The sequence below is a fragment of the Pseudoalteromonas sp. P1-25 genome (assembly GCF_001401805.1).
GTDB lineage: Bacteria > Pseudomonadota > Gammaproteobacteria > Enterobacterales > Alteromonadaceae > Pseudoalteromonas.
Genome location: NZ_LKDW01000001.1, coordinates 57,672 through 173,014, shown reverse-complemented (window position 1 = coordinate 173,014; position 115,343 = coordinate 57,672). Strand labels below are relative to the sequence as shown.

112 protein-coding genes and 2 pseudogenes (2 of these 114 cut by a window edge) are annotated in these 115,343 nt (G+C 40.1%); 59 read left to right on the top strand and 55 right to left on the bottom strand.

The features are described from left to right. The 4 genes from AN393_RS00805 to AN393_RS00790 form a co-directional block, all read left to right on the top strand. Positions 1-945, top strand: partial view of an ornithine cyclodeaminase gene (locus AN393_RS00805; protein WP_055013848.1) — the 3' portion only. It extends 138 nt beyond the left edge of the window; the window shows 945 of its 1,083 coding nt (coding positions 139-1,083); its start codon lies off the left edge, out of view; its stop codon occupies positions 943-945. Continuing rightward, positions 942-1,853 (top strand): citrulline utilization hydrolase CtlX, encoded by a 912-nt coding sequence (gene ctlX / locus AN393_RS00800; RefSeq protein WP_055013594.1) that lies wholly within the window; start codon positions 942-944, stop codon positions 1,851-1,853. Before AN393_RS00805 ends, ctlX begins: the two co-directional genes overlap by 4 nt. A gap of 125 nt (positions 1,854-1,978) precedes the next feature. Next, positions 1,979-3,385 carry a sodium:alanine symporter family protein gene (locus AN393_RS00795; protein WP_055017066.1) on the top strand — a complete coding sequence of 469 codons (1,407 nt, stop codon included), beginning with the start codon at positions 1,979-1,981 and terminating at the stop codon, positions 3,383-3,385. 139 nt (positions 3,386-3,524) lie between these two features. Further along, a complete protein-coding gene (locus tag AN393_RS00790; RefSeq protein ID WP_055017065.1) occupies positions 3,525-4,556 on the top strand; it encodes a patatin-like phospholipase family protein in 1,032 nt (343 codons plus the stop codon). Positions 4,557-4,572: 16 nt separating this feature from the next. Here the strand turns inward: AN393_RS00790 and AN393_RS00785 are convergent, their stop codons facing one another. Continuing rightward, positions 4,573-5,256 carry a hypothetical protein gene (locus AN393_RS00785; protein ID WP_055017064.1) on the bottom strand — a complete coding sequence of 228 codons (684 nt, stop codon included), beginning with the start codon at positions 5,254-5,256 and terminating at the stop codon, positions 4,573-4,575. 224 nt (positions 5,257-5,480) lie between these two features. Next, complete coding sequence (locus AN393_RS00780; RefSeq protein ID WP_055013590.1) at positions 5,481-6,044, bottom strand: YSC84-related protein; 564 nt, start codon at positions 6,042-6,044, stop codon at positions 5,481-5,483. A 137-nt stretch (positions 6,045-6,181) separates the two neighbouring features. On the opposite strand from AN393_RS00780, the gene AN393_RS00775 reads away from it, so the two are divergent. Together AN393_RS00775 and AN393_RS00770 are read left to right on the top strand one after the other, a co-directional pair. Continuing rightward, positions 6,182-7,393: a tyrosine-type recombinase/integrase gene (locus tag AN393_RS00775; protein WP_055017063.1), complete on the top strand. Its 1,212-nt coding sequence runs from the start codon at positions 6,182-6,184 to the stop codon at positions 7,391-7,393. Next, positions 7,393-8,589 carry a sodium:proton antiporter gene (locus AN393_RS00770; protein ID WP_055017062.1) on the top strand — a complete coding sequence of 399 codons (1,197 nt, stop codon included), beginning with the start codon at positions 7,393-7,395 and terminating at the stop codon, positions 8,587-8,589. Before AN393_RS00775 ends, AN393_RS00770 begins: the two co-directional genes overlap by 1 nt. Positions 8,590-8,727: 138 nt before the next feature. Here AN393_RS00770 and AN393_RS00765 read toward each other — a convergent pair whose 3' ends face one another. Next, positions 8,728-11,775, bottom strand: a complete 3,048-nt coding sequence (locus AN393_RS00765) for an FAD-binding and (Fe-S)-binding domain-containing protein (RefSeq protein WP_055017061.1) — start codon at positions 11,773-11,775, stop codon at positions 8,728-8,730. Positions 11,776-11,920: 145 nt separating this feature from the next. Between AN393_RS00765 and AN393_RS20000 the strand changes: the two genes are divergently transcribed. Then, entirely contained in the window at positions 11,921-12,130 is a 210-nt protein-coding gene (locus tag AN393_RS20000) for a hypothetical protein (RefSeq protein ID WP_082422647.1), read from the top strand. 65 nt (positions 12,131-12,195) lie between these two features. On the opposite strand, the gene ppsA is transcribed toward AN393_RS20000, so the two are convergent. Next, entirely contained in the window at positions 12,196-14,571 is a 2,376-nt protein-coding gene (gene ppsA, locus AN393_RS00760; RefSeq protein ID WP_055013586.1) for a phosphoenolpyruvate synthase, read from the bottom strand. A gap of 155 nt (positions 14,572-14,726) precedes the next feature. On the opposite strand from ppsA, the gene AN393_RS00755 reads away from it, so the two are divergent. After that, a complete protein-coding gene (locus AN393_RS00755) occupies positions 14,727-15,536 on the top strand; it encodes a pyruvate, water dikinase regulatory protein (RefSeq protein WP_004586305.1) in 810 nt (269 codons plus the stop codon). Positions 15,537-15,596: 60 nt separating this feature from the next. Here AN393_RS00755 and AN393_RS00750 read toward each other — a convergent pair whose 3' ends face one another. Then, positions 15,597-16,946, bottom strand: a complete 1,350-nt coding sequence (locus AN393_RS00750) for a class II 3-deoxy-7-phosphoheptulonate synthase (RefSeq protein WP_055017060.1) — start codon at positions 16,944-16,946, stop codon at positions 15,597-15,599. A gap of 949 nt (positions 16,947-17,895) precedes the next feature. On the opposite strand from AN393_RS00750, the gene AN393_RS00745 reads away from it, so the two are divergent. Beyond that, entirely contained in the window at positions 17,896-18,771 is an 876-nt protein-coding gene (locus tag AN393_RS00745; protein ID WP_055017059.1) for a DNA replication terminus site-binding protein, read from the top strand. 62 nt (positions 18,772-18,833) lie between these two features. Here the strand turns inward: AN393_RS00745 and AN393_RS00740 are convergent, their stop codons facing one another. Then, positions 18,834-20,048 carry a hypothetical protein gene (locus AN393_RS00740; protein WP_055013583.1) on the bottom strand — a complete coding sequence of 405 codons (1,215 nt, stop codon included), beginning with the start codon at positions 20,046-20,048 and terminating at the stop codon, positions 18,834-18,836. 773 nt (positions 20,049-20,821) lie between these two features. Here AN393_RS00740 and AN393_RS00735 point away from each other — a divergent pair. The 5 genes from AN393_RS00735 (at position 20,822) to AN393_RS00715 (ending at position 29,282) form a co-directional block, all read left to right on the top strand. Next, positions 20,822-22,060: an AAA family ATPase gene (locus AN393_RS00735; RefSeq protein ID WP_004586301.1), complete on the top strand. Its 1,239-nt coding sequence runs from the start codon at positions 20,822-20,824 to the stop codon at positions 22,058-22,060. 15 nt (positions 22,061-22,075) lie between these two features. Then, a complete protein-coding gene (locus AN393_RS00730) occupies positions 22,076-23,038 on the top strand; it encodes a hypothetical protein (protein ID WP_055017058.1) in 963 nt (320 codons plus the stop codon). 436 nt (positions 23,039-23,474) lie between these two features. Further along, complete coding sequence (locus AN393_RS00725) at positions 23,475-26,618, top strand: DEAD/DEAH box helicase (RefSeq protein ID WP_055013581.1); 3,144 nt, start codon at positions 23,475-23,477, stop codon at positions 26,616-26,618. 772 nt (positions 26,619-27,390) lie between these two features. Beyond that, entirely contained in the window at positions 27,391-28,857 is a 1,467-nt protein-coding gene (rmuC, locus tag AN393_RS00720; RefSeq protein WP_055017057.1) for a DNA recombination protein RmuC, read from the top strand. 140 nt (positions 28,858-28,997) lie between these two features. Then, positions 28,998-29,282 (top strand): hypothetical protein, encoded by a 285-nt coding sequence (locus AN393_RS00715; RefSeq protein ID WP_082422646.1) that lies wholly within the window; start codon positions 28,998-29,000, stop codon positions 29,280-29,282. A 40-nt stretch (positions 29,283-29,322) separates the two neighbouring features. On the opposite strand, the gene AN393_RS00710 is transcribed toward AN393_RS00715, so the two are convergent. Continuing rightward, complete coding sequence (locus AN393_RS00710; RefSeq protein ID WP_055017056.1) at positions 29,323-29,727, bottom strand: MerR family transcriptional regulator; 405 nt, start codon at positions 29,725-29,727, stop codon at positions 29,323-29,325. Positions 29,728-29,813: 86 nt separating this feature from the next. Here AN393_RS00710 and AN393_RS00705 point away from each other — a divergent pair, with 86 nt between their 5' ends. After that, positions 29,814-31,064, top strand: a complete 1,251-nt coding sequence (locus tag AN393_RS00705; protein ID WP_055013847.1) for an NADH:flavin oxidoreductase/NADH oxidase family protein — start codon at positions 29,814-29,816, stop codon at positions 31,062-31,064. A gap of 28 nt (positions 31,065-31,092) precedes the next feature. On the opposite strand, the gene AN393_RS00700 is transcribed toward AN393_RS00705, so the two are convergent. Then, positions 31,093-31,818 (bottom strand): aspartate/glutamate racemase family protein, encoded by a 726-nt coding sequence (locus tag AN393_RS00700; RefSeq protein ID WP_055013577.1) that lies wholly within the window; start codon positions 31,816-31,818, stop codon positions 31,093-31,095. 111 nt (positions 31,819-31,929) lie between these two features. Here AN393_RS00700 and AN393_RS00695 point away from each other — a divergent pair, with 111 nt between their 5' ends. Together AN393_RS00695 and AN393_RS00690 are read left to right on the top strand one after the other, a co-directional pair. Then, positions 31,930-32,814 (top strand): LysR family transcriptional regulator, encoded by an 885-nt coding sequence (locus AN393_RS00695; RefSeq protein WP_055013576.1) that lies wholly within the window; start codon positions 31,930-31,932, stop codon positions 32,812-32,814. Positions 32,815-33,019: 205 nt separating this feature from the next. Next, the gene (locus AN393_RS00690; protein ID WP_055013575.1) at positions 33,020-34,027 is read left to right on the top strand and encodes a zinc-binding alcohol dehydrogenase family protein; all 1,008 of its coding nucleotides are present in this window, start codon (positions 33,020-33,022) and stop codon (positions 34,025-34,027) included. Between the two features lie 225 nt (positions 34,028-34,252). Here AN393_RS00690 and AN393_RS00685 read toward each other — a convergent pair whose 3' ends face one another. Then, a complete protein-coding gene (locus AN393_RS00685) occupies positions 34,253-35,200 on the bottom strand; it encodes a LysR family transcriptional regulator (RefSeq protein ID WP_055017055.1) in 948 nt (315 codons plus the stop codon). 1 nt (position 35,201) lies between these two features. Beyond that, entirely contained in the window at positions 35,202-36,107 is a 906-nt protein-coding gene (locus tag AN393_RS00680) for a LysR family transcriptional regulator (RefSeq protein WP_055013573.1), read from the bottom strand. A gap of 104 nt (positions 36,108-36,211) precedes the next feature. On the opposite strand from AN393_RS00680, the gene AN393_RS00675 reads away from it, so the two are divergent. Continuing rightward, positions 36,212-37,003 (top strand): class III extradiol ring-cleavage dioxygenase, encoded by a 792-nt coding sequence (locus AN393_RS00675; protein WP_055017054.1) that lies wholly within the window; start codon positions 36,212-36,214, stop codon positions 37,001-37,003. 160 nt (positions 37,004-37,163) lie between these two features. Here the strand turns inward: AN393_RS00675 and AN393_RS00670 are convergent, their stop codons facing one another. Then, positions 37,164-37,985: a hypothetical protein gene (locus tag AN393_RS00670; RefSeq protein ID WP_055017053.1), complete on the bottom strand. Its 822-nt coding sequence runs from the start codon at positions 37,983-37,985 to the stop codon at positions 37,164-37,166. 27 nt (positions 37,986-38,012) lie between these two features. Beyond that, positions 38,013-39,107, bottom strand: a complete 1,095-nt coding sequence (locus AN393_RS00665; RefSeq protein ID WP_235576179.1) for a hypothetical protein — start codon at positions 39,105-39,107, stop codon at positions 38,013-38,015. A gap of 385 nt (positions 39,108-39,492) precedes the next feature. Here AN393_RS00665 and AN393_RS00660 point away from each other — a divergent pair, with 385 nt between their 5' ends. From AN393_RS00660 to AN393_RS00630, 7 genes are all read left to right on the top strand, one after another. Further along, the gene (locus AN393_RS00660; protein ID WP_055017052.1) at positions 39,493-40,170 is read left to right on the top strand and encodes a haloacid dehalogenase type II; all 678 of its coding nucleotides are present in this window, start codon (positions 39,493-39,495) and stop codon (positions 40,168-40,170) included. Between the two features lie 365 nt (positions 40,171-40,535). Continuing rightward, on the top strand, positions 40,536-42,074 hold the full coding sequence (locus tag AN393_RS00655; RefSeq protein ID WP_055017051.1) for an aspartate aminotransferase family protein: 1,539 nt from the start codon (positions 40,536-40,538) through the stop codon (positions 42,072-42,074). Beyond that, complete coding sequence (locus AN393_RS00650; RefSeq protein WP_055017050.1) at positions 42,074-43,393, top strand: lysine N(6)-hydroxylase/L-ornithine N(5)-oxygenase family protein; 1,320 nt, start codon at positions 42,074-42,076, stop codon at positions 43,391-43,393. The genes AN393_RS00655 and AN393_RS00650 overlap by 1 nt, the downstream gene beginning before the upstream one ends. Further along, a complete protein-coding gene (locus AN393_RS00645; RefSeq protein WP_055017049.1) occupies positions 43,390-44,568 on the top strand; it encodes an MFS transporter in 1,179 nt (392 codons plus the stop codon). Before AN393_RS00650 ends, AN393_RS00645 begins: the two co-directional genes overlap by 4 nt. A 25-nt stretch (positions 44,569-44,593) precedes the next feature. Next, on the top strand, positions 44,594-46,942 hold the full coding sequence (locus tag AN393_RS00640; protein WP_055017048.1) for a GNAT family N-acetyltransferase: 2,349 nt from the start codon (positions 44,594-44,596) through the stop codon (positions 46,940-46,942). After that, positions 46,935-47,573, top strand: coding sequence for a hypothetical protein (locus AN393_RS00635; protein ID WP_055017047.1), 639 nt, complete (start codon positions 46,935-46,937; stop codon positions 47,571-47,573). The genes AN393_RS00640 and AN393_RS00635 overlap by 8 nt, the downstream gene beginning before the upstream one ends. Then, on the top strand, positions 47,557-48,636 hold the full coding sequence (locus tag AN393_RS00630; RefSeq protein ID WP_055017046.1) for a heparan-alpha-glucosaminide N-acetyltransferase domain-containing protein: 1,080 nt from the start codon (positions 47,557-47,559) through the stop codon (positions 48,634-48,636). Before AN393_RS00635 ends, AN393_RS00630 begins: the two co-directional genes overlap by 17 nt. 39 nt (positions 48,637-48,675) lie before the next feature. Here the strand turns inward: AN393_RS00630 and AN393_RS00625 are convergent, their stop codons facing one another. Continuing rightward, positions 48,676-49,542 (bottom strand): LysR family transcriptional regulator, encoded by an 867-nt coding sequence (locus AN393_RS00625; protein ID WP_055013563.1) that lies wholly within the window; start codon positions 49,540-49,542, stop codon positions 48,676-48,678. 101 nt (positions 49,543-49,643) lie between these two features. Between AN393_RS00625 and AN393_RS00620 the strand changes: the two genes are divergently transcribed. Continuing rightward, positions 49,644-50,144, top strand: coding sequence for a lactoylglutathione lyase family protein (locus tag AN393_RS00620; RefSeq protein WP_008130525.1), 501 nt, complete (start codon positions 49,644-49,646; stop codon positions 50,142-50,144). 97 nt (positions 50,145-50,241) lie between these two features. Here the strand turns inward: AN393_RS00620 and AN393_RS00615 are convergent, their stop codons facing one another. Then, positions 50,242-51,480 carry an ABC transporter permease gene (locus AN393_RS00615; protein WP_055017045.1) on the bottom strand — a complete coding sequence of 413 codons (1,239 nt, stop codon included), beginning with the start codon at positions 51,478-51,480 and terminating at the stop codon, positions 50,242-50,244. Then, on the bottom strand, positions 51,474-52,184 hold the full coding sequence (locus AN393_RS00610; protein ID WP_055017044.1) for an ABC transporter ATP-binding protein: 711 nt from the start codon (positions 52,182-52,184) through the stop codon (positions 51,474-51,476). The genes AN393_RS00615 and AN393_RS00610 overlap by 7 nt, the downstream gene beginning before the upstream one ends. An 80-nt stretch (positions 52,185-52,264) precedes the next feature. On the opposite strand from AN393_RS00610, the gene AN393_RS00605 reads away from it, so the two are divergent. Next, positions 52,265-52,843 carry a DUF3299 domain-containing protein gene (locus AN393_RS00605; protein WP_055017043.1) on the top strand — a complete coding sequence of 193 codons (579 nt, stop codon included), beginning with the start codon at positions 52,265-52,267 and terminating at the stop codon, positions 52,841-52,843. A gap of 1 nt (position 52,844) precedes the next feature. Then, the gene (locus AN393_RS00600) at positions 52,845-53,282 is read left to right on the top strand and encodes a hypothetical protein (protein ID WP_055017042.1); all 438 of its coding nucleotides are present in this window, start codon (positions 52,845-52,847) and stop codon (positions 53,280-53,282) included. Between the two features lie 83 nt (positions 53,283-53,365). Here the strand turns inward: AN393_RS00600 and AN393_RS00595 are convergent, their stop codons facing one another. The 7 genes from AN393_RS00595 to AN393_RS00565 all read right to left on the bottom strand — a co-directional run bounded on the left by AN393_RS00595 (position 53,366) and on the right by AN393_RS00565 (position 59,629). Next, on the bottom strand, positions 53,366-53,533 hold the full coding sequence (locus AN393_RS00595) for an SEC-C metal-binding domain-containing protein (RefSeq protein ID WP_055013558.1): 168 nt from the start codon (positions 53,531-53,533) through the stop codon (positions 53,366-53,368). Between the two features lie 24 nt (positions 53,534-53,557). Continuing rightward, complete coding sequence (locus AN393_RS00590; RefSeq protein ID WP_055017041.1) at positions 53,558-55,186, bottom strand: HAD family acid phosphatase; 1,629 nt, start codon at positions 55,184-55,186, stop codon at positions 53,558-53,560. Then, a complete protein-coding gene (locus AN393_RS00585; RefSeq protein WP_055017040.1) occupies positions 55,173-56,216 on the bottom strand; it encodes a GTP-binding protein in 1,044 nt (347 codons plus the stop codon). The genes AN393_RS00590 and AN393_RS00585 overlap by 14 nt, the downstream gene beginning before the upstream one ends. Then, positions 56,206-56,766 (bottom strand): carbonate dehydratase, encoded by a 561-nt coding sequence (locus AN393_RS00580; protein WP_055013555.1) that lies wholly within the window; start codon positions 56,764-56,766, stop codon positions 56,206-56,208. The genes AN393_RS00585 and AN393_RS00580 overlap by 11 nt, the downstream gene beginning before the upstream one ends. A gap of 28 nt (positions 56,767-56,794) precedes the next feature. Then, positions 56,795-57,703 (bottom strand): GTP cyclohydrolase FolE2, encoded by a 909-nt coding sequence (folE2, locus tag AN393_RS00575; RefSeq protein ID WP_055017039.1) that lies wholly within the window; start codon positions 57,701-57,703, stop codon positions 56,795-56,797. 17 nt (positions 57,704-57,720) lie between these two features. Next, positions 57,721-59,055: a dihydroorotase gene (locus tag AN393_RS00570; protein ID WP_055013553.1), complete on the bottom strand. Its 1,335-nt coding sequence runs from the start codon at positions 59,053-59,055 to the stop codon at positions 57,721-57,723. A gap of 61 nt (positions 59,056-59,116) precedes the next feature. After that, on the bottom strand, positions 59,117-59,629 hold the full coding sequence (locus tag AN393_RS00565) for a DUF2796 domain-containing protein (RefSeq protein ID WP_055013552.1): 513 nt from the start codon (positions 59,627-59,629) through the stop codon (positions 59,117-59,119). A 165-nt stretch (positions 59,630-59,794) separates the two neighbouring features. Here AN393_RS00565 and AN393_RS00560 point away from each other — a divergent pair. The 6 genes and pseudogenes from AN393_RS00560 to AN393_RS00535 form a co-directional block, all read left to right on the top strand. Further along, a pseudogene (locus tag AN393_RS00560) lies at positions 59,795-60,043 on the top strand (GNAT family N-acetyltransferase); the annotation flags it as partial. Between the two features lie 154 nt (positions 60,044-60,197). Further along, positions 60,198-60,401, top strand: a pseudogene (locus tag AN393_RS00555) (GNAT family N-acetyltransferase); the annotation flags it as partial. A gap of 57 nt (positions 60,402-60,458) precedes the next feature. Continuing rightward, entirely contained in the window at positions 60,459-60,947 is a 489-nt protein-coding gene (locus AN393_RS00550; protein ID WP_055017038.1) for a GNAT family N-acetyltransferase, read from the top strand. A gap of 544 nt (positions 60,948-61,491) precedes the next feature. After that, a complete protein-coding gene (locus tag AN393_RS00545; RefSeq protein WP_055017037.1) occupies positions 61,492-61,815 on the top strand; it encodes a co-chaperone YbbN in 324 nt (107 codons plus the stop codon). A gap of 19 nt (positions 61,816-61,834) precedes the next feature. Beyond that, the gene (trxB, locus tag AN393_RS00540; protein ID WP_055017036.1) at positions 61,835-62,785 is read left to right on the top strand and encodes a thioredoxin-disulfide reductase; all 951 of its coding nucleotides are present in this window, start codon (positions 61,835-61,837) and stop codon (positions 62,783-62,785) included. A gap of 126 nt (positions 62,786-62,911) precedes the next feature. Continuing rightward, positions 62,912-63,502 carry a TetR/AcrR family transcriptional regulator gene (locus AN393_RS00535; protein WP_055013550.1) on the top strand — a complete coding sequence of 197 codons (591 nt, stop codon included), beginning with the start codon at positions 62,912-62,914 and terminating at the stop codon, positions 63,500-63,502. 127 nt (positions 63,503-63,629) lie between these two features. Here the strand turns inward: AN393_RS00535 and AN393_RS00530 are convergent, their stop codons facing one another. Beyond that, positions 63,630-64,040 carry a disulfide bond formation protein B gene (locus AN393_RS00530; protein ID WP_055013549.1) on the bottom strand — a complete coding sequence of 137 codons (411 nt, stop codon included), beginning with the start codon at positions 64,038-64,040 and terminating at the stop codon, positions 63,630-63,632. Between the two features lie 21 nt (positions 64,041-64,061). Continuing rightward, positions 64,062-64,544 carry a DUF2938 domain-containing protein gene (locus tag AN393_RS00525; protein ID WP_055013548.1) on the bottom strand — a complete coding sequence of 161 codons (483 nt, stop codon included), beginning with the start codon at positions 64,542-64,544 and terminating at the stop codon, positions 64,062-64,064. Between the two features lie 166 nt (positions 64,545-64,710). Here AN393_RS00525 and AN393_RS00520 point away from each other — a divergent pair, with 166 nt between their 5' ends. Next, on the top strand, positions 64,711-65,595 hold the full coding sequence (locus tag AN393_RS00520; RefSeq protein WP_055013547.1) for a LysR family transcriptional regulator: 885 nt from the start codon (positions 64,711-64,713) through the stop codon (positions 65,593-65,595). Positions 65,596-66,089: 494 nt separating this feature from the next. Here AN393_RS00520 and AN393_RS00515 read toward each other — a convergent pair whose 3' ends face one another. Genes AN393_RS00515 through AN393_RS00505 form a run of 3 tightly spaced genes read right to left on the bottom strand, consistent with a single transcriptional unit; the run spans position 66,090 to position 67,594 of the window. Then, positions 66,090-66,452, bottom strand: coding sequence for a hypothetical protein (locus AN393_RS00515; RefSeq protein ID WP_055013546.1), 363 nt, complete (start codon positions 66,450-66,452; stop codon positions 66,090-66,092). 8 nt (positions 66,453-66,460) lie between these two features. Continuing rightward, positions 66,461-67,003, bottom strand: a complete 543-nt coding sequence (locus tag AN393_RS00510) for a peroxiredoxin-like family protein (RefSeq protein WP_055013545.1) — start codon at positions 67,001-67,003, stop codon at positions 66,461-66,463. A gap of 9 nt (positions 67,004-67,012) precedes the next feature. Then, positions 67,013-67,594: an NAD(P)H-dependent oxidoreductase gene (locus AN393_RS00505; protein WP_055013544.1), complete on the bottom strand. Its 582-nt coding sequence runs from the start codon at positions 67,592-67,594 to the stop codon at positions 67,013-67,015. A 119-nt stretch (positions 67,595-67,713) separates the two neighbouring features. On the opposite strand from AN393_RS00505, the gene AN393_RS00500 reads away from it, so the two are divergent. Next, positions 67,714-68,085 (top strand): helix-turn-helix domain-containing protein, encoded by a 372-nt coding sequence (locus AN393_RS00500; RefSeq protein ID WP_055013543.1) that lies wholly within the window; start codon positions 67,714-67,716, stop codon positions 68,083-68,085. A 383-nt stretch (positions 68,086-68,468) separates the two neighbouring features. Here the strand turns inward: AN393_RS00500 and AN393_RS00495 are convergent, their stop codons facing one another. From AN393_RS00495 to AN393_RS00475, 5 genes are all read right to left on the bottom strand, one after another. Next, a complete protein-coding gene (locus AN393_RS00495) occupies positions 68,469-69,578 on the bottom strand; it encodes an FAD-dependent oxidoreductase (RefSeq protein ID WP_055017035.1) in 1,110 nt (369 codons plus the stop codon). Between the two features lie 3 nt (positions 69,579-69,581). Further along, on the bottom strand, positions 69,582-70,256 hold the full coding sequence (locus AN393_RS00490) for a cupin domain-containing protein (RefSeq protein WP_055017034.1): 675 nt from the start codon (positions 70,254-70,256) through the stop codon (positions 69,582-69,584). Between the two features lie 62 nt (positions 70,257-70,318). Continuing rightward, positions 70,319-70,663, bottom strand: coding sequence for a carboxymuconolactone decarboxylase family protein (locus AN393_RS00485; protein WP_055013540.1), 345 nt, complete (start codon positions 70,661-70,663; stop codon positions 70,319-70,321). A 24-nt stretch (positions 70,664-70,687) separates the two neighbouring features. Then, positions 70,688-70,972 (bottom strand): hypothetical protein, encoded by a 285-nt coding sequence (locus AN393_RS00480; protein ID WP_055017033.1) that lies wholly within the window; start codon positions 70,970-70,972, stop codon positions 70,688-70,690. Between the two features lie 65 nt (positions 70,973-71,037). Further along, positions 71,038-71,811 carry an SDR family NAD(P)-dependent oxidoreductase gene (locus AN393_RS00475; RefSeq protein ID WP_055017032.1) on the bottom strand — a complete coding sequence of 258 codons (774 nt, stop codon included), beginning with the start codon at positions 71,809-71,811 and terminating at the stop codon, positions 71,038-71,040. Positions 71,812-71,980: 169 nt separating this feature from the next. Here AN393_RS00475 and gcvA point away from each other — a divergent pair, with 169 nt between their 5' ends. The 3 genes from gcvA to AN393_RS00460 all read left to right on the top strand — a co-directional run bounded on the left by gcvA (position 71,981) and on the right by AN393_RS00460 (position 74,856). Continuing rightward, entirely contained in the window at positions 71,981-72,910 is a 930-nt protein-coding gene (gene gcvA / locus AN393_RS00470; protein ID WP_055013537.1) for a transcriptional regulator GcvA, read from the top strand. A gap of 155 nt (positions 72,911-73,065) precedes the next feature. Continuing rightward, on the top strand, positions 73,066-73,587 hold the full coding sequence (locus AN393_RS00465) for a carboxymuconolactone decarboxylase family protein (protein WP_055013536.1): 522 nt from the start codon (positions 73,066-73,068) through the stop codon (positions 73,585-73,587). A gap of 57 nt (positions 73,588-73,644) precedes the next feature. Next, complete coding sequence (locus AN393_RS00460; RefSeq protein ID WP_055017031.1) at positions 73,645-74,856, top strand: MFS transporter; 1,212 nt, start codon at positions 73,645-73,647, stop codon at positions 74,854-74,856. A 76-nt stretch (positions 74,857-74,932) separates the two neighbouring features. On the opposite strand, the gene AN393_RS00455 is transcribed toward AN393_RS00460, so the two are convergent. From AN393_RS00455 to AN393_RS00435, 5 genes are read right to left on the bottom strand one after another with little or no spacing between them, the layout of a single operon-like run. Continuing rightward, positions 74,933-75,238 carry a S24 family peptidase gene (locus tag AN393_RS00455; RefSeq protein ID WP_268795547.1) on the bottom strand — a complete coding sequence of 102 codons (306 nt, stop codon included), beginning with the start codon at positions 75,236-75,238 and terminating at the stop codon, positions 74,933-74,935. Positions 75,239-75,248: 10 nt separating this feature from the next. Continuing rightward, a complete protein-coding gene (sodN, locus tag AN393_RS00450; protein ID WP_055013533.1) occupies positions 75,249-75,749 on the bottom strand; it encodes a superoxide dismutase, Ni in 501 nt (166 codons plus the stop codon). A gap of 11 nt (positions 75,750-75,760) precedes the next feature. Further along, positions 75,761-75,943: a hypothetical protein gene (locus tag AN393_RS00445; RefSeq protein ID WP_055013532.1), complete on the bottom strand. Its 183-nt coding sequence runs from the start codon at positions 75,941-75,943 to the stop codon at positions 75,761-75,763. A gap of 13 nt (positions 75,944-75,956) precedes the next feature. After that, a complete protein-coding gene (locus AN393_RS00440; RefSeq protein WP_055017030.1) occupies positions 75,957-76,364 on the bottom strand; it encodes a hypothetical protein in 408 nt (135 codons plus the stop codon). A 3-nt stretch (positions 76,365-76,367) separates the two neighbouring features. After that, positions 76,368-76,787 (bottom strand): hypothetical protein, encoded by a 420-nt coding sequence (locus tag AN393_RS00435; protein WP_055017029.1) that lies wholly within the window; start codon positions 76,785-76,787, stop codon positions 76,368-76,370. A gap of 176 nt (positions 76,788-76,963) precedes the next feature. On the opposite strand from AN393_RS00435, the gene AN393_RS00430 reads away from it, so the two are divergent. Next, positions 76,964-77,896, top strand: a complete 933-nt coding sequence (locus AN393_RS00430) for a ChaN family lipoprotein (RefSeq protein ID WP_055017028.1) — start codon at positions 76,964-76,966, stop codon at positions 77,894-77,896. Between the two features lie 61 nt (positions 77,897-77,957). On the opposite strand, the gene AN393_RS00425 is transcribed toward AN393_RS00430, so the two are convergent. From AN393_RS00425 to AN393_RS00410, 4 genes are read right to left on the bottom strand one after another with little or no spacing between them, the layout of a single operon-like run. Then, positions 77,958-78,677 (bottom strand): HugZ family protein, encoded by a 720-nt coding sequence (locus AN393_RS00425; protein WP_055017027.1) that lies wholly within the window; start codon positions 78,675-78,677, stop codon positions 77,958-77,960. Further along, positions 78,674-79,462 carry a heme ABC transporter ATP-binding protein gene (locus tag AN393_RS00420; protein WP_055013527.1) on the bottom strand — a complete coding sequence of 263 codons (789 nt, stop codon included), beginning with the start codon at positions 79,460-79,462 and terminating at the stop codon, positions 78,674-78,676. Before AN393_RS00420 ends, AN393_RS00425 begins: the two co-directional genes overlap by 4 nt. Next, positions 79,459-80,511 carry an iron ABC transporter permease gene (locus tag AN393_RS00415; RefSeq protein WP_055013526.1) on the bottom strand — a complete coding sequence of 351 codons (1,053 nt, stop codon included), beginning with the start codon at positions 80,509-80,511 and terminating at the stop codon, positions 79,459-79,461. Before AN393_RS00415 ends, AN393_RS00420 begins: the two co-directional genes overlap by 4 nt. Beyond that, a complete protein-coding gene (locus AN393_RS00410; RefSeq protein WP_055017026.1) occupies positions 80,508-81,317 on the bottom strand; it encodes a hemin ABC transporter substrate-binding protein in 810 nt (269 codons plus the stop codon). The genes AN393_RS00415 and AN393_RS00410 overlap by 4 nt, the downstream gene beginning before the upstream one ends. A 140-nt stretch (positions 81,318-81,457) precedes the next feature. On the opposite strand from AN393_RS00410, the gene AN393_RS00405 reads away from it, so the two are divergent. Then, positions 81,458-83,539: a TonB-dependent hemoglobin/transferrin/lactoferrin family receptor gene (locus tag AN393_RS00405; protein WP_055017025.1), complete on the top strand. Its 2,082-nt coding sequence runs from the start codon at positions 81,458-81,460 to the stop codon at positions 83,537-83,539. 410 nt (positions 83,540-83,949) lie between these two features. On the opposite strand, the gene AN393_RS00400 is transcribed toward AN393_RS00405, so the two are convergent. Both AN393_RS00400 and AN393_RS00395 read right to left on the bottom strand, forming a co-directional pair. Beyond that, positions 83,950-84,924: a transposase gene (locus tag AN393_RS00400; RefSeq protein WP_055013523.1), complete on the bottom strand. Its 975-nt coding sequence runs from the start codon at positions 84,922-84,924 to the stop codon at positions 83,950-83,952. 134 nt (positions 84,925-85,058) lie between these two features. Continuing rightward, on the bottom strand, positions 85,059-85,739 hold the full coding sequence (locus AN393_RS00395) for a hypothetical protein (protein WP_055013522.1): 681 nt from the start codon (positions 85,737-85,739) through the stop codon (positions 85,059-85,061). Positions 85,740-85,846: 107 nt separating this feature from the next. On the opposite strand from AN393_RS00395, the gene AN393_RS00390 reads away from it, so the two are divergent. Further along, complete coding sequence (locus AN393_RS00390; RefSeq protein ID WP_055013521.1) at positions 85,847-86,722, top strand: LysR family transcriptional regulator; 876 nt, start codon at positions 85,847-85,849, stop codon at positions 86,720-86,722. A 77-nt stretch (positions 86,723-86,799) separates the two neighbouring features. Here the strand turns inward: AN393_RS00390 and AN393_RS00385 are convergent, their stop codons facing one another. Next, the gene (locus AN393_RS00385; RefSeq protein ID WP_055017024.1) at positions 86,800-88,881 is read right to left on the bottom strand and encodes a TonB-dependent siderophore receptor; all 2,082 of its coding nucleotides are present in this window, start codon (positions 88,879-88,881) and stop codon (positions 86,800-86,802) included. A gap of 159 nt (positions 88,882-89,040) precedes the next feature. On the opposite strand from AN393_RS00385, the gene AN393_RS00380 reads away from it, so the two are divergent. The 5 genes from AN393_RS00380 (at position 89,041) to AN393_RS00360 (ending at position 93,268) form a co-directional block, all read left to right on the top strand. Then, positions 89,041-89,664 carry a fused MFS/spermidine synthase gene (locus AN393_RS00380; RefSeq protein ID WP_055017023.1) on the top strand — a complete coding sequence of 208 codons (624 nt, stop codon included), beginning with the start codon at positions 89,041-89,043 and terminating at the stop codon, positions 89,662-89,664. Further along, a complete protein-coding gene (locus tag AN393_RS00375) occupies positions 89,657-90,541 on the top strand; it encodes a spermidine synthase (RefSeq protein ID WP_055017022.1) in 885 nt (294 codons plus the stop codon). Before AN393_RS00380 ends, AN393_RS00375 begins: the two co-directional genes overlap by 8 nt. A 120-nt stretch (positions 90,542-90,661) precedes the next feature. Next, positions 90,662-91,135: a MarR family transcriptional regulator gene (locus AN393_RS00370; RefSeq protein ID WP_055013517.1), complete on the top strand. Its 474-nt coding sequence runs from the start codon at positions 90,662-90,664 to the stop codon at positions 91,133-91,135. Positions 91,136-91,143: 8 nt separating this feature from the next. Further along, positions 91,144-92,208, top strand: coding sequence for an HlyD family secretion protein (locus AN393_RS00365; RefSeq protein ID WP_055013516.1), 1,065 nt, complete (start codon positions 91,144-91,146; stop codon positions 92,206-92,208). Positions 92,209-92,218: 10 nt separating this feature from the next. Then, complete coding sequence (locus AN393_RS00360; protein ID WP_055013515.1) at positions 92,219-93,268, top strand: DUF2955 domain-containing protein; 1,050 nt, start codon at positions 92,219-92,221, stop codon at positions 93,266-93,268. A gap of 78 nt (positions 93,269-93,346) precedes the next feature. Here the strand turns inward: AN393_RS00360 and arfB are convergent, their stop codons facing one another. Continuing rightward, entirely contained in the window at positions 93,347-93,760 is a 414-nt protein-coding gene (arfB, locus tag AN393_RS00355; protein WP_055013514.1) for an alternative ribosome rescue aminoacyl-tRNA hydrolase ArfB, read from the bottom strand. Positions 93,761-93,953: 193 nt separating this feature from the next. Between arfB and AN393_RS00345 the strand changes: the two genes are divergently transcribed. After that, complete coding sequence (locus AN393_RS00345) at positions 93,954-94,526, top strand: hypothetical protein (protein WP_055017021.1); 573 nt, start codon at positions 93,954-93,956, stop codon at positions 94,524-94,526. Between the two features lie 271 nt (positions 94,527-94,797). Here the strand turns inward: AN393_RS00345 and AN393_RS00340 are convergent, their stop codons facing one another. Together AN393_RS00340 and AN393_RS00335 are read right to left on the bottom strand one after the other, a co-directional pair. Further along, positions 94,798-95,382 carry a uracil-DNA glycosylase family protein gene (locus AN393_RS00340; protein ID WP_055017020.1) on the bottom strand — a complete coding sequence of 195 codons (585 nt, stop codon included), beginning with the start codon at positions 95,380-95,382 and terminating at the stop codon, positions 94,798-94,800. A 150-nt stretch (positions 95,383-95,532) separates the two neighbouring features. Then, positions 95,533-95,889 carry a VOC family protein gene (locus AN393_RS00335; protein WP_055017019.1) on the bottom strand — a complete coding sequence of 119 codons (357 nt, stop codon included), beginning with the start codon at positions 95,887-95,889 and terminating at the stop codon, positions 95,533-95,535. Positions 95,890-96,113: 224 nt separating this feature from the next. Here AN393_RS00335 and AN393_RS00330 point away from each other — a divergent pair, with 224 nt between their 5' ends. Genes AN393_RS00330 through AN393_RS00320 form a run of 3 tightly spaced genes read left to right on the top strand, consistent with a single transcriptional unit; the run spans position 96,114 to position 98,382 of the window. Beyond that, complete coding sequence (locus tag AN393_RS00330; RefSeq protein WP_055013498.1) at positions 96,114-96,452, top strand: hypothetical protein; 339 nt, start codon at positions 96,114-96,116, stop codon at positions 96,450-96,452. After that, positions 96,449-98,044 (top strand): PepSY domain-containing protein, encoded by a 1,596-nt coding sequence (locus AN393_RS00325; RefSeq protein ID WP_055017018.1) that lies wholly within the window; start codon positions 96,449-96,451, stop codon positions 98,042-98,044. Before AN393_RS00330 ends, AN393_RS00325 begins: the two co-directional genes overlap by 4 nt. Then, positions 98,041-98,382, top strand: a complete 342-nt coding sequence (locus tag AN393_RS00320; protein ID WP_055017017.1) for a DUF3325 domain-containing protein — start codon at positions 98,041-98,043, stop codon at positions 98,380-98,382. Before AN393_RS00325 ends, AN393_RS00320 begins: the two co-directional genes overlap by 4 nt. Positions 98,383-98,618: 236 nt before the next feature. On the opposite strand, the gene AN393_RS00315 is transcribed toward AN393_RS00320, so the two are convergent. After that, positions 98,619-99,140 (bottom strand): lipocalin family protein, encoded by a 522-nt coding sequence (locus AN393_RS00315; protein ID WP_055017016.1) that lies wholly within the window; start codon positions 99,138-99,140, stop codon positions 98,619-98,621. A 120-nt stretch (positions 99,141-99,260) separates the two neighbouring features. On the opposite strand from AN393_RS00315, the gene AN393_RS00310 reads away from it, so the two are divergent. Genes AN393_RS00310 through AN393_RS00295 form a run of 4 tightly spaced genes read left to right on the top strand, consistent with a single transcriptional unit; the run spans position 99,261 to position 102,175 of the window. Beyond that, on the top strand, positions 99,261-99,716 hold the full coding sequence (locus tag AN393_RS00310; protein ID WP_055017015.1) for a YaiI/YqxD family protein: 456 nt from the start codon (positions 99,261-99,263) through the stop codon (positions 99,714-99,716). A 1-nt stretch (position 99,717) separates the two neighbouring features. Then, positions 99,718-100,260 (top strand): DUF6942 family protein, encoded by a 543-nt coding sequence (locus tag AN393_RS00305; RefSeq protein ID WP_055017014.1) that lies wholly within the window; start codon positions 99,718-99,720, stop codon positions 100,258-100,260. Positions 100,261-100,278: 18 nt separating this feature from the next. Beyond that, positions 100,279-100,671, top strand: coding sequence for an ACT domain-containing protein (locus AN393_RS00300; protein ID WP_055017013.1), 393 nt, complete (start codon positions 100,279-100,281; stop codon positions 100,669-100,671). A 37-nt stretch (positions 100,672-100,708) separates the two neighbouring features. Further along, complete coding sequence (locus tag AN393_RS00295; RefSeq protein ID WP_055017012.1) at positions 100,709-102,175, top strand: P-loop NTPase fold protein; 1,467 nt, start codon at positions 100,709-100,711, stop codon at positions 102,173-102,175. Positions 102,176-102,319: 144 nt separating this feature from the next. Here AN393_RS00295 and AN393_RS00290 read toward each other — a convergent pair whose 3' ends face one another. The 6 genes from AN393_RS00290 to AN393_RS00265 all read right to left on the bottom strand — a co-directional run bounded on the left by AN393_RS00290 (position 102,320) and on the right by AN393_RS00265 (position 109,175). Then, positions 102,320-102,751 carry a hypothetical protein gene (locus AN393_RS00290; RefSeq protein WP_055017011.1) on the bottom strand — a complete coding sequence of 144 codons (432 nt, stop codon included), beginning with the start codon at positions 102,749-102,751 and terminating at the stop codon, positions 102,320-102,322. 166 nt (positions 102,752-102,917) lie between these two features. Next, positions 102,918-103,574 (bottom strand): class I SAM-dependent methyltransferase, encoded by a 657-nt coding sequence (locus AN393_RS00285; RefSeq protein ID WP_055013491.1) that lies wholly within the window; start codon positions 103,572-103,574, stop codon positions 102,918-102,920. A gap of 20 nt (positions 103,575-103,594) precedes the next feature. Beyond that, positions 103,595-107,245, bottom strand: a complete 3,651-nt coding sequence (locus AN393_RS00280; protein WP_055017010.1) for an SbcC/MukB-like Walker B domain-containing protein — start codon at positions 107,243-107,245, stop codon at positions 103,595-103,597. Next, entirely contained in the window at positions 107,242-108,489 is a 1,248-nt protein-coding gene (locus AN393_RS00275; protein ID WP_055017009.1) for an exonuclease SbcCD subunit D C-terminal domain-containing protein, read from the bottom strand. The genes AN393_RS00280 and AN393_RS00275 overlap by 4 nt, the downstream gene beginning before the upstream one ends. Before the next feature lie 77 nt (positions 108,490-108,566). Continuing rightward, complete coding sequence (locus tag AN393_RS00270; protein WP_004588266.1) at positions 108,567-108,803, bottom strand: hypothetical protein; 237 nt, start codon at positions 108,801-108,803, stop codon at positions 108,567-108,569. A 135-nt stretch (positions 108,804-108,938) separates the two neighbouring features. Continuing rightward, positions 108,939-109,175 carry a hypothetical protein gene (locus AN393_RS00265; protein WP_055013488.1) on the bottom strand — a complete coding sequence of 79 codons (237 nt, stop codon included), beginning with the start codon at positions 109,173-109,175 and terminating at the stop codon, positions 108,939-108,941. 381 nt (positions 109,176-109,556) lie between these two features. Between AN393_RS00265 and AN393_RS00260 the strand changes: the two genes are divergently transcribed. From AN393_RS00260 to AN393_RS00245, 4 genes are all read left to right on the top strand, one after another. Further along, complete coding sequence (locus tag AN393_RS00260) at positions 109,557-111,989, top strand: M1 family metallopeptidase (RefSeq protein ID WP_055017008.1); 2,433 nt, start codon at positions 109,557-109,559, stop codon at positions 111,987-111,989. Further along, positions 111,989-112,480: a DUF6702 family protein gene (locus AN393_RS00255; RefSeq protein WP_055013486.1), complete on the top strand. Its 492-nt coding sequence runs from the start codon at positions 111,989-111,991 to the stop codon at positions 112,478-112,480. The genes AN393_RS00260 and AN393_RS00255 overlap by 1 nt, the downstream gene beginning before the upstream one ends. Positions 112,481-112,741: 261 nt before the next feature. Continuing rightward, positions 112,742-113,359 carry an HAD family hydrolase gene (locus AN393_RS00250; protein ID WP_055013485.1) on the top strand — a complete coding sequence of 206 codons (618 nt, stop codon included), beginning with the start codon at positions 112,742-112,744 and terminating at the stop codon, positions 113,357-113,359. Between the two features lie 121 nt (positions 113,360-113,480). Continuing rightward, a complete protein-coding gene (locus tag AN393_RS00245) occupies positions 113,481-114,206 on the top strand; it encodes a YebC/PmpR family DNA-binding transcriptional regulator (RefSeq protein WP_055017007.1) in 726 nt (241 codons plus the stop codon). 90 nt (positions 114,207-114,296) lie between these two features. Here AN393_RS00245 and AN393_RS00240 read toward each other — a convergent pair whose 3' ends face one another. After that, positions 114,297-115,343, bottom strand: the 3' end of a protein-coding gene (locus AN393_RS00240; protein WP_055013483.1) for a malate synthase G. It continues 1,146 nt past the right edge of the window; 1,047 of the gene's 2,193 nt are visible here — the last part of the coding sequence; the start codon falls outside the window, past its right edge; it ends in the stop codon at positions 114,297-114,299.

The following is a 115,343-nucleotide window of genomic DNA, read 5'->3' as shown; positions in this document are numbered from 1 at the left end:
TGGCACGAATTTGATAAATCGCCACGTTATGCAGCGCACTCTCCAGATGGTGTAATAGAGCTTATGCCCGTAAGCGATGGCAAAATGTTTAGCTGCAAATATGTAAATGGCCATCCAAAAAACACATTTAAAGCGCTTCAAACAGTGGCCGCATTTGGTATTTTGTCAGATGTTGATAGCGGCTACCCAGTTATGATCAGTGAAATGTGTCTACTAACGGCCCTGCGAACAGCGGCTACATCAGCGCTTGTGGCAAAGTATTTAGCGCCTGAAAACTCAACAACGCTGACATTAATTGGTAATGGTGCACAGTCTGAGTTTCAGGCACTGGCTTTTAAAGCTGTGTTAGGCATTACTCACATTCGTTTATACGACATTGATAAAAACGCCTCACAAAAAGCCTACAACAACTTAAGTGGCTACGGCTTAAATGTCACTCTATGCAATAGCGCAGAAGAAGCCGTTCAAGGCGCGCACATTATTACAACCTGCACAGCCGATAAAAAAAATGCCACTATTTTAACCAGCGATATGATCCCACAGGGTGTGCATTTAAATGCCATTGGTGGCGATTGCCCTGGTAAAACAGAGCTTGATTCACAGTTACTAGAGCGTGCCACTGTGTTTGTAGAGTACGAGCCGCAAACCAGAATAGAAGGCGAAATTCAGCAAATGAGCGAAACCTTTGGCGTAACAGAGTTTCATAAAGTAATTAATAAACAAGTACCTGGGCGTACAAGTAACAACGAGCTTACTATTTTTGATGGGGTAGGTTTTGCAAGCGAAGACTTTACCGCATTGGTTTATATTAAAGACGCGCTGGTGGCTGCAGGTGAGTTTGAACTGCTTGATTTAATTACACAACAAGCCGATCCGCGTAATTTATTTTCGGTACTTAATAGTACACAAACAGCAAAAACTCCTAAGCAAGAGCAAGTGGCATGAGTTATATAAAGCAAGCACCCAGCGCTGTGGTGATGGTACGACCGCATCACTTTACATCTAACCCACAAACTATGTTAGACAACACGTTTCAAAGTACTTGCAACTCACAAAATCAGAGTCAGCATGCCTTTGATGAAGTAACCAATGCGGTTAAATTATTGCAAAACGAGGGCGTAACGGTTCATCTTTTTGAAGACGAACATACACACACACCCGATTCTGTGTTTCCAAATAATTGGTTTTCTACCCATCAAAGTGGCGAGCTAGTTATGTACCCAATGTACGCAGAAAACAGAAGATTAGAATATCGAAAAGATATTATTGATTTTTTGACTAATCACTATAAAGTGTTGTCTGTGACTGATTATTCATTTTTAGCGAAAGAAAATGCATTCTTAGAAGGCACCGGATCGCTTGTTATTGACCACCCACATAAGCTTGCTTATGCAGTAGAATCTAAGCGCACTACTAAAACCGTGGTTAATACAGTATGCGAGCAATTAAAGCTAAAACCTGTTGTATTTAATGCCTATGATAAGCAAGGTACTGCGGTTTATCATACTAATGTATTAATGTGTGTAGCCACAGAGTTTGCCATGATCAGCCTAGATATGGTGCCAAATAGTCAGCACAAACAATTAACTAACCATTTTATACAAAGCCATTTAGAAGTAATAAACTTAACTAATGAGCAAATAAGTAGCTTTTGTGGTAACGCAATAGAGTTACAAGGTACAAATGGTCGTATTTTAGCACTCTCACAAACGGCGTTTAATGCACTTACAACCGAGCAAAAAGCAGCAATACAAAAAACAGCTAAACTTGTTCCGTTACCTATACCAACCATAGAGTCGGCGGGAGGTTCGGTTAGATGCATGATTGCAGGCATTCATCTGCAAAGTAAATAACCTACCACTAAGTCAACATACTAAGGCAGCATAGCTGCCTTACTCTATGGCTAATATGCATAATTAAATGCCATTTACTCAACCACTTGCTGAGTAAAACATAATAAAGACAAAAGGATTAGCCCATGTTCGATACCGTAGTAAAAAGTGTAAATGGCCTATTATGGGGAGAAGGCCAAATACTGATCTACATACTACTGTTTGCAGGTATTTGGTTTTCGGTACGTTTAAAAGCAATTCAAATAGTAAAATTTAAACACATGTTTAGCCTGTTAAAAGGCAGTAGCAAGTGTAAAAAAGACGATATTTCATCATTTCAGGCATTGTGTACTGGCCTGTGTGCCCGGGTAGGTACAGGTAATTTAGCCGGGGTAGCTGTTGCTATTTCACTAGGCGGAAGCGGCGCTATATTTTGGATGTGGGTTATAGCCATACTTGGCATGGCAACCGGCTTTGCCGAAAGTGTATTAGGGCAGGTGTATAAAGTACGCGATAGTAGTGGCGAATTTAGAGGCGGCCCCGCCTATTATATTCAACAAGGTTTAGGCAGCCGTGCCTTTGCCATTGTGTTTGCGGCGTGTTTATTTTTAGGTTATGGCTTTACCTTTAGTGCTATGCAAACCAATACCATAACTGATGCACTTAACTACGCATTTGAAGTACCCACCTTTTATTCAGGATTAGTAATTACCGTATTAGCAGGCTCAATTATACTTGGCGGCTTTAAAGCAATAGCCCGCTTTGCAGAGCGCGTAGTACCATTTATGGGCATATTATTTGTAGCGGCTGCCGTTATTATAACGCTTATAAATTTGCCGCAAGTACCAGCCATGCTTAAAGATGTGTTTTTATCGGCCTTTGGTTTACAAGAGGCTGGCGCAGGCGCAATGGGCGCTGCCATTAAAAATGGTATACAACGCGGATTATATTCTAACGAAGCTGGTGCGGGTAGTGTGCCCCATGCCGCAGCAAGTGCAAGCCCTATCCCTAATCACCCAGTTACACAAGGGTATATACAAATGCTTGGCGTGTTTTTCGACACCATTGTACTTTGTAGCTGTACTGCTGTTGTTGTTTTGTTAGCAGATGTAGATATAAGCGGCGAAATGGAAGGTATACGTTTAACCCAGAGCGCCATGACTGCGCATTTAGCACAAGGCGGTGTTTACTTTGTTGCGGCAGCCATTACCTTATTTGCCTTTACTTCGGTGGTGGCCAACTACGCTTACGCTGAAAGTAACCTGCATTTATTTAAGCTCGATAACAAAGTAGGGCGCACAATTTATACATTACTTTATTTATCAATGATGCTGTGGGGCGCATCAGCATCATTAAAAGAAGTCTGGGACTTAGCCGATATAGCGTTAGGATTAATGACAGTGGTTAACGTAATCGCTATTATATTACTCACGCCAACGATTGTGGCTGTTAATCGCGATTACAACACACAAAGAGAAAAAGGCATAGAGCCAGAATTTAAAGTAAAAGATGTAAAAGTACAGGGAAAATGCGAAAGCGGCATTTGGGATTGATTCCCGTATTTTAAGCAATTTTAACGATAAAAAGCGGTTTTATGGCAACATAAAACCGCTTTTTAATTTTGCATAATTATTCAAAATTAGGTTTTGTAAATAACACAAAAATATCAAAATAATAAGGTAAACTGATTTAATGATCGACATTTATGCAGGGAAAACAGCAGCAAAAATTATTAACGACCAGGGCTTTAAACCGGAATTATTTACCTCTTTTTTAGGGGCAAGTGGCGGGCCAAAATGGTTTACCTTATTCGGGTTAGATAAATATATTTTTGGTGAATTTTTTAAAAACCGCACTCAACCACTTAACTTAATTGGTTCATCTGCTGGGGCATTTCGATCTGCCTGTTTTGCACAAAACGACCCCGTTGCTGCCATTGAGCGTTTAGCAAAGTCCTATTCGCAAACACGCTATTCTAGTAATAAACCAACACCCGCTGAAATTACACTAAAAGCCCGCTCATTATTAGATGATGTATTTGGGGAGCACGGCGTAACCGAAATTTTAAATAACCCTATTTTTAAAGCGCATTTTATCGTGGCTAAGTCGAATGGGTTTATTGCCAGCGAAAACAAATTAATTCAGCTTTTAGGTTTATCAAAAAGTTACATGCTCAACCGTGTAAACCGAAAATTATTAGGCTCGCAGTACGAGCGTTTTATTTTTGGTGCGCCAAACAGTAACTTATCAATAACCGACAGTTATAATTTTAAAACCCAAAACATAGCACTTAGCCAAACAAATTTAAAAGATGCTTTACTCGCATCCGGCTCTATACCACTAGTAATGCAAGGTATAAAGAACATTGCAGGTTCACCACAAGGTATGTATCGCGATGGCGGAATAATTGACTACCATTTTGATTTAAAAATTAATAACCCAGGCTTAATTTTATATCCACATTTTAATAGTGAGCCAAAAGCAGGGTGGTTCGATAAAAATTTAAAACGTAAAGTGTCGCCACTTAATTACGACAACGTGGTGATGATCGCCCCATCAAAAGAATTTATAGCCGGTTTACCTTACGGAAAAATTCCAGACAGAAACGACTTTAGTGATCTTGATGCAGACACACGCATTAAATATTGGAATACCGTTTTTAGTGAAACTGAAAAGTTGGCAGAAGCGTTTGATAAAAAGCTAAATAGTTTAAAGTTATTATAATTATTAAATAGTAAGGTTACTTGATATAGAAATGATTTTCACTGTAGTCATAAAAATTTTTATTTGATACATTAATTTTTAAAATTGAATCAATACTGTTATTTATATATTCATCAACAAATAGAATTAATCTAAATTCATCTTGAAGGATAAAAGGTTCGACAGGGCGTTTTCTAAGGAGGTTCTGATCAAAAATTGATAAGTGTTCTTTTTCATTTAATTTATAAGAACCACCTGAATTACTTGAGGATATAAATACAGGGGAATACTGATAAATTACTTTCCCGAAAATATAACTTTTAACATCAAGTTGTTTTTTTGCTTCATTTAAAATGTCATTTATAAATTTTTCAATATTATAAATACCAAATGTTTTAGGCCCGAAGCCTCTTTTTGTTTTTTCGTCAATTGAAACACCATGAAAGGATATAATATAGGCTTTTTTAGGAATTTCACCGATAAAACCTTCACCTTTAATTGAAGTAGTATTAGAACGACTTGATTCAAAAATAAGAGGCAAGCTAATTTTAGATGTACTTAAACCCTCTAATTTGTCTTCACGAGCTATATCTTCTTCAATATTTTGATAATAATGAGAAGTCCTAAGCCATAAAGACCCTGTATTCATTACAAAATCATATACTTCTTTTTCACATGTCCTAAATACCAATAATTGATCAGTATCAGTTTTTATAAACATCAAGTTTCATCTCTATTATTAATATCGTTATTGATATAATTATATAATACAGATTAAAGACCGATAATAAACTAAATAAAATATACTGCATAGAGTTGGCTTAAAAGCTAACGTAATAATTAAAACAAAACAACCCATAAATTACGTTATGTTAAATTAGATAGTTAATAAGAAAGCGAGCGTGATTATACAAACCAGCCCGCTTTTAGGAGAGTAATTAGGTGTTAATTTAGCTCAGAATCTACCCAAAATTTAGTGCCTTTTAGTACAGCTTGTAGTGCAAGGCCATTTTCGGTTAAAGAATATACGGTAACTTGGTCGGCAATGGCTTCTGCAACCAGTGCTCCACCCTTATCTTCGTATTTTGCTGCTGCATCTGCGTTTCCGCCAAAGGCCCAACCGTGTTCAATAAATCTATTTACTGCCGCTTGGTTATGAAAAACCATAACCACATTAAAGTCTTTAACACCTAAACCAAGCCCTAAACCGGCTTCGCCCATATTCATGTAGGTAGATTTACCCGTTAAATTATTTTTTACTACACCGTAGCCGCCACCAAAACTGGCTAAAACTACATTGACGTTTGCGTTATCAAATACGGCGTAACCAGCAGAATTGGCGATTTGTTTTTTAACATCGGGCTTTTGTGCGTATAATTTGTCGAGGGTATTGTTTTTCATGCTTTGTACTAAAGCGCGTTTTTCGCTAGGTGAAGCACTACCGGTCGTAGCACAACCTGTTAGTAATACACTTATTGTAAGTAGGCTTAACACGATAAATTTTTTCATAAAACTTTCCTTAATACGATTCATAACAATCCACAACAATGTTTAAATAAATCCACTTTCACTATGTCCAATACTAGACAGTATCGGACTTTAGGGTTAAGCTGTAAGTCTATTATTTTATTGAATATTTATACATTATGCTTGTTGCTTTAGTTGATACGTTAAAACAATTAAGATATCAAATTGCTCATCTTGACGATGGTACTCTAAATTCAGAATACCCAGAACTTGCATCCTTTATACAGCAAGTTGGCTTGACTGTAACTGAATCAAAGGACGATCTAAAATTTTTATACCAATTTTTATATGTATACGGCCGTAAATCTGAGGCGACATTTAATCGTTTTCGTAATGAGCTTGAACGATTTTATTTGTGGTCTTGGTTAATTGCCCAAAAATCAGTGTTTGATTTAAAACGCGAAGACATTGAAGCGTATGTTGATTTTATGGCTGAGCCAGATAAAAAATGGGCTTCAACTTCGGTGCAATGGCGTTACAAAGACGAACAAGGTATTCGTCGATTAAACCAAAATTGGCGCCCTTTTATATTAAAAGAGTCAATTGCGAGTCAGCAAACATTAGCGGCTATGTTTACTGCGCTAAATGTATTTTATAAGTTTTCTATATTAGAAGAAAAAACATTTGCGAACTTTATTCCTGTAGTGAAAAAAAATAGTCCCTATTTGGTTGTTCAATCTCAAATTCAGATCCCAGACACTTTAAGTGATATACAATGGGAATATGTATTTGGCGTAACACGCGATTTATGTGAAAAAAAACCAGAGCTTGAACGTAACCTATTTACGCTTGCGTGCTTAAAAGGGCTATATTTACGTATATCAGAATTATCAGAGCGCCCGCAGTGGTCGCCGGTTATGTCACACTTTTGGCAAGATAATGACGGTTTTTGGTTTTTACGAATTATGGGCAAAGGTAATAAGCTACGAGATGTTACGTTAAGTGATGATTTTGTTGAGTATTTAAAGCGTTATAGATTATACAGAGGGTTACCCGCCCTACCACGCGTTGATGAATCTGAACCATTGGTGCATAAAATTCGTGGACAAGGTGGGATGACCGTTAGACAAATTAGGCGTTTAGTACAGCAAAGTTTTGATTTAGCACAGCAATCTTTACTTGATGATGGGTTTAAAGATGATGCAGAACAACTTGAAGCAGCCACTGCCCATTGGCTTCGTCACACGGGCGCAACACATGATGCGCAAACGCGACCGCTAAAACATTTATCGGAAGATTTAGGCCATTCAAAAATTGCCACAACCGATCAAATTTACATTCAAACAAATATTAAAGAGCGAGCAAAATCTGGCGTTAAAAGGAAAATTTAATGGAATACTTAGTAATAGCATTTATTGGTTTTTTATTTTTAGTTTATTCAATTTCAATTAGACAACTAGAGCGCACAGAAATAACAGGGCCTATGTTTTTTGTTATTGGCGGCATGTTTTTGGCGTTTTTACTTCCTAATGAAGGCGAAAAATTAAAAACAGGAATAGATTATTTATTACCACTGATAGAGCTAACGCTAAGTATATTTTTATTTTCTGATGCGGCTAAATCTAAGTTAGGTGTATTGAGGCATAGTTTTCAATACCCTAGCCTATTATTATTCGTTGCCCTACCCTTAACTTTATTATGTGGAATTGGTGTTAGTTTATTTTTATTTGCAGAGTTGTCGTTAATTCAATCGGCACTGCTGGCAATTATACTTACGCCAACCGATGCTGCTTTAAGTAAAGGGTTATTACAAAGTACACAAGTACCCGAAAAAATTAGGGAAGGTATCAATACAGAAAGCGGATTAAACGATGGTTTATGTGTACCTGTATTTTTAATTTTTATTTTACTCGCAAAAAATCCTGACTCAGCTATTACTGCTTCACATACCTTAGGTGTGTTTTCAAGAGAGCTTGGCTTAGCATTGTTGATTGCTAGTTTTTCTATTGCGGTATTTATACCGGCACTAAATTTTGCAATGAAACGACATTACTTCGCTAAAAACACCAGCCCATTTTTATTGTTAGGGTTTGCGATGGCGGTGTTTTCTATTACACAATATTTTCATGGCAGCGGATTTATAGCTGTATTTGTAGCGGGTTTGTTATTTGATAAATTTTCTAAAACCGATATTCGCGCTGAGCTAATAGAAGATTCTGAGCACATTGCTGATTTTACTTCATTAATGATTTGGTGTTTATTTGGATTTGTTTGTGCGTATTTAGTAATACCAAAATTAAATACAAACATAATTGTGTATGCCCTACTAAGCACTACATTAATTAGAATAATACCAGTTATGTTATCGTTACAATTTACAGCACTTAATTGGAAAGAACGTTTTACTTTTGCGTGGTTTGGTCCGCGAGGTTTAGCATCTATTGTTTTTACTTTAATGGTAATAGACACGCAAATAGAAAATAAATACGATATTGCCACTATTGCAATGACCACTATTTTATTTAGCGTGTTTATCCATGGTATAAGCACAAAGCCAATCGCTAATAGTTTTGCTAAAAAGCCTTAGTAGTATTTATAACTATTTAAATTTAAAGCGTTACTTTTAATTTTTATTTATTGTGTGAACCTAGTTGTTGAATTTATCAGGGTAATAAAAAAAAGCGTAACTTATTTTTAAGTTACGCTTTTTTATTGTTAACTTTTATTAGCTAAGTACCTGTGCAAGTAACTCTATAGGGTGTTTAGGTTTAAATTGCTCAAAGCGTTTTACTTGGCTGCGGCACGAAAACCCCGTTGATAAAAGTTGCTCGGGTTTATTTTTATCTACTATTGGTTTCCAACTCATTTCGTACAGTGCACGGGAATTTTCTTGGTTTTGTACTTCATGGCCATAAGTACCGGCCATACCACAACATCCGGTATTGGTTGTATTTAGGGTTAAACCAATATCAGTAAAAATTGTTTTCCATACACTTGCTGCTTTTGGCATGGCTGTTGTTTCTGTGCAGTGACTCAATAGTGTAAATTCAGTATCGGTTTTGTGTGTAGCCGATAGTGATTTAAACGATTGAGTTTGTAACCATTCATGGGCAAGTTGCACATGAAATTCACCGCGATTATTTTCTAAAATGGTATTGTATTCATCGCGATAACACATAACTAACGATGCATCTAAACCAACCAAAGGTGAATTTATATCTGTGAGTTTATTTAAAAATTCTGCGGCATTTTTTGCGGTTACTTTAAACTCATGCAAAAACCCTTTTACGTGTTGAGCTTTACCATTTGGCTTAAATGGTAGTAGCATCGGCTTTTTACCTAGCGCAGTGATTAGTGTTATAAAGCTTTGCACTAACTCGGCTTCGTAAAAGCTGGTAAACGGGTCTTGTACTATTAGCACATAGTTATTTTGTTCTTCGCTTGAAAGTGAGTTTAATAATTCAAAATCAAATTTATGTGCTTTTGCTACGCGTTTTTCAAGTGAAGGCACACTTAATTGAGGGGTATCGACATACCCTACTGTTTTTTTAATTAAACTACTTACTAAGTTTGTTTTAACAATTGGGTTTATTACGCGTGCAAATTTAGACATTACAGGCGCCGAACTTTCAATGTTAGCGACTAAATAATCTTTAAGTGGGCGCGCGTAATAACTGTGATAATAATTTAAAAAGCGTGCTCTAAAAGTAGGTACATCCACTTTAATTGGGCAAGATGTTGTACAGGCTTTACACGCTAAACATTCATCCATTGACTCTTTTACTTCGTGAGAAAAATCGTAAACGCCTTTGTTTTTGTCACGGCTATGAACAAAGCGCTCCCACCAGGTAATGACTTCGCCTTTGTTAAGTTCTTTTTCTACTTCGAGCAAGTCTACATTTTTAGACTCTTGAAGTCGTAACCATTCGCGCATTAATGTTGCGCGGCCTTTTGGCGAATGTCTGCGATCGCCGGTTACTTTATATGAAGGACACATAGGAGAATTTTCGTCGTAGTTAAAACAAATACCATTACCATTACAGGTCATTGCATTGTTAAAACTTGTTTTTACATCGATAGAAATTTGCTTATCGAAGTACGAACGCTTTTGCCCATCTACACTAACGAGTGAATCCTCACTTTCTATGGGAGTACATATTTTGCCAGGGTTTATTCTATTATTTGGGTCGAACGCGGTTTTTATTTTACGAAGTTGTTTAAATAAATGCTCACCAAAAAATTCAGGGCCATATTCACTGCGGTAACCTTTACCATGCTCACCCCACATTAAACCGCCATATTTAGCGGTGAGTTTTACAACTTCGTCCGAAATTTTACGAAGCAGTTTTTCTTGTTCTGGGTCGCACATATCTAGCGCCGGGCGTACATGTAAAACCCCCGCATCAACATGGCCGAACATACCGTATTGTAAATTATGGCTATCGAGTAATGCTCTAAATTCTACAATATAGTCGGCAAGGTTTTCTGGCGGTACAGCGGTATCTTCAGCAAAGGCCAATGGCTTTTGGCTGCCTTTAACATTACCGAGTAAGCCAACAGATTTTTTACGCATGGCGTAAATTTTTAAAATGTCACTTTTATTGCTTGTTAATTGGTAGCCAATAACTCCATTGGTTTGATTTGCTACGCATTCATCGAGTAAGGTGCAAAGTGTGTTTACTTTGTCTTTTATATCTTCAGGTGATACTGCATTAAACTCAACCATATTGAGTCCTTGCATATCTTTAGTTGGCACATCGGTTATTAAGTCCGATACTGAATGCCAAATAATATCTTCACGAGCTAGGTTTAATACTTTGCTATCGACTGTTTCTACCGATGTTGCACGTGCATCAACTAAAAAGGGAGAATGGCGAAGTGCCGAATCAAAACTGTCGTATTTAATATTTATTAGTGTTTTAAATTCAGCTATGGGCGTTAGGTTTAATTTAGCTTCAGTCACTATACCCAGTGAGCCTTCTGATCCGGTAATTAGCCTACTCATATCAAAAGTTTGTAAGTCATCACTTAGCACATGTTCTAGGTCGTAGCCGGTTAAAAAGCGATTTAAGCGTGGAAATTTTTCTAAAATTACTTGGCGCTCATTTAAAGAAATTTCCAATACTGTTTTGTAAAGGCTACCGATTAATGATTCTTGTTCGGCTATTACTTTAGCTTTTTCAATGTCTATGGGTGATGTCACCATTGGGCTACCATCGACTAAATAGGTAGTAAGTCCTAAAACATGGTCGCTGGTTTTACCGTACACTAATGAACCCTGGCCCGATGCATCAGTACTGATCATTCCGCCAATGGTTGCTCTATTACTGGTTGATAAGTCAGGTGAGAAGAAAAAGCCGTACGGTCTTAAAAAGTCGTTTAATTGATCTTTAATTACACCTGTTTGTACTCTAACCCAGCCTTCTTCAACGTTAATTTCGAGTATTTCGCGCATGTAGCGAGATAAATCAACCACAATTCCTGGTGTGAGTGATTGCCCATTAGTACCTGTACCACCACCACGTGGGCCAAAAGTAAGCGACAAAAATGGGTCGCGAGATGCTGTTTGCAATGCCAGTTGAATGTCTTTTTCGGTTTTAGGAAAAATAACACCTTGTGGAATTTGCTGATAAATACTGTTATCGGTAGAGGCGGTTAAACGTGTTGCATAGCTTGCATCGGTGTCTCCACTAAACCCCTGATTATTAAGTGTACTTAAGTAGTTTGCGACAAGCTCGGTCGCTGCATCTTGCTGTGTAATTGTTGCTATCATGACGGCGATAATTTAAGGCATTTGTGTAATTATATCATGGTGATGGCTAATAGAAATTGAAGATTTTACAGTTTGTAACACTCTTTTTATCGTAATTTAAGCTGCTGTATTTATAATCAAGTTAAACCATTGTACTGAGGTTTATATGAAAAAATGTCTATTACAGATCATAGGTGTGTTGTTTATTTTGCTTGGGTTGTTTTTCTCTCTGGTGCCAGGCCCCTCCCTGATATTTTTTATGGCGGGGTTACTGTGCTTTTCTTTTTATTACCCAAAAGTCAGGCATTATTTAAAGCTTTGCCAAAAAGCCTTAACTAAATCGTGTAATTATTTAGATAAAAAATTAGCACGGTAATTTAGCCCACACACAAAAATGCCAGCATAATTGCTGGCATTTTTATTTGTTACGGGTACTGATGATTATTTAGCAAGTTTGTCTGCTAGGTATAACCATGTTTCTAGTACTGTATCTGGATTTAGTGAAACAGAATCAATGCCCTGCTCTACTAACCATGCTGCAAAGTCTTCATGATCTGAAGGACCTTGACCACAAATTCCTACGTATTTACCTTTTTCTTTAGCTGTTTTAATTGCCATAGAAAGTAGCTTTTTAATCGCAGGATTACGCTCATCAAATAAATGTGCGATTAGGCCTGAGTCACGGTCAAGACCAAGTGTTAGCTGAGTTAAATCGTTAGAGCCGATAGAAAAACCATCGAACATCTCTAAAAATTCATCGGCAAGTAATGCATTTGAAGGAAGCTCACACATCATGATTACTTTTAGACCATTCTCACCACGTTTAAGGCCATGCTCTTCTAGTAATTCGATAACGCGTTTACCCTCTTCAAGGGTACGCACGAATGGGATCATGATTTCAATGTTTGTCATACCCATAGTGTTTCTTACGCGTTTAATTGCTTCACATTCAAGGGCAAAACAATCACGGAAGTCTTCTGAGATATAACGCGCAGCACCACGAAAACCAATCATTGGGTTTTCTTCTTCAGGCTCGTATTGCTCACCACCTACTAAGTTGGCATATTCGTTTGATTTAAAATCAGACATACGCACAATGACACGCTCTGGAGCAAATGCACAGCCTAGCGTTGAAATACCTTCTACTAATTTAGAGATATAAAATTCAACTGGCGATTCGTAACCGGCGATAATGTCGGTAATTTCAGCTTGCAGTGCAGGTGACTGGTCGTCAAAATTTAATAGCGCTTTAGGGTGAACACCAATCATGCGGTTAATTACAAATTCAACACGTGCAAGGCCAACACCTGCATGGGGTAAACGTGCAAAGTCAAACGCGCGGTCTGGATTACCCACGTTCATCATTACTTTCATTGGTAGCTCTGGCATTTTATCAACGCGCGACGTAAGTATTTCAAAATCTAAAATACCTTCGTATATATAACCTGTATCGCCTTCAGCACATGATACGGTTACTTCTTGCCCTGCTTTAATTAAATCGGTTGCGTTACCACAGCCAACTACCGCAGGAATACCAAGTTCACGGGCAATAATTGCTGCGTGACACGTACGCCCACCACGATTTGTAACAATGGCTGCGGCGCGCTTCATGATAGGTTCCCAATCTGGGTCGGTCATGTCGGTAACTAAAATATCGCCTTCTTGTACTTGATCCATTTCTTGAATTGAATCAAGAACACGAACAACACCACTACCAATTTTATGACCAATTGCACGGCCTTCAACAATGACATTGCTTGTGCCATTTAACTGAAAACGCTCCATAATATTGGTATCTTCGTTTGAGCGAACGGTTTCTGGGCGCGCTTGTACTATGTACAATTTGCCATCGTTTCCGTCTTTTGCCCATTCGATATCCATAGGACGACCGTAGTGCTTTTCGATAATTACAGCTTGTTTTGCAAGTTCTTGCACTTCTTCATCTGTAATTGAAAATTTGTTTGAAAGGCTTGGCTCTACGTCAACAATTTCTACTTGTTTACCGTGTGCCTCATCTGCAGAGTAGATCATTTGAATGGCTTTAGAGCCAATGTTACGACGTACTACCGATGGCAACCCTTTTTGTAATGTTGGTTTATGAACATAAAATTCATCAGGGTTTACTGCACCCTGTACAACCATTTCACCTAAACCGTAGCTTGAAGTTACAAATACAACGTCTTCAAAACCAGACTCTGTATCAATACTAAACATAACCCCTGACGCTGATTTATCTGAACGAACCATGCGTTGAATACCAGCAGAAAGCGCTACACCACGATGATCATAACCTTGGTGAACACGGTACGATATGGCGCGGTCGTTAAATAAAGAAGCAAATACGTGTTTAATGGCGACCATGACTGAGTCGATACCACGTACGTTTAGGAATGTTTCTTGTTGGCCTGCGAATGATGCATCTGGCATATCTTCAGCGGTAGCTGATGAGCGTACTGCAAATGAAACATCGGCTGATGTATCGCCATGTAGTTGGCTATATGCGTCGCGGATGGCTTGGTCTAGGTTAGGTTGGAATGGGGTATCGATAATCCATTGGCGGATATCGGCACCGACTTTAGCGAGTGTATTTACATCATCAACATCGAGTGTATCTAAAATGTCGTGAATTTTTGCATTGAGTCCAGATTGCTCTAAAAACTCATTGAAAGCGTCGGCTGTAGTGGCAAAACCACCCGGAACCTGTACACCTGCGTTAGCGAGGTTTGAAATCATTTCACCGAGTGAGGCATTTTTGCCGCCAACACGTGGAACATCTTGCATACCAAGCTCTTGATACCAGAGAACGTATTCTTGCACGGGTCTTTCTCCAAAAAAACAAATTGTAGTTGTAACTGTGAGAGTTAAGAAAGAAAACCTTTTATAAAGGTCACCTTCATTCTACACTGGCATTAGACCTCACGTAAACCGTGAGTAAGCCATTTTAGGGATTAAACGTAATAAAAAGGTAAACTATGAGAACTGCTTTTTATATATCAGACGGCACTGCAATCACCTCAGAGGTGTTTGGTCACGCGACTCTGTCGTTGTTTCCGGTCGAATTTAACCACAAAACTATTCCTTTTGTAGAAACAGAAGAAAAAGCAAATGAAATTAAAGCGTTAATAAACGCAACTGCCGCAAAAGAAGGTGAGAAGCCATTTGTATTCTTTACCTTTGTAAATCATAACTTAAGTGAAATTATTAAATCGGCCGATGCAATCGCGTATGATTTCTTGTCTACTTACAGTGAAAAAATAGAAAAAGAGCTTAATGTTGCGCCAGTGCCAAAAATGCATCGTACCCACTCTATTCATGAAAAAAGCTATGACTTTAGAATAGATGCGGTTAACTATGCTCTTATGAATGATGATGGCGGCAATATTAAAAACTTTTCTGAGGCTGATATTATTTTAGTAGGCGTAAGCAGAAGCGGTAAAACACCTACTAGCTTGTACTTAGCGTTACAGTACGGAATTAAAGCTGCAAATTACCCAATAACTGAAGACGACTTAGAGAGCGAAGGATTACCTAAATGTTTGCTCCCTTACAAACATAAGTTATTTGGATTAACGATTGACCCTGAGCGTTTAGCTGCAATTAGGCATCGTCGTATGGCAAATTCTAAATACGCATCAATAAGACAATGCCGAATTGAAGTGCGTGAAGTTGAAATGCTTTATAAGCGACATAAAATTGCATACTTTAATTCTACTCACCATTCTGTAGAAGAAATATCTGCAAAAATATTAATAGACAGCAACCTTGAGCGACGTAAGTACTAACAAACTAATTTACTATTTTGCTAAAAAAAGCCGCAATATGCGGCTTTAATTTTTTACTTATTACTTACGAGCGTCTTTTAATAAATCAGCTACTAAGAAACCAACTTCTAATACCTGGTCTGCATTTAGACGTGGGTCACATTGTGTTTTGTAACGTTGAGCTAGGTCATCGTCTGATAAACCGTAAGCACCACCTGTACACTCTGTTACGTGCTGCCCTGTCATTTCTAAGTGGATACCACCTGCGTATGAGCCTTCAGCTTTGTGTACTGCAAAGAATTGGCTAATTTCGCGCATGATGTTATCAAAGCTACGTGTTTTGTAGCCAGATGTCGCTTTTTCAGTGTTGCCGTGCATTGGATCTGAGCTCCAAATTACTTTACGGCCTTCTTGTTGAACGCGTCTTACAAGTGCTGGTAGTTTCTCTGGCAGTACGTCTGCGCCCATACGCGTGATTAGCGTTAAGCGACCCGGAATGTTATCTGGGTTAACTGCATCAATTAAACGAATTAGATCGTCTGGGTCCATTCCTGGGCCAACTTTAACACCAATTGGGTTTTTAATACCTTTGAAAAATTCAATGTGTGCATGGTCTAACTGGCGTGTACGCTCACCAATCCATACAAAGTGCGCAGAACAGTCGTACCAGTCACCTGATAGGTGATCGCGACGCGTAAGCGCTTCTTCATAGCCTAGTAGTAACGCTTCGTGAGAAGTGTACAAATCGGTTTCTTTTAGGCTTGGCGCAATAGTAGAATTGATGCCACATACTTCCATAAATTCAAGCGCGTCTTGAATTTTGTCAGCGAGCTGTTGGAATCGTTCTTTTTGCGGATTAGCGGCTACAAAACCCATGTTCCAGCGATTCACTTGGTGTAAGTCTGCTAAGCCACCCTGTGCAAATGCACGAAGTAAGTTTAATGTAGCGGCACTGTTGTGGTATGCCTTCATTAAACGTTGTGGATCGGGAATACGTGCTTCTTCTGTAAATTCAAAGCTATTTACAATATCACCACGGTAAGATGGCAAAGATACACCGTCAATAGTTTCTAAATCAGCAGAGCGTGGTTTAGCGTATTGGCCTGCCATACGTGCAATTTTAACAACTGGGCATTTACCGCCGTATGTTAAAACAACAGCCATTTGTAAAAGGGTTTTAAATGTATCGCGAATATTAGCCGCATTGAAGTCGCTAAATGATTCGGCACAGTCACCGCCTTGAAGTAAAAATGCACGACCTTCACATACATCTTCTAATTGTTTAAAGAGGCTTCTTGTTTCTTCTGCAAAAACAAGTGGCGGAGCACTCTTTAACTGGCTTTCTACTGTTTTCAGTTCTTCTTGATCTGGGTACTGTGGCTGCTGCAGTATTGGCAGTTCTCTCCAGCTATTTGGGTTCCACGATTGCATGTTCTTTCCTCATTCCTACTTTACCTGATATAAAGAAATTAACGTATGCATAGCCCTAAGTTCAAGGACTATATTCACTATTTACCAACTAATTTGTTATGAGTTAAGTATTTATAAGGTTTTTTGTGATTTTATGGCTATAAAGGCTTTGACCTAAGCGTTGTTTAATTTGGTTATTTTTATTTAAATACAATAAGTTAAACATATGAAGGTGTTTTTTTAACCATCTCAAACCAAATTGAATTAAAAGCCTTAAAGTTAACAGTTTTAACGGGAACACATCATACCTAAATCGAGTTGATTGTAACCTTAGCTTTACAGTGCCCTTTTATTTAAATCAAACAGACGTATAGATACTCACCCTAAGATATGGTATGGCGAGACGGGCTGTTAAAAGTAAATAGCTATGAATCCACTTTTTATATGCGGCTAAACAGCTGGGAGCAGATTGCTAGACAATGTAAGTACTGTAATTAAGGCTACTAAAGATAATCTGTACAGACATCGACTATTTTTAATATTAAATTGTAGTAGAGTTTATTTTCATGAAGCTGCCTTCCCCATAACAGGAGCTTGGTATTTTATTAAAAGTACCACTCATAATTACTATACAGTAACTGCTTGCCCAATCAAAATTGACTTCAGGCCTTAAGCTAAAAGCATTTCACAAAGGTTGATAATATATAAGCATATATCCCCCTGACAATTAACTGCGCTAAATCAAATTTCTTCATCTAGCTAAATATTAACAAGTACATTGATCACACATGGGTTCACTAATTCCTTATATTTTGGATCTCATTAGCGTAATGAAACACCAGAGGAACACATCATACTTTAACTAATATATATTTATACTTAGCTACAGCGTTACAAATGAACTGTTAAAAATCAAAGAAAAAGGTTAAACTTAGTAAATAGATAAGTAAGATGTGTTCTTAAGGTGGTTATGGTTTCTAAAGTACAAATAAGAAGTCAGTTTGATTTAATGAATGAGTTAACGTCGTTGTTGATTGATGAATTACGTGTCTGTGAATATTCAAAGGCTGAATATTATCAGCTCCCAGATATAACAAGTGTTGATGAAAATATTATTCCCGAGTCAATTCCTGTAAAAAAATTAACCGGTGAAATTGCTCATAGGGCAATTTTAAATTCGTTTACTGATATTTATAAAAAAGAAAGTTTAAGTAGTAGAGTATTAAAGCGCCACCCTGGTCTTTTGGTTCTAAAAAATGCAGATGTCATGGCATTAACAAACCGCATAAAACAAGTTAATAAAGCTAAGGCTGCTTTTAAAGAATGTGTTTTGGCCATCGATAATAATGATGCGCGATTTGAAGCCGTTCATAACGCGGTGCCAAATTTAATAACTCTTGCAGCCTATAGAAAAATTCATTTTCAAAGTGAATCCCCTTTTTCAGTGAGATTTACGTGGATGCATAAGCATGCAACTAAAACTCTAACTAAAAAAATGGCGCTTGAAATGCTCGATAAATCTGCTGGTTATAGAAACCCAAGAATGATCGACCAACAAAAATGGCAAGCCCTTGTTGCACAAGAGCAATTGCGAGTAGCGAGTTTAGGTGATAAAGAAAAGTTAAGAATTCGCCGCCCTACCCGAGTAAGCCCCCAAGTTAATGTTAGGTATACCGCAGAAAATAGGTATCACGTAAGTGCTGCATTGCCGTTTATTTTAATTAATCCACAGGCTGACGTTAAGTTAGGTACCTTACCAGATTATCAAAAACCTGAATCTCATCCGAGAAAAAAAGAGTATGACTTTTTAGTTGATAGACTTTACTTAGAACAAGTAGATAAATAATTATGTTAAAAAGGCCACATAGTGTGGCCTTTTTGGTAAGTAGCTTATTATTTTAACTGAAGTTATTTCTCGACTATTTCTTCTATTTTATCTTCGTCAATTAAAACTGCGTTTTCGACAATTCGTTTGCCGCCTTGAATCTCGATACGCTTATTTTGCTTGTTAAGCGTGAGTATCTCATCACAAAACTGATCAGACGGATGCATTTCGTAGGTGTAATCAATAATATTTCCGGTTTTATCATCTTTTACATTAGTAATGCTGTATTCCGAAATAGCCCCTTTTTCAATTAAGTCTTTCATTGTTGTGGTCATATCGCGGCGTAAAGCTTTTAGTTTGTTTTCTGTTATATCGTCGGTTGAATAAATTGAGCCGTATTTTTCCATAATAGATAACAATCTGAAGTGATACGTTTTACCAGGCGCGGCATAACGCCAAAGGTGGTATAAACGCAACATCATCCAACGTGATAAACCACGTTTTAGTTCTTGTGCACTGTTAAAGTAATATCCTTTGTATTCAAGGTTGTCAATCATGTTATGAACAAATGCATTTAAACATGCAACACATTTAACATTGCCGCCTTGGCCTTTTTTACCACTAAAATGAAGAGATGATAAAAAGTTCATATTCGACTCGTAAAAAGAATCATCAATGTCTGTATTTTTAGTATCAGTAGCCGAGTATTTAAATGAAAGCTTAGAACCTTGAAGAGCTTCAAGTGATTCTTTGATTTGTGGATATGGCATTGATTGCCCAACCGCTTTAAGTTCTTGGGCTAATTCGTTCATCGAAAAAACCACGGCATATTGAATACCGGACTTAAAATTGATTTTTACAATTTTACCTTTCGATGCCAAGCGAATTAACGCACGTTCAACTTTTTCTTCTCTATCTGACGGCCATACTAAATATTCTACGTCTTCACCATCTTTACGGGTACTTACAACAGCCGGTGTAATTTTTATTTCGCCGTCATATAAAATACCATCCACTTTTTCGGATATTTTACGCGTAACAATTGTTTTTTTAGGTGCTTCTTCTAATGGCAGTTTTTTATGCCCAGAACGTACAAAACGCCCCCATAAATCATAGTGGTTAAACGTGTTTGAATAAGCACGTAACCCATGAGCGGCATTTTCGATAGAAATTCGCACATCTTTGTTATCTGTAAATAGTGCTAAGCTTTCATTATCTATAGCACTTTCCACCCCGTGTATTTGGCCCCTAAGTGTATCGGGCAAGTTATCTACCGAGATGTTGACCTTTCGGCTCATTGTTCTGATTTCCATTTTTTATTGCGACAGCTAATAACAACACATTAAGCAACAAAAGTTAAATGTTTAAGTTAGTATAAAAGTGATCCATCACTAAATAAACGTATTGGATCATTATTATACTAAGTTACGAGTGATAACCTTAAATTTGGATCACAATTTTACTAAGCTTTGCTTCACAAGTTAAAGTTTTACTAACTCAATTATATTTTTGTCCACTGAAAGCGCTAATTTTAAACTTTTCACACGACAAATATTCGTAAAACATATATCTGCTGTGGATAACAGCAACTCGAGTTAGCATAGATCTGATCTGTACTTACTACAGATCAGATCTATACCAATTAGTTGAGCCGTTCTTCGCAAGATTAAGTGTATAACTTTATAATTTACTTAGTAAAAACTTGATCTCACACAGTCATTTTGTACATAACTTTTTGAGTAAGTTGTGTATAACTTTAATATTTAAATCAGGCTTAGTAAAAAGCTGATCTGCATGTAGATATAGATCTGATCTTAACCAAGTATAAAGGTGATCTGCTTTTTTTTACATTATTTATTAATATCATATAGTTACACCACTATTATACACCCTTAACCTTTATTACCTTATATATTTAACCACCTTTAAACTTCTTTATTTATACTAAGCAATCTTAAAGGTGTAAAATATTTTTAGATGTCTTCTTATTAAAATGCATGTCGTCATAAATAGTTGTTTACAGCTATTTGAATGGACATTATACTAACTGCCTAACTTTGAGGAAGAAAGTATGTCTATCAATAATAATGCGCTAAGTACTTACCGGCTTTTAAAAGCAACAGCCGAAGTTGCTGAAAAATCTCTAAAAGGACGCATACAACATTATCGCGCTCACCTTAAATCAGAAGAAAAAGAATTAAGAACATATACCCAAAAAGCAGCAGCTGATTTACTAGGGTGTAATAACCGTACCTTAAAACGTCGTCATGATAATGGTGACTTTGATGATTTAAATATCAAGCGTGGTGCAAATGGCCACTATGCGTACACCTTAGTTAATATTTTTGCTATGGCTGATATCATGGATATTCAGCCAGATCACCGTACTGCTAACGATAAGCTTCAAGTTATTGTTATTAATTCACTCAAAGGTGGCTGCGGTAAAACAACGAGTATGGTTAATATTGCTGCAGCGTTAGCTACCACTAATATTAAACGTTACCGAATTGGTATTATTGATTTAGATCCTCAAGGGTCATCTTCAAGCTTTTTCCCATCAAACGATCATGACCCCGTTACGGTAGGCGATTTAATGCGTGATTGCATTGATTTAGATGAAGGCGAAACATGGCCAGAGTTTGTCTCGAGTGCTTTTGTGACTACGCATATCCCAAATATCCGTGTTTTACCCTCAGGTATGGATGACTTTTACTTTGAGCATGAAACCGCTACGCTTTTAAAAGATACCTCTAATTATGAACAAACTCGTCATTATCATAAACTGTTAGAGAAAGTTATTGAGCCGGTTAAAGATGAATTCGATATTATTTTAATTGATACTGCTCCTACTCTTAACTTTATGTTTTATAACGCCTTAATGGCCTCTACAGCAATGCTTATTCCTGTCCATCCAGAAGCTGTAGATTTTGATGCTAACAACAAATACTTAAAGCGTTTAGGCGAGATTTACCACACTGTTGCAGCTTTAGGTCATGAAGGTTGGGACTTTATGCAGTTTTTAGTAACCAACTACGTTAAGGGTAATCATTCACAGCGCGATATTGTTAAAGATGTACGCAGTGCGTTTGGCCGCCAAGTAATGAGCTACCCTATTAACCACAGCTCTGCAATTACGGCTAGTTCATCATCTTTTAATACCATATTTGATCAAAAAGCATCGGATAGTTTAGCAAGTCGCGAGTCTTTATTACGCGCGCAAGAAAATATTAAAGATGTTGTAGACGAATTAGAAATGCTTATTCGTTCTAATTGGGAGTCAACCCAATCATCACTTAACAACACTAAGTAAGGATGTTAAATAAAAATGGCTAAAAAACGTAAAAACGACACCCGCTTAGATCCATTTGCAACTGCTGTAGGCAATAGCAGTCTCGACGCATTACTTCAGCAAGCAAACGCTGGCGATGTAATTAGAATGCCTGCGCCTAGTGACCCTACACGCGAAATTACTTTAGTGTGTAAAGTTATAGCCCATGCAGATATAGAATCTAGCACCACGGTTTACGGTAAAAACCGCCGTGTTCAAGCACTTTTAAACGAAAAATCGGTTTCTGACATTTTACCCGCTATTACTGAAGATGGCCGAAATCAGCACCCTGCTTTACTTTGGGATCAGGGAAATACTAACTTAGTACTTGCAGGTTCTCGTCGTCGTAAAGCTTGTATTTTGGGTAATGCCGACTACTTAGTATTAAGCTCTCCAGATTTTACTGAGCAAGACGCTAAAATTTTAGCTGTATCTTCAGATCAGTACATAGCTCCGAGCCTTTGGGAGCTCGGACAAGCTTACCAGCAAACTAAAAACGATCTTATTGAGCAAGGTAAAAAAGGCTCTTATCGTGAAATTGCTGCCATTGAAGGTGTATCGCACACCGCAATTGCAGATGCCATTAAAGCGTACGAGCAAATACCGGCTGATGTAATTTCACTTTACCCAACGGCTAACCATGTAGGTAGAGAAGTAGCTAAAAAGCTTGTTAGTGCAAAGGAGCGAGATGAGCAGGCATTTAACGCGTTAGTTAGTGAATTGCACAACGATGATGAGATTAAGGCCATTACAAGCGACGACAAACGCGCAATGGCTATTACTAAACGTTTAACGACCGAGCCTAGCGCGGTTGCTAAACGTGAGGCGGTGTTTGAAAACAACTTTATAAACGTACAGCGCAATTTAAAAAGTGGTGACGTATCTATTAAAATAGATAATAAAGTGTTGACTGACAAACGCTTAGAACAGCTTACTAAGCTTTTAAGCGCGTTTAATTAGTACCTTACTACTTAGTAAAATAGCGATCTTTAAAGCCTGTTAGGTTAGTTAAATTCTGATCTAACGGGCCTTTTACTTAGTAAAATCCTGATCTTTTTTGCTATTTATAACCCATCAATCCCTCATTTCTGCTCTTAAGATCACATTTTTACCAACTGAATTTAGTTTTTGCGACTATTTGATGCTGGATTTTAGTTTGTTAGTAAAAAACTGATCTGTAAAGCCCCTGCGTTGTTAATAAGTTGTTTGTAACTTGTGAGCTTACTGTTTGCCTATTCTTATTTTGGCAGATAAATTACTACAAACTACGTATAAACCGATTTTTTACTAACCTAGCAGCTCCAACCAGTTTATATAACGTTAATATTGCTTTTGCTGTGCGCAGTTAAAGAATATACTGGCAGAATTATTTTAAAAATTTAATACTTAGAGTGACATGTCTGCTAACTTATCAAAAAATGATTTACTGGCTATTTTTGAAGAAATAAAAAATGAGCAGGCAACCTTGTTTCCTCTTTCTGAGCGCTTTATAAAAAAGCTATTTAGGCCTAACGTGCTTGATAAAGGCAAAGAGTATTATAAAAACGGCCAAATTAGTTGGCTAGAATTCAGTAGTGATTTTGCTGTTATTGACTCAACTGTACAAAGCGCTACCGGATCAGCATTTAACCAACGTATTGAAATTAGTAAAGTACCGACTGGTTACTCTGTAGATACGCATTGCTCTTGTAATGCTAAAACCAAATGTAGGCACTTAGCTGCCGTATTATTTAAACTCAAAATAGAGCACTCAGGTGAATACGGAGAAGACTACTTTATTAATGATTGGTTTAGTGAGTTGTCAGCACTTAAAAGTTTAAATACTAAACATCCTTCGCAAGTTCTTCTATTTGTATTAGACATTGAAAATAATAAAGTTTTTTTAACGCCAAAAATTGCTAATTACAACAAAAATAATAATTACACGCTGGGCCGTAATCTTACGGAGCAACAATTAAATAGTTTTGTAACGCCTAACGATTTGCTCGAAAGTGACTTCAGACTATTTAGTTGGATTCGCTCACAAAATGCAGTGGGTAATTTAGAGCTAAAAGGACAATGGGGCTTTAGCGCTTTACAACAATTAATTGCAACTGAGCGATTGTTTTTACAGCGTTCGCGTGTGGCTATTAAAGCCCAAACAGGCCAGTCGCTGAACTTTAAATGGCAGCAAAAAAACGAGTTATCGCAATTAATTACTGAGCTTGAACACAGTAAAAATTGGGCACTGATCAAAACCACGCCGCCTGCTTATTTAGATCTTGATCACTTTAAAGTTGGCCGGATCAGAACGCAGCTTAGTGCTGATGAAATAGCACATTTACAATCAATTCCTGCACTACATGATGCAAATTTTGATCGTATTTATAAACAACTTGCAGACAATTTTGGAGCTGGTGTTATACCGCATCCGAATAACGAACAAGTCAATGTTAAGCAACTTGGTAATGCTGTTTTAAAAGCCACTATGGATGAGCAAGCCCTTAAAGTCTCGCTACTGTTTAAATATAAAAACAAAAATTATCCAGCGGGAACAGCGCCATCGAGTTTAATAAATAGTGCATTTGAAAACACAGTAACAAATGAGTTAGTAAATTTAGGCTTTGAGTTTTGTAAAGGGGGTTTACAAAGTGAGTTTATATTTAATAAACAATCACCTATACATTTACATTGGCTTGTTTACGAAGTATTTCCTGGCTTCAAAAAGCGTGGTTGGCAAGTAACTCAAACCAAAGTAAATGTAGCCGACCCTCAAGGACACGTTACACTCGATGTAAACCGTGCTGCAGGGCACCAAATGCACTGTAAAGTGCAATTAAGCGATGCCAAAGCCGGTGCACTTTTTAATACTGATGATGCCACTTATCAATCATTAAATCGTCAAAGTGAGCTGTTTTATTACTACCCTGTTGGGCGTCAATTTGGTGTTATTAGTAAAGATGCGATTAATTTACTAACAGAATTTAAACAACGCTTTGAGTTTGTAAAAACACGCGAAGAATTTAATATCCCGCTTTCTTATTTGCCTGAGCTGGTAAAGCATACCGCAGTCACTATAGACCTTCATGATGACTCTCTTGAGCGTTATCTTGATGAGTTAAATAACACCGAGCAAGCAATGCCAGTGGTGCCCTTACACGGTTTAAATGATTCAGTAACACTACGTGAATACCAGCAACAAGGTGTTGATTGGCTTAGCTTTTTAAAACGCCACCAATTGGGCGGCATACTTGCTGATGACATGGGACTTGGTAAAACGCTACAAGTTATTGCCTTTTTAGCCAGCAGTTTTAATCGCCCGCAAGCGGGGCCGACCCTTATAGTGTGCCCTACTAGCTTGGTAAGTAATTGGCAAAACGAAATAACCAAATTTGCCAAAAGCCTTAAAGTAACCACTATTTTTGGCTCGCAACGTAATGAGCCTTTACAACATTTAGCGCAAGCGCAATGTATTTTAACGACTTACCCATTACTAAAACGTGATATTGCTTATTACTCGCCACTTTATTTTGAAAATATTATTTTAGATGAAGCGCAATATATTAAAAACGATACTGCACAAGTCTCGCGCTTAGTTAAGCGTTTAAATGCCGACTTTAAGTTATGTTTAAGCGGTACGCCAATTGAAAATAATTTATTTGAGCTTAAGTCGTTACTCGACTTTGCCATGCCTTCATTACTTGGCTCGCAAGCTCACTTTAAACAGCATTTTCAAACTCCTATTGAGCGCGAAGCCGACTCAGAACGCGCTGAGCAACTAAAGTCGCTTATTATGCCGTTTATATTACGCCGTACAAAAGCGCAGGTAGCGCAAGAGCTCCCACAAAAAACAGAGCTGCTAAAAGAATTTGAGTTTGAGCCCAAACAAAAAGATATGTACCAAGGTATTACGCGCGCATTAGAAGAAAAGCTTATAGACTTATTTGCTGAGCAAGGCGCACAAAAAAGTAAGCTCGCATTTTTAGAAGCGCTATTAAAGCTTAGGCAAATTTGTTGTCATCCAAAATTAATAGAGCCAGAAACACAAGCAGGTTCAGCAAAATTAGAATGGCTAACTACGCATTTGCCGTTAATGCTTAGACTTGGTCGTAAAGTAATTATTTTTAGCCAATTTACCTCTGCGCTCGATTTAATTGCAGAGCGTTTAAACGACATACATATAAACTTTAGTATGCTAACTGGGCAAACGCGTCATCGCGACAAAGTAATTGATGAGTTTACCAGTGGCAAAACCTCGGTATTTTTAATCAGTTTAAAAGCAGGCGGTACTGGGCTTAACTTAACCCAGGCCGATACTGTTATTCACTTTGATCCATGGTGGAACCCTGCTGTTGAAAAACAGGCCACCGATCGCGCTTATCGTATTGGCCAAACAAATCCAGTATTTGTATATAAATTAATTATGAGTAATTCAATTGAGCAAAAGGTATTTAAAATGCAGCAAGATAAGCAGGCGCTTGTTGATGCATTATTTACCGATAAATCAATGAGCTTCACATCGTTTGATGAGCAGCAAATGTTATCACTTATTAAAAGCTAATTTTTTCACTTAGCATGTGAACTAATTTAACTAAACGGCGTCTATTATAGTGCTTGTTTAATAATTGCAGTTATTACAAGCTTCATGTTGATTTCCCTGTTTGGTTACTAATTTTAGTAATGATTAAGCCAGCCCTTTTAGCTGGCTTTTTTTATGCCTGTAAATATGACCTTAAATTGTATTTTTTTATAAATTGTTTGAACTAAATTTAAAAACACGCGTCTACTGTTGTGCTTGTTGAATAATTGCAGTTATTACAAGCTTCATGTTGATTTCCCTGATTGGTTACTAATTTTAGTAATGATTGAGCCAGCTTCTTTTAAGCTGGCTTTTTTTATGCCCATATTTTAATTTTTAAATTATTTATATTTTTATGTGAACTTAATTTCATGTGCGACGTCTACTATTATGCTTGTTGATTAATTGCAGTTAACACAAGCTTCATGTTGATTTACCCCGTTTAATTACTAATTTTAGTAATGATTGAGCCAGCTCCTTTTAAGCTGGCTTTTTTTATACCCGCATTAGCCTCCTAAATTGCATTTTTTATAAATTGTTTTAACTAAATTTAAAACACGGCGTCTACTATTTTGCTTGTTGATTAATTGCAGTTATCACAAGCTTCATGTTGATTTCCCGATTAGTTACTGAATTTAGTAATGAATAAGCCAGCTCCTTTTAAGCTGGTTTTTTTCTGTCTTAAATTAGCCTCTACCCCCCACAAGTTTTATTCGTTATGATGGCATGTCTCTAAATTTTATAAGTTTATTTTATGTTTACTCAGCTAATAACGCATATTGATTGGTTAAGCGCCGGTGCAGGGATTACAACTGGGCTTGTACTCTATGGCCTTGTTTCGCTACCTTCTCGGAACAAGTTAAAAAAGCAAATTAGCGAACAACAGCAGCAGCTATCGTTATTACAAAACCAGTACGACAACAAGCAGCAGCAATACACTGCTTTATTTGACGAGCATGAGCTACTTGAGCAATCACACCAAGAGCAGCGCGATGAAGCACAGCACTTTAAAACTCGCTTTAGCGAGCAAGAAAAACAAAGTGTTCAATACAACCACTTCTGGCGTAAAGCCGAAGGCGAACTAACCGCTTTGCGAGAGCAATTTAACCAGCGCGATATTGAGCTTAATAATATGCGCACTACGCTTGAACAAAAGCAGCAAAACTTTACCGAGCAGCTTGCTCAAATAGAGCAAAGCAAAAGTGTGCTTAAAAAAGAGTTTGAAAACCTAGCTAATAAAATTTTAGAAGAAAAGTCGCAAAGCTTTAAAACGCTAAACCAAGAAAGCATTGAACAACTATTAAAACCTGTTCAAGGGGAGCTAAAAGGTTTTAGAGATAAAATGGAATCGATTCACGTTGAAGATTTAAAGCAACGGGCTGCTCTTAAAACAGAACTACTGCACTTACAAGCCAAAAGCCAAGCTATTACCGAGCAAGCCGATAAACTCAGTAATGCCTTACAAGGGCAAAAAAAGACCCAAGGTAATTGGGGCGAACTGATGCTCGAAAACGTACTCGACAGCGCAGGCCTGCGCGCGGGAACGGACTACAAACGCGAAGTATCGTTTAATACCGAAGACGGCCGACTGCGCCCCGACGTAGTAGTGTATTTACCACAGGGCCGCCACTTAGTGATTGATGCTAAAACTTCGCTAAATGCTTATACCCGCTACGTTAACGCCGAAAACGAATTAGAGGCTAGCCAAGCAATTAAAGAGCATGTACATGCTGTTACAGCACGTATTAACGAGCTTGCCAGTAAATCGTACGATCGTCTCCCTGGTATAAACTCACCTGAAGTGGTTATTATGTTTGTCCCTATTGAGTCTGCCTTTGTAGAGGCCCTTAAATACCAAAGCGATATTTACCAGCAAGCCATCGAAAAAAATATTTTAGTTGCTACACCAACTACCCTACTTACAAGCCTTAATATTGTTAAACAGCTGTGGCGCTTTGAAGAGCAAACTAAATACTCTAAAGAGCTGGCAAATCGTGCCGAACGCTTTTACAACAAGCTCAATGGCTTTTTAACAAGTATGGAAGGTGTTGGAAAACAACTTGACCGCGCAAAAGAAAGTTACGATAAAGCCTTTTCACAGCTTTACCGTGGTAAAGGTAACTTAATTAAACAAGCGTCTGAATTTAAAGAGCTAGGTGTATCGGTTCAAAAAGAGCTACCAAACGAAAGCGTAGAAAAAGCTCAATTAGAGCTGGATTAGCTCTACTTTTTATATGCAAAAGGTTTATGGTTCTCTTTGCTTAGGTTGCAATTAATTGAGCTCTCGGTAAAAAAATATGAAAACGATTTTTAATTTGTTAGATGATATCAATATTCAATTCCCTGAAGTTAAAGCAATTAATGAGCATCTATGATGAAGATGAAACCACGTTTAAAATGGAGGCATTTTCTAAAGCCACAACGCAGGCTTTTGCTCTTGGTAATGTGGAGCAGGCCCTGTGTTATTTAAATTACATGGCTGAAAAACCAATAAACGCTAAGGCAAAAGTAATTGAACACATAGACGTATATTACGTAGAAACATTATTTTGGGGCGCAAGCCCCCATACTATTGCGCTTGGGTGGCCCTTCGTTCCGGAAAGTTTACAAACGCTTTATATCAATTTTCATGGTAAAGCGCCGTAAAACTAACACAAGTAAAGCTCACATGTACTCGCTTACGGCTTTAATATTCCAACTCATTTAATAACTCATTGATTTTTTCATTGCCAATACACCCGCCGTTAGACCAGCTTGTATCTAGTAGGGTAATTAAACTACCTATACGCTCTGATTTACGCTGTAGCTGCTTTATTAGTGCGTTGGCCTCATGTTGTTTTTGCTTGAGGCGCTCAATAATGGCGTTGTGTTCAAGCTCCTCATTAGGCTTACGCAGGGAGGGGATCTCTTCAAGCGAAAACCCTAAACTTTGTGCAAACTTAATTATTTTGAGCTGCTCGATACTATTTGCCGTGTATTGGCGATAGCCATTGCTGCTACGCACACCAGCTGGAAGCAAACCTATGCTTTCGTAATACCTTATTGTGCTGGCTGCTGTACCACTTTGTTTTGCAAGTTCACCTATTTTCATTGTTGTTTATTAGCCTAAAATGACAGTTGACCTTAAAGCTGACTTTAAGGTTATAGTGACTGTAATGTCAATTTATGGTTTACATTATGTCTGAAAATAAACAACACCCTGTATTTACCCCTTTTACCTTACCAAGTGGTTTAACCCTTAAAAACCGAGTAGTAAAAGCCGCTATGGAAGAAAACCTCGCAGAAGCCGATTTAACACCTTCGCAAGTGCTTAAAAATCTATACAGTGAATGGGCTAAAGGTGGTTGCGGGTTAATTATCACCGGCAATGTTATGGTTGACCACCTTGCAATGACAGGACCTGGAGGCCTTGCACTTGAACAGAAAACCGATATTACAGCTTTTGCAGAACTTTCACGTTTAGCACAGCAAAATGACTGTAAAATTGTCATGCAAATAAATCACCCTGGCCGCCAAGTGTTTAAAAAAATGGGCGGTAAAGCGCTTAGTGCTTCTGATATCGCGCTTAATATGGGCAAACACTCGCACTATTTTGCACAGCCAAAAGCGATGGATAAAAGCGAAATTTATGATGTTATCGCCCGATTTACTCATACGGCGCAACAAGCTGAGAAAGCTGGGTTTAATGGTGTGCAAATACATGCTGCACATGGCTATTTACTGGCACAGTTTTTATCTCCTCTGACTAATAAACGTAATGACGAATGGGGCGGTAGCCTTGAAAACCGTGCCCGCTTATTACGCGAAATTACCAAAAGCGTTAAAGCACACTGTAGCGAGCGGTTTTCGGTATCAGTTAAGCTAAACTCTGCTGATTTTCAGCGCGGCGGTTTTGAGCCAAGTGACGCGCAAGCGGTTGTAGATATGCTAAGTGCACTAAAGGTTGATTTTGTAGAGCTTTCGGGCGGCAGCTACGAAGCACCAGCTATGCAAGGCCAAACAGGCGATGAGCGATCACTTGCGCGTGAGGCATACTTTTTAGAGTTTGCTAAAGCAATTAGCGAGCAGTCGAACATACCTATTATGACCACAGGTGGTATTAGCCGATTAGAGGTGGCAAATAAAGTTATTAGCTCAGGCGTTGCGCTCGTTGGTATTGCAACAGCACTGGCATTTCAACCAAACTTAGTTAATAGTTGGCAAACACAGCCAATGCATAACCCACTTATGCCGCGGGTTACTTTTAAAGACAAAACACTCGCTGGGCTTGCCACTATGGCACTGGTAAAAAGGCAGCTTCGTCGCCTTGGCGAAGGTAAACACGTTAAGGCAAATGCCTCGGCTATTTTTACTATAATAAGCGACCAAATACGTGCTGCAAAGCTTACAAAGCGCTACCGAAAACGCTTTGCTAAAGAGCTTAATTAGCTTGCACCTAGTATTTACCCTATCATTACTATGCCACACTTGAGAGCGTTGGTTGGTGGGCGTTTGTATACGCCCAGTTAACGCACTCTTGCGCTAAAATAGCGATGGTATCTAAGCAGGTATCTGGCGATTGATTAGCTTGTTCATCTAGTACTAGCGGTATTTCGGTGCAGCCAAACAATACGCAATCTGCACCTTGGGCAAGCATTAAATCGTAAGCTTTGCTTAATAAGTTACGCCCTGTATTTAAATCCCCCGCTTTTACGGCGGTTATGCCATCCATTATGTCAGCTTGTTGTTGAGGGTTTGGTTCAACAAAATCAATTTTGTGCTGCTTAAACGCATTTTGGTAAATGCCCATATTTAGTGTGGCTGTAGTAGCTAGAATACCCACCTTTTGCTTATTAGTAGCTTTAACCTTTTTAATAACACTTTTTACAATACTAATAGTGTGTACATCGGCATTTTTAGTGAGTGCATCGTACCAATAATGCGCGGTATTACACGGAATAACAATACAACTTACACCTAAGTTTGATAGTTCTTTAAAGCCCTTTTTTAGCTCAAAAAATGGATTTTCATCTTCAATACCCATTAAAAATTTTGTTCGATCAGGAATTTGTGGGATATTCCTTATAAACATAGGTATGTGCTCTTGATCATTTTTAGCAGGAGATAGCGCAATTACCTGGTTCATAAATGAGGCGGTAGCCAAGGGCCCCATTCCGCCTAATACACCAAGAGTTCTGAGCATGATTACATTCCAGTTATTGAGTCTATAGGCTTAATTTATAATGTTTTATTTACTTTGAATAATGCTATTATTTTACCACCCATGCATAACTTGCATAACTAAGTAGCAGCTATGAATATTGAAAGTAAATGGTTAGAAGATTTTTTAACGCTCTCGCACACAAAAAGCTTTTCGCAAGCGGCAAAGCTCAGGCATGTTACACAGCCTGCATTTAGTCGGCGTATAAAAGCCCTTGAAGATACGCTTGGCGCAGCGTTAATCGATCGAGAAAATCTGCCTATTACCCTTACCCCAAGCGGTAAAATATTTCATATAACAGCGCGTAATTTAATAAACCAAATGAATACCTCGGTTAGCATGCTTGAGGAGTTATCGGTGCAGCAAAATTATTCTGTAAAGGTTGCGGCTGCCCATTCTTTAGCGAGTTTTTTAACCTTAAAACTTGCTAATTTTCAAACGCAAGATGAGCGAGATATAGTACTCAACCTTGAGGCAATAGACGTAGATAAAGCCACTGAAGCGTTAGAGCAAGGTGAATGCGACTTACTTATCGCCTTTGATAACGAACGCCTTAAACTGCCGCCATTTAGTCATCAAAAAATAGGGAATGCTAAGTTATTACCTGTTAGTGCTTGTGACATTCAGGGCAAAGCCCTGTATAACCTAGAAAGCGCTGCGCCTATACCGCATTTAGCCTACAGCCTCGACTCCTACATGGGCCGGCAATTAGAGCCAATTATATCCAGTGCTAAGCTAAAAAAAGTATTTGTTTCATCCATGACGGAGCTATTAAAAATACACGCTGTTGCGGGTAATGGTATTGCTTGGCTGCCCGACTACGTTATATCTAATGAACTTAAAAATAATACGCTTGTAGTTGTAGGGAGTGAGCACCACTGCGTGCCTATAACTTACTACGCGTATAGGTATCATGCGGCTTTGCACCCCGGTGGCGAAAGTGTGTGGAATAAATTAACCGAGCTTAATATAACTTAACTGTAAACCCCCGTTACAGTTAAATAGGCGTTATTAATTTAACGTGCTTAAAGCAATATGAATCTGTATTTTACTTATTTGCCTATTTAATTATGGAGTTTTATTTCCATAATAATTGGGCGTTTTGTCTCTTTTTTAATAGCGTTGGTGAAGCCAAAATAGCGACATCAACACAGAGTATTAACTAGCTAACGAGGCAACTCCCATGAAAGCAATTGGATATCAAAAAAGTTTACCTATCGAAAACGAACTATCACTACAAGACATTGAACTTGAAACGCCAACAGCACACGGCCACGATATTTTAGTTGAAGTTAAAGCGGTATCGGTTAACCCAGTTGATTTTAAAATTCGCCAAGCAATGCCGGCAGCAAATGGCGAATATAAAGTAATTGGTTGGGATGCAACTGGGATTGTTAAATCGGTTGGCGAAAACGTTTCGTTATTTAAGCCAGGCGACAAAGTATGGTACGCAGGCGATATAACGCGCTCAGGCAGTAACGCGCAGTTTCAATTAGTTGACGAGCGCATTGTTGGCCATATGCCAAGTTCGCTTTCGTATGGCGAAGCGGCTGCATTACCACTTACCAGCATTACTGCATGGGAATTATTGTTTGACCGTTTAAACGTAGCTAAAAACGATGACTCTAAAAGCATTTTAGTTATTGGAGCCGCCGGTGGTGTGGGGTCAATTATGGTGCAGCTGTTAAAGCAGCGTACTAAATTAAATATTATTGCCAGCGCCTCTCGCCCCGAAACAATATCGTGGTTAGAAGATTTAGGTGCCAATATGATTGTTAATCACCGCAATCCATTAAGTGAAGAATTTGCAGCTAAAAACTTAAGCGAAGTGGATTACGTAGTAAGCTTAAACAATACAGAGCAACACTTGCCTGAAATTGAAAAAATAGTAAAACCACAAGGTCAATTTGCACTTATTGATGACCCTGAAACACTTGATATTGTGCCTTTTAAAAACAAAAGCGTGTCGGTACATTGGGAGCTTATGTTTACTCGCTCGTTATTTAAAACCGACGATATGCAAGAGCAACACATTATTTTAAATAACGTAGCCACTATGATTGACCAAGGGCAAATTAAAACCACGGTAGGTGAGCACTTAGGTAAAATTAACGCTGCCAATTTACGCAAAGCGCATCAGCACCTTGAATCGCAAACCGCTAAAGGTAAAGTGGTGTTAGAAGGCTTTTAAGGCCTTTAGCTAATAAAGTTTTTTTGAGTATACAGGCCCCTAACAGGGCTTTTTTGTGGCTGTTATACCAATCCGCATAATTAAGTGATCTATTTTGAGGATGGCTAAACGTGTTGATAGCAAGGCAAAAAAATCGCTGTTTAGTTGTTCTAAATGAGAATTTTTTAACGCAGATAGCGACACGTTTAGCCCCTGAAAATGATTAAGTATTAATGCGGATTGGTATTAATTATAAAGCTGTTTGTAATTAGGAATATGATTAACCCAAAATGCTGGGCTGCCAATATACTCTTGTACCGTTTTTATAAATTCGCTTACCAGTGGCGTTTGCTTACGGTGCGGGTAAAGCGCATAAATACCAGTGCCCGATGCGCTAAGCTTATAATTCGTTAAAAGTGGCACTAACCCCATTTCGTCTATGGGTTTTTCTAGGTTAAATAAATCAAGCATCACATACCCTAAGCCCGCTTTAGTGGCATCAAGCATAGCGCGTACGTCACTTACTTTATAATTGCCCTTCATTTTATGGGTTTTGAATTCATCACCATGAGGTTGTGTGCTTAATTTAACTTGATCTAGGCTTACATCGCCATTGCCATAAACTATTGCAGGTAAAGCTAAAAGCTCCTCAGGTGTATTTGGCATACCATGGCGCGCTATAAAATCGTGCGAGGCAACCAAGGCAAAATGCATATCAGATATTTTTTTTGCCATTAGGTTTGAGTTGTCAAGTTTGCCAATTCTAAACGCTAAATCGTAATGGTCGCTAATAATATCGTTGCGCTTATCATCAAGCATCAGGGTAATTTTTACCTCTGGGTACTTTTGCATAAATATATTAATAACAGGCTGAATATATTGCTGCCCAAAAAACATGCCCGAGGTTATGCGTAAAATGCCTTTAGGTTTGGCTTGGTAGGAGTCGGCAATATTGTGAATATCACTAAGGGTATCTATAAGAATGTGCGCTTGTTGGAGTATTTCATCCCCTGCCGAGGTAAGCGAAAACGAGCGCGTAGACCGGTTAAGTAATTGCACACCTAAGCTACTTTCAAGCTTTTTAATTTGTTTAGAAAGTGACGAATTATCCATATCGTTTAAGGCGGCAGCTTTAGCAAATGAGCCTTGTTGCACTACATCTACAAATAACACTAATTGATTGGTTATCGACATGTCATTCTCCTAAATCCCAATAAGGCACATCGCCATAATAGTCACTAGTAAAGTCAACAAATGCGCGCACTTTACTAGGTAAAAACTGCCTGTTTGCGTACACCATATAAAGCCCCATAGGCTCAGGCTCAAACTTTTGTAAAATACGCACAACTTTACCCTGCGCGAGTGCCTCACCAGCTATAAAGGTAGGTTGCATAGCAATGCCGCCGCCTGCAATGGCTGTATTTAGTATTAAATCACCGTTGTTAGCCACTAAGTTACTTTCAAGTTTAAACTCGCTTTTAAGTTCATTAACCCCTGTAAGCCTTTTAGCAGGCTCTGCGTTGGCGTAGCGTAAATAATTATGTTGTTGAAGCTCTTGCAGTGTAGTGGGTGTACCGTGCTGCTTTAAATACGCAGGCGATGCAAATACCGCTAAGCGTATAGGCGCTATTTTTTTAGCAATAAGGGATGAGTTTTTTAACACCCCAATACGCAGCGCTATATCAATGCCTTGCTCAACTATATCTATAAATTGGTCAGTGAGTTTTAAATCTAACTTTAAATTTGGATATTGCTTTTGAAACTCAACCAGCAGTGGTGCTAAATGCTTAACCCCAAACGACATAGGCGCACTAATACTCAGTACACCCGATACGTTTTCGCTTAAGTTATTAAGCGAATTTTCCATGTCGTCTATATCGCCAAGTACTTGTAGGCAGCGAGTAAAATAGTGATCCCCCGCTTCTGTGGTGCTTACTTTTCGTGTGGTGCGGTGCAATAAACGGGTAGACAGCCCCTCTTCCAGTGCTGATACATATTTACTCACCAATTGCGGCGATATATCGAGTTTATCGGCGGCTTTAGAAAATGAACCCTCTTGCACTACACTCACAAAAGTTTTCATGGTGGTTAGCTTGTCCATAATTAACAATACGTTGTTTGTAATTTATAAATAAATAGCATATTTATCACCAAATTAAAAAGCAATAAAGTGGCCATATTAAAATAGACTAATTAGGTAATAGCATGGTTCAGCCCACTTTATTTATTTCACATGGCTCGCCAATAATGGCAATTAAGCAATCTCCCACTTCTGATTTTCTAACATCGCTTAGTAAAATGCTTAAAACACCGAGCGCTATTATTATTTTTTCGGCCCATTTTGATGTTGCTAACAATGACGCAAGCAACAACATAGTGATTACTGCAGGCAAAGCGCCCAAAACCATTCACGACTTTTATAATTTCCCTGCCCATATGTATAACATTAAATATCCCGCACCGGGCGAGCCTTCACTTGCTAACGATATTGCAGCGCGCTTTAAAGACAAAGGTATTGAGGCCGAGCTTAATGCAACCCAAGGTTGGGATCATGGCGTATGGATACCTCTGCGCTTAATGTACCCACAGGCTAATATTCCTATCGTGCAGGTGTCTATAAATACGCGTTTAGGCGCAAAAGCCATGTACGAATTCGGGCAGTTACTTGCTCCACTTCGCGAGCAAAATGTATTAATTATTGGCTCCGGCGGGATTAGCCATAACCTGCCCGAAATATTTAAAAAGCCACCTACACCCAACCGTGTGAAAATGGTAAAAGCGTTTACTCAATGGGTTGAACAAACGCTTTTAGCGCAAGACACAGCCGCCCTGTTAGATTATTTAAACCAAGCACCGCATGTGTTATTTAACCACCCTACTCAAGAACACTTTTTACCATTATTTGCGGCAATGGGTGCAGGCGGCACGCAGGTTGAAAAACTCTTTAGTGATACCGAAATGGATATTTTAGCGCTCGATGCGTATAAGTTTTATTAATTTTAATTAGTACAGTGCAAGCACCTAGTCGTTTATTTAATCAAAGTGTAATGGGGGTTTACAAGAGTGGTTAATTTAGAGTAACTAAACGAAGGTATAAAGCTAGGGGGGCTCTTAAGAAACTAGGACTTTGATTTTATATTTTTAAATTACAATTTGTTTAGTTATCAAAAGAGTCATTTAGTAACTTTTTTTCCTCACTTATGTTTTCTAATTGTTTAAGCGTAATTCCTTCCATTATAGGAGCTATAGCTGCATTGGCATCTTTATACCAAGGTTTATCATTATGGGACATATTTAGATCGAATGTAAAATTAGCCATAAGGTAGTGTTTTTTATCTAATAACGTTGCAAAAACGTATTTTTTCTTTGTTTCATTAGAACGAAGCTCAGTATATTTTATCCACTCAATATTATTAAATTTATATTCATTAAATTGAGATATTTCAGGGAAGCCGGCATTAAACATATGAGACTCTATTTGCTCCTGCTTTTCTTCATCTGAAAATGGTGTGGCGCGACGAGCAGAATGAGCTTCTATTTCATTAACTAGTTCAGTGTTATGTCCTTTAAAATATTTTCCTATTGAGGGTGAATTATAATAGTCGTTATATTCTTTCAGAATGGCAAGACCAAGTTCTTCACTACTAGCAACGGGAGATAATAGCTTTCCAAGGGTAATATTTAGACGCAAGTTTCCTAACTCACCTGTCATTGGAGTACGAAATAGAGGCCAGTAAAACCAATAAGACTCGTGAATTGGAATATATTTCGAGTGACGAATTTGACTATGATGATTCTCAAACCAGTTTGGTTCTGTATAAGGATAATTTATAATTTTTGTTCTAGGTGGTTTTAATGGGTTACAAACTGGAAGTGCAACTGTTAATTTAAACTCACCGTCAAGGTAATAATAATCTTCCTGAATATTTTTAAAATCAGGGCCTCCGCGGTAGTTCCTGAGTATTTTTTTCAATAGCATCTAAATATCCTTCTCAATACAACCGCTTTATGTATTTTTTTCTATATAGTTTAGTACATCTTGTGCTCTACGATGATTGCCAGCTAAGCGTAGTTGAGTGTGGTAAGACTCGAGCCCCAGATATGGTAACGTATGGGGACTAGTTAATTCTGTACCTAAAAAAGTTAACCCCATAAACTTTAAGCTACGTACCAAACTGCTTGGGGATAAATTATTTTGTCCTGCCAGGTTAGGTACTAAGTCAAACGGGTTACTATTAGCTTGATGCACTAACATACCTAACCTCGCAGCTGCGGATTTTAATCGTGGAAGGTACGCTCCAGGAGAGTGAACGGCTACTTGTTGGGAAGTTAGTTTAAAAGTGTGGGTTTTAGCATATTCTTCAAGTGCCGCAGTAAAGATAATAGCACCTTGACTGTGCACGACCCATTTTATTTTTTTCCCCTGTTGCTGAGATTGAAAAAAAATAGCCGCTAAATGTTGTGCATTTTGTGATTTAGTCCCTTTACGTTTATCAAATATGCACTCAACAACGTCATAGAGGATGCGATCCGTTGGGTTGTGAAATAAAGTGTATGTATCAAAACTATCCTTAGGGTAAGCTACATCTAAATGAGCACCCATTAACCAAGTAGCTTTATTTAGACTATTCTGCATTCCATTAACTGCGGCATGCTGATTAGATACTTGAGTGGCGCCAGAACCAGATAATCCCCATGAATCTTTACTTTGCTGTAACTCATCACTATCCCAAGCCCCATTAAAGCGTCCACCTTGACGTTTGACGTTATACAGCATGTTACGCTCTAGACTTTCTCTTGGCTTTGGTCCAGTGGCATTAGTATCGAAGTATATATCGTGAATCACAACTTGATTATCTGCAGTGATTTTAAAGTCAATTAAATAGTGATAAGACTTGAACTGATTTTTAGAGCGAAATAAGCGTTTAAATGGGAGAGTGCTGTGTTTAACTGAACTACAACTATTGGGGTTATTGCAAACAAAAGTAATTTCTTCGATAACTTTTTGTTGATCAAATCGATTTAAACTGCCAAGCATAGCTAAAGCTTGTTTCGTTATTAAAATCCGAGTACTTTTTAGTTCTACTGGGTTATAAATCAAGTTATAAGATTGAGCTACACTTTCATCTAAGGCTACATATTCAAAAGCCTATGCTTTCCCTGAGTGCTTCCAAGTCATAATGTTCATCCTTTTACATTTTATAGGAACAAATAATATCTATTCGTAAACATTTCGTCTAGTGTATTTTTAAATCAAATTATAATACTGAAAAATAGTATCCTGTGGTTTTTAACTAGCTAAGCTCCACTCTTTTTTACTCAGCTATCAAAGTAATCAACAACAAAGATAGCCCCTTTTTACCAATATGATAATTAACACTTTAGCGCTTAAAGCAAATAAGCTTTATTAATTTGAGCAATCGTTCAAAGTAAGTTAAGCTCAGAGCGACTAACCTACAAGTAATTTAAATTTATTGGGAGTAAACATGGCAACCACACTCGCATTTGACGTATACGGCACGCTTATAAATACCCATGGCGTACTGACCTTACTTGAAGATATGATTGGCGATAACGCGCAAAACTTTTCAAATACATGGCGCGAAAAACAGTTGGAATACTCCTTTAGGCGCGGATTAATGCAAAACTATATACCGTTTTCGTTATGTACTAAACATGCTCTCGATTACGCCTGTTTAACGCATAAAACGCAGCTTAGTAATGATCAAAAGCAGCAACTGCTTGAGCAGTATAAAATTTTACCCGCCTTTGACGATGTGAAAAAAGGCCTTGAGCAACTTAAAGCACAAAACTACCGATTGTTTGCGTTTTCTAATGGCGCTGCTGATGCGGTAAATAAATTGCTCGAAACCGCTGGTATTAGTGAGTTTTTTGAAGGTGTTGTAAGTGCCGACGATATGAAAACATTTAAGCCAAACCCAGGTGTTTACAGCCATTTTTTACGCGAAACTAACTCAACGGGCGCAAACACGTGGCTTATTTCGAGTAACCCGTTTGATATTACCGGCGCTATTTCACATGGTATGCGCGGAGCATGGATAAAACGCTCTGAGGATTCTATTTTTGATCCGTGGGAAATTCAGCCAACCACCGTAGCCACCGATCTAGTGGATTTAAAAAATAAGCTTGAAGATATCAATTAAGCTGCTTTTTTACTTTTATATCCCTCTTTAGCACTTAAGGTTTAACCGAGTTGTAAAGGGGGTTTACTTCTTATAGTGGTACTGCCCACTTATAATACGTCCGCTTTTAGCTACCCCCCATTTCTCAACTCTTATATTTCAACTATCGAACTATTTTACAAACTGTCATTATTTAGCACACATTTTGGCACCCTCTTATAGCTCATTTTATATACTTTGTTAGTTTTTAAAGTAATTCCTTATAACCAATCAATCACTTATAAATGCGAAAATAAACCGATATCTAACCCTTAATCATTATTGTAAATGCAAATTGTTACCATTAAGATCCTCAACCCCAATATAAGTACAACCAAGGAGCGAATATGTCACAATTACAATCGGCGCAGCTCAGTCCTGTCGAAAATCAAGCAATATTTGAGCAAAACGGGTTACCTCCTCAATTTAATCTCGATCAGTTTATTAACTACCAAATAGCGTCTTTGCAGGGGCTTTCGGCTGTACAACAAGCTATGGCTAAAGCGCAAAAGCCGTTTTCTGGCGTGGCGGTTAATACGCTTGCCGCCACTGTTAACGATGTAGATTTAGCTAAACCTCTCGCTGATTTCCCGGCGGTATTAAACGAGCTTAAAAGTGTGTATTTAGATCACGCTGTGTATTTTCATCACCCGCGTTATATGGCGCATTTAAATTGCCCCGTTACCTACCCAGCGGTTGTGGCTGAGCACATCATTGGCGCAATCAATACCTCAGTAGATACTTGGGATCAAAGCGCTGGCGCGACTCTTATTGAACAAAAATTAATTGATTGGAGCTGTGAAAAAGCAAAGCTGCCAAGCACTGCCGATGGCGTTTTTACCAGTGGTGGTACGCAATCGAACTTAATGGCCATGTTAGTTGCACGCGAAGTAGCTGTGAGTCGTTATGCACCAAATCATGAAGTAAAACTACAAGGTTTGCCTGATGTCGCCTCGCGTTTTCGTATTTACTGCTCAGAGGTAGCGCATTTTAGTATTCAAAAGGCTGCGGCGTTATTGGGCTTAGGTTATAACGCGGTAGTACCTGTGGCCACAAACAATAAAATGCAAATGGATATGGACGCGCTTAACCACGCAATTGCCGATTCTAAAGCCAAGGGCGATTTACCTATTGCCGTAGTTGTTACCGCCGGTACCACCGATTTTGGCTCAATTGACCCAATTGAAGACATAGCAAAGCTTGCCAAAAAAGAGCAGCTTTGGTGCCATGTAGATGGCGCATACGGCGGCGGATTATTGGTCAGTGAGCACCATCGCAGTGCCTTAAACGGTATAGAGCTCGTAGATTCAATTACTATTGATTACCATAAATCGTTTATGCAACCGGTTAGCTGCAGTGCTTTTTTATTAAGTGACAAACGCCACTTTAGCCATATCACCCTTTACGCCGACTATCTTAACCCGCTTGCTGAGGCCGGCAATGGCACGCCAAATTTAGTTGATAAAAGCTTACAAACCACACGCCGTTTTGATGCCTTAAAGCTTTGGCTAACGCTGCGCACTATGGGCGAAGCGCCACTTGGGCGAGCGTTTGATAAAGTAATTGGCCTTGCTCGTCAAACCCACATTGTACTTAACGACCACCCTGATTTTGAAGTTATAAATTACCCAGAGCTTAGCGCACTGGTATTTCGGTTTGCACCAGAGGCGCTAAAACAAAATCCCGATTTACTCGACTCCCTAAACCTGCACGTGCGCCAAACATTTTTAAACACCGGCGACGCAATGATTGCACGCACCAAAATTAACGGCCGTCATTATCTTAAATTTACGTTACTTAATGCCCAGTGCCAATTGAGCGATGTGCGCGCTGTGCTTGAGCAAATTAGCACTATTGCGTGGCAAACGTATAAGGAGCAAAAATAATGAGCAACCAACCTTATGACTTTATAGCCATTGGTCTTGGCCCGTTTAATTTATCGTTAGCGTGTTTAAGTGAGCCACTAGAGGGCGTTAAAAGCTTATTTTTAGAGCAGCGTAGCCAATTTGATTGGCACCCCGGCATGATGCTAGAAGGTGTTACTTTGCAAACGCCATTTATGTCTGACTTGGTGACTCTTGCAGACCCTACCAGCAAGTACAGTTTTTTAAATTATGCCAAGCTTAATAACCGCTTATACCCATTTTATATTCGTGAGAGCTTTTTTTTACTGCGTAAAGAATACAACCTCTATTGCCAGTGGGTGTGCTCGCAGCTGAGTAACGTAAGCTTTGAGCAAAGTGTAACCAAGGTTGAATTTTTCCAGCAAAGTGAGTGCTATACCGTTACCTGTAACACCCCAAATGGGGAGCAGCACTATGTTACGCGCCACTTAGTGCTTGGCACCGGCCCTGCCCCGTACATTCCTGATTGCGCAGTGCAAAGTAATTCAAATAACGTACTGCACAGTAGCGACTTTTGCCACCGCCTAGATGAGCTAAAAGCTGCTAAACGCGTTACGGTTGTGGGTGCTGGGCAAAGTGCTGCCGAAATTTATCACACCTTATTACAGCAAGCCGTGCCAAACGGTTTACAACTAGATTGGATTGCGCGATCGCCGCGTTATTTTCCGCTGGAGTACACCAAACTCACTCTTGAGATGACTTCACCTGAGTATGTAGATTACTTTTATAATTTAAAGACCGAGCAACGAGATTGGCTTAATCAAAATCAAAAAAACTTATTTAAAGGCATTAATGGCGATTTAATTAATGACATTTTTGACACCCTTTACGCGCAAAGCTTAGATGGGCCAATTTCTACTACGTTTAAAACTAACAGCAAGCTTACTAATACACGTAAAAGTGCTGGGCGCTTAGTGACTGAGTTTTACCATCAAGAGCTAAATGAAGCCTTTAAAATAAAAACCGATTATTTAATTTGTGCCACGGGCTTTAAATACAAGCGCCCCGCTTTTTTAAACCCCATTGCGCAGCAGCTACCAGAAGACGATCAAGGCCGTTATATAGTAAGCCGTGAATACGCAATAGATACCGACCAAAAGCGTATATTTGTGCAAAATGCAGAGCAGCACACCCATGGTTTTGTAACCCCCGATTTAGGCATGGCGTGTTATCGAAATAGTATAATTTTGCGCGAAATACTCGGTTATGCGCCGTATCAGGTTGAGCAAAAAATTGCATTTCAGTGTTTTGATTTAAGCGATGTAGAAACCCATTCACAGCAAAAGAGTAACGCCGCATGAGTTTACGTTTAGCGCTTATTTTGCTTACGGTTATTTCGGTGGTGTGCGACACCTTATTACTGCCGTTTTATCCGCAATTTTTTGCCAGCGAATTTTCTGTAAGTAACCCCACACTTATTGGGGTGTTTGTAGCTAACTGTTGTATTACGGTTATGTTGGCATTACCGCTGTGGGCAAAGGTTGTCAAAAAATACCACGAGCTGGCTCTTTGGCTTGTAACCCAAGTAATTGCCGCATGCTTTGGTTTGCTTTGTTATTTTGCAACTAACGTGTGGGAATTTTGGTTTTATTACCAGTTTATGTTGGTGCTTAAAGCCAGCTACCTGCTTATCTACCCGTTTGCACTGCGTTTAGAGCAGCAAAGTAAGCACCTTTCTATTATTGGGTTGTTTTCGGTACTTATGCACTTTGGTGCTATTGGCGGCGCGTTAGTGGGCGGTTACTTTTTTAGTTTAAACGAACCGCGTTATGCATTGTTATTAAGTGCGGCGGGCGATGTAATACAAGTGCTGCTGTGCGCCTATTTAATGCTGAGCTTAAAGCTAGGTATTTATCAGCAAGCGACTGAAAGCGAAAAACCACGTACTCGCACACCTTATTTTATATGGCAATTTTGTTTTATAAGCGTGGTTGTTTACTTTAGCGCCTTTTTAATTAGGCCATTTTTTACGACCCATTGGCAAGGAATGAGTGCGCAAAGCAGTGCATTTCAAAGTGCGCTTGTGTACGCCATTCCTGCTTTTGCAGCGCTACTAATGCTTTTGTTTAACCACTTTAGGCAGCATTTACCTCTTCCTACGCTTAGCCGCACCAGTACATTTTCGTGCGCGCTTATTTTTGGCGCTATTGGGCTTTATTTACAGGCGCAAGAGTCGGTGTGGTTAGTCGTCAGCTCGCGCATTCTATACGGCATTGCGCTGTTTCAAGTAATGGTTTTATTAGAGGTTATGTTATTTGCTAAAAGTGAGCCTGCTCACTACGGCAGTGATTTTGCCAAAGTGCATGTTGCGCAAAATATTGGCGTTATTTTAGCGTCGTTATTGGTGGGTATGAGTGTAGAATATTTTAATACCACCGTGCCTTTTTACTTTGCTGCCATTGGCTTTGCAAGCCTTGGCGCTATTTTGCTCTGGCGCGTTAAATTTGTTAGCCAAGCCGCACACACAGCCACTTAATAATTAAAAAGATTTAGGAGTTTTTATGTATTTTTCATCTTTTGTAACCACGTTACAGCACACAGGTAATGTGACTATGCGGTTACTAAAGCAAAGCGATATGCCTATCATTTGCCAGTGGCTTACCCTGCCTTATGCGCATTTTTGGGGTATGAATAAACACACACCCGAGCAAATGTGCAACGCCTACCAAGATATAATAAACAACCCGCATCATCATGCGTATGTTGTTGAGCAAAATAATGAGCTACTTGCCCTTGTTGAGCTTTACAGCCCAAAGCACGACAAGCTACTTGCAGCTGCCTATGAGGTAATGCCAAACGATACGGGCATGCATATTTTACTTGCCCCAAATACAAAGCCCAAACGCCATTTTAGCTTTGAAATAATGCAGTGCGTATTGCACAGTATTTTTACCCATAACGATAATGCGCGGGTAGTGGTAGAGCCCGATATTGCCAATAGTAAAATTCATACCTTAAATAAGCGTTTAGGCTTTGTGCATACTAAGCAAATAACTCTTGGTGATAAAAACGCATACCTTGGATTTTGTAATAAAGCCGCGTTTGAAACGCATGTTGATTTACATCAAAAAACCCAAGCGCATATAAATTCTGACTATGTAAAGTTTGATCACTGGCAGTGGGCAAACAGGCACTTACAAAGTAAAGCCATTAGCGAGCTTGTACATGAGCGCTTGTTGGTTGCAGAGCAAACCCCACACGGTTTTAAAGTTAATATTGAAGGGGGTTACTTTTTATTTAATGGCCGCGCTATGGCGCTTAACCACATAGATATAGACGAGCCAAGCTTATGTTTTTATAACCTTAACAATGAGCAAGTAGCGCTTGATGTACTGCACTTTTTTAGTGTGCAAGGCCCTGCGCTGGGTTTAACTGGCGAGCGTTTAGCCACCTACCTTGAAGAGCTTAATGCCACACTTGCCAGTGCCTGTTATAAACGCGAAAACAACACGCTTAGCGCAGCCGAACTTGCGAAATTAGGGCTGCAACAAATAGAGGCAGCAATGAGCGAAGGGCACCCTGCATTTGTGGCGAATAATGGCCGAATTGGTTTTAGCAAAAGCGACTTTTTACGCTATGCGCCAGAAGTGGGTAAACCGTTTAAAGTGCTGTGGTTAGCGGCGCACAAAACAGTATGTGATTTTGCTTATAGTGAATACTTTAGTGACTACCCAAGCCATATTAGTGGCGAGCTTGATTTAACCACTCGTGATTCGTTTAACAAAGCGCTAAAAGCGCAAAACCTAAACCCCGACGACTACCTATTTATGCCGGCTCATCCGTGGCAGTACCAACATAAATTAAGTGTGGTGTTTGCCAACGAGTTTGCCAATAAATGCTTAGTGTATTTAGGAGAAGGCGACGATTTATATCAAGCGCAGCAATCTATTCGTACACTATATAACTGCTCGCACCCGCATAAACCGTATTTAAAAGTGGCGCTGTCTATTTTAAATATGGGCTTTATGCGCGGGCTTTCGCGTGCCTATATGGCGGTCACTCCGGCCATAAATGATTGGGTGTTTAATAAAGTAAACCACGACCCAACACTGAGCGCGTGTAACTTTACAGCGCTTAGAGAGTACGCCACGTTAGGGTATGCGCATCACACCTTTGAGCAAAGCGCACTCGGTGATACGCCGTATCGTAAAATGTTTGCGTGTTTATGGCGCGAAAACCCAAACCATAATTTACAAAATAATGAGCAGCTCACTACCATGGCCGCATTGCTGCACCTAGATAACCACGGTAAAAGTATGGCAGGTGCATTAATAGATCAAAGCGGCTTAAATGCAAACGCTTGGCTACAAAGCTACTTTAATGCCTACCTTATCCCGTTAGTGCATTGTTTTTATGCTCATAAACTGGTGTTTATGCCCCACGGCGAAAACCTCATTTTAAAGCTTAAAAATTCAGTACCTGTAGGCGCCTACATGAAAGACATAGGTGAAGAAGTGGCGCTACTTAACAGCACTGAGTCTTTGCCTGAGGAAGTATCGCGCATTCATATTGCTATGCCTAAAGAGCTTGAATTACTAAGTATATTTACCGATGTATTTGACTGCTTTTTCAGATACCTAGTCGCTATTTTAGTAAGAGAAAAACGCATAACCGAGCACGATTTTTGGCACGGCGTTGCGCAAAGTGTAAAAGTGTATCAACAAGCCAACCCGGCCTTAAATGCGCGCTTTAAAGAGTATGACTTTTTTAGTGATGAATTTGCGCACTCTTGCTTAAACCGCTTACAGCTTGGCAATAATAAACAAATGGTTGATTTAACCGACCCCGCAGGCAGCTTACAGTTTGCCGGAAGTTTAAATAACCCGGTATCGGCAAAGCTGTATGGCTAAGCCCATAACCCTTGCGCACTTTTTATTTAGCCCAAATGAGCCGGTTGCAGCGGCTTACCCAAGCTTAGATTTAGTGCGCAAATTAGCGGTTTTTTGCAAGGCGCATTACCCACATGCGCCTACGCAATTTATTAGCCGGCATTTATATTTGCAGCTTTGTTGGCAAACTATGTATGCCTATTGTTATTGGTATACGTGTAAACACAACGCGCATAACCCCATGCACTTACAGTTAAATATTAGCGGTGCTTACAGCCGGGGTTTTAACCTCACAGGCGCGCCTATATTAAGCAAAACTGATCAAAATAATGTTCTTATTGAGTTTATTAACTGTGTAGGTAAGTGGATAAATACCGATTATGCGCTGAGTAATAAAGAGCAAGGGCGCTTATTACTCGACACCCTAAACAGTGCATTTGCGCGCGCTCATAGCTTAAATTTAGCAAGCGCTGAGCAAATTACACATTGCCATAAACAATTACATGCCTTGCTCAGTAATCACTTTAATTTACACACCCCATTTAAATTAACGCCCAAGCGCTTAACGTGCTGTCGTTATTATTTAGCAGGTTATAACAAATGCCAAACCTGCCCTAAAAAGGATATTAAAAGCAATGAACACACGTCTTAAAACGATTGACCTTGCCCGAGGTGCGAGCGTTTTTATTATGATTTTAGTCCACACGTTATGGATGTACTCAAGCACAGCGCTTCAAAGTGAAAGCCTATTTGGCGCTGTTATTCATATACTTGGCAAAGGTACCGCCTCGTTTTTGGTGGCAATGGGGCTATCTATGGCACTTTCGCGTAGGCAAACACCCTTGTTATTAATTAAGCGCGGCGTACAACTTTTACTACTTGCGTATTTAATGAATGCAGCAAAGTTTTGGCTACCTATTGAGGTATTTAACACCATGCCCGAGGCATTTATAAATGCCTATGGTTGGCAAAGCCCATTGAGTGCTGGGCAATTACAATTTATGGTGCTAACGGGTGATATTTTACAACTTGCTGGGGTTAGCTTAGTGCTGTTTGGGGCACTTAATATTGCCCGCTGGAAAACCGCATGGATTGCTTTTTTAGCCATTGCTATTGCACTTGTAAGCCAGTTTGTAAGGGGGCAGCAGTTTACACTTTCGCCTTATATTAGCGATTTGTTTTTTGCTAATAACTACCAAGTTTATTTTCCGGTGTTTCCGTGGATAAGCGCTATATTAACCGGTTACGTGCTTGGTCGTTTATATATAAATAGCCAGCATAATGCTGCGTACTTATTTAGCGTGTGCGCAAAGTTAGGGGCTGCATTATTAGTGATTGGTTCAGCATGGTTATTTATTGATTTTAATGGTCAGTTTGGTAACTTTTTTCACTTAAATGGCGGCGGTATTATTTATTTAATTGGCTTAAATTTATGTGCTTTAGCTCTTATAGAGTATGTATTTGCTAATAAATTTAATGGCCCTATCACCCGCGCTCTTTTATATGCGAGCAAACATGTTACCGCTTTGTATGTTATTCAGTGGGTGCTTATTTGCTGGTTTATGGGCGTGTTTGGTTATCATACACAGTCGCTTGTGCCAACGTTGTGCCTAATGGCGCTTATGAGTTTACTCACTTTTGCAGTACACAAAATGTATTTGCAAATTAAGTTAACTCTACTTGGTTTTAAGCAAAAACCTAAACGTGCAGCATAAACTGTAAAGGGGCTTTACGGGCGCAGTTACACACGCGCCCTAACCTGCTTTTATTGCTTCAATTACGGTATTCATGCGCTTTGCCATTGGCCTATTACGATGGTGACACACATAAATATTTTCGCTTATCGGATTAGCTAAGTGATGCGTTTTAATAAGCGCAGGTTTATTAAATGCGCTAACGGCGTGCGCAGGTAAAACCGTAAACCCCAGCCCTAAACTTACTGGCTCTAGTATCAAACTTATTTGGTTAGAAAACCCCGAACGCTTAAATTGATCAACATGTTCAAACTCACTGTAGTTTTCGCTAAGTAACAGCTGCGCGTGGTGTTTTGCATCGGGGTGGCCAATAAAACCAAGCTCACATAAAACCTCCCACGTAGGGTTTTTAATATGTGCGGGAGTGACAAGTAATAGCGCTTCTTTACCAATTTTGTGGCTGGTAACTTCGCTAAGCGTGGGGGCTTGGGTTAAAAAGCCTATGTCGGCACTGTGGTTTGCCACAGCTTGCTCTACACTTGTATTAGGTGCAAAGCGATAATCAATATTAAGCTCGGTATGCTTTGCCTGCAGCGCCAATAACTGGCTATAAAATTGTAGCCCACAACTACCTGGCGATTGTATTTTTACTAGGCCGCTGTAAGGCGAGTCATCTTTTAATTGCTGCTCTAAAAATTGCCATTCTTTTAATAACAAGCTGCCTTGCTGATACAAATTTTGCCCATGTACAGTAAGGGTAAATTGTTTGCCGTGACGCTCTAATAGCGCGCAGTTTACTTGCTGCTCTAGCTTTTTAATATGCTGGCTCACGCCAGATTGGGTCATAAATAAGCGCTCGGCGGTTTGGGTAAAGTGGTTTACCTCAACCAACGTACAAAACGTGTTTAACCATGTCGGGTTTATCATTACAAAACGTACTCAAAATGATGATTAATGATAATTTTACTTAATAAAGGCTGATTCGTAAACTAACTCCATCAACTAATCACAGTTAAAGAGGACATATTATGAGTCATACATATCCACGTAGTTTTTCGCACATTGGTATTTCAGTACCGGATGTTGAAAAAGCCGTAGAGTTTTACACTAAGGTGATGGGCTGGTACACCATAATGGAGCCTACCGTGATCACCGAAGATAACAGCCCAATTGGCGAAATGTGTACCGATGTATTTGGTCCAAATTGGGAAAAATTTAAAATAGCGCACCTTTCAACAGGCGACCGTATTGGTGTAGAAATTTTTGAATTTAAAGACCAAGAAAACCCTAAAGACAACTTTGAATACTGGAAAACCGGTATCTTTCATTTCTGTGTACAAGACCCAGATGTAGAAGGCTTAGCGGATCGTATTGTTGCTGCAGGTGGTAAAAAGCGTATGCCAGAGCCACGTTACTACTACCCTGGCGAAAAGCCATACCGCATGATCTACATGGAAGACCCGTTTGGTAACATCCTTGAGATTTACAGCCACAGCTACGAGCTTATTTACAGCGCAGGCGCTTACTAAACTTAACTAGTTTAAAAAAGTTTAGCTAAAAACAAAGACCGCAGTATTTATTACTGCGGCCTTTTTGTTTAGTACGTGGTGCCACTTTTAAAGGGGGCTAACTTTTAGCACTAAGTGAGCTATGCAGGGCATTTTTATAGGCCTCATACGCGGGTATAGCTGAGGTAATAATAGCCGCAACAGTAATAACCGTTATTACTTTCAAAGTCTCTACATTAAGCATATTTGCATTTAAAAATAAGCCGTACCTGGTGCCTAGCCAATCGCCTAAAAGCCATAAAGTTAAACTTAGTAAAGCCGTTGCGGCTGCGCTTACCAGCATTACTAAAATTAGCGCCTCTACCAGTACTAAGCTAAAAATAACGCTTGGCCCTGCGCCCAATACACGTAGCACGGCAATTTCGTTTTTACGTTGTGCCATAGAGGCAAGTAACATGGTTGATAAACCAAATAACGACGATACCAGCACCAAAATACCAATAACGCGTAATAGGTTTTCAACGGTTGCCATCATTTGCCAAAGCTCGGCCATGGCAACACCGGGTAACACGGCCATTAACCTATCGGCTTTATAGTTGTTTATATCGCGCTGTAATTTAAAGGTAGAAAACTTAGATTTTAAACCCAGCATTACTGCGGTAATGCTCTCGGGTGTGGTGTTTACTGAGTCTACATTATTAAGTAATTTAGCTTGTTTTGCCGGTGATAAATGTATGGCCTCAATGGCGTTTAAGCTTACATGTATGGTTTTATCAACGGGTGTGCCTGTGGGGCTAAGTATGCCCTTAATTATAAAGGGGGTGTTGTCGTGATGGGTAAAGCTTGTGTTACCAATACCATGGGCAATCACTACGCTTTGGCCAATTTTATACTTGAGTTTTTTGGCTACATCGGCCCCTATTACCGCTTCAAATAATGTGTTAAATGGCTGGCCGCTACTAAAAGTAAGTGGTTGCTTAGTGCCGTATTTAAAGTGTTCAAAGTAGCTATTATTAGTGCCCATTACTCTAAAACCACGGTGCGAGTCGCCAAGCGAAATGGGAATTGCCCATTTAACTAATGAGCTGCCTTTTAGGGTTTCATAGCTTTTATAATTAATATTACTGGTGGGGCTGCCCATTCTAAATACCGAATAAAGTAAAAGGTTTAACTGCCCGCTAGGTGCGCCCACAATCATATCTACATCAGAGATGGTTCTGTTAAAGCTTTCTTTGGCTTGCTGGCGAATATGCTCAACACTTAACAGCACGCTTATACTTATAAGTAATGATAAAAACGTAAGTATGACCGATTTGCGCCTACAGGCTAAGCTGCTCCACGCTAACGATACTAGCATTTGCTGCCCTCCCCTTTTAAAAGCGAAGTTACATTTACGCTGCGCTCAAAAAATTGTTGTAAGTGCATATCGTGGCTTACAAATACAAGCGTTATGCCGTACTGCTTACATAAATCAATTAGCAGGGCCATAAATGCATCGCGCGATGCGGCGTCTAATGCTGAGGTAGGTTCGTCAACTAATAGCAGTTTAGGTTTATTTATTAAAGCGCGGGCAATAGCTACACGCTGTTGCTGGCCAACACTTAATGTATTTGCTGCTTTGTGCAAAATAGTCGTTGGTAACTTAAGCGCTAAAAGCAGAGCGCTCGCCTCTTGCTCTATTTGCGTATTACTCGTTTTTGCAAAGTAACTAGCCAGCTGAATGTTTTTTAAAACACTTAAATACGGTATTAAATTAAATTGCTGAAACACCACGCCAATGTTTTGTGCTCTAAATTTATCGCGCTTTTTTGACGAAAACGTTGAAAATGCTTGCTTAAGTAAGGTTATTTCACCACTTTGCGGTGTGAGCACCCCTGCTAATAAATTAAGTAATGTGGTTTTACCTGAGCCAGATTCACCGTGTAAAAACACCTGTTCCCCCTGCTTTACTTGCCAGTTAGGAATATAAAACGCGGTTTTATCTGCTTTGTGGTACTTATAATTAAGTTGATTAATATGTATGGCAAAGGGAGTAGAGGCCGAAGAAATTGTATTAGGCAATGATGAGACTCCTATGGTTTGATAAGTGTTGATATGTTATAACGTTTTTAGTTAAGCAATAAGCTAATTGAGATGAAAATATGTCAAAGAATGTAACTAACATGGTTGCTTGGTGTGTTATAGCCTTGGCCAGTTTAGTATTTACTGTTGAGTCGGCGGCTCAAAGCACGCGCTACGAACAAATAGAGTGGATTCAGTTAATGCCTAAAGACGATTTAGACGCACTGCTTAATCCGCCAGAGTATTTAACCGAAATTGAAGATGGCTCAGAGCAAGACACACTAGATAGCCTAGACGCTAAGTCGTTCGAAAACGAGCAAGATAAACGCTATCAGCAAGCATTAAGCTCAGCTCGAGTCATTGATAGCTATAACAATAAAAAAATTCGCGTGCCTGGTTTTATTGTGCCGCTTGAATCAGAAGAAGGTAAGCGCATTAGTGAGTTTTTTGTAGTGCCTTACTTTGGGGCGTGTTTGCATATGCCGCCACCGCCGCCAAACCAAATAATTTACGTTAAATTTGAACAAGGCGTTGAGCTTGAAAGCTTATACGACGCTTTTTGGTTTGAAGGAAAAATAATAATTAATACCGTAGAAAACGAATTAGGTACATCGGCGTACGAGCTTAAGTTAGACCGAGTTTTACCGTACGAAGAATAATATGAATAAAAAATATCTGCTTTGCTCATTCGTTTTGGCAAGTGCGTCTGTTGGCGTTAATGCATGCGAGTTTCACTCCGGGGTTGGTTTAAATCAATTTCATCCGTTTGCTCGTCAAAGCTTTCAAACTCCTATACTTGAGCGTTTTTCTGTAAAGCACGCTAAGCAAGCACAAGTAAATGTTGGCGATACAAGCACAGCTAAATTTAGCTACTTAGTGCCTAAACGTTACAGCGCGGTAAGTGTAAAGTTTGTAGCGCCACAAGGTATTAAACTTACCGGTAAGCCAATAATATTATTAGAGCGTACACGCGGAATACACAGTTTAAAATACGTAGCTAATAAACCCGGTAAATCAGAAATTTTGGTGCAAATAAGCGGCCTTTTAAATGAAAAGCCTTTTACGCTAGAGCAAAAAATAGAAGTAACAGCCAGTTAAATACGCTGAGCTTAGAAATTAATAGGGCTAACATTACGCTAGCCCTTTTTTTATACCTAAATTAAAAGCAGCTTTGCTGCAATTTATGCGTTTTTACCACAACACTTTTTATATTTACGGCCATTACCGCATACACACGGATCGTTTCGCCCTACTTTAGGCGTGCCACGCGTAATAGGGCTTTGCGGTGGTGGGCAGCAGCTTGTGTTAGTGCAGCCTGAACTGGTTGGCGTTGAAGGTTTATCTGTCATATTACTGTTCCTTTTAAATAGTATTTACCACGAACCATACATAGGGTTTGGTAGTAAAAATAATGATTTACCAAGCGTGGGTTGTAGTGTTTTTATATTGGCGGTTTCTTGTGTTACGCCGCTAAAGTCCTCTATGTTATCTCCCACCTGAAATTTAATAACTTGTGGCTGCTGCCAGTTATTATTTTGCCCACTTGGTGAAAAACAATCGGCTGTGCCTTGTGTTATTTGTTGGCGGCGCAAGTCTTTATCGTTAATAAATTCGTTGTTATTAACGGCGTTTTTGTCAGCCTCTGAACGGCCAATTAAACAGGTGTTTTTAAGTGTTACAGGTAAATCTACTGCTTTTAAATTATTCCATGTGTGCAAATCGTTTTGTTTATTACGGTTAGTAACAAGCGCTATTTTTCCACCGTGTTTATACACTGTTTCTATAAACGATTTAGCACCAGGTACCAGTGTGGCTTTTTCGCTTGCAACCCATGCCTGCCAGGATTGTGGTGTATATCCTTTACCGTTAAGCTCGGTTTGCTTTTGATAAGCTGAGTTATCAAGCACGGTTTCATCTACATCCATCACAGCTACCCAGTTACTTGTTGTGTTTGGCAATTGCATTACTGCTGCTTTTGCTTGTTCGTAGGTTGTAGTTGCTAGTGCTTTGTACTCTTTACTGGTTGTTTGCCATAACACTGCCGACGACAATGAGTGTGCATTAGCAGCAAGTGAGACCGATACAGCGCAGTGGTCACTCAACATGGCTTTGTTATCCATATTTTTAAATTTATGCACCTGAGCCGACGCTTCAATATTTTGTGCATTCATACCGCCAACAATAATGTGATCGATAGGCGCAGGATAGCGTGCTTGGCACCCTAATAATTGGCTGGTTGTAATACGAGTTGAGCGCTCATTACTTAATAAAGTGCGAGTTAGCCTATTATAAGGTGCTGATATACGTTGGTTAAAATCACCTAATATTACGTAAGGCGTACCTGCTGTTTCGCGTTTTTCTACCCAGCTATTAAGCACCGGTGCTTGTTGTGCATAAGTTTTACACGCAGGTGAGTCGCTTTTTAAGTAGTCATCTACAAAACAGCCGCTTTTCATGTGTACGTTAAGTATATCGGTAGGCCCTTTTGCTGTATTAATTGTAAGTTGCAAGCCATAACGCAGCCCTGTTTTTGATAGACCAAGTGGTTCAAAGGGTTCAATATTTAATACCGGCACTGTTTTTTTAACCGCAAAAGCGACTTTCTGTTGGGTAGATTTAGCCCCTGTTTTTCTACACGTATATGCAGGGCTAGGCGCTCTACTCGATACCATTAGTTGCCAGTCGTCTTCAGAGAATATTTGCTCTAGCGCCTCTTTAGAAGCCACTTCTTGCAGGGCGATTACATCAGCATTTAAGTTATTTGCGTAGGCTTTCATAGCCTCAATATCGCTAGGCGTTCTGGCTCTACAGCCTGTATCTATTGGGTATGCAAGGTGCTCAACATTCCAAGTCGCTATTTTTAAAGCAGGTAGAGTTTGTGCTTGTAGCTGCGAGGCCGGCTGCGCTGAAAAACTTTCATTAGTATTTTTGGCTAGGTTAGATGTACAGCCAACACTAAGCGCACTGACTAAAGCAATGGTTAATGTATTAAATGTGTTCATGGTTGGTTTTCTCTGAGTTGGTTTTATTATTAATTAAGCAGTTCATGAGTTGTTGTTCCCACATAGAGTTAATTTGTATCGCTATTATTTCTATACGACTTTCTTGGCAATCGTTTAAGGGGGTAACGGTTAAGGTTTGCTCCGCTAGGTTAAAGCCTACAAACCCTTTGTCTGTTTTTATAACAGCTTTAATTCGCTCTACTTTTAAGTTGCTAAACAAAGCGTGCAGCGCGGTTTTACTAAGTATGTGTGCTGCACTAATACGCCAACCAATACTTTGATAGCCTTGAGCGCTATTTTTAATGCACAGTATGCCATTTGTGGGTAACGGCACTTCACGGATATTAATGGCTGAGTTTGTATGAGTATGCGCAGTGCAAGGCGCCGATTGGTTATAGTCGCACTCACCTTGTAACAACTCAGGCGCTATTTCACCTTGTGTAGTAAATACAATTTGCTGTGTTTGGTTTGCGCGGCTTATTACATAATCAGTTAATGTTTCAGTGTCATTTTGAGCGTATAAATCGTGCTTGTTACCTACAATAATATCTGCAATATCAATTTGCTGATTAAACGTAGCATGGCTTGTATAACGCGAGTCATTGAGCTTTCTGGCATCAACTAAAGTAATTGTTTTTTGTAAGCTCAGTACATTTTTATAATGCGATGATGAAAGTGTTTGTAATACTTCTTTTGGGTGGCCAAGCCCTGTGGGTTCAATTAAAAGCCTGTCTGGTTTTGCTTGTTTTAGCAGCTGATTAAGTGCAACTTGCATTGGCACGCCTGCGGTACAACACATGCAGCCACCGGGTACTTCGCGAATAAATACACCACTGTTTGGGCTTTGTTGCCCATTAAGTAGCGCGCCATCAATACCTACTTCGCCAAATTCGTTTACTAATACTGCCCAGCGCTCAGTGAGTGGTTTGGTTTTAAGTAGCGATACAATAGTGCTGGTTTTTCCGGCACCTAAAAACCCACTAATAATATTAGTGGGTATTGCCTTTAGCGTTTGCTTATTAGAGTTCATTAGCCAATTTCTTGTAACCTTTTACCAAATCGTGATTTGCCGACACCACCGATTCAGAAAATGTTGAATATTCTGGCGGCACTTTGCTTATGCTGTTTAAATCAAAGCCGGGTTCTATATTGGTCATTGGCGGTACATGAAAGTCTTTAGGTAAATCTAACCCATCAATTACACAGTTATGCCTTACTACACAACAATTGCCAATTTCTGATCTAAATACTACCGAGTTAAAGCCAATAAATACATCATCCCCTACGCTGCACGGGCCATGTATAATTGAACGATGCGCTATAGATGTACGCTCGCCAATGGATACCGCCGCCCCCGATTTAGAATGAATAACCACGCCATCTTGTATGTTTGAATTTTTTTTAATAATAATTGGTTGCATATCGCCGGTGTCGTCTACTTCATCTGCGCGAATAACCGCATAAGGGCCAATAAATACGTTGTCTTCAATAATTACTTTGCCGCAAATAATGGCGGTTGGGTCTATAAATGCACTTTGCGCTACGCTTGGCATGTGGCCGTTTGGGTTTTTTCTTAACATGTTTATTCCTTACTAATTAATGCTTTTGCTATGCAAATTTTTGGTCGTACACTACGGCATTATGCGCATGTAGGCTTTCTTGGTGCTCAACTTTAAAGTGGTAGTCGCAAATATCTGTATTTTGCTCAAGGGCGTGCTTTAACCTGCGGGCGGCATCTTCACAAAACAGTAGGTTTTCGGCGTTTAATTTAGCAAAGGCTTGCTCGTCTTCTCGTTTTACCGCGGTTTGTACTGGCGTGCCTATGGCTTGTTCCATTTGGGTAATAAGAGTGGGTAAATCAGGGAGTTGCTCGCCTTGTAAGCTCATATTTATATACGCATACGAGCGTTGGCTGTGCGGGGTAGCTACACTGCCTTGCTGCGATGTAAGCCACTCTAATAAAGTGTTTTTATCAAGCTGCTGTTCTGTAAACTGCTCTGCTACGGCGTCACTTAACGCTTGTCTAGAAAGCGCGGCCGAACACGGGCACGTGCTAGAATAAGGAATTGTGAGGCTAAGCTCGGTATTAATAACGCCATTTTTAATGGTTTTGCTAATAGCCACCGGATACGTCTGAAACCCAGATTGATTAGATAAAAGCGCTGGCTTGTTTATTACAAGCTCAAAAGCTAAATCTACTTTGGCACTTAAGCTTAAGCCTTGCTGAGAGCTCAGCATGTTTTCAACTAGCGTTGTTAAAACTTGGCCATTGAGTGGCTTATTAGCCAGTTGTTCATTAAGCAATAAATACAAGCGCGACATATGTATGCCTTTTGCATTTGCTTTATCAAGGCTAACAAATATGCCTACTTTGGCGTGAGTGTGTAGTTGCTCACCTTTGTTGTTTAAAATATGTAACGGCAGCGAAACCTCTTCCATACCCACCCATTGTAATGGGCGTGCATTAAGAGAGTTAGGCTGCGAAGTAATATCGGGCAAATGGCTTTTAGCATTCATAAATTTAACTATTCCGGTTAACGATTAAAAATAAGAGGCATTGCAGGTTTACTTGGTTTAGTGACTGTTTTGCCATCGTAAAGGCGCTCGCCATTAACCCACGTGCTTACTATTTTTGATGAAAACTCAACGCCATCAAAAGGCGTCCAGCCGCAAAGGTAGCGGCAAGCGTCGTGGCTCACCTTTGTAGTTTGCTGTGTACTTATCAGCACTAAATCGGCGTAGTAACCTTCTTTTATAAAGCCGCGTTTATCTACCTTAAAACGCAGCGCGGGGTTATGTGCGGTTTTTTCTACTACTTGTTCAATGCTTAAGCGGTTGTGTTTAACGTGTTCTAGTAAGCTTAAAAGTGCGTGCTCTACTAAGGGCAAACCTGCTGGCGCGTTAACATAATCGGTTTGTTTTTCTTGCCATGTATGCGGAGCGTGATCGGTGGCAATAATATCTATTTGATTATTTTTAACCGCGTTTATAAGCGCATCGCGATCGGTTTTAGCTTTTATGGCAGGGTTACATTTTATTAAGTTGCCTAAGGCTTCGTAATTTTGCTCGCAAAAGTATAAGTGGTGTACACAGGCTTCTGCGGTAATGCTTTTATTGGCTATATCGCCTTTAGTAAATAAACTCAGCTCTTTTTCGGTAGTTATGTGTAATACATGCAATTGCGCATTGTATTTTTTAGCAAGCGACACCGCATACGACGATGAGGCATAACACGCCTGCGCATCACGTATTTTTGGATGTTCGGTAATACTAGGCACAATGCCTTGTTGCTCGTAGCGCTGATTATTTTTGCTAATGATTTTTCCATCTTCGCAGTGGGTAACTATAAGCACAGGGCATTCGCGAAATATCCCCTCAAGCGCTTGTGGGTTCTCTATTAATAAATTACCGGTAGAGGCGCCCATAAACACTTTTACGCCACATACTCTTTTAGGGTCGAGCGCTTTAATATCATCTAAATTGTGCTCGGTTGCGCCAAGGTAAAAAGAGTAATTAGCATAAGAGTGCTGCTCAGCTATGGCGTATTTTTCTTCAAGCGCCGCTTTGTTTGTGGTTGAAGGGGTAACATTAGGCATTTCCATATAACTTGTAATACCGCCTGCCACTGCCGCGCGTGATTCAGTTAATATAGAGCCTTTATGGGTAAGGCCTGGCTCTCTAAAATGCACTTGGTCATCTATCATACCTGGGAGCAAGTACGCGCCTTTTGCGTCAAATACATCATCGTTTATGCTCGGGGTGATATTAGCAGCAATGCATTCAATAAATTGGTTGGTAATGCGTACATCAGCACGTTGCGTTTTACCTTCGTTAACCATTTGGGCATTTTTTATTAGTTGGCTTTTCATGCTTACGGCTCTTATTTAGTCAGCAATGTATGTTTAATGGGTGTGAGTTGGCGGCCAAATATTAGCTTTGCCAACTAATAACAGGGTTATTACGCGTCGCTTCTGTTGAGCCTTGCCCTGTGTTACTAATCCATTGCACGTTAAGCGCATTCAGTGAAGGCATTAACTTAAACAACGTGACCGTAAAGCCCCTAACCGGTGTTTTGCAGTTAAAATTGTAGGTGGCTTCAACATTATGATGATCGTGGCTATGAAGGTCTGCGTGTTCATCATGGCTGTGAGCAAGTGAGTTTTCGGTGCTTTGTAAAATACACTGCCCTTTTATATCAATGGCGTGGCTGCTATTTTTTAACTGCTGGGCAAGTACATCAATAGCATTTTTATCTGTTGAGCTTGCAACTTGGTGCTCAAAACCAAGCGCATCAGCAGCCGGAATAATAAACTGCATTTGCAGCACATTGCCCTGTTGAGCAATAAGTAACTCACCTTCCCCATGTACATGTTTTTGCGCATTAGCACTAAAACCCAACCCTAATAGCAGGGCAATAGTGAACCCTTTTGTAAACGTTTTCATAAGCTAACCCTTATACAAAATAGAGCTAAATACAGCAACTGTTATAATATAACATACCGATTGTGTCCTAAAAAGATAATAATTAAGGCTCTATTGGGCTGGTAAAGCCATTTATTGTTTATAGGTACAGATAAGTTTAAGTTAGTTATATTTTTAAGGATAAGCATGAAGCTCTCATTGGAAGACATCACCGCCGATAACTACGAAGCCGTATGCGATTTAGAGGTTGCTAAAACACAAGAAGAATATGTAGCGTGTAATATGTGGTCGTTAGTAGAGGCGCACTACAATAGTGGGTATACCTGTAAAGCGATTTACCTAAATGCTCTGCCAGTAGGCTTTTTTATGTGGGTACAAGAAACCCCAACAAAGGTTTCTATTTGGCGCTTTATGGTTGATCAAACTTATACCAACTCCAATAAATAGTTGCTCTATTTTACTTGCTAAAACAACCCATTTCTTTGTTTTAAATTTCGTAAAGGGAACAACCACTTACATCAATTTACGCCTAGAACTGAATTGTTTTTTCGGCGTAAAATTTAGAACACATACTTAATGGAGTTGGTATTATCAAAATAAAGGCATTGGGCGCAAAGCACTATTCATGGCAATTGAAGAGATTAAAACAAACCCTGAGCTTGAACAAATCGAGATTTGTTATAACCCGCAAAACCCAATAGCTAAAGATTTTTATTCAAGTTTTGGATTTGAGGAAGTTGGCCTCGATGAGGGCGAAGACGGTATGTTAGCCGTTATTAAAATTAGCCGTTAACTCATTTATAAGTAAGCCGCTAATTTTAAAGAATAATAATAGTTTTAAGGAAATACTGTGAACATAAGGCCATTTGCAGAGAACGACTTTTTAGCCGTTCAAAATATTTATCAGCAAGGTATTGATACCGGCAACGCGACCTTTCAAACTAAAGCAAAAAGCTGGCAGCAATGGAATAGCTCTATGCTCAACTGTTGTCGTCTTATTGCAGTTGAGGATGAAAAGGTGCTTGGCTGGGCTGGGTTATCTGCGGTTTCAAGCCGTGAGGTATACTCGGGCGTTGCCGAGGTAAGTGTATATGTTGCAAACCAAGCCCAAGGTAAAGGCTTGGGGCACGCATTGCTTTGTGCACTCATTAAAGAATCAGAAAAAAACGGTATATGGATGCTACAAGCCAGTATATTCCCTGAAAACATAAGCAGCATTACACTTCATACTCGTAATGGTTTTAGGCAAGTTGGAAACCGAGAAAAATTAGGACAGCTGCATGGCGTATGGCGCAATGTAACTTTAATGGAAAGGCGCAGCGCCGTCGTAGGCCTCTAAACCTTTAAATAGCATAATAAATACAATGTGCGTTCATTATTATGCTTTTAAATCGCATTTATTATTCAAATTATTTAAGAAAAACTCACAACCTCAGAATGTATATTGCACACCTTCCCTACTCTTTTCTCAAAAATCATAAATTAATTATTTTAAATTTCAGCTCCTAGCTGCGTTGTTTTTTTTACTTTATAACCTATTGCTTTAATTTAAAAAATAAAAACAAAGTCGCTTAAAATTAATTTTTTAGTGCGGCTTTTTGAGTGTTAATTTTACTTATTTGTGGATTGAACGTTCTATAAGTTATTGACACTCTCTGTTCTTGCGTGTAAATTTCGGATCAATCGATCCACAAGTGTTATGGGTAATGTGTTTTAAGTTGATATTTTAAGAGTTTGTTCCTCTTATTTTAAATAGCATCTTTTTAAAACACGTTTATAGCTCTGATATTTATTATGCGTAGTTTGCATATATAAATAACCTGTTAGGCGAAATATAGGTGTGTCACTGTGGGTCGATTTTTACTTTTAACTAGGAGCCAAAAATGACTAACCAAGTAATTAAATTAAATGATCAAAACTTCGAATCGCTAAACAAAAAAGACGCCAAATTAGTTGTAAGACTATGGGCTGAGTGGTGTGCTCCATGCCAAATGATGTCGCCTATTTACGAGCAAGTAGCCGATAACCTCGCTGATGAAAATATTATTATGGGTGAGCTTAATATTGATGATTTTCCATCAGTTGCAGCCAAATTAGCGGTAAGAAGTATTCCTACTGTTGTTGTATTTAAAAACGGTAAAGAAATAAATCGCTCTGTAGGTATGATGCCTGCGCCAGAGCTACAAGCGCTAATTTTAAAAGATTAGTACGCCAAAGAGGTGATAAATGAGCACACATCGAAAGTTGATAATTTTGGGTTCGGGGCCTGCTGGTTACACTGCCGCTATTTATGCAGCTAGAGCAAACCTTGAACCATTACTAATTACTGGCCTTGAAGTGGGTGGGCAACTCACAACAACAACTGATGTTGAAAATTGGCCAGGATACCCAACGGGTATTCAGGGGCCACAACTGATGAGACAGTTTAAAGAGCATGCTGAAAATTTTGATACCGAAATAGTGCATGACTACATCACATATGTTGACCTGCAGCAAAGACCGTTTGTGCTTAAAGGGCAGCAAACTTACACTGCTGATGCGTTAATTATTTCTACGGGCGCATCGGCAAAGTACCTTGGCCTACAAAGCGAAACTGAGTTTAAAGGTAAGGGTGTATCGGCGTGTGCAACTTGCGATGGCTTTTTTTATAAAAACCAAAGCGTAGCTGTGGTTGGCGGTGGTAATACCGCAGTTGAAGAGGCTTTGTATTTAGCTAATATTGCGTCGCACGTTACGCTTATTCACCGTCGTGATTCACTCAGTGCCGAAAAGGTTTTACAACAGCGCCTATTTGATAAAGTAGCGCAAGGTAAAGTAACTATTAAGTGGAATAACCAAGTAGATGAAATAGTGGGTGACGCTAACGGCGTTACAGGAATTACTATTAAATCAACGTTACCGGAGCAAGACAGAGAAACACTGAGCGTTAATGGGGTGTTTATTGCCATTGGGCATCAGCCTAATACACATATTTTTAAAGATCAGCTTGATATGCGCGATGGCTACATTAATGTGTATTCTGGGTTTGAAAATGGTGAAACATTAACGAATATTCCCGGCGTATTTGCCGCAGGTGATGTAAGCGATAACCATTATAGGCAGGCAATTACATCTGCAGGTTCTGGGTGTAAAGCAGCACTAGATGTAGAGCAATACTTTACTCGCTTAGGTGCTTAGCACAGCAACTGTATTTAAAACTTATGGTATGATCAACACAATGCCCGACAATACTTAGTATTTCGGGCTTGAGTGTTTTAACTAACAATACACTTATTTAAAATTTACTTACTTGAGGTAATTTATATGGCCCGAACCGGACGCCCACGCCAGTTTAACCGTGAAGATGCAATAAAAAGTGCAATGGATTTATTTTGGCAAAAAGGCTACGAATCCACTTCTTTAGCTGAGCTACGCAAAGTGTTAGGCAATATTTCATCTGCGAGTTTTTACGCAGCATTTGGCTCAAAGCAAGCTCTATACAGTGAATGTTTAGCACTTTATACCAGCACCTGTGGAGAGACCTTTTCGGAGCTAGAAAACGAGTCGGTTCCTGCAAAAGCAGCGATTAAAAACATGGTGTTTAAAACCATTCATATGCAAACATCAACTAAGCAACCATCGGGCTGCATGATTGTTTTATCTGGCTTAAATTGCGGCGACGAAAATAAAGAAGTTGAGCAAATGGCGCTGTCGGTACGTAACGACATTCGTAAAGCGCTTGTAAAATGCATAGAGCGCGGAACAGCCCGGCAAGAGTGGCAACAAGAAATGCCCGTAGAGCAATTTATGCTAATTTTAGATACCTTTATTAATGGCCTTTCTATTCAATCAAGAGACGGCATTGCACGGGAAAAGCTTTTAGAAGCCTGTGAGTTATTTTTAGATAGGTGGTAATAAGTAGATTGCTTTAAGCGCATAGAAAAACAGACTTAACGTAACTAAATTAAATTTATATATAAAAAAACAAGGCGCACTTTTAATAAAAAGTGCGCCTTGTTTGTTTTAGCTAGGGTACTAAATGTTAAGCCGTTTTAGCAGGTAACTTTGCGGCTGTTACTGCTAAATAAGTGAGCCCAATAATACCTGTTAGTGCACAGGCCGATAAAATAAAGGGGTCAACTAACAGGTTATCTTTAAATTCAAAGGTGCCAGCTGATATTTTTTTCCAGCCCATAAAGTGCTGATTAGCGGCCACTGTTGCGCCAAAAAAACCAATCACTAAAGCAAAATATTTGCCTATCCAGTGTGTAACCGCAGGCGTTATTAATAATAAACCTAACAGGCCTATTACTGAGCGCTGCACTCTACAATAGGGGCAAGCATACACTATGCCTAATAAGTCTGTGCTCCACGCAGCTATTGAAATAACAATAGCGATTAAGCCCACTATTTTTATATGCGTAGAATAGGTGCTTAAATTTAAAATGTTCATGTACTGCTTTCCTACTTAAAATTATGCTAAAACCAGTGCGGTTAAAAACATGCCTAAGCCAAATATGGTGTGCCCTACAAAGCTTTTTATGCGCGTAACTGTGGGGTTAGGTGTTTTTGCACCGGCCATACCCGCGCCCATGCCTGGCATCATTATAAAAAAGGGGGCAACTATGCCAAACCACGAAACAAGTAATGCAGGTAGTATGGTTGGCAAATCAAGCCACTGCGTGTTTACACACACCATTAATATTAACCCGTACGCTATGCCAATTAGGTAATGTACAACCCAACCAATACCAAGCTCACCCGGTATTTTTTCGGCCTTAGGTAGTGCAGGCTGATAAAATTGCCCCGACTTCATATGACCTACCCAGCGCCCAACTAATCGCCAATTTGTGGCGGGTAAATCAAAAAACTTAGCGAGTAACCCCGCGTAAATATCTAACACTAGTGTGCCCCCTATACCTATTAATATAAAAGTATAGAAAGAGTCGCTAAACATAGGCTGTATCTCCTGGTAATACGTTAAATGCTAGGTGTTTTGCTGGTGTGTATACATAGCACAACAGCAAAGTGCATAGACTTGGGTATGTAATGTGATAATATTACCAAAACGCCATTATGAACACTAATGGTAAAAACTGGTTTTGGAATGAATATAAATCATAATGCTTGAACGTAATCATCTACACATTATTAAAGAGGTTAATCGCCTTAAAAGCGTGACCGCCGCGGCCGAAAGTTTAAACTTAAGTCAGTCGGCTGTGAGCCATACTATTGCTAAATTAGAGCGCCGATTTGGCGTAAAACTGTGGCATCGTAAAGGCAATACGCTTGTATATTCTCAGGCGGGGCTTTATTTACTTTCACTTGCAGACAAAATGGTCACCGAGTTTGAGCACGCCGAGCGAGTATTACAAGAGTTTGCCCAAGGCCGCCGAGGAATAATGCGCATAGGAATGGAGTGTCACCCGTGTGAGCAATGGTTAATGGGCAAAATTCAGCAATTTTTAAAAGCATGGCCAGAGGTAGACGTAGAAATAAAAAGTGCCTTTAGATTTGATGGCATAGCAGCGCTAAAAGCCAACGAAATAGATGTGCTAATAACCCCCGACCCCGTAAATACAGAGGGCTTAAATTTTAGGTCTGTGTTTAACTACAATTTATGTATTGTAGTAAGCGAGCAAAACCCGCTATACAACAAAGCGTTTGTTACAGCACAAGATCTCGAAAACCAAATACTTTACACCGTGCCCGTAGGCTACAACCGCTTAGATGTTTACACCCGATTTTTAGACCCCGCTAACGTGCAACCCAAACGCAGAGTACCCATAGAAAGCACTGAAATGATGCTGCAATTAGTGTCGGCCAATCGGGGGGTAGCAGTATTACCAGAGTGGCTAGTGTCATCGCACGAAAGTCGTTTAGGCATAAAAGGCATCAGCATAGGTAATAAAGGGCTGCAAAAAAGCGTTAATGTAGGTGTGCGCGATGACGACTTACAGCTTGATTATGTAAAAGGGTTTATAGAATCAACGCGCTCTAATGTGTAAATGGATTTGCTGTTAAATATAGGGCGTTAATGCGAATTAACGAAGTTTGTGGAGTATTAACTTTAGCTGTTAGGTATATGCCTGTTTAGGTCGGATAAGCGAAGCGCCATCCTAAATAGTAAAATACCTTGCCAATTATTATCACCATTTTATGTTGTCGTGTGGCTAGAGAGTGCCAAAAGCTGGTGTTCGATTATTTGTAATTAAGCGGCAGAAGATTACGTATTGCGGAAATTGCACTTTTAGGGACAGAGGTCAACTATGAGCGAAGGACGGTGCTGTGTCATGAGCAGTCATTCATGATTAAATTGTTTATGCCCATTAGAATGGAAACCAAACTGTCCCAATCGTTCTAATTCGATGCTACAGAGTGACTAAAGATTCAGGGCAAGGCAATTGGCTAATGCTGCTTTTAAGCGACTATAGCCAATTACACACCTAGGACATACCACACCAGAAACGATTTCAATCGTTAGTTTGGGTCTTTGACATCATTATTTCTTCTCTACGATAATTGCAGTGATTGTTTTGTTACCAACATTTTTAACTTGGTGTTCCCATTGGTCATGCCACATCACGTAGCCATCCGGGATCTCCAAAGTCATGTCTTTTTCACTCGTTATTATCGTTGCCTTGCCACCTTTTTCGAAGTAAACAGTCTCAGCATTGTGCTTATGCCAATTATCTTGTTCTCCTGGTTTAAGTGTCATCTTAAGCACCGTAACCTGTTCGTTCTCAAGAAGAAGTTCATATTGTTTTGGAGATGCGATGTGAGCAGGTTCGACTATTGTGTCATCTGCAAATGCGTTTCCAAGTAATAGGGCTGAAATAACAGCAGTCAATACAACCTTTTTCATAGTAGCTCCTATTTATGCATACCACGAATGGGGTAGTTGTTGTCAGGGTTTCGTATCCAAGCTAAGCCACTAATTAGAGACTGAAGTTCAGGTCTTACAAACGGATTGTTAGAAATGTCTGCTACGTGAACTTTTCCTTCACTATTGACTACAAATAGCCCCGGTTCAGCAAATGGATGATCGGTTTCTTCTAGGGACCTTGGATCTGATATATACAACCCAAGCTCTTCCATTTGTTCAAGGGTAAGGCCGTATGCAATAGGGAAAGCCACATTAAGTCTTTCCATATGACTTTCGAGTTGCTCTTTACTGTCACCAGAAACGGCGATCAAATCTACGCCTGTTTGAGCAAGTAAGTCTTTCGCGTTTCCTAATTGGTTCAGGTATCGTGTACAAAGAGGGCAATGTTGACCTCTGTAAACAACAACCATCTTCCAATCCAAACCATTTTCAGGAATAGAAAGCTTTTTAATATCACCATTTAATAGCTTTGCTTCAATTACAGGGAAGTCAGCTCCCGCGTGTAATTTAGTAGTATATTCAACGCTCATAACTACCCCTTAAAAATGTTTGTTAATGTGAGCTTCAAAACGTTTGAAGTCGCTTTCAATCTCTGCATTTTTCATCACATCGAAGCATGCAAATGTTTCCATAGGCTTCATACCAAAAAACTTGAAGTTCATATGCATAGGGAATAATAGGTCATCAATTGATTTTCCATTAAAGAATTCGTTTTCATCATTAAACGCTTCTTCTGGCGCATTTAACGTTAGCGACATCATGTATTTTGTATTAGTTAGTGTGCCACCCATGCCATAGTTCTTTTTAGGTGCAGATTCGTCACGACCATCACCAACACATAGTGCACCCCCCATACCCGCTGTATAGACTTCATCCATGTATTTTTTGAATGACCAGGTAACACTCATCCAGTTTACCGGGGTTTGAAGAATAACGATGTCAGCCCATTGATGATTTTCAAGTTCTTTCTCAACATTAATCTCTTCTGAGATTGTAACTACGCGAGTTTTATGGCCTTTTGCCTCTAATATAGAAACTGCTTTTTCTACTAGCGTAGTGTTTAGCTTGCCTTCCGAAAAAGGGTAATATTGGTGACCATTAATAATTAAAATATTGCTCATTTGTGTTTCTCCAAAAATAAAATTTATTCTGAATGCCTAACCGTGGTATATTTTATATACCTTTTAACTACAATCAATTAGTATACTTTTAGTAACCTTAAGAAAATAAGAGAGAAACTGTGGAAAGTTCAATAAAAACAGATGGTAAGGGAAGGAAAAAAGTTTATAACGCGTGCATGGAGCCTTGCGCGATTGAAAAAGGTATGCGTTTGATCGGTGGAAAATGGAAAGGATCAATCATTTATCATTTAAAAGATGAGCCAGTCCGATTTAATGACTTAACTCGAATGCTAGGCGGCGCAACAAAAAAAATGGTTGATCAACGTCTCAAGGAACTTGAAGAAGAAGGTATGGTAATTAGAAGGGTTATAAGCGACAGACCCATAGCTGTTACATATGAACTTACTGATTTTGGCAAATCAGCACTTTCTATTTTAGATGATTTAAGAAAATGGTCAGAGGCAAATGGGATAGAGTTAAATTCAAAGTAGTTTTTACCTGTTCCAAGTCAATATTTAACAGTGGTCTTTCCGTATCAGATGAGCAAGCCTCGAATTTAGGGTAACTTTACGACCTATAGAGTAATTACGTTAAATCACTTTTGTCCAAAAATGATTTTGTTCGACTCTCTGCTCTCCGCTTAAAGCCACCCTTAGAGCATTTACGTTAACTCGTTTTGGGGCAAAAACGAGTTTAGGCTGGTGATCCTCTATTGGCACAAAGCAGCACTATGAGTTTTTAAACCTGAGCGTCCGCTCTTTGTCTGAAGCGGATTTTCGCAAAAATTATGTCTAATCTCCGGAGTTCGCTCATAACCGCCCATCAGCTGCCGTTATGAGCTATCCATTAAAACGCTAAGCTCAAACCTCAGCCTCTACACATCACGCTTAACACTTTTTAAATACAGCTCAACGCCTATGTTTGCTGCATCAACCGCACCAGCTACATAGCCTGGAAATTGCACCGACCATTCGCTGCCAATACCGACTAAATTTTGATACCACGGGCCATTTTGCGCGGTTATGTAAGGTGCTGGGGTATGTGTATTAGCTGCGTGAGTATCAAGCGACGTTGCTGTGAGTGGGTCTTGTGCCCAGTCTTTAATAATATCGGCTTTGGGTGTGGCGGCTTGTGCGCCAAAAAGCCTAACTAACTGCGCTTTGCAATGTGTGATTAAATCTTCATTACTAATGCGTTTTCTATCATCAGCGGGTATGCCAATAAAGCCAAATAATGCGGCTTGGCCTTGTGGGTTTGATGCATCGTGTATTTCAGCCATTGGCCCAACACTGCTGCGGGCGCTGCCCGAGAGCGTTTGCTTACGCCAAAATGGCGTATCGTACACAGCAATATACTTAGCGTGGGGGGCCATCCAGGTTGCGGTATTTTGCCACTGCGATACTAAATCGCTTGGCAACGCGGGGGTAAACGTTATTTGGCTTACGGCTAAGCGTGGCGGCAGCGCAAGCATTACGTGCTCAACGTTTACTTTATTGTCGGTTGTGTTAGAGGTGCTAAAGTTAACTTCAATATGACCGTGTTGGTGGGTAATTGTGTTTACCAAAGCGCCGGTCACTATGTGTTTGTTGCTAAGCTTTGCATGTAAGGCATTAATAAGTGTGCCCATGCCACCCTTTAGCCGCATAGACGTAGGAGCATGCGTATAACCGGGCATGGCTGTGGGCGGTTGTGTATGTGAGCGCTCTACTAAGGTATTGCCTTGCTCGTACTGGGCAAATGCTTTTAGGTTTAGGGTTTTAATAATGGCATTTAATTGCGGCTGAAACTCTGGCCAAAACCACGTTGGGCCCAGATCAAAGTTATTTGTTGTCGCTTGCGAATGATGAGTAAAGTTCATAATACGGCCACCTAATTGGTCTCTGGCTTCAAGCAATATGTAATCGGTAATGCCGCGTTGCTCTAACTGGTAAGCAGCATACACGCCGCTTAGCCCACCGCCTATAATCGCAATTTTTGTACGCATTATTTAGCCTCCACAGCCTATATTTTTAAAATTACCTACTTTTAAGTAAATTGTAGCGCTGTTATTTCCCGCTGATATTAATGCTTTACTCGTGCTTGGCAGCCTTAGCCAGCTTCCTTTTGAATATTCTACCTCGTTGTGTATTACGCTGCCGCCCAGTACAAATAGCTCTAAGGCATTATGTGCTTTTAGGTTATCAAATAGGGGCTGTTGCGGGGTTAACTTAACCAGTTTAGTTACTTCGTTATCATCTTGATAAAGCGGGCATATTGTGCGGTTATTTTGTGTTATCCACGTAGCCGGATCGTGTGTATTTATGCGCACAGAGGTGGTTTCTGTTATGCACATTTGCCACAGTTTTACAAAAATGGTTGCGCCACTTTTACTTTTAGGTGCATGTGAAGACCCTGGCGGATTTCGTAAATAAAAGCCTTGCGGGTAGTCGCCCGACTCATCTGAAAAAGTGCCCGAAAGTACCATTATTTCTTCTCCACCTGGGTGAGCATGGCTTGGAAAAGTAGACTCAGGCGCGTAGCGTACTACGCTTGTTGCTCTGGCTTTTTCAGCGCCTATTCTGTCGAGCATTACGCGCTCAACACCCGCCTGAGGCGATGTTTGCCAACTATATTGACTTGGCAGCATTAAAGCGTGTTGTGAAAAATCTGAATTGACTCGCATTTGTCCAACCTAAATAAAATAAGAGCAATAACATAAGTTATTGCTCTATAAATTTACGCTTATTAAGCGTTTTGTAATTGTGCGTGGGCGTCAAGTACTCGTGCACTGTAAGTTAGCGCTGCACCTGCATTTAAGGCTACAGCAACGCCTAACGCTTCAGATATTTCACCAATTGTTGCGCCGTGCTCAACCGCTTTTTTAGTGTGCATTGCAATACACCCATCACAACGTGTTGTTACGGCAACAGCGAGTGCTATTAGCTCATGTAATTTAGGCGTTAAATGGCCTGTTTTTGCGCCAGCGCCATCCATTGTCATTAATCCGCGTAGGGTATCTGGGCTTTGCTTAGCAAACGCACCTACAGTGTTCATTACTTCGGTGCGGTACGCGTTCCAATCTTGTGACATTTTTTACTTTCCTATCTTAAGTTTTTACTCAGCTACGCAGTAAATGCGTACTTCTGGGTCATTAGTAAGTAGTGGCGCGAGCGCGGTAACTACATCGGCATTAAATAAATCGCTTTCTAAATACTCATGAGCGTGCTCAATAGTTTCAAAGCCGTGAAGCACTTGTACATCTTCATCACGCGCTAATAGCTCTTTTGAAACTGCGCCTCTTACAGTGTCTAAAAATGGGGCTTTGTAGGTGTTAAAAACCTCTGTTGCTGCTTTTCTATTACCGTGGTCAACACTTAGTGTAATTTGTAAATAAACCATATTTGCTCTCCAGTGATTAAATTTAGCTATGGGCTGCTTTAGCCCATTAGCGCTTACAATATTTATTAGTTACGACCTGCCATTACGCCGCCGTCAACATCCCATACGGCACCTGTGACCCAAGCGGCTTTGTCGCTGAGTAAAAACGCAATGGTGTTGGCGACATCTTCGCTTGTACCTACACGGCCAATTGGATGAAAGCTGTTAAAGCCTTGTAGGGCATCGTTTACTTCTGCTTTAGGAATAAAACCTTCGTAAATTGGCGTTTGTACAACCGCTGGCGATACTGCATTAACGCGAATATTGTGCGCTGCTAATTCCATTGCTAGATGTTGCGTTAGCGCATGTAAACCTGCTTTAGCCATTGAATACGCCGACGAGGGTGTAGCGGCAATAGCTTGCTTACCCCACATAGAACCCACATTAACAATGGCGCCTGCGCGTTTTGCTGCCACTAAATTAGCGGCTACTTTTTGTGTAATAAAAAACAACGCGCGGTTAATTTGCATGTATTGATCGTAATCAGCCGCTTCGTGCTCTAAAAATGGTTTAGGGAAAAACACACCGGCAGCATTTACCAGTAAATCGACGTCTGTGTGGTCTTGTGAAAGTGTATTAATTAAGTTTTGCACGCCTTCATCGCTGGTTAAATCAGCGGTTAACACCTCAACAGTGCCTAAAGCTGATAGCTGCTCTTTTGCTGCTTGGGCTTTTTCTTTACGGTGGCCAACAATGACAGCTTGGCCGCCTTGCTCTAAAATTAATCGAGCCGTGTCAAAACCCATGCCGCTAGTACCACCAATAACGAGTAACTTTTTACCTAAAAATTGCTTAGTCATGATTATTTCTCCAAGCGCTAATATGCGCTGTATTTGTTATATAAATAAAAAGTATTGAGTTGCCTAATAGCAAGTAACTTGCTGTTTGGCTTGGGAGGTATTTTTTACTTATTTACTTGCTTTAACAAACGAGATAATCTGAATCATCAATAAAGAAAAAGTTTATCGTATGAAATCACCTATACATCTCAATGCATTAAAAGCGTTTGAAGCAAGCGCAAGGCACCAAAGTTTTTCAGCGGCAGCTGATGAGCTAAACGTAACCCCAGCAGCCGTTGGGCAGCTGGTAAAAACATTAGAAGAGTGGCTCGACACACCGCTGTTTCATAGAATGAGCTCTGGTAAAACACGGCTAATAACCACCGAAACCGCGCAAAGTGCCCTGCCATTAATACGCGAAGGGTTTGATAAACTTGCTCAAGGGCTAGACATTTTAAAAGACAACGCCATAAGCGGTGCATTAACGGTTGCAGTAAGCCCTGCATTTGCCGCTAAATGGTTATTACCTAGGTTGCATTTTTTTCAAGAAATATGTTCGCAAACCAGTGTAAATTTAAATACTAATTTAAAGCCGGTCGATTTTACTGAGCAACGTATAGATATAGGCATACGCTTTGGTGTAGGCACTTGGCAGGGCTTAAGCGCAGAAAAACTAATGGATGAAGAGGTATACCCGGTATGCTCTCCTAAGTTTTTAGAAGACTCAAACCGCTTAAATACCATAGATAAACTATTGAACGAAACCCTAATACACGATCAGTCAATGGATGACCATACGGGTTTTCCGTCTTGGTCGGCGTGGTTAAAAAAAGCCGGAGTAACAGGCCCTTTAACCACTAAAAGTATTCAAATAAATAACTCAGCGGCTGTATTGCAGTCAGCTATTGACGGTCACGGCGTGGCGTTAGCACGCAGTGTAATGGCTAAAGATGACCTAGCCTCTGGGCGATTGGTCAGGTTATTCCCTCATATTTATTTTGAATCGCCTTTGGCGTATTACGTTATTTATCGCCCCGAATGTGCTGAGCTGCCAAGAATACAGGCATTTAAAGAATGGCTATTTAAAGAGGTAGAAAACCCGCGGGCTAAAAGAAATTAAAGCTCAGGAGTACTTTTATAACTCATAACAGTAAAGAAAATGTTTACCATATTAAAAGATAATCTCTGTGGTTAACCACGTTCATTCCCCGTAAGATTTCGCTCCAAGTTAGCCACTTAAATGACTAAAGTGGCGTTTAATTAGGAGTAAATATTATGTCACAAGTAAGAGTATCGCCATGGCAAGATGGCGAGCAAGCCCCAGCCGAACTACTCGCCGAAATGCAAGGTCGTCGTCCAAACGGTGAATTAATAGGTATAGATAGAGTACTACTAAAAAGCTTTCCTTTAGCTAAAGGCTGGAATGAGTTGCTAGGGCGCGTTAGAGCAAACTTTGGTTTATCGCTTGAGTACCGCGAACTTATTATGCTGCGTGTGGCGGTATTAAACAAAGCCGATTTTGAATGGAATGTGCACTACCCAGCATACATACAAGCTGGCGGTAGCGATGAAAAAGCAACTGCACTTAAAAGTGTGGTAGTAAATGCTGAGTTATTCTCTGAGCAGGAGCTGGCTTTGCTTGAACTTACTGAGCAGTCAACCACTAAAGTAAATGTTGATAGCGACGTTATTGAACGATTAAAAGCACTATTTGGCGAAACGCAAACTGTAGAAGCGGTAGCAACTGTGGCTGCTTATAACATGGTATCGCGCTTTTTAGTGGCGTTAGACATTTAAATACCTCAACTACAACTCTCTTTTTAGCCCCTTACATACTTTTAGGAAAGTGAAATCATGCAAAAATTAAACGCTATAGACTCAGATAGGCTTGAGCCGAGCGACCCTCAAGTTCAAACAGCTAACTTATGGCGTTTAATGTTAGCCCAGGCACTTTCTGGGGCTAATAGCGTTGTGCTATATGCAACAGGTGCGGTAGTGGGCAGTTTGCTTGCTCCTACTGCACTTTTAGCCACTTTACCTGTTTCTATTTTTGTTTTGGGCATGGCGTTGTGTGTTTTACCCGCCGGTGAATTAGCACGAAAATATGGCCGCCGTGCAGCCTTTATGGCCGGAACTGGCGCGGGAGTTTTAACCGGACTATTAGCGGCTATTGCGTTGTATATAGACAGTTTTTGGCTGTACTGTTTATCTGCGCTATTGGGCGGCGCTTATGCGGCAGTGGCCTTATCATTTCGGTTTGCTGCAACCGATGGCGTGCCCGAAAATAAACGCCCGCAAGCGCTTTCTATGGTAATGGCAGGTGGCGTAGCTGCAGGTGTTATTGGCTCTCAGTTAGTTACGCATACCATGCACCTATGGTCAGACAAAATGTTTGCTGCCACATTTATAGCGCAAGCCATTGTCGCGGCTCTCGCTGGTGTTATTTTGTTTGGCGTTAAATTGGCTAAGCCTTTAGCAAATCAAGCATATTCAGGAAGGTCATTGAGCACAATAGCTTTGCAACCACGATTTATAAGCGCGGTTATTTGTGGTGCAGCATCGTATATGGTGATGAACTTTTTGATGACATCGGCCCCTTTGGCAATGCATATGCACGGACATAGCCAAGAGTCAGCAAACTTAGGAATGCAGTGGCATGTTATTGCTATGTATGCACCTAGCTTTTTTACCGGTAAGCTCATTGCACGTTTTGGGGCTGCTCGTATTTCTGTTTTTGGTATTAGTTTAACTGCAATTTCAGCAGCTATAGGCTTTTTAGGTGAAGGTGTATATCACTTTTACGCGCTGTTAATTTTGTTAGGTATAGGTTGGAACTTTGGCTTTTTAGGGGCATCAGCATTAGTGCTCGAAACGCACAAGCCAGAAGAAAAAAACCGTGCTCAATCGTTTAGTGATTTTATTGTGTTTGGCTTAATGGCGGTGGGCTCTTTTTCATCGGGTGGGTTATTAAGTGCCTACGGTTGGCACACCGTTTTATGGGCATCGTTTGTGCCTTTATTACTGGCCGTTATTGTTTTGATATTTACCAAAAAATACCAAGCCTAAACACACTAACCGCCCTACAAGCCGCTTATATGAGCAAGCTAAAGTTTATTAAGCTGCTGGCAAAGTAGCCTTACTTTTAATTTTTGTAGCGAGGCTGTTTTATATGAAATATAACGCGGCCTAAAATATTCCCTTGCTTGATTAAACCAAGCTCTTTTGTACTTGTGCTACTGGCATGGTCGCCGCTTAATAAGTAGGTATTATGCAGTCCTATATGGCAAATACGTTTGATGATGCGGCCATACTTTGGGTGCTCTACCAGTACTACATCACCTAGTTGGTAGTTTATATTTGGCCAGCACATACTTAGTACATAATCTAAATCAAAAAAAGTAGGAGACATACTCTGCCCCCTTACTTTGCTTATGTTGCACTTTAACACAACGTGAGAGCTAGGCGCTTTTTAGGTCTGGGTAGACCACGTGCTCGCTTGGCGGGTATGGGCTTTTTGCTTGATAGGTTGCAATGCCTTTGGTTTGCCAAAACGAGTCTGCAAATTGATTTACTAGTGCGAGTAATTGCTCAGCATGTTCGCGATCTATATGTTGTTTACACTTTGATGCAGTGAGCATAATTGAATGCACTAATGCATGCGTATCAGGAAACTGATCAAACTGAGGCTGTTTAAAGTAGTCGCCCCAAATTACGCGTACTTCTTCTTTTACTTTAGAAGCATGAATTTCTTTTTCGCGCACTAACCGCGCAAGTTGTGCAGTATTTGCTACTGATAGCGGTTGTTCTAATTCGTTAATAATGTCTATAAATCTAATTACGCTTAATGCTGCAATTTGTGCCGTGCTTGGGTCGTATATTTTGCAAGGAATATCGCAATGTGCTGCTGCACTTTTAAATTTTAAAAGTTTATCTAGGCTGTTAATAAATGAGTAAAGCATACTGCGTTTCCTTATGATTTATTGCGCTTGGCACGTTTGTAAAACGAAAACGAAAAAGCGGCTACTACGGCTATAATGGCGCCATAAAATAGTAAGTGTAAGTACGCAGCAGACCAATGCGCGTGGTCGTGACCTTCGTGGGCAAAAAGCGGTAAGCTCACCATGGCTATAAAAATAACGAGTAAATTTTTCAATTGTTTATCTCCTTTAATTAAGACTCTGTGTTGCAAACGAGATGGGTGTAAATGAATGCGTTTTAACAAACACCATAAGCTCACTGCGGTTTTTACTTAGCCCCCACAATAAAGCCGATAAGTCGTTGTGCTTATGGCTATTGCTAAGCTGTTTTTCTAGGCGGTGTTGGGCTTGTTTTAATAAACTGTAGGCTGAGCCACATTGCGTTTGCTGCGCGAGTAACGTTGCTAAATTATGATGAGCGACCAACATGGCACATACAGCGGCTTTATCTGTTGGGTGTGCGCTTAACAAGTTATTAGATAACGACAAAGCAACTTGGTAGTGGCTTTTAGCACTTTTAATATTGCCATTGTTAAAGCATTCGTTACCTACTTTTGTATAGCTTTGCCATTGCTGGTACTCGCTTAAATTGTGCATATATTAGTGCTCTGTAAGGTGTTGTGGGTGTTGTAATGCGAGCTTTTTAAGTTGCGCAATACATGCAAAAACAAAATCACTGAGTTTGTCGTCACAATAAAAAAGGTCGTATAGCAGGCTAATTGATTGTGCTAGGGCGTTATGGGCAGCGTGTTTTTCGCCTAAAAAATACAGCGTGGCATACAGGCGCTCTGTAAGTGAGGTTATTTGGATAAGCTGCGTTTTATCGGCGTAATTATGCATTTGCGTTAGTAACGTAACGCTTTCTAGCGCACTACCTAAATGCGGTAATGCCTGTGCAAACTGGGTTTGTTTAAATAATGCCTCACCACTTAATTGTGCGGTTTCAATATCTATAAGTGCTTGCTCAGGTTGGCATAAAACATGTTGTTTATGCCTAGCGCACAGAAATGGCAAAGCCATAATATGTTCCTCATTTATTTACTTGCTAAAACTGTAAAGTAGAAATACAAATAGATCAAATGATAATTGTTTTTATTTGTATTTATTTGGGTTTATGTTTTATTGGGGTGGTATAAAGCGCATTATAAATATATGATATTGATAATTATTTGTATTAATGGGTGTGTGAAGTGCGTATGAAAAAGTCTATGTTAGCTCTGGCGTTAGTGACTGGTTTGGGCGGTTGTAGTACAACCACTTTGCCGCCTGATAACAGCTCATCATTATATTTTTCAGCACTTTACAATTCACAAGCAAAACCTGTTAGCTCTGTATTATTAGAGCCAACACTTTTAAATGCCGATGTGATTTTAGTAGGTGAATGGCATACGCACCCGGGCGTGCATTTATTTCAGGCTGCGTTATTTGAGCAATTAAGCAAAAGTAATAAACGCACAGCCCTGTCGCTTGAGCAATTTAGCCGTGCTGATCAGCCTATTTTAAATCAGTACGTTAAGGGTGAAATTGGCGAGCAATATTTAATTGATAACACGCAAGCGTGGCCCAATTACAAAAGCGATTATCGGCCACTTATAGAGCTGGCTAAAGCGAACAATAGCGATGTAATAGCAGCAAATGCACCTAAAAACATTGTTACCTGTATTGGCAGGCAAGGCATAAGTTACCTAAATAAACTTGATGAAACACAGCAAAGTTATATTGCCAGCACTATTGATACCTCCCCCAGTGATTATAAACAACGCTTTATGGCATCAATGCACCACGGCACGGCGAGTCAAAACGAAAACTATTATGCTGCGCAAGTTACCTGGGATGAAACCATGGCTGAGTCTATTGTTAACTATTTGAATAATCATAACGGTGCGCGGGTAATGCATATAGCGGGCGATTTTCATGTGAAAAATGGTGAAGGTATAGCGCGTGTTATTAAGCGGTTAGCACCATCGCTCAATGTTGTTTGGATATCGCCGGTAACAAGTGTGCAAGCTAATCAAACAGGGTATCAGTTGCAGGTTAACGCTTTGCCACCTCGTTATGTGCAAAAACAGCATCAACAAGCGGCTTTTAAAGCGTTAGCTAAACGCGGCGAGCAAACAGTTTGCTTATAAAATAACGACATAGTTAGTGAATCTTTTAGCTAGGGCTCAGGTTAACTATGTCGTCATATATTTAGTTATTGCGGGCTTGGTTAGTTAACTCAACCAACGCTTTACGAACCTCTAACGGGCTGTTGCACAAGGCTTTAAAGTTAATAAAGTAGTTACGCTTTTGGCTTTGTATATAAAAGCCTGTGGGTAATAGGCCGCTCATTATTGGGGTGTTATCAGCAACGCTGTGGTGCTGCATTAATATGAGCGACATAGCATCTTGATGATCGTCGTTCATGTGGTTAATCATGCTTTGCTGCTGGCTTTCGTCCCAGGCTTTTGCCTCGCCCTGCCACTCGGTTTGTTCAAGCCAAAATATTTTGCCAAATCCGCCAATGTAACGCACTCGTACTACGTCTAATTGCCATAATTGAAAGTCGTGCGCGTTGCGATAGCTAGCGGCTTCGGGGTATAGGGCAATATAGTTATTAAGTAAAGTGTGTGCTTGCTCACTTGGCACAATAGAGCCATCGCCTACAAGCGTTACTCGCCCGTGCTCGTTTTGATCGCCACTGTCGGCGGCATCAAAAATAGTTAGGCTCATACGAGAGTCGTGTTTTAGGTTTTTAGTGTGCTGGGCTATATCGCTAATAAAAAAGTAAACCCGGCCTTGCTCGTCGCACATATAGGGAGTTACTGAGCCAAACGGGTAGCCGCGTAAATTATTAGAAATAGTCGACATAACACCGGCATTGGTTTTGTAAACCAAGGTGCGTGCATCGTTTAATGCTTGCTCTCTCATAAAAACTCCTGACGTTGAGAAAAAACCATGGGTGCATCGTTATAAGGATGAGGATTTACGTGCAGTTTCATGGCGTACATTTGTTGTAAGTTTTGTTCAGTTAGTACAGTGTTTATAGGCCCGCTTTGCAGCACTTTTTTGTTGTGCAGTAAAATAGCGTCGGTTGCATACAGGCTGGCCAAATTTAGATCGTGTATTGCTATAATAGCGCTGTTACCTTGCTCTACAAATGCTTTAACGCAGCTGAGCAAAGCATGCTGATGGCGCATATCAAGTGCGGATGTAGGCTCGTCGAGCAGCATGAGTTTTGGCTCGGCCGATTGTGTGAAGGCGTTTAGTTGCGCTAAAGTGCGCGCCATATGCACACGTTGTTGCTCGCCGCCCGAAAGCGCACTTACGCGGCGAGTTAAGTAATTACTTAAATCCATAATAGCGGCGTACTTATGTACTTTTTCGCTTTGCATTTTTAATGACTCTACATACGGGTAGCGGCCCATAGCAATAAGCTCAAATACGGTAAAATCAAACCCTACATGGTTAGCTTGCATCATTACTGCGCGCTGTGTAGCTAGGCTTTTTTTAGCGTGAGTGGCCAGCGGCTTATTATTAAAAAGTACACTACCTGTAAAGGCATGCATACCCGCTAAGGTATGTAGCAAAGTAGACTTACCCGCGCCATTTTCACCAAGTAATGCGACAAGTTGGCCTTGTTCAGCACTGCCATTAATGGTGTTTAAAACGCTATGGTTGCCAAAGCCAACGCTTAGATTACTAAACGCGATCATGACCAACCTCGCTTATTTTTAACGATTAAATAAATAAACAATGGCGCACCTAAAAGCGCAGTAATAATGCCAATAGGTAGCTCTGCAGGCATAACGACTAAGCGTGCTAACCAGTCTGAAAGTAGCAATACTACTATGCCAATTAACATACAAAGCGGCAGCATATTACGTAAATGCGGCCCCACCATTAGGCGGGCAATATGCGGGACGACTAAACCAACAAACCCTATTAAGCCGGTAAGCGCCACGACTGCACCAACACCTAATGCAACAAGTATAATGACATATAATTTAAGTTTATTGGTGTCTACTCCTAGGTACTGAGCTTGGGATTCGCCAATTAGGAGTAAGTTCATGGGCTCTTTTAAGCGCCACAGGCCAATAAGACTAATAAGCAGCAAAGGCGCAGCTTGAATAATAGTGCCCCAGCTTGCTCCGCCTAACGAGCCCATGGTCCAGTAATTTATTAATCGTAGTGCGCTGTCGTCAGCAAAAAAGCTCAATAGCCCAATAACCGCAAAGGCTAATGCGTTAATAGCCACTCCCACTAATATAAGTGTGGTGATATTAATTTGCCCTTGTTGCTTGGCAATAAAATATACCAGCGAGGTTACCCCAAGCGCCCCCAAAAACGAGGCATAAGGTAAATACAACTGCGCGTTAAAACTAAACTGCGCGCTAAGTGCAATAAATGCTACTGCAACCATGGCCGCACCCGCACTAATGCCAATAATAGATGGGTCGGCCAATGGGTTGCGGCACAGTGCTTGCGTTGACGCGCCTGTTTGGGCAAGCACCAACCCGACAAGCACAGCAAGCATAAAGCGTGGCAAACGTATTTGCATAACCACATTAATTTGTAGCGCATCAAACTGGTTAAAGTACTCGGGTGCCAGCCACGCAATGGCTAAACGCCAATCCCATCCGGCAGGCCCGTACCCTATGCTTAGTAGCGCCAAAGCAAAAATACAAACAGATGAAAATAGCATCCATTTATGGGTTGGACTAAGAGTTACAGGCCTAAAGTGGCTCAATGTTAGGGTGTTCATAAGTTAGCTTTATACTCGCTGAGCGCATTAATTGCTGTGGCAATGCGCGGCGACATGCCAAGCGAAAGCAGGCTATTCATTACAAGTAAATTACAGCTTTGCGCCGCTTTTAATAAACGTAGAGTAGGTTGCTCACAAAAGGCCTGCTTACCGCCAAGGCTGTGTACAACGTGGGCTGGGGCGACTAAAAAATCGGGCTGATTTACAGCCAGTATCTCAGTGTTAATTGCTTTAAAGCCTGAATGCGTAGCGCCTATATTAGTAATGCCTGCGTAGCTAAATAATAAATTAGGCACGGTTTCTTGCCCGGCGGCAACAAGCCCGCGCTCATTAGCTGAGAGTAAAAATAGCGCACTGTGCGTTTGCTGTTTTGCCTTTTTGGGCAGCGATTTTTTAATTTGAGTAATAAGTGACTGTGCTTTTTTCTGGGCGTTTAAATCGTCACCCAAGCGTTTAATTAGCGCAAGTAGCTCGTTAACAGAAGTAGGCTTTTTATAATGAATGAGCTTAACCCCTGTTGCCTCAATTTGCTTAAGTGCTTGGCTTCGCCCTGCCCCTTCAAGCGCAAATAAGGTGGTTGGGCGCATAGAAAGTACGCCTTCTGCTGCTAAATCGCGATAATAACCCACCTGCGGTAACTGCGTAGCTTGTTGCGGGTACATGCTAGATTGATCAACCGCTACAAGGTCATTTTGTTGGCCTAGCGCATAAATTATTTCAGTTAGGGTGCCGCCCGCGCTAATAACGCGTTCTTGCGCAAGTGCAGGTTGGGCCATTAAAGCAAACACTATAAATAGGTATTTCATTACATACTCCGGTTTTTATTTTTCGGCTATTATAATCAATTAAACCTAAATGAAAATGATTATCATAATTAATTGATCTCAATTTGACTTAGTTGTAACATCTCCGCCATAAATAATAACTATTATCATTTGGAGTTGAAATGAATCCCTCTGCATTTAAATTTACTGCTATAGCAACCTTATTACTTGGCTCGGGTGCTGCATTTGCCGAAAACATAATTGACGACCATATTGTTGTAAGTGGCTCGCGCTATGAACAAAAGCTTAAAGATGTAACAGGCTCAGTAACGGTTATTACCGAACAAGACATAGAGCACCAGCTAGCAGTAGATTTACAAACCATGTTTAAATACGATCCTAGCATTGCAACCACAGGCAGTGGCGCAGGCGCGCAAACACTTACCGTGCGTGGTGTTGGTGGTAACCGTGTTGTATTTATAAAAGATGGCCGACGCACTAACGATGGCTACGCAGGTGGAGGGGGTTATTTAGTTGGCCGCAATTACTTTGATGTTGCAGGCGTAAAACAAGTAGAAGTAGCCAAAGGTGCAGCATCGTCTTTGTATGGCTCTGATGCACTGGGTGGCATTGTGGTTATAACCACCAAAGATCCAAGCGATTATTTAAAAGATAACAGCAGCTTTGTAAAAATGGCACTTGGGTATCAAGGTCAAAGCAACCAAGTTGCCGCCGATATTACCGCTGCAAAAGATTTAGGCGACTTTGCTGTAAGCGCCGTTTATAGCCACCGCGACAGCGAAGAAGTACAAAACTATGATGAAAACTTACCTGGCTACGATGCGAAATCGGACGCTTTATTAGTTAAATTTGAGCAACAGCTTGATGAAAAACGCACAGTTAAATACACCCTTGATTACTTTAACCAAACAACTGAGCAAGTAATTACTCCCGCCGTTCAAGAAACCGAAGAAGACGACACTAATTGGTCACTAGCGCTAGATTACTACTCAGAGGTAGCAACAGCGGCGTTTGATAAATGGCACGGGCAAGTGTCTTACAGTAGTTACGAGCAACAAAGCGACCAAATTAGCGGTGCAAGCACCTACACCGATTATAACGACTATCGTTTTGAGCAAAATATTTTAGGTTTAAAAGCGGTATTTAATAAAGGACTTAAAGGAGAAACCACCGATCACGAAGTGGTATATGGGATTGATATAGACTTATACGACACCACCCGCCCACGTTTTAAAACCCGTGTTTTAGCTGATGGCACGGTTGATTTTACAGACCAAAAACAAAAAGCATTCCCGGGGGCTGATACCTCTTTAATAGGAGCCTACGTACAAGATAGTATGTCGTTTAAAAACAGTGCGTGGTCGGTTATTGCAGGTGTGCGATATGATTACTACACCCTAGAGGCTAAAAATGATGAGCTATACGCCGATGCACAGCTTGATGATATTACCGAATCTGCTTTTTCGCCTAAACTAGGTGTTATTTACCAAGTGGATGATAACTTATCGTGGTACGGGCAATACGTACGAGGCTTTAAAATACCGCCACACGACCAAGCCTATCAAAGCCATGGTGTTGAACCGTTTTATCAAATATTACCAAACGCTGATTTAGACCCTGAAAGCAGCGACTCATTTGAACTTGGGTTAAGATACGCCAGCAGCGATATTAGCGTAAATTTAAGTGCTTTTTATGCAGCATACGATGACTTTATTGAAACCGCCGTAGTGGGTGTTGAGCCAACATATATTCCTGGCGTAAACAAAACGCTGTTTCAGTATCAAAACATTAGTGAAACTCAAATAAGCGGTGTGGAAGGAGGAATTGCCATGTATATTGCTGAAAATATACTACTAGAGGCAAACGTGGCCTATGTTGATGGTGAAAATAAAGAAACCGATCAGCCACTTACCAGCATTAGCCCGCTAAACGGCTCGGTATTGTTAAGCACGGAGCTTGGCGATATTAACTGGACCGCTGCGTGGCGTTTAGCTAAATCGCAATCGGATGTGGTGCTTGATACAAACGGCGATAAAACTACCCAAGGACATGGCTACGGCGTTGTTGATTTATACGCAAATTACGAGTGGCAGGCATGGCAGTTAAATGTAGGCGTACTTAACTTGCTTGATAAAGAATATGTCCCTTTTGAGCTAATTGCAGGGCAATCACAAAGTGCTGACTTTAGCCAATACACCCAACCTGGGCGTAATTTTTCAGCCAAAATAAGCTATGAGTTTTAATTAGCGTTTAACGCATTACATGCCAACAAGCGCTGTATGCTGCGTGAAGCTGCAGCGCCTTGTTATTTTTTTTAAATGACACCCATTTTAACTTATCGGTTTTAACTGGAATAATTATAAGGAGACACCCATCTTAACTTTTCAATCGATTGATTGGGTTAACGACCTAAGCTTATAAACTTAATAAGACACCCACCTGAATAACCCATAACTAAATTAGAAGGACACCCATCATAATTTTAAATAAATTGGCTTAATTAATCAGGCAACTTTAAAAACTCATAAGCTAATTGCTTATTTAGAGGCATTTACGGCGGTTATTTTAAAAATGTGTTGTTAGGTATGTGGTTAGCTAAATTAAGAGCATGCTTAAACCTGCTGCTATGCAGTTTTAAACTATTAAGGAGGCTTTAGGCTAGTAGCTTTTTACAATTACTATAATTTACTCGTCGCTTTTTATTTAAGTGTTCGCAATAACTTACATGTGATTGCGGTTTACCTACCGCACCGTGAAATACGCGGGTAAAGTCAGTAGTGAGTTTTAACCAATTCTCTGGCGATATGTTTACTCTTTCTAATAAAGGGAGTTGGGTGCTTTCAATAAACCCTGGTTTATCATCGCGAATGATGCGCCCAGTAAGTTCAACTAATTCAAGGTAATATTTAAGCTCAAACGGTAAACCTTTTGGCATAAATTTACGTGGTTTACCTGCAAACTTTAAAAGTTGTTTGGGCTGCTTTGAATTTTTAGCGCCCTCAATACGTTTTTGCACACTTGTAAAGTTGGAGCTTTCAGGAGTTTTAGCCGCTTTTGCCCTAATTGGATTTAAATCAACGTAAGCCATACAAGCTGCAAGGGCTGCTTCATCAAGAAGAGCTTGTGATTTAAACCGCCCCTCCCAAAACCGGCCAGTGCATTTATCTTCTTTATTAGCTTTTCGGGCAATATGTTCGTTTAAAACGCGCATAAACCAGCTAATGCTAGATAATCTTTCTCTGTATTGAATAACAGTTTGGCTTAAAAAATAGCGCTCAGTACTGCTAAGCTCCTCACCTTGTAAAAATTTTTGCGTTAGTGGTGTGCCTTTACAAAGCTTATGCCAGCGCAGCACTATGGCTTTGTCATTTAACCTATTTGCTTTTTTATCATCCACATAAAGTACAATATGCGTATGATTGCTCATAACTGCGTAAGCGCAAATATCAATACAAAATATTTTAGCGAGGCTAAATAGTTTTTGCTCTACCCAGCCTCTTCGGTGTTCGTAAGATTTGCCTGTTAATGAGTCTTCGCCGCATAAATAAGCATTGCGTACACAGCGCGAAATACAGTGATAGTATTTTGTATCAGCCAAACTTATTTGGCGTTTTCTTGCAATAACCATGTAGCGCCTGTTTGTTTATTAAGCTAAATAAATTTTAGTTGCTAAATGGCTAAAGTACAAAATTAACAGTGGGTGTCATTGTAAATGTAAACTTTTAGCTCTTCATCATCTTAAACTTACTAAATAGTTACACTTTATAAAACTGTAAAGTCTCGGGTTTCTAAATAACTCGGCGCATTTTTAAAACAGGCCTCTAGCTTACTTTTAAGTGCAGTATTTATCGCAGTATGACACTTTAACTCTGCGTTATATTTACCATTTCGCAAAGGTACTAAGCTTATTGAGTCATAGCTTGGCTTGCTTTGTATTTTATGAATTACCAAGCCTTGCGTTGCTGAAACCTTTATTAAATCAAACTCTGTTTTTTTGGGTTTAGTTATAGCGAGTTTTTTCACATATAACGGTTTTTTAAACGTTAACTTTGTTGCAAACAATGCGTTGCCACCGCGCTCAAAATGCCCGTTAAATACAGTTACATTTAAGGTGGGTGTCTTTTTATTTATTAATAAGTTCAAATCAAATTTGGTGGGTAAAATAGTGATCTGACCTTGCTCGTTTGCTGCTTTTTTTAAAACACTTTTGATTGTATTAAAGTGGGTGTCATCTGTAGTTACTTCATACACAATTTGGTAGTCGTGTGGAGGGGCGTATAACGGCATGTGGCTAGCCAGTACTTTATCGCCCGCTAATATAAGCGCCATACCATGAAATCCCACGTAGCTGTGGGCTTTGTGTGTGTTATGCGTGTTTTGTTGAGGTGTATTTGCAAGCGCTGAGCTTGAAAATAAAATAAAAAATAGCAGTATGTATTTCATGTTAATGCTCAAAAATAAATATAGCGCTACTATAAGCTGGTTTTTATGTATAAATAATCGATAATAAGTAGCTAGTTGTTTCTTTTTAATTAATACGGCTTGGCGCTATGCATTTAGATGACATTGAAAAAGTAATACATATGGCGGGTTCGCAAAATCTGCATACAACCGCTAAACATTTTAATATTACCCCAGGAGCGCTGTCTAAAACGCTAAAAAAGGTTGAGGCAAATTTAGCCACAGAGCTGTTTAACCGTGTGGGTAAAACCTTAGTACTTAATGATAAAGGCAAAGAGTTTGTTAAGCACAGTAGCGATTTAGTTCATAATTACCAGCAGCTCACTAGCCGTTTTAAAAGTGATAATCATAAATTTAATGCGGTTATTGCAGGCCCTGCCATGTTACTTAAAAGTGGCCTTAAAAAGCTGCTTACCCCTCTTAGTAACCTGCCCTGCTCGGTGCGTATTAATAATGTATTTGAAGGTGAAGCCATAAGCCAAGTTGCGTCTGGCTCGGCGCATATTGCGCTAGTTACTCGCGAGGCACTAAATAATAGCTCACATAGTAATTTAGTGGCGGTTGATGTATTTTATACTGGGTTTAGTGTGGCTGCGCACACTTCGCATCAGCTAGTTCAAAAAGGGGTATTAACGCTTAGTAAAAACCAATTACTGCAGACGGCTTTTGCATGCCCTTTGTTTTCACCGTTATGCGGCTTAGAGCAAGGTATAGGCTCCGACGGCTGGCAAGATGAAATAGCCCCGCGCAATATTGTTTTTAGATGTAGCGACTACAGTGCGTTAATAGAGGTTGTGCAAAGTGGCTTGGCGTTGGCGTATTTACCAAACTTTGTGATTGATGATTTAGGGCTTACAAAATTAACTGTAAAGGGGGTTAACAGTCACTACAGTGAAAGCATTGTAATGATATACAAACCCTCAAAGGCCGATGGTTGGCTTAATAAACTTATGCATTCTTTATAAAAAAGCGCTTAAAAATATAAAGCGCCTTAACCACTACATTAAGACGCTTTAGGATGAAAACTTTAATTTGCTAGCTATTAAAAATTATACGCTAACGACATTTTAAATTGAGTTGGCGCACCTGGGTAAACCCATAAAGCGTTGTAGCTGCTTTCGGCGTAATCTTCATCAAAAATGTTATTAACACTGATACTAAGCTCGGTTTGCTCGGTTAAGTTTACGTTGCCAAACACGCCTACTAATTGGTAGCTTGGTAGCCTAAAACTTAAATCGGCGGCATCACCTAAACGGCTACTTGTGTATTGGTAACTTGCGCCAAACTCTAGCTCTTTGCCCATTAATGCTGTTTGATGGCTAAGCGTAAGGTTTAGGTTATTTTTTGGCACATTAACCAGCGGGCTGCCTTTTTCAATTGGTACGCCCCAATCGGCATTAATAATGTCGTTTGCTGTGGTGGCATCTATATAGGCGTACGATAAGTTAAACGCGGTTGCATCAGTAATATAGGTGTTTAAATCAAGCTCAAACCCTTTGCTATCGGCTTTACCAATAGGGGCTGAAAAACCAACGTTTACAGGGTCTGCCACTAACATATTACTTTTAGACGCGTCAAAAATAGCCACAGTACCGTTTACGCCTAGGTACTCAAACTTAGCGCCAACTTCAAACGAGTCGCTGTATTCAAAGCCAAACGGGTCGCCGCTTGCATCAGTGCCACTCAGTGGTAAAAAGCCTTCTGAGTAACTACTGTATAACGTTAATGCATTACTTAGCTCGTATACTACGCCAACGCGCGGGCTTACTTGGCTTTCAGAGCTGGTTGAAAACACGCCGCTGTTGGTTTCTAAAATGTCTTGGTCAACGCTGTCAAACCTTAGGCCAACTAATAGCTTAAATTTGTCGGTAATATCCATTTGGTCTTGAACATAAATACCGTATGCGTTTTGCTCTTCGTCGTTTTCGTAAAGCAAGCTAACTGCTGGGCGTTCAACATCGTAGTTTGGCTCAAAAATATCAACAGTATAGGTACCATTACCGCCACGGTAGCGTGAAAGCGCTGTACGTAAATCGTATTTATATGCATCGGCACCTATTAATAAGTGGTGCGTAATGCCTGCTGTATCTACACTGCCGCTAACTTCAAATTTAACGCTTGTGTCTTCTACTTCGTAGTCGCGATAGCGCTGTTGGCGAGTAAGTGTGCGGCCATCGTCAAATAACGATTGGCGCGACGGCGAAAGCTCAGCATCCGACGAAAACCCCGTTAATGTAGAGCTGCGATAGTTTGCACCTATAACAAGTGACCATTCGTCGTTAATGTCATGATTTAATGTAATTTGATGACCGCGCGAATACACCTGCGTGTCGCCATCGTTTGGATTACCTAAATAGCGCGAGTTTGGTACGGTGTTAAAATCGTTATTAAGAACAACAACGCCACGGTCAAATAGCTGGGCTAAATCTACGTATTCAAACTCATAAGTCACACTGGTCGATGCGTTTATTTGATGATAAACAGACGGCGTAATCACCTTTTTATTGGTGTACACCTCATCGCGGTAGCTGTCGCTATCTTGCCACGCGCCATTAATTCTAAACGCAGTGGTATCGTTAATGCCGCTTGTGTAATCGCCTTCAATACGGTTAAAGCTGTCGTTGCCTAAGCTTAGTTTTAGCTCACCTTGAGAATCAAACTGTGGCTTTTTAGTCACAATATTAACAGTACCGCCGGGCTCTGAGCGTCCATAAAGTGCTGAACCCGGGCCTTTTAAAACCTCTATATATTCAATGTTGGATACATCACGCGGGCCGCTAAAACCACGCCCACCGCTAAAGCCATTAATTAAATAGCCCGATGGCATGTTTTCGTTACCCGAAAGGCCACGAATAGAAAAGCTATCCCATAATGCACCGCTGTTATTTTTGCGAGAAATACTCGCCGAAAAATCAAGCGCGTCTTGTAATTCAGTAATGCCTTTTTGATCAAGCGCAGCACTGCTAACACTTACAATAGATTGCGGCATTTGCTTTTGAGGAATGTCGCCACGGTATGCTTGTTTATAAGTAACCGATATTTTTTCAATTTCGTCGGTTTGCGCTTGTGCAAGTGTTTGCGCACTAATGCCCAAACAGGCTAAGTAAATTAAAGAGTACTTCATGATGATAATAGAGAATAAACAAATGTGATATTATAACGATAAGTTTAGCATGTGTTACTTTATAACAAAAAGACTTTTTTGAATTTAAAAATTGCATTAGCAGCTTTGTATACATCACGTTAGTATGGTGTTCTATTTAGGTTACATAACGATAATTTTATGAGCATAAAAACAAACGCATTAATTTACTTTTTAGCCTTTTGCAGTGGTTTTTGCATTATGGGTATTGAGCTTTTAGGTGGGCGCATATTAGCGCCTTTTTTTGGCAGTAGTGTGCATATTTGGGGCAGTATAATTACCGTATTTATGCTTAGCCTTTCTTTTGGTTATTTACTGGGTGGTAAGCTCAGTACTAAAAATGCATCGCTTACAAAGTATGGTTTAATATTTTTAACCGCCAGTATTATGGTGGTGCCTATTGCGCTGTTTTCGCAACCAATAATGGAATTTATTTTTACCCACATTGAAGACACACGCTATGGTTCATTGCTTGCCTCTACAGCTTTATTTTTTGTTCCAACGGTAATTTTAGGCATGATCTCGCCTTACTCGGTGCGTTTGTTAGTTACCGATAGCGAAAAAAGCGGACAAGTGGCGGGTATTTTATATTTTGTAAGCACGCTAGGTAGTGCTCTTGGCACTATTATTACCTCGTTTTACTTTGTACTGGCGTTTGATGTAAATACTATAATTAGCGCGTTTGCTTCTACGCTTGGTTTACTTGGCGTACTAGCTATAGCTATTAATAGCTTGGCAGGTAATAAGGAGTTGGCTCATGCTTAAATATTTGCTCTTAGTTGTCAGTGTGTTCTCAACCGCGGCGCTAAGCAATGTAATACACGAGGAGCGCTCTTTATATCGCAATATTATTGTTGATGAAACTCGTGACTTACGCTGCTTAAAATTTAATACAAAAAGTAGCCAAACCAGCCAAAGCTGCATGTATAAAAACGACCCCGACAAACTGGTTTTTAACTACACCAAGCTTACTTTTGCCAGTTTGTTAGTAACCGAAAATCCCAAAAACGTGCTTATTATAGGACTAGGTGGCGGGACACTTTCTAATGTTATTCATGAGCTTTACCCTGCGGCTAAAATTCATAATGTTGAAATAGACCCAGCCGTTTTAAAAGTAGCCCGCGATTATTTTAATTTTATAGAATCCGACAACGTTACATCAAGCGTCCAAGACGGCCGTATATTTATTAAACGCGCCGCTATTAAAAAGCAAAAGTACGACTGGATTATTCTTGATGCATTCAATGGCGACTACATTCCAGAGCATTTGCTTACTAAAGAGTTTTTTGAAGAAGTTAAAAGCGTGCTGGCCGAAGGCGGTGTTATTGCAGCTAATACGTTTTCGAGCAGCAAGTTATACGTGCACGAGTCGGCAACGTACCATAGCGTATTTGGTGACTTTATAAACGTAAGCCGCCCTAACCGCTCTAACCGTATTATTTTAGCAGGCGTTAAAACTATGCCAACCCAGGCGCAACTTAACAAGCGTATTAAAGCCCTTGCGCCACGTTTAAAAAAATACGATGTAGATATAAAAGCAATAAGCACCTATATGCAAAGCACCAAAAACAACCAAAACTGGCCTGCTAATACCAAAATACTGACCGACCAATACTCCCCTGCTAACCTTCTTAATTTTTAAACGTACAGAATTTACTTAGCCCCAGTTTTGGGGCTGTTTTATTTTGAAAAATACCTCGCATTTACTTAGCACGCTAACTAATGTTAAAATGCTTAGCATGCTAACTAATTTGGAGTGGTGATGACGACTCAAAAACCTTTTCACGAAACGCTCGATTTAACCTTAATTGGTAATATGGGCCGGGTTCATAGGCTATGCCGCGAAGCAGTTACCATCGCAGTAGAGCCCTTAGGACTTACGCAATCACGTTGGACCGCCCTCATGCATATTGATATGCATGGCGAAGGATTAACACAACTTGAGCTTGCTAATAGCTTAGGGATAGAAATGCCCTCTCTTACCCGCACATTAAAACAATTAGAAGAGCAGCAATTAATTACCCGTAAAGTAGATGAGCACGATAAACGCAGTAAAAAGATTTACTTTACTAATAAAGGCGGCTCTGTTTTACAGTCGCTAAACAAAAAGCTCGTTGATATTAAAAGCCAGCTTTACAGCGGTTTAAGCACTGAGCAGCTCGACGCACTCGCGCGAGGCATAGTTGAAATAGAAAAAAACGCACTAAACTGTATTCAAAACCAAGTTAAAGGGTAAAGCACGTAATGACCCCGGATCAAAAATTTACACGTTATGTAAGGCTCTCATTAGGGGCTTTTGTAATTGTATTTATTTATTATTTAATGGCCGACATGTTCATGCCGGTAACACCACAGGCACGGGTTTATCACCCTGTTGTGCAAATAGCACCGCAAATAAGTGGCCGTGTAACTAACGTATTAGTAGCTAATAACCAAACTGTAAAAGCGGGCGATGTACTATTTGAAATAGACCCAAAACCGTATAAATTAGCACTAGAGCAAGCACAGCTCGCCCTCGACGACGCCAAATTACAAAACAAACGCCTAGATACCAACGTAAAAGCACTTGAGGCGCAAATTTCGGCGGCCAAAGCAAAGCTACACGAACAGCAATTACTCAATAATCGTGGCGAAGCATTATATAAGCAACGCTCTATTTCTGAGCAAGAGCTTGAAAGCATTAAAGCTAACTTTGAAGCAAGTAAATCAAATGTCGCCTCATTAGAAGCGCAATTGGCCGAGGCTGTACTTGCCCGTGGCGAAAGCGGTGCGCAAAATTTAGCGCTTCGCCACGCTGCAAACCAATTAGCACAGGCTGAGCTTAACTTATCCTACACCCAAGTACGTGCGCTAAGTGCGGGTGTGGTGTCTAACTTACAACTTCTTGACGGCGCATATGCTGTAACCGGTAGCCCGCTATTAGCTATTGTGGCAAACAAAGCCGACCTAGTTGCCGATTTTAGAGAAAAATCATTACTCAATATGAAGCCTGGCAGCCAAGCACGAGTGGTATTTGATAGCCGCCCAGGTGAGGTTTACAACGCGTATATAAGCACATTTGAGGCAGGTGTTAGCGATGGGCAACTCAACGCCAATGGCGCGCTAAGTAGCACCGAAACCAGTAATCGTTGGGTACGCGATGCACAGCGTCAGCGTATTCATTTAGTGATGCCAAATAACGCCAAATTAATTGCAAATATGCCAAGTGGCGCACGTGCTACTGTACAACTATTGCCAGAGTCAACAATTGGGCAGTGGTTAGCATCGGCGCAAATTAGGTTTATTAGCTGGTTACACTACATTTATTGATGGAGGGAGTATGACTCAAGCAGTTAGCCAAGCACCTCAATTAGACTCAAATGGGTTACGCCAAGCGCTACGCATAGCCGGCGGTTGCACCTTAGGGTTTACTATCAGTAAGTTAATGAACTGGCCATACGGTATATTTTTTACTGTTTACCCTATGTTGCTACTCGGTTTAGTGCCTGTGTTAAATAAACACATTGTGCGCCAGTTTTTAGCCAGTGCCGCCATTAGTATTCCTATGGTGTTAATTATGCAGGGCTTGTTTTCGCATTTACCTGTTTTAATGACCATTATTGTATTTTTAGCGTTTTGCTTTTTGTTTTATCAAATGAGCTCAGGTGCGGCTTTTTTATTTGGCGCATTAGGTGTGGTGGGGTTATCTATTCAGTTGCATTTTTCAAGCTATGTAACCGGTACAAGTAGTGTTTACCCACTTATTTTAAGTAATGGTTTGGCAACCCTACTCTCTACGGCTATCGCTTTTGCTATGCACGGTATTTTTCCTGATGTAACCGCGCGTGCCGTGAGAGCGGTACCTGCAAAGGCAAAAGAGAGTATTCGCCATGAGGTACTACTGTGCGCTACGGTCGCTACGCTTTCGTTTGTAGTATTTCAGGTGCTTGATTTGCAAGATTCAATATCGGCGCAGGCATCTTCGGTGCTTATATTGTTTTCTTTGTGCTGGAAAGCCGCAGGTATGGCAGGTTGGCAGCGTGCTGTTGGCACTTTGATTGGCTGTAATGCGGCGTTGTTAGCGCAAGTGTTATTATATAACCACACCGATTTTTTATTGTTTCCGGTACTTATACTATGGACGCTTTCGTTTGTGTTTAGCCGCTTTCATATTATAGGTGGCGGCGCTCCGGGCATAGGGTTTGGCGTACTAACTACCTTTGGTATTTTGTTTGGCAACTCTCTTGGCCCAGGGCAAGATTTAGTTTACAGCGCGCTGTATCGCTTTAGCTCTGTAGCAGTGGCTATTGTGGCAAGCTTATGTGCAGTTTACATAATGCATCATATATTAAACCGTTTTAGTGCAACTCGTCATCATACCTACGAATAACCCACTGACGCCTATGGCTAAATAAAAGCTGTAGGCGTAATTTTCAATGTTGTGAGCTATATATTTTTAAACTTAGAATTAAAACTTAATGCTGCCGCGCAGGGCTTTGGTTTGCCCGTGCTTGGTTTTTTTATCCATGCGTTTTCGCTGAGAGCTGCGGCTTGGTTTGGTTGCACGGCGGGCTTTATTTACTTTAGTTGCACTTAAAATTAAATCTTTTAAACGCTTTAGTGCATCTTCCCGGTTTAGCTCTTGGGTGCGAAAGCTTTGAGCTTTAATTACCACTACGCCCTCTTTGGTGATTCGAGAGTCGTTTAGCTTTAATAGTCGTTCTTTGTAAAAATCGGGTAACTTTGAGCGGTTAATATCAAAGCGCAAATGAATGGCACTGGCTACTTTGTTAACGTTTTGGCCACCGGCACCTTGCGAACGAATAGCAGTTAGCTCTAGTTCCCATTCATCTATAGTGACAGTATTTGAAATAGTTAACATTACGTTCAGCTCTTATCGACAAAAATGCAGTATAACATTAGTAGCTATATTTGTGCTGAATCAGCTTAAGTTACAGCACTTTAAAGTATTTATACTACTTTATAACCTAAATACACCTGTTACTTTAGTTATGTATTGGCAAGCGCTTACATTTAGTTTTAAATAGCGTTGAATAAATAATAGGAAAAGCCCCATGAAAAAAATACTTGTATCTCTTAGCTTATTAGCAATGAGTTTTTCAAGCCTTGCAGAAGATATTAGCGAAGGCCAATTACAAAGCTACATGAAAGCACTACCGGCTGTTTCTAGCTGGGCTAGTAGCCAAGATTCGTTAAAAAACCTTGATTTAGCAAGCATGCTAGGTGGCTCTGCCGAGCAAAGTGTTGAAGAGCAAAGCTCGCTTGCTAATAGCGCATTAAGCATAATTAAAGAACAAGGCTTATATAAAAGCTTTGCCGATATTACTAACCGTTACGGTTTTTCGCCTGAAGAATTAGTTTCTGTGGGTTCAGAAGTATCTATGGCTTACATCGAAAACCTTAAATCGGGCCTTTCAGCTGAAAACCAAGAAACAGCAAATAAAGTAATGGGTGGCCTACAAAGCCTTAAAAGTGCCAAAAGCAGTGATGCTAGCTCACTAATGGGTGCGTTTGGTAAAGCTTCAAGCGCGGCCGAAGAATCTACTGACCCACTAGTAAGCGAAAACAACCTTGAGCTTGTGGGCGATTACATGCCACAGCTGCAAAAGATATTTGCACTACTATAATTTTACAAATAACCTAAACTGAGGTTAAGTAAACACTTACACAAAAGGTGGTATTTACCACCTTTTTTAATGCCCAAATTTTAAATAATTACGACGTTTATTCAGTGTACCGAGTGGCGCTATGTGTAAAGTCTAGCGCAGGGGTACCCTACCCTTAGCCAGTTTGGCACAAAGCTGTTGGCTTTTTCATAATAAGTTTCTTTTTAACATGTGCTGTTTGTATAAACAGCACATGTAAAGCTCCTTTACAAGCACATAACCGTATGATTTATTATGTTTTATTTAATATTGCAGCAACGCGTTCAGCAAGTTCAGGCAGTACATCTTTTGCAAACCATGGGTTCTTTTTAAGCCAAATATTATTGCGTGGGCTTGGGTGCGGTAGCACCAAATGCGCCGGCCAATACTCACGCCATGATTTTACTAACTCGGTTAAAGGTTTGTTTTTGGTGTGGGGTAAATGGTACGCCTGCGCATATTTACCAAGCACTATTGTCAGTTCTAAATTTGGCAGAGCATCCAGTAATTGCGCTCTCCATGCGGGCGCGCATTCTTTGCGTGGAGGTAAGTCGCCCGACTTACCTTTACCAGGGTAACAAAAGCCCATAGGTAAAATAGCTATTTTTTGGGCATCGTAAAACTCTTCAGCACTGAGCCCTAGCCATTCTCGCAGGCGGTTTCCGCTGGCATCATTAAAAGGTTTGCCAGTTTCGTGTACTTTTACACCTGGTGCTTGGCCGGCAATTAAAATACGCGCATTGGCATTAAACTGTATGACGGGGCGAGCACCTAATGGTAAATGAGGTTCACAGATCACGCATTTACTAACTTGCTCTATTAAATTAAGTGAATCCATATAAATTTGGCCTCAAGCGCTTAAATTTTGTTCTAAATGGCTGCTTGTTTTTAATGAGTTGGTAAAAAATCGGTTTATTTTACTCAGATTAGTTATAAGTTGGTAAAATCGTGATCTCATTTAAAAATTACAACTAATCAATTGATATTTTTATTGTTTTTCTGACCATACGGCAAATTCGTTACCGCTTGGCTCGGTAAAATGAAACCGGCAACCACCGGGGAACTCAAAAATAGGTTTTATTATTTTACCGCCATGCAACGTTACTTTTTTATAGGTTGCGTGAATGTCGTTACTGTAAAACACCAGCAGGGCGGCCCCATGTTGTGTAAGTGATTTAAGCGGTGCTTTAAAAAAGCCACCATCCAAGCCTTGGCCGCTAAACGCCGTATATTCTGGGCCATAGTCGGTAAATTGCCAGTTAAACACGTTAGTAAAAAAGCTTTTTGTGGCTGTTAAATCGCACGCGGGAAACTCTACATAATTTAGTTTTTCGTGGTTGCTCATTTTAAATTTACTCTTTGGCTTGTCAGTACTGCTCCACTGTAAACCTTCGTTATTAGCTAAGCAATATAGCTAAACCGCTTGAGATCATTATTTTACTAACATGCTAAGGGTTGTTATTCAATTATCTAAAATATACAAATGAGAATCGCTATCTTTTGTATTTGTAAGCTTTATAATAACGCCTTATTTTTTATCCTCGTATTCGAATAAGGGATTTGTTAACTATGCAAGCACCTTTGCACATTGCACCTTTTACAAAAAATAGACTAGCTGGGCTTTTTAAAGCCGCGCAAAGCTATAGAGTGTTAGTGTTTTTGCGTTTTTTTATTGCCATTTTTGGGGGGTATGCGTTTACTTCAGCATGTATTTCATTATTAAGTGTAGTGCTACCAATTCCTAAGCAAGATGCCGTATTGCTGTGCGTGTCTATCAGTATTTTAATTTATGCTTTGGTGTTTATTTATGCGTTTGCGATTAAGTCATTAAAAACTGTATGGATCAGTATTTTACTAAGTAGTGGCTTTTTTGTTGTTGTATTGGCATTACTTAAGGGTTGGCTATGAAAGAAAGTTTTTTTAGGTCGATGACCTGGCTACATACGTGGGTTGGTTTACTTACGTGCTGGATTATTTACACAATATTTTTTGCAGGCACGGTTAGCTTTTTTAGAGACGAAATAAATCTCTGGAATCAACCTGCTATACACAATGTGCAAGCCCAAACCGATAGGGTGGCCGCGCAAAGGCAGCAAATTATTAAGGGCTTTGATTACTTAAATCAGCACGCTGCAAATTCCCCAAGTTGGCGTATTACCTTGCCCGAAGAGCGTATACCGTATTTAGTATATGGTTATGCAAAACCTAAAGAGCCAGGGCAGCGACGCAGCCAATTTGTAAATACCCAATTAAACCCAAACACCATGCAAGCACTAGCACCTTTTGTAGAAACTAAAGGGGGTAACTTTTTTTACCGATTGCATTATCAGCTTTACTATTTAGATGCCATAACCGGGCGCTGGGTCGTGTGTTTTGCCAGCTTTTTTATGTTGCTGGCAATAATTTCGGGCGTGGTTATTCACAAGCGAATATTTAAAGATATGTTTACGTTTAGGCGTAATAAAGGAGTGCGTAGCTGGTTAGATGCGCACAACTTAAGCTCGGTACTGGCTTTACCGTTTCATTTAATGATTACCTATACAGGCATTATTACCCTTATATTTATGTTGTTTCCTTACCCTGTTTTAACCAATTACGACAATGGTATAAGAGGCTTTTTTAACGAGGTAAGCCCCAACAACAATGTGACTAATAAAGCGCAAGGTAGCGCAGATATGCTCTCTATAAACACTATTTTGGATCAAGTTTATACTAAGTGGCCAGATGCAGACATTACGCGTGTTCAGGTTAGTAAACCTAATATGGCGGCTTCAACAGTAACAGTACTGGTGAGTCCGAAAAAGGCCCTTCGCGATCAAGCACCGCGGCTTTTATTTAGTGGCGCTACAGGAGAGTTAGTAGCGCAAACGGATGACGAGCTTAGCAATAGTAAAGCACTTTACGAGTCACTTAACTCTATGCATACAGGGCGCTTTGCTACGCCTTTATTGCGCTGGTTATACGTGCTTGGCGGCATTGCAGGCTGCGTGATGATTGCCTCTGGCTGTATAATGTGGGCTAAACGTATACGCGAGCGTAACAAAGGCAAAGCCTCGTTTGGTTTACAACTGGTAGAAGGGTTAAACCTTGCCACCATAATGGGCTTACCACTGGCCACTTGCGCCTTTTTTATTGCCAATAGATTGCTTAGTCCAACCCTCGCTGAGCGCGCTGATAAAGAAGTAGCTGCGTTCTTTTTAGCGTGGTGTGTAGTTGCCGTTATGGCTCTTTTAAAGCGAGATAGGCAGCAATGGCGTGTAATGGCAAGTATAAATGCATTAGCGTGTTTAAGTGTACCCGCCATAAATGCGCTTACTACGCAGGGCAATATAGTGAGCTACTTACTAAATAAACAATGGGCCTTGTTTATTTTCGATGCGTTATTTTTACTATTTAGCATACTGTTTTTAGTACAAACCGAAAAATTACGTACTGCTTCTAGTGCATCTAAAAAAACAGCAAATAGCTCAACCAATCATAAAAGGAGGCAAAAGGCATGATTGACTTACTTAGCTTTAGCCTCTGCTTACTGGCTTTTAATGGTTTTGCCTTAGCAAAACCAGCGCATTTTAAAACGGTATTTAAAACGCGCCCCTCTGAGCAGCAAAGTAATTTGCTGCTAATTGTTGCTTGGATCAGTATTTTACTAAGTTTAGTGTTTTGTGTAGTTGCCCAGCAGGGATACGGCGCTTTACTTTTTTGCGGCTTCATGAGTCTAAGTGTATTAATTATAATGCTTTTTTATAATTTTATAGACTCATTAGTAAAGCCATTTAGCGTCTTAAATATGCTATTGGTTGGCGTATCAGGGTTATTAATAGCAGTAAACGCACTTTAGTTAGTAAAAACCTGATCCAAAAAAGGCTGTTAATTTTAGGCAAAAAATGGCAAGCTATAAAGCTTGCCAACAATAGGGGGATGTTCAGTATGTCCAACACTTGCATGTCTCGTTGCAAGTGCAGCTAATATAGCCCTAACATATTTAACTTACCTTACAGTGAAATGAAGGTTTTATTACAGCTGTAACAATCACATTCACAGTAACTGTAAAGCCCCTTTACAAAGCTATGGTGTTTACTGCTCAACCCAAATAATTTGCTCTGTAGCAAAACCAAGTTGTTTAGCTTTCGCTATAAAATGCTGTTTTAGCTCATTACTCACCGTTGGCGTGCGAGATAAAAACCATAAATAGTCGCGGTTATAACTAGTAATAAACGCGTATTGGTAGTCGTTTTGGTCGAGCTCAAAAATCACATAAGCGCCATAAAATGGGCCAAAAAATGATACTTTAAAATGGCCCGTATCACTACCTTCTACAAATTTTGCTAAACCCTGCGCTTCATCCCATTTTTGCTCTTTAGTGATAAACCCTCTGTTGAGCACCTTTACTGTTCCATCATCGTTTACTGTGTAAGTTGCGGTTACTTGTTCCATGCCCTCCTCAAATGAGTGATTGAGGCGGGCAATTTCGTACCACTTACCTTTGTATTGCTCTAGGTCAAAGTTTTTAACTGGCGTAATACCCTCTGGTGCACTTGTGCAGGCGGTGAGTAAAAATAACCCTGTAATGAGTAAAATAGTCGTAATGGCCTTCATGAAAGCTCCTTTTTAAAAGTGATAGTGTTTGTACGGCGCTAAGCCAATAAAGTTTGCTAGCCGATTAAAATAAATTGCTATAGGATCAGCTAAATACTAGAGCAATTAAAAGATTACAGCATGAAAATATGGGTAGATGCCGACGCGTGCCCCGTGGTTATAAAAGAAATTCTTTTTAGAGCCGCTGAACGTACGCAAACACCAACCATTTTAGTAGCTAACCATGCAATGCGCATTCCGCCTTCAAAGTTTATAAGCCGCGTACAAGTTTCAAGCGGGTTTGATGTAGCCGATAACGAAATAGTAAAACGCGTAGAAAAAGGTGATTTAGTTATTACAGGCGACATCCCTCTTGCCAGCGAAGTGATTGATAACGGCGCCCAAGCACTCAATCCGCGTGGTGAGCTCTACACGCTAGAGAATATTCGCTCGTTATTAAACGTACGCGACTTTATGGATACTATGCGCTCAAGCGGCGTTGAAATGAGTGGCGGACCACCACCGCTTAGCCAAACCGACCGCCAAAACTTTGCCAATAACCTTGACCGTATTTTAGCGCAAAAAAAGGCGAGTTAGTGTGAGTGAGCAACTAATAGGCTTAGGTGAGCAAGCCTTTAGCGTAGCCGTGTATATTGCTAAAGCGCCGCCCATGCCCTACTTTCAAACACTACAAAGTGTTGAGCCTGTAATAAACGAGCAAATAAATACCATAAATCAGCACTGTGGAAATGGTTGGCGCAAGGTGTTTAACGTATACGCCAAAGTATTATTTGCGCTACCGAGCGAGCATTACAGCTTTGCTAAACAAGCCGATAGTTGGCAAGCGTATCGCGATACATTTTTACTGCAAAAAAACAGTAAAACAGCATTGTTATTTAGTGCCCCCATTATTAACGGCACCAATAAAAACCAGCTGCATATTATTGCAGGTCGTACGCATGCTAAAAACTTACTACAGCAAGGTAAGCTTAATGCGCAATTTAATTGGCTTGATGATGAGTTTGCAATTGATACAACGAATAACATTATCGTGTGCCCGTACTTTGATTACCGGCAGTTAAGTAATATTAAAATAGCCCGATTAAGCGAGTTAGTTGCTCAACTAAAAATGGCTAAATAAACATTGTAAGGAACAACCATGGCGGGAATTTTAGAACTAAACACTTTGCTTAAAACAATGAACCCTGAGCTTAAACAAGGTGAATACATATTTTGCTGTTTAGCAGGCAGCCTTGCCGACTACGTTCATTTAAACCCGCTTGCCAGCTACGTTGAAGATGAAGGCCTAACCCTTATTTTAAATGCTAACACCGCCGATAAAGCCGGTATTACTTACGAGGGTAAATATAATTTAATTACCCTAAATGTGCATTCAAGCCTTGAGGCTGTTGGGTTAACTGCTGCGGTATCGGCCAAATTAACCGAGTATAATATTAGCGCTAACGTAGTGGCTGCGTTTTATCACGACCATATTTTTGTACAAACCGATAAAGCGCAGGCCGCGATGAAAGCACTTGGTGAGATTGGTTAGGTTTAAAAATACTATTTAAAAATATACGGAAGAATATATGGATATTTCAAACTACGCTAGCAAGTTTAATCAATGGAAAGACACGTATAATTGGGATACATGTAAAACAAATAGAAAAGAATTTGGACAATTTATTGCTCAGTTTCTTACATCAGAGAGTCGCGTAGTTAACCTTAATGGTATTTATGGCTCTGGTAAAACAGAGTTTATTCGCCGCTTGTATATAGAGTTAGCAAGACGTAAACATCCAGTTGTTTACATTGATGTTTGGGAAAGTGACTTTTCAAATAATCCTCTTGCTGTTATCTGTAGTGAATTACTTCAGCAAATTGAGTATGTTTTTAAGGAAAAGGGTCTCAACGGGAGAGCTAGCGACATCGGAAAAGCAAAAAACATATTTAATAAGTTGAAGAGTAAGTTAGGTACATGCTTGAAGTACGCTGAGCCAGCGACAGCTTTTACGGGTGATCCCTCACTAATTTCAGGGGTGAAGGCTATCTCTAAAGTTGTGGAGGTTACTCCAGACTTAAACGACTCTTCGCAACTTCAGAAATATACTGAAGAAGTGCAAAAAAACCATATTAGTACTATTCAAGCTGTTAAAGAAATTAAAGAATATATTACTTATTTATCTGAGCTCATTGAGATCATTTATGAGTTGAATATTCCAATAGTTATTTTGATCGACGAACTTGATAGGTGTCGCCCAAATTATGCGGTTGAAGTTTTAGAGGTTATTAAGCACTTTTTTGAAACTAAGGGGTGTACTTTTTTAGTTGCTACAAATACAGAAGTACTTGAGCACTCGGTTAAGTCAATATACGGGATTGATTTTGACGCTCAGCTCTACCTACGCCGTTTTTTTGATCAAAAAATCACTTTACCTCAGGTATCTATATTGAAATATTTAGCTTCGAAGAATTTAAATTTTGATAAATATAAGGATAAAAATATACTTCTTTATCCTTTTATTGATGATCAGTTGCTCAATCTGAGCATGTTTGCGAATTTATTCGAAAGTAACAAAATAGAGTTAAGAGGTATTGAGCAAATTTTAGATCGATTTTTCATGAGTTTGAATTATGTGGTAAGCCAACAAAAATCGTCAGAAACTATAATAAACACAGTTGTACTTATACTAGGGCTAATAGAGCAGCATTTAGGAAAAATAGAGCAAGTCGAAAGAAAAAATTCAGGAAAAGCTGTATTCTCAGTTGCGATTTCAGGTTCTATTAAAAATTTAATTCAGGATATGTTTAATTGCGTAACGATTACTAAGGCTTTAAAGTGTCACTCTACTGGCGGCAGAACTAGTACATTTGTTAGTCCTCAGACTATCCTCAATATTCAATCGAATAACTTTTCAAAAGTGGAGTCAATAAATCAACAGAACTTAGAATCGGTAATTGGAAAGGCGATAAGCTACTATGAAAATGATAGTTCCAATTATTGGATGTGGGAAGATTATCAGAGAATAATACAGTTGGCTGGGCACATTGAATAGTAAAAACCCCTTTAGTGATTAGAGCAATAGGGGGGATGTTATTAATTAGTATGAAAGCTTTAGCGCTTCTAGATTAACCCGCTAGTTAATAGCTTTTTAGCTGAAAGTCAAAGCCGATATTGCAGTATCGGCTTTTGGTATTAATTAGTTTTGATTGCAAAAGTGGTGTGCTACAGGCTCAATTTTTACTGTATCGCCTGCATTTACTACCACGCATTGCGTATTTTTATCGAGTTTATGCTTTTGAATAACAGTAAACGCCCCTTCGTTAGCAGCGTATAAGTTATATTGATAGGCATCATCGCCCCCTTCAAACAGTGCGGTAAATAATCCTCCCACTAAGCCGCCAATGATGGCTCCGCCGAGCATTTCTTCAGTGTTACCACCTAAGCTGTCTACAAAGCCAACCCCGGCGCCTGCCGCTATGCCTGTGCCTACTTCAGATGACAGCGTTACGGGTTGTATTGATTCTACCGATGCGTAGTAGCGCTTAACTATTTGGTTTTGATTGTTTCTATCTACCCCCTGTGATGCACAGCCAGAGAGTAGTAATACCGCAATAAGATACTTTTTCATGTTGAAGCCCTTTAAATATTTAATAGGGAGATAGTAAGCGTGTGAGCATAAAATATATGTGAGGAGTTTGTTTGTAGCTGTCAGGAAATGTAAGGATGTGTATAAAATAAAACACCGAGTACGCATACTCGGTGTTTTGGGATTACATTAGGTAAATTTTATATTATTAAACAACGTACCCGCTAAAACCAAGTGCTTTAAAATAAAGCTTAGGAATGCCGTATTTACACTCGTTAAGTAACTCGCTAAAGCGCATTCTATCAAGTGGGTAAAATTCACTCTCTAAGTTTTGAGCTGTGTAGGCTTGCCCTGCATCACTTAAGCCTAAATTGGCACACACAGTAATTTGCGCTTCACGTTCAAAGTCGGTTTCGGGTTTCATTAAATCGCTAATAAATAGGTTTGCGCCTTTATTTAAATTAGCTTTAATGTTTTTAAGTAGCTGCTTTTTGCTGCCGTCGTCTTCTAGAAAGTGCAGGACGAGTAGGCATAGCGCCGCATCGGCCTTAGTAGAAAGTTTATCGAGCTCGCCTTCAATAACCTTAACACGCTCTGTTATGCCATGCTGTTCAAATGCTTGTTTAGCAATAGCAAGCATATCACCTGAGGTATCTTGTGCGGTAAATTGCCAAGTTGGGTTAAGCGCTGCGAGGGCGAGTATTTCTTTACCTGTGCCAGCCCCTACCACTAAAATATGTGCGTTATCGTTAAGAGTTGCTTTAAGCTGTGCATTGGTAAGTTGGTGTAATAACTCATATCCTGGTACTAAACGGGTAATGCGATTGTCGTAATGCGTTGCTTGCTCGCCTTTAAATGTTGGCATTTTTAACTCCTTTAATCAGCTTATAAAACTTCAACAGTGGAGTATCCACCACTTTTTTTACTTACATGTACTTGCGTAGCTACGCGTTCACTCATTTCACTCACATGCGATATAACCCCTACTTTGCGGCCTTGTGCTTGTAATGAGTCGAGTGCGTCCATAGCAACGCTGAGTGTTTCGCTATCTAACGTACCAAACCCTTCGTCAATAAACAAAGAGTTGATTTGGACTTTGTTTGATGAAAGCGATGCAAGTCCCAATGCCAGTGCCAAAGATACTAAAAATGATTCCCCCCCAGAGAGCGTATTAACCGAGCGCTGTTCGTCGGCCATGTCGCGGTCAATAATGGCTATATCGAGCGATTGCGCAATAGCTGTAAGCTCATAGCGTTTATTAAGGGTTTTTAAATGGCTATTAGCATAATGCAGCAATATTTTAAGGGTTTGTGTTTGCGCTAAATTGCGCATGGTTTTACCGGTTGCATCCCCTAATACTTTATTAAGCACGTGCCACTGCTCTACCTGTTTTTTAAGAGTAGTAAGTTCAGCATGTCTGCTCTTAAGTGCTTTGGCGTTTTGATTGTGTTGCTCAAGCGCGGTATTAGTGCCAAGCAAACTATTTTGTAGTTCAGTTTGCTGGTTAGCTAAAAACGTTTCTTGCTCTGCTAATTGGCTTTCGTTTTTGTCTGGCTTGTTAGTATTTTGGTGATCTGTTTGCGCTTTTTGTTGTTGTTTAAGCGCTGCATTTGCGTCTGTAAGTGCTGTTAAACGCTGCTCAAACTGCATCAACTGCGCTTTTATTTGCTCACTAGTAAGCGTTAGTAAAATAGCGATCTGTTCGTGGTTTACCTCGCTATACTGCGCTTTAAAGTCGCTAAACCAAGCATTGTAGCGCTCTTCAAGTGTGCTTTGTTCTTGAATTTGTTCTGCCAATCGCTGCTCAACGTTTTTAAGTGTTATAGCGTGCTCATCGCGTTTTTTAATGGCGTTGTCGTGAGCTTGTTGGCTTGTATGTAACTCCTTTTGGCATTGCTCAAGCTGCGCATTAAGGTTTGCTTGGTAATCATCGGCGCTTAATGGCTCGTTGTTAAATAAAGCAAGGCGCGCAGTGTGCGTGGTGTTTTGCAGTTGTTGTGCTTTGGCTATGTCGTCTTTTAACACTTTAAGTGCCTGCTCACTTTTAGCCATTAACGGAGTGAGTTGCTGTAATTGCTGTTCAGCGCTGTCTATTTGTTTTTGACTTTGTTCAAGTTGAATTTGTGTTTGCTGGTACTGCTCAACCTGCTGGCTTAAATCGCCCATATTAAGCGTGTTATTTTGCAATTGTTGCCAAAAGTCACTGTGCTCAAACTGCGCGTTTAGGGTACTAGTAAGCTCGTTAATTTGCGCACTTAACTCTGCATGCTTTGTGTTTATTTGCTCAAGCTTATTGGTTAATTCAACATGCTGATTATGCAATTGCTGTTGTGTGTGTTGCTCAGTTTTTAAGTTGTTTATTAGTTGGTTTACTTTTTCTTGCAGGGCTGTTTGCTGTTTTTGCGACTCAAAATAGTGCGACTTTTGACTGCTTAGCTGGGCATGGGTGTCATCAAGCTGCTGTGCTGTTAACTCGTTAAGCTCTGTACGTGCCCCTTGCATTGTCGTTTTAATCTCTAGCTGCTTTGCCTGTGCGCTTTGTATGGCTTGGCTATGCTGGGCATGCTCAGTGATAAGTACCGCATGTTGAGTTTGGTGCTGATGCAGCTTAGCTTGGGCGCTATCGTGTTGCTCTTTAGCTTGGTTATAACTTGTTTCAAAGTCGGCTATTAGGTTATTTAATTGCGGGTTTTGGCTGTTGGCATACGGGTGCTCTTTTGCACCGCACACAACACAGGGCTCGTTAGGGGTAAGCTGCGTGCGTAAATGCTCTACGTTTTCGCTGGCACGCAGGCGAGCTTGGTTTAATGCATATTCACTGTGTTTAAGTGCTTGCTCGCACGAGGCTAGGCTTTGTTGCAATGATGTTTGCGTTTGCTCACTGTGTAAAAGCTTCGCGGCCACCGCGGCTTGTTGCTGTGTACTGGTTTTTATTTCTTGATTAAGCTGCTGATAGCGCAAGCGCTGATCTTTTAAATATTCAATATTTTTAAGCGTGCTATCGCACTGCTCAATATTAAATTGGTGTTGTTGCTCAGTTAGCTGACTTAAGTTTTTCTGTTCACATGCTAGTTGCTGCTCTTGCAATTCTACTTTTTTAGTTTGATCTGCTAGCAGCGTCGCTTGTTTAGCTTGTTCTGCTAACAGCTGTTTGTTTTGAGAAGCGGCGGCTTTTAGTTGCTCATTGGCACTTAAATACGTATTAAAGCTATGTTGGTAATAATTCCAATCAGTGGCTAATGGTTTTAACTGCGCGTGCTCGTTTAACCATGTTTGATGCCCTGTGTGGAGTTTTTTTGTCTCATCAAGTGCATTTTTGCTTTGCGTATACTGCGTTTGTAATTCGCTAAGTTGCTGCTGCTCTTTTTCGCTTTGCTGAGTCAGGCTTGTGATTGTTTGTGTATGTATAGCAAGTTGGCTATCTAGCTCACGAGCTTTAGCAATAATAGGCTCTGCCGTTTGCTTTTGCTGCGTGGCAGTTTGCAGTGCAGTTTGGTGTGTTTTTAATTTTTCGGCTTGTTCACTTATAAGCGTTGCATGGTCAATCGCTTTTAAATCGCTTATTTGCGTACTCAGTGCCTTGTTTTGCGTCGTTAAGTATTCATGACGTTTGCGATTGTCTTTTATTTCGAGGGCGCTTTGGGCTTGTTTTGCTTGCTCACTTTGCTTTGCTATTGCATCAAGCTGTTGTTGTGCGTGCTGTTGCTGCTCTACTGCGTGTTCAAGTGCCTGCGATAAGCGAGCTGCTTGCTTGTACCAATTTAAGTCTTGCTCTGTGGCCGCATGCGTTTTTTTAGTCTGCTCAATTTTTTCAAGTAACTCATCACGCAGGGTTTGTTTAGCAGTTAATTCGTCATCGCTTAGCAAGGTGTAGCTTGCAAGGCTTGCATTAAGTAATTCATATTGATCTTTTAGCGCTTTATTGCGCTCAAAAATACGTTTACCAATTAAGCTAAATTTATCGGTGCCGGTTAAACACTCTAAAAGTTGTGCGCGTTCATCGCCTGTGGCTTTTAAAAAGGCGGCAAATTCGTGCTGTGCTAATAAAACCGCACGGGAGAACTGATCAAAGCTCAGCCCTATTTTGTTCTCTATTGTTTTTATAGTTTGGCTTTTATCGGCTATCAGGGTTTCATCGGGCAAGGTCACTAACGTATGCTCAGCTACTTTTAGTTTGCCTGTTGCCTTTTTGTGGGTACGTTGTATTGAATAACGTGCACGGTAAAGCGCTTTGTCTTGCCCTACAAAATCTACTTCGGCAAAACCTTCCCACTTGCCTCTGCGCAGTAAGTTACGCGCATCGTTTAATTTTATACTGTCGCCATTAAAATCTATTAAGTTGCCTTTATCACCTTTTAAGCGTGCAGTTTTGGTATAAAGCGCTAAACAAATAGCGTCTAAAAAGGTACTTTTACCTGCACCGGTGTCGCCGGTTATTGCAAATAAACCAGCGTCTTTTAGTGGAGCTTGGGTAAAGTCGATTTCGGCGTCAACTATTGAGGCTAAGTTATGTATGCGTACTGCGGTTATTTTCATAGTTGTGCTTGCTCCGTCAGCTCACTTATTACATCGTTTAAAAGCGTTTTCAGCTCATCCGGTACAGTTTGGCCGGCCATGTCTTTGTCGTTTGCAAAGGCTTGTTCTAATAAGTTTAATGGGTTGAGCATTTCAATTTCGCTTAAATCTTCAAACACGGCGCTGTTATCGCTTGTTGTGGTTTGTTCTCGCACCCGTTCGATGCCACAAAATTTTATGTGTTTACCCTCAAGAGCTTGCTCTATTTGCTCTCTAAAGGTGGTGTCGGTATCACTTGATTTAAGCTTTACGCGTAAATAAGGGGCAATCGTATGTTGTGATGTATCGAGTGCTTTAATTTGCTCGCATAGCTCGCTTAATGGCACACACTCTCCCTCTGGTAGCATAATCACCTCAGCAGAGCGTGGAATGTAAAGGGGGTTTACAGATATGCTAATAGATTGTTTTTCATCATTTTTAAATTCGACGACATTAACTTGGTGTGTGTACTTACGTTCCGAAAACGACATAGGAATAGGCGTACCGCTGTAACGTATAACGTCTTTTTTAGCAACTTGCTGCGCTTTGTGTAAGTGACCTAGGGCTACGTAGTCTGCTTGACTGCCAAATACATTAGCCGAAATAGACTCCTCCCCACCAATTACTAAATTACGTTCTGAATCACTTGAAATGTCACCGCCTTTGGCGTGTAAATGCCCCATTACAATTAACGGCGAATTTTGTGTATTAATGCTATAGGCGTGTTCAAGGGCAAGCTTATAGGCTTTTTCAACGCCTTGTGAGTAACTAGGGCCGTTTTTAGTGTGGCTAAGTGAACTTATATCGCTGGTACGTAAAAAAGGCATAGCGACGATTACAGCGCGTTTATTTTGCGTATTTATTTCGATTACTGTGTTGGCTGGGTTGGTTATATCAAAGCGCCCAACCACATGGGTGTCAAACTGAGCAAGCAATGGCTGCGCCGCTAATATACGATTTGCTGAGTCGTGATTGCCGGCAATAATAACAACATGCAGTTGTGGGCAACGCTTTTTAGCATCTTTTATAAATTGGTAGAGCTGGTTTTCGGCGCTGGCACTCGGTGTGGCTGTATGGTAAATGTCGCCCGCAACTAAAAGTATATCTATGTGTTGCTCTACGAGGGTGCTAAGTAGCCAAGTAAAAAATGCAGCGTGCTCATCACGGCGGTCATGTTCATAAAATTGTTGGCCTAGGTGCCAATCAGAGGTGTGGAGAACTTTCATATCGCGCTCTTAAAAAACCATAAGAGCGCCAATATACCCAAGGCAAGTAAAGATGCAAGCCTCGGGAGGGCTTTAGTTTAGGTAAAACTATATATTGCAATAATAATGACAGGAAGCGCTAACAAAGCCATGCCTAGCGGCATTTTTAAACTTTTAGTTTGCTTTGCTTGCAATGCTTTTATGGCATTTGTTTCGTTACAGGCGGCTACTTTATCAATATAAAAATAACCTGAGTCTAGATACTGCTTACAACTTTGCTGATTTGCTGGAATGGCTATTAGCTCTTGTTGTTTTTTTAGGATATAAAAATCCATACACCCACCACATTGCTTACCGGTAATAAGTACATATTTGAGAATAATCGTAACGATTTTATTATGCTCAAATAAAAAAAGTGGGCGATTTTAAATATAAAATGCACTAAATATCAACCTTAAATTTCACTATTTTTAATTTATCGTATAAATAGTTAATATTAGTGAAAATACGGCAATATTTGCGCCAATTATTAGCCATGTTTTACTGTGTTTTTGTTCAGTATAAAGGCGCTTGAGCGCATCTTGTTTGTTGCATGCCGACACCACATTCACATACGAATATTGGTTTGACTCGTAGCGTTCTAGTAAGTCTTTATCAGCAGGGATCGCTTCGAGCTGATGATCTTTTTTTACAATGTAAAATTTCATATCGGGCTCCTTAAGTTAAAATGTGCTGATTATTTACATTGAGCCTAAACGCATTAAAACCCTGTAAACAGCGCTCACGCTATAAATTTAAGTTCAACTTAAACAACATATTTTTACACCTTAATTTAATCCTAAGCTAATGGCATGAATTAGGCCTGAACCCTCATAAATACAGTGCTTGTACCTTAATTTATACATGCGCTTTCGGTGCAAGGTGTAAACCCCCTTTACAGTTTTAAAAGCGGCTTAATTTACTGATTGAAAAAGCATGTTAAAACAACGTGAATATTACCGTGTTTAATAGGCGGTTGGTCGCTAATTAATTGAACAAAAATAGTAACTTTGTCAAAGTACGCTCACAAAATCCCACTAGGACTCATAATGAAAAAAACAGTTCTTACGCTTAGCGCTCTTGTGTTGCCTTTGGCAATGTCGAGTGCTGTGCTTGCATCATCTGTTGAGCAAACTAAAGGCTCATTTGTTGATAAGTTTCGTCAATTAGACGAAGCGCTTCCTACCCCCAATGTTTATCGTAGTGCTGCAGGTGAGCCTGGCGAAAAATATTGGCAGCAACGTGTTAATTACGACATAGACGTAAAGCTTGACGAAAAAAAGCGCCGTTTAACAGCAAGTCAAAGCATTGAGTATAAAAATAACTCGCCGCATACACTTAAATATTTGTGGTTACAGTTAGATCAAAATATTTTTAAAAGCGACTCAATTGCCGAAACCACAAAAACCTTTAAAAGCACGCTAAATAGTTTACCTGCACAAAAGCCTGCTAAATTAAGCTTAGGTGAGCTGCGCCGTCAGCAATTTATGAGCGACAACGAACTTGGCTACACAATTAGCAATGTAAAAGACGACAATGGCGATGAGCTGCGCGTTACTGTGGTTGATACGCTAATGCGCATTGATTTAAACGAGCCGCTAAAACCAGGCAAAGAAGTTGAGTTTAGTATGAACTTTGCTTTTAACATTGTTGAAGAAGATGCTGTAGGTGCACGTTCTGGTTACGAGCATTTTGAAGAAGATGGCAACGATATATTTTTACTTGCGCAGTGGTTTCCGCGTTTAGCTGCTTACACTGATTACGAAGCATGGACTAACAAGCCGTTTTTAGGTCGTGGAGAGTTTACCCTTGAGTTTGGTGACTACGATGTAGAAATTACTGTGCCTGCTGATCATATTGTATCAGCAACGGGTAAGTTAGATAACGCAAGTAAAGTACTTACGCGTACACAGCGTAACCGCTTAGAAAAAGCCGAAACGGCTAAGCGCCCAGTGTTTATCGTGACAGAAGAAGAAGCACTCGAAAACGAAAAACAAGGCACTGATAAAACAAAAACGTGGCACTTTAAAGCAGAAAATGTACGTGATTTTGCTTGGGCGTCGTCACGTAAATTTATGTGGGATGCAAAGGGCTATCAGCAAGGTGGTGATGAACAACCTTTAGTGATGGCTATGTCGTTTTACCCTAAAGAAGGTGGCGATTTATGGAAAAAGTATTCAACTGAATCTGTAGTGCACACCATGGAGGTGTATTCTCGCTATTCATTTGACTACCCTTACCCGGTAGCGCAATCGGTTAATGGCCCAGTCGGCGGCATGGAATACCCAATGATCACCTTTAATGGCCCTCGTACTGAGCTGCAAGATGATGGTACGCGTACTTATTCTCAAGCTGAAAAACGCTTTTTAATAGGCGTGGTTATACACGAAGTGGGTCATATTTATTTCCCTATGATTGTAAACTCTGATGAGCGCCAATGGACTTGGATGGATGAAGGCTTAAATAGCTTTTTAGATGGCGTTGCTGGGCGTGAATGGGACCCAACTATACCGTGGGGTGTTGAGCCGCGCGATATTGTAAGCTACATGAAATCGCAAAACCAAGTACCAATTATGACACAGTCAGACAGCGTATTACGTTTAGGCCCTAATGCTTATACTAAACCGGCTGCAGCACTTAATATTTTACGTGAAGTTATTTTAGGTCGTGACTTATTCGACTTTGCTTTTAAAGAGTACGCACAGCGCTGGAAGTACAAACGCCCTACCCCAGCTGATTTTTTCCGTACCATGGAAGAAGCATCAGGGGTTGATTTAGATTGGTTTTGGCGTGGTTGGTTTTACAGCACCGACCATGTAGATATCTCGTTAGATAAAGTGTATCAATTACGTTTAGATACCAAAAACCCAGATATTGATTTTAAACGCTTACGCGATATAGAAGCCGACAAACCAACATCACTATTTGTTAAGCGCAACCGTGAAGAAGGTAAAAAAACGTGGGTTGAAAATAATCCAGATATTACCGACTTTTACGACGAGAACGACCGCTTTACTGTTACCAATAAAGAGCGTAATGCGTACAATAAGTTTTTAAAAGGCTTAGAGCCGTGGGAGCGTAAAACGCTAGACCGTGCGCTTGAAGAAGACAAAAATTACTATGTAATGGAGTTTTCGAACCTCGGTGGTTTAGTAATGCCTATTTTATTAGAGCTAACGTATGAAGATGGCACTAAAGAGGATCGTTACATTCCAGCCGAAATTTGGCGCCGTAACCACAAAAATGTACAAAAGCTTATTGTGACAGATAAAAATAAGCCGTTAGTATCGGTAACCGTTGACCCACGCTGGGAAACAGCTGATGTAGATGTTGAAAACAACAACTACCCTCGTCGTATTATTCCTTCACGCATCGAAGTGTATAAAAAGGAAAAGAGTAAAGCGAAAGTGAGTCGAGATATTATGCAAGACATTAAAACTGAGCTTAAAAAAGACGACAAAAAAGGTGAGGAGCAACAATAATGCGCTTTTTGCTTATTATTGTTTGCCTTTTAGTTGCTGCGCCAAGTTTGGCGCATCAGCTAAAGTCATCGGTTACTACAGTGCTTTTTAATAAGCGTACCCATAATATTGAGCTCATGCATCGCTTTTATCTTCATGATACTGAGCATGCGGTAGCGCATTTATTTGATGGAAAAGCCGATATCATTAGTAATAAAGCAGACCAACAACGTTTTGTAGACTACGTTGAGTCGCATGTTGCACTGCAAACCTTAAAAGGCGAGCCATTAACGCTTAGCCAAGTAGGTGCGCAAATTGATGGAAAGTTTTTTTGGGTGTACCAAGAAGCGCCTATTCCTAAAGGGATTAAAGGTATAAAAATGAGTAACGGAGCACTGCGTGATCTATGGCCTTCACAAGTAAACATGGTAAACGTAGAAGGTAGAGGCAAGATTAAAACCCTTCATTTTACCCAAAATGATACTTGGCTTGAGGCTAAGTTCGAACAATAAATGCTTCCCCAACCTACGCGCACTGCAGTAAATGTGCGCGTATTCTTCTTTTATTTATGCTGTGTTCATTTTTGATCTGTTACTAATAGATGTTCGTAGAATTTTAGTAATAAACTGCTGTTTGCAAAGCTAAGTATTAGATAAGCGATTACTTTTCTAATAATTTGTTTGATAAACATTTGCTAAATTATTCTCATGAAGTAGAGTCATTATGTTTACGCATGTTGTATTGATTTTTACCCCATTCAAGGAATGATATGAATGAAAGCACAAGTAGAGGCTATTCAGGGAGTTATATTTGATTTAGATGGTACATTAGTATCGTCGGAGTTAGATTTTTCTCTTATAAAAGCACAAATAGGTTGCCCTTGCGAGAAAGACCTACTTGATTATATTGCCCAATTGCCATCGCCCTACATGCGCGAAGAGGCGATGAATATAGTGCATCAACATGAGCTACAAGATGCTCAATTTGCGACTATATTGCCAGGGGTTACCGAAGCCGTTAATGCTTTAAAGGCGAAAAATATTCCTATGGCAATTGTGACTCGCAATTTTGATAAAGCGGCGGCAATAAAGCTGCAAAATAATCCGCTCCCCATTGAAACAGTATTGACCCGTAGCGATGCTCCTGCCAAACCCGATCCCAGTGCCTTAAACGCAATTGCAACACTTTGGAATATCAGTGCCAGCAATTTGTTATATGTTGGGGACTTTTTATACGACATTCAGGCTGCACATAATGCCAATATGCGCGCTTGTTTGTATGCGCCTAATATGGTGCCTGTTTATGCCGATCAGGCTGACTACGTTTTACGCGACTTTATTGAATTGGTAACTTTAGTTGAAAGTTACTCTCAAAAAGTTGAGTTATGTTAAATAGGCTTTCAGTGGTTTTTTTGTGTAATAAACCTCACTTTATTTAAATATCATAACTAGCCCAATAGGATTTGAATTGGTAAAATATTGGTAAAATTAACGTATTGATTAGAGGCACAAGATGGGCAGAGCATTTGAAGTCCGTAAGAGCTCGATGGCTAAAACAGCCAACGCAAAAACTAAAGTTAACTCAAAGTACGGTAAAGAAATTTATGTTGCCGCTAAAAATGGCGAACCAGATCCCGATGTCAATCAATCACTGCGTCGCCTTATAGAAAAAGCAAAAAAAGACCAGGTACCCGCTCACGTAATAGAAAAAGCAATCGAAAAAGCAGCCGGCGGGGCAGGGGAAGATTATTCTCCTGCACGTTACGAAGGCTATGGTCCAGGCAACTGCATGGTTATTGTTGACTGTTTAACAGATAACCCAAACCGCACAATTAAAGATGTTCGTTTGCCGTTTACCAAAACAGATTCAAAAATTGGTACTCCGGGCTGTGTTGCACACATGTTTGATCACCTTGCTGTACTTGGTTTTGCCGGTGATGACGACGAAGTCGTACTTGAAGCACTCATGATGGCTGACGTTGATGTAACCGATGTTGAAGTTGAAAATGGCAAAGTGTCGGTATTTGCACCACATACTGAATACTACAAAGCAAAAAAAGCACTTGAGGAAAACTTTGAAGGGATCAACTTTGAAGTAGACGAAATTACATTTGTGCCGCAAGTACATGTTGAAATTGAAGACGAAGAAGTAATTGCTAACTTTGATAAGTTCATCAATATGCTTGAAGACTGTGATGACATACAAAACGTATATCACAATGCAATTGTTAAAAATTAATTTAAAGCAAAACTACAGTTAGCTTTAAATAAACAAAAAGCGCGTTTTGTGTAGGCAAAACGCGCTTTTTTAGCATTAAATAAATGTTAGCTATTCAGCTAGGTTATGGTGTTGTGCTTTATATTTTAAGCGGTAGCTGTGTAATAGGGGCTCGGTGTAGCCACTTGGCTGCTTAGCACCTTCTAATACAAGCGCCAAAGCGGCTTGATAAGCAATACTATTTTTAAGTGACTCTTGGGTTTGCGCCATTGGCTTATACGCACTATCGTGCTCGTTTTGGCCATCGACTACCTTGGCCATTTTAGCCATAATCGACTCTATTTGTTGCTGTGTACACACACCATGCTGTAGCCAATTTGCCATATGTTGGCTTGAAATTCGTAAGGTTGCTCTGTCTTCCATTAAACCTATGTGATTAATATCAGGCACTTTTGAGCAGCCAATGCCTTGGTCTATCCAACGTACTACATAGCCTAAAATGCCTTGTGCATTGTTCTCAAGCTCACTTTGAATATCTTCTTTACTGAGCGTTTGTGGCTGGGCCATTAAAGGCGGTGTAAGTAAATCTGTAAGGCTTGCCAAGCCGCGTTTGGCAATTTCTTTTTGCTCGGTAAATACATCTACATCGTGATAATGCATAGCGTGCAAAGTGGCCGCGGTAGGCGAGGGCACCCACGCGGTATTAGCGCCAGACTGCACATGAGCCAGCTTTTGCTCCATCATAAGGGCCATTTTATCTGGCATTGGCCACATACCTTTGCCTATTTGCGCTTTACCACTTAGGCCGCAAGCAAGGCCTGTATCAACATTACGATCTTCGTATGCTTTGATCCACGGCTGAGTTTTAATAGCAGCTTTTGGCAAAGCGACCCCTGCGTGCATAGAGGTATGAATTTCATCGCCGGTGCGGTCTAAAAAGCCAGTATTTATAAACACTGCGCGCGCTCTAGCTGCATGTATACAGGCTTTTAAATTGACTGAAGTACGGCGCTCTTCATCCATAATTCCCATTTTAAGGGTGTTTCTTGGCAAGCTAAGCGCATCTTCTACCATGGTAAAAAGTGTATTTGTAAAAGCAACTTCTTCGGGGCCATGCATTTTAGGTTTTACAATATTGATACTTTGCGCACTGGTATT

Coding starts and splice junctions, on each gene's coding strand:
- AN393_RS00615 (WP_055017045.1), bottom strand. CDS start 51,480: ATGCTAGTATCGTTAGCGTGGAGCAGCTTAGCCTGTAGGCGCAAATCG.
- ctlX (WP_055013594.1), top strand. CDS start 942: ATGAGTTATATAAAGCAAGCACCCAGCGCTGTGGTGATGGTACGACCG.
- AN393_RS00595 (WP_055013558.1), bottom strand. CDS start 53,533: ATGACAGATAAACCTTCAACGCCAACCAGTTCAGGCTGCACTAACACA.
- arfB (WP_055013514.1), bottom strand. CDS start 93,760: ATGTTAACTATTTCAAATACTGTCACTATAGATGAATGGGAACTAGAG.
- AN393_RS00570 (WP_055013553.1), bottom strand. CDS start 59,055: ATGAAAAGCCAACTAATAAAAAATGCCCAAATGGTTAACGAAGGTAAA.
- AN393_RS00480 (WP_055017033.1), bottom strand. CDS start 70,972: ATGGTTTATTTACAAATTACACTAAGTGTTGACCACGGTAATAGAAAA.
- AN393_RS00275 (WP_055017009.1), bottom strand. CDS start 108,489: ATGAAAGTTCTCCACACCTCTGATTGGCACCTAGGCCAACAATTTTAT.
- AN393_RS00360 (WP_055013515.1), top strand. CDS start 92,219: ATGACTCAAGCAGTTAGCCAAGCACCTCAATTAGACTCAAATGGGTTA.
- AN393_RS00745 (WP_055017059.1), top strand. CDS start 17,896: ATGGTTTCTAAAGTACAAATAAGAAGTCAGTTTGATTTAATGAATGAG.
- AN393_RS00785 (WP_055017064.1), bottom strand. CDS start 5,256: ATGTTTATAAAAACTGATACTGATCAATTATTGGTATTTAGGACATGT.
- AN393_RS00775 (WP_055017063.1), top strand. CDS start 6,182: ATGCTTGTTGCTTTAGTTGATACGTTAAAACAATTAAGATATCAAATT.
- rmuC (WP_055017057.1), top strand. CDS start 27,391: ATGTTTACTCAGCTAATAACGCATATTGATTGGTTAAGCGCCGGTGCA.
- AN393_RS00435 (WP_055017029.1), bottom strand. CDS start 76,787: ATGGCTTTGCCATTTCTGTGCGCTAGGCATAAACAACATGTTTTATGC.
- AN393_RS00780 (WP_055013590.1), bottom strand. CDS start 6,044: ATGAAAAAATTTATCGTGTTAAGCCTACTTACAATAAGTGTATTACTA.
- AN393_RS00370 (WP_055013517.1), top strand. CDS start 90,662: ATGACGACTCAAAAACCTTTTCACGAAACGCTCGATTTAACCTTAATT.
- AN393_RS00415 (WP_055013526.1), bottom strand. CDS start 80,511: ATGAACACCCTAACATTGAGCCACTTTAGGCCTGTAACTCTTAGTCCA.
- AN393_RS00285 (WP_055013491.1), bottom strand. CDS start 103,574: ATGCCAACATTTAAAGGCGAGCAAGCAACGCATTACGACAATCGCATT.
- gcvA (WP_055013537.1), top strand. CDS start 71,981: ATGAAATCACCTATACATCTCAATGCATTAAAAGCGTTTGAAGCAAGC.
- AN393_RS00510 (WP_055013545.1), bottom strand. CDS start 67,003: ATGAGCGTTGAATATACTACTAAATTACACGCGGGAGCTGACTTCCCT.
- AN393_RS00695 (WP_055013576.1), top strand. CDS start 31,930: ATGAATATTGAAAGTAAATGGTTAGAAGATTTTTTAACGCTCTCGCAC.
- AN393_RS00490 (WP_055017034.1), bottom strand. CDS start 70,256: ATGCGAGTCAATTCAGATTTTTCACAACACGCTTTAATGCTGCCAAGT.
- AN393_RS00330 (WP_055013498.1), top strand. CDS start 96,114: ATGCAAGCACCTTTGCACATTGCACCTTTTACAAAAAATAGACTAGCT.
- AN393_RS00280 (WP_055017010.1), bottom strand. CDS start 107,245: ATGAAAATAACCGCAGTACGCATACATAACTTAGCCTCAATAGTTGAC.
- AN393_RS00425 (WP_055017027.1), bottom strand. CDS start 78,677: ATGAGAGAGCAAGCATTAAACGATGCACGCACCTTGGTTTACAAAACC.
- AN393_RS00670 (WP_055017053.1), bottom strand. CDS start 37,985: ATGCTATTGAAAAAAATACTCAGGAACTACCGCGGAGGCCCTGATTTT.
- AN393_RS00600 (WP_055017042.1), top strand. CDS start 52,845: ATGAATAAAAAATATCTGCTTTGCTCATTCGTTTTGGCAAGTGCGTCT.
- AN393_RS00790 (WP_055017065.1), top strand. CDS start 3,525: ATGATCGACATTTATGCAGGGAAAACAGCAGCAAAAATTATTAACGAC.
- AN393_RS00260 (WP_055017008.1), top strand. CDS start 109,557: ATGAAAAAAACAGTTCTTACGCTTAGCGCTCTTGTGTTGCCTTTGGCA.
- AN393_RS00700 (WP_055013577.1), bottom strand. CDS start 31,818: ATGCTCAGAACTCTTGGTGTATTAGGCGGAATGGGGCCCTTGGCTACC.
- AN393_RS00750 (WP_055017060.1), bottom strand. CDS start 16,946: ATGCAATCGTGGAACCCAAATAGCTGGAGAGAACTGCCAATACTGCAG.
- AN393_RS00295 (WP_055017012.1), top strand. CDS start 100,709: ATGGATATTTCAAACTACGCTAGCAAGTTTAATCAATGGAAAGACACG.
- AN393_RS00310 (WP_055017015.1), top strand. CDS start 99,261: ATGAAAATATGGGTAGATGCCGACGCGTGCCCCGTGGTTATAAAAGAA.
- AN393_RS00290 (WP_055017011.1), bottom strand. CDS start 102,751: ATGAAAAAGTATCTTATTGCGGTATTACTACTCTCTGGCTGTGCATCA.
- AN393_RS00710 (WP_055017056.1), bottom strand. CDS start 29,727: ATGAAAATAGGTGAACTTGCAAAACAAAGTGGTACAGCAGCCAGCACA.
- AN393_RS00640 (WP_055017048.1), top strand. CDS start 44,594: ATGTATTTTTCATCTTTTGTAACCACGTTACAGCACACAGGTAATGTG.
- AN393_RS00525 (WP_055013548.1), bottom strand. CDS start 64,544: ATGTTTAGCGACTCTTTCTATACTTTTATATTAATAGGTATAGGGGGC.
- sodN (WP_055013533.1), bottom strand. CDS start 75,749: ATGCTTTACTCATTTATTAACAGCCTAGATAAACTTTTAAAATTTAAA.
- AN393_RS00675 (WP_055017054.1), top strand. CDS start 36,212: ATGGTTCAGCCCACTTTATTTATTTCACATGGCTCGCCAATAATGGCA.
- AN393_RS00770 (WP_055017062.1), top strand. CDS start 7,393: ATGGAATACTTAGTAATAGCATTTATTGGTTTTTTATTTTTAGTTTAT.
- AN393_RS00635 (WP_055017047.1), top strand. CDS start 46,935: ATGGCTAAGCCCATAACCCTTGCGCACTTTTTATTTAGCCCAAATGAG.
- AN393_RS00395 (WP_055013522.1), bottom strand. CDS start 85,739: ATGAAATACATACTGCTATTTTTTATTTTATTTTCAAGCTCAGCGCTT.
- AN393_RS00430 (WP_055017028.1), top strand. CDS start 76,964: ATGAAAAAGTCTATGTTAGCTCTGGCGTTAGTGACTGGTTTGGGCGGT.
- AN393_RS00645 (WP_055017049.1), top strand. CDS start 43,390: ATGAGTTTACGTTTAGCGCTTATTTTGCTTACGGTTATTTCGGTGGTG.
- AN393_RS00265 (WP_055013488.1), bottom strand. CDS start 109,175: ATGAAATTTTACATTGTAAAAAAAGATCATCAGCTCGAAGCGATCCCT.
- AN393_RS00315 (WP_055017016.1), bottom strand. CDS start 99,140: ATGAAGGCCATTACGACTATTTTACTCATTACAGGGTTATTTTTACTC.
- AN393_RS00340 (WP_055017020.1), bottom strand. CDS start 95,382: ATGGATTCACTTAATTTAATAGAGCAAGTTAGTAAATGCGTGATCTGT.
- AN393_RS00505 (WP_055013544.1), bottom strand. CDS start 67,594: ATGAGCAATATTTTAATTATTAATGGTCACCAATATTACCCTTTTTCG.
- AN393_RS00730 (WP_055017058.1), top strand. CDS start 22,076: ATGGCTAAAAAACGTAAAAACGACACCCGCTTAGATCCATTTGCAACT.
- AN393_RS00545 (WP_055017037.1), top strand. CDS start 61,492: ATGACTAACCAAGTAATTAAATTAAATGATCAAAACTTCGAATCGCTA.
- AN393_RS00345 (WP_055017021.1), top strand. CDS start 93,954: ATGAAAAAAATACTTGTATCTCTTAGCTTATTAGCAATGAGTTTTTCA.
- AN393_RS00375 (WP_055017022.1), top strand. CDS start 89,657: ATGCTTAAATATTTGCTCTTAGTTGTCAGTGTGTTCTCAACCGCGGCG.
- AN393_RS00475 (WP_055017032.1), bottom strand. CDS start 71,811: ATGACTAAGCAATTTTTAGGTAAAAAGTTACTCGTTATTGGTGGTACT.
- AN393_RS00685 (WP_055017055.1), bottom strand. CDS start 35,200: ATGTCGATAACCAATCAATTAGTGTTATTTGTAGATGTAGTGCAACAA.
- AN393_RS20000 (WP_082422647.1), top strand. CDS start 11,921: ATGAAAAAATGTCTATTACAGATCATAGGTGTGTTGTTTATTTTGCTT.
- AN393_RS00765 (WP_055017061.1), bottom strand. CDS start 11,775: ATGATAGCAACAATTACACAGCAAGATGCAGCGACCGAGCTTGTCGCA.
- AN393_RS00755 (WP_004586305.1), top strand. CDS start 14,727: ATGAGAACTGCTTTTTATATATCAGACGGCACTGCAATCACCTCAGAG.
- AN393_RS00385 (WP_055017024.1), bottom strand. CDS start 88,881: ATGAAGTACTCTTTAATTTACTTAGCCTGTTTGGGCATTAGTGCGCAA.
- AN393_RS00300 (WP_055017013.1), top strand. CDS start 100,279: ATGGCGGGAATTTTAGAACTAAACACTTTGCTTAAAACAATGAACCCT.
- AN393_RS00620 (WP_008130525.1), top strand. CDS start 49,644: ATGAGTCATACATATCCACGTAGTTTTTCGCACATTGGTATTTCAGTA.
- AN393_RS00365 (WP_055013516.1), top strand. CDS start 91,144: ATGACCCCGGATCAAAAATTTACACGTTATGTAAGGCTCTCATTAGGG.
- AN393_RS00625 (WP_055013563.1), bottom strand. CDS start 49,542: ATGATAAACCCGACATGGTTAAACACGTTTTGTACGTTGGTTGAGGTA.
- AN393_RS00690 (WP_055013575.1), top strand. CDS start 33,020: ATGAAAGCAATTGGATATCAAAAAAGTTTACCTATCGAAAACGAACTA.
- AN393_RS00325 (WP_055017018.1), top strand. CDS start 96,449: ATGAAAGAAAGTTTTTTTAGGTCGATGACCTGGCTACATACGTGGGTT.
- AN393_RS00485 (WP_055013540.1), bottom strand. CDS start 70,663: ATGTCACAAGATTGGAACGCGTACCGCACCGAAGTAATGAACACTGTA.
- AN393_RS00605 (WP_055017043.1), top strand. CDS start 52,265: ATGTCAAAGAATGTAACTAACATGGTTGCTTGGTGTGTTATAGCCTTG.
- AN393_RS00740 (WP_055013583.1), bottom strand. CDS start 20,048: ATGAGCCGAAAGGTCAACATCTCGGTAGATAACTTGCCCGATACACTT.
- AN393_RS00680 (WP_055013573.1), bottom strand. CDS start 36,107: ATGGACAAGCTAACCACCATGAAAACTTTTGTGAGTGTAGTGCAAGAG.
- AN393_RS00440 (WP_055017030.1), bottom strand. CDS start 76,364: ATGCACAATTTAAGCGAGTACCAGCAATGGCAAAGCTATACAAAAGTA.
- AN393_RS00405 (WP_055017025.1), top strand. CDS start 81,458: ATGAATCCCTCTGCATTTAAATTTACTGCTATAGCAACCTTATTACTT.
- AN393_RS00335 (WP_055017019.1), bottom strand. CDS start 95,889: ATGAGCAACCACGAAAAACTAAATTATGTAGAGTTTCCCGCGTGCGAT.
- AN393_RS00585 (WP_055017040.1), bottom strand. CDS start 56,216: ATGAACTCTAATAAGCAAACGCTAAAGGCAATACCCACTAATATTATT.
- AN393_RS00650 (WP_055017050.1), top strand. CDS start 42,074: ATGAGCAACCAACCTTATGACTTTATAGCCATTGGTCTTGGCCCGTTT.
- AN393_RS00655 (WP_055017051.1), top strand. CDS start 40,536: ATGTCACAATTACAATCGGCGCAGCTCAGTCCTGTCGAAAATCAAGCA.
- AN393_RS00400 (WP_055013523.1), bottom strand. CDS start 84,924: ATGGTTATTGCAAGAAAACGCCAAATAAGTTTGGCTGATACAAAATAC.
- AN393_RS00420 (WP_055013527.1), bottom strand. CDS start 79,462: ATGATCGCGTTTAGTAATCTAAGCGTTGGCTTTGGCAACCATAGCGTT.
- AN393_RS00515 (WP_055013546.1), bottom strand. CDS start 66,452: ATGAAAAAGGTTGTATTGACTGCTGTTATTTCAGCCCTATTACTTGGA.
- AN393_RS00390 (WP_055013521.1), top strand. CDS start 85,847: ATGCATTTAGATGACATTGAAAAAGTAATACATATGGCGGGTTCGCAA.
- AN393_RS00795 (WP_055017066.1), top strand. CDS start 1,979: ATGTTCGATACCGTAGTAAAAAGTGTAAATGGCCTATTATGGGGAGAA.
- AN393_RS00725 (WP_055013581.1), top strand. CDS start 23,475: ATGTCTGCTAACTTATCAAAAAATGATTTACTGGCTATTTTTGAAGAA.
- AN393_RS00580 (WP_055013555.1), bottom strand. CDS start 56,766: ATGTTAAGAAAAAACCCAAACGGCCACATGCCAAGCGTAGCGCAAAGT.
- AN393_RS00245 (WP_055017007.1), top strand. CDS start 113,481: ATGGGCAGAGCATTTGAAGTCCGTAAGAGCTCGATGGCTAAAACAGCC.
- AN393_RS00460 (WP_055017031.1), top strand. CDS start 73,645: ATGCAAAAATTAAACGCTATAGACTCAGATAGGCTTGAGCCGAGCGAC.
- AN393_RS00660 (WP_055017052.1), top strand. CDS start 39,493: ATGGCAACCACACTCGCATTTGACGTATACGGCACGCTTATAAATACC.
- AN393_RS00520 (WP_055013547.1), top strand. CDS start 64,711: ATGCTTGAACGTAATCATCTACACATTATTAAAGAGGTTAATCGCCTT.
- AN393_RS00565 (WP_055013552.1), bottom strand. CDS start 59,629: ATGAAAACGTTTACAAAAGGGTTCACTATTGCCCTGCTATTAGGGTTG.
- AN393_RS00495 (WP_055017035.1), bottom strand. CDS start 69,578: ATGCGTACAAAAATTGCGATTATAGGCGGTGGGCTAAGCGGCGTGTAT.
- AN393_RS00705 (WP_055013847.1), top strand. CDS start 29,814: ATGTCTGAAAATAAACAACACCCTGTATTTACCCCTTTTACCTTACCA.
- AN393_RS00320 (WP_055017017.1), top strand. CDS start 98,041: ATGATTGACTTACTTAGCTTTAGCCTCTGCTTACTGGCTTTTAATGGT.
- AN393_RS00735 (WP_004586301.1), top strand. CDS start 20,822: ATGTCTATCAATAATAATGCGCTAAGTACTTACCGGCTTTTAAAAGCA.
- trxB (WP_055017036.1), top strand. CDS start 61,835: ATGAGCACACATCGAAAGTTGATAATTTTGGGTTCGGGGCCTGCTGGT.
- folE2 (WP_055017039.1), bottom strand. CDS start 57,703: ATGAATGCTAAAAGCCATTTGCCCGATATTACTTCGCAGCCTAACTCT.
- AN393_RS00630 (WP_055017046.1), top strand. CDS start 47,557: ATGAACACACGTCTTAAAACGATTGACCTTGCCCGAGGTGCGAGCGTT.
- AN393_RS00250 (WP_055013485.1), top strand. CDS start 112,742: ATGAAAGCACAAGTAGAGGCTATTCAGGGAGTTATATTTGATTTAGAT.
- AN393_RS00530 (WP_055013549.1), bottom strand. CDS start 64,040: ATGAACATTTTAAATTTAAGCACCTATTCTACGCATATAAAAATAGTG.
- AN393_RS00715 (WP_082422646.1), top strand. CDS start 28,998: ATGAGCATCTATGATGAAGATGAAACCACGTTTAAAATGGAGGCATTT.
- AN393_RS00590 (WP_055017041.1), bottom strand. CDS start 55,186: ATGAACACATTTAATACATTAACCATTGCTTTAGTCAGTGCGCTTAGT.
- AN393_RS00380 (WP_055017023.1), top strand. CDS start 89,041: ATGAGCATAAAAACAAACGCATTAATTTACTTTTTAGCCTTTTGCAGT.
- AN393_RS00410 (WP_055017026.1), bottom strand. CDS start 81,317: ATGAAATACCTATTTATAGTGTTTGCTTTAATGGCCCAACCTGCACTT.
- AN393_RS00255 (WP_055013486.1), top strand. CDS start 111,989: ATGCGCTTTTTGCTTATTATTGTTTGCCTTTTAGTTGCTGCGCCAAGT.
- AN393_RS00465 (WP_055013536.1), top strand. CDS start 73,066: ATGTCACAAGTAAGAGTATCGCCATGGCAAGATGGCGAGCAAGCCCCA.
- AN393_RS00535 (WP_055013550.1), top strand. CDS start 62,912: ATGGCCCGAACCGGACGCCCACGCCAGTTTAACCGTGAAGATGCAATA.
- AN393_RS00270 (WP_004588266.1), bottom strand. CDS start 108,803: ATGGATTTTTATATCCTAAAAAAACAACAAGAGCTAATAGCCATTCCA.